The sequence below is a fragment of the Psychrobacter sp. CX21 genome (assembly GCF_057396255.1).
Map to the genome: position 1 here is coordinate 1 of NZ_JBXYJG010000007.1, position 115,343 is coordinate 115,343.

96 protein-coding genes, 1 tRNA gene and 1 riboswitch (1 of these 98 running past the window's edge) are annotated in these 115,343 nt (G+C 40.0%); of the genes, 48 read left to right on the plus strand and 49 right to left on the minus strand.

Features of this window, described 5'->3' with window-relative positions:
* Positions 1-215 precede the first annotated feature (215 nt).
* Positions 216-1,208 (plus strand): IS110 family RNA-guided transposase, encoded by a 993-nt coding sequence (locus AC2SLP_RS05555; protein ID WP_486535649.1) that lies wholly within the window; start codon positions 216-218, stop codon positions 1,206-1,208.
* Positions 1,209-1,273: 65 nt separating this feature from the next.
* On the opposite strand, the gene AC2SLP_RS05560 is transcribed toward AC2SLP_RS05555, so the two are convergent.
* Positions 1,274-3,049, minus strand: coding sequence for a potassium/proton antiporter (locus tag AC2SLP_RS05560; protein WP_486535650.1), 1,776 nt, complete (start codon positions 3,047-3,049; stop codon positions 1,274-1,276).
* 76 nt (positions 3,050-3,125) lie between these two features.
* Complete coding sequence (gene recG / locus AC2SLP_RS05565; protein ID WP_486535651.1) at positions 3,126-5,369, minus strand: ATP-dependent DNA helicase RecG; 2,244 nt, start codon at positions 5,367-5,369, stop codon at positions 3,126-3,128.
* Between the two features lie 248 nt (positions 5,370-5,617).
* On the opposite strand from recG, the gene lnt reads away from it, so the two are divergent.
* The 3 genes from lnt to AC2SLP_RS05580 all read left to right on the plus strand — a co-directional run bounded on the left by lnt (position 5,618) and on the right by AC2SLP_RS05580 (position 10,174).
* Positions 5,618-7,201 (plus strand): apolipoprotein N-acyltransferase, encoded by a 1,584-nt coding sequence (lnt, locus tag AC2SLP_RS05570; protein ID WP_486535652.1) that lies wholly within the window; start codon positions 5,618-5,620, stop codon positions 7,199-7,201.
* Positions 7,202-7,383: 182 nt separating this feature from the next.
* Positions 7,384-7,845 carry a hypothetical protein gene (locus AC2SLP_RS05575; protein ID WP_486535653.1) on the plus strand — a complete coding sequence of 154 codons (462 nt, stop codon included), beginning with the start codon at positions 7,384-7,386 and terminating at the stop codon, positions 7,843-7,845.
* A 331-nt stretch (positions 7,846-8,176) separates the two neighbouring features.
* The gene (locus tag AC2SLP_RS05580) at positions 8,177-10,174 is read left to right on the plus strand and encodes an aminopeptidase P family protein (protein ID WP_486535654.1); all 1,998 of its coding nucleotides are present in this window, start codon (positions 8,177-8,179) and stop codon (positions 10,172-10,174) included.
* Positions 10,175-10,406: 232 nt separating this feature from the next.
* Here the strand turns inward: AC2SLP_RS05580 and AC2SLP_RS05585 are convergent, their stop codons facing one another.
* The 9 genes from AC2SLP_RS05585 to urtA all read right to left on the minus strand — a co-directional run bounded on the left by AC2SLP_RS05585 (position 10,407) and on the right by urtA (position 20,812).
* The gene (locus AC2SLP_RS05585) at positions 10,407-10,874 is read right to left on the minus strand and encodes a hypothetical protein (RefSeq protein ID WP_486535655.1); all 468 of its coding nucleotides are present in this window, start codon (positions 10,872-10,874) and stop codon (positions 10,407-10,409) included.
* Positions 10,875-11,046: 172 nt separating this feature from the next.
* The gene (locus AC2SLP_RS05590; protein WP_486535657.1) at positions 11,047-11,628 is read right to left on the minus strand and encodes a dihydrofolate reductase; all 582 of its coding nucleotides are present in this window, start codon (positions 11,626-11,628) and stop codon (positions 11,047-11,049) included.
* A 160-nt stretch (positions 11,629-11,788) separates the two neighbouring features.
* Positions 11,789-12,649, minus strand: a complete 861-nt coding sequence (locus AC2SLP_RS05595) for a thymidylate synthase (protein ID WP_486535658.1) — start codon at positions 12,647-12,649, stop codon at positions 11,789-11,791.
* A gap of 527 nt (positions 12,650-13,176) precedes the next feature.
* The gene (gene lgt, locus AC2SLP_RS05600) at positions 13,177-14,058 is read right to left on the minus strand and encodes a prolipoprotein diacylglyceryl transferase (RefSeq protein ID WP_486535660.1); all 882 of its coding nucleotides are present in this window, start codon (positions 14,056-14,058) and stop codon (positions 13,177-13,179) included.
* 202 nt (positions 14,059-14,260) lie between these two features.
* Positions 14,261-14,959 carry an urea ABC transporter ATP-binding subunit UrtE gene (gene urtE / locus AC2SLP_RS05605; RefSeq protein WP_486535661.1) on the minus strand — a complete coding sequence of 233 codons (699 nt, stop codon included), beginning with the start codon at positions 14,957-14,959 and terminating at the stop codon, positions 14,261-14,263.
* Between the two features lie 158 nt (positions 14,960-15,117).
* Entirely contained in the window at positions 15,118-15,954 is an 837-nt protein-coding gene (gene urtD, locus AC2SLP_RS05610; protein ID WP_486535776.1) for an urea ABC transporter ATP-binding protein UrtD, read from the minus strand.
* Between the two features lie 182 nt (positions 15,955-16,136).
* Positions 16,137-17,207, minus strand: a complete 1,071-nt coding sequence (gene urtC / locus AC2SLP_RS05615; RefSeq protein ID WP_486535662.1) for an urea ABC transporter permease subunit UrtC — start codon at positions 17,205-17,207, stop codon at positions 16,137-16,139.
* A gap of 10 nt (positions 17,208-17,217) precedes the next feature.
* On the minus strand, positions 17,218-18,819 hold the full coding sequence (gene urtB / locus AC2SLP_RS05620; protein ID WP_486535777.1) for an urea ABC transporter permease subunit UrtB: 1,602 nt from the start codon (positions 18,817-18,819) through the stop codon (positions 17,218-17,220).
* A gap of 718 nt (positions 18,820-19,537) precedes the next feature.
* A complete protein-coding gene (gene urtA, locus AC2SLP_RS05625) occupies positions 19,538-20,812 on the minus strand; it encodes an urea ABC transporter substrate-binding protein (protein WP_486535778.1) in 1,275 nt (424 codons plus the stop codon).
* A 561-nt stretch (positions 20,813-21,373) separates the two neighbouring features.
* Between urtA and AC2SLP_RS05630 the strand changes: the two genes are divergently transcribed.
* Entirely contained in the window at positions 21,374-22,207 is an 834-nt protein-coding gene (locus AC2SLP_RS05630; protein WP_486535664.1) for an NRDE family protein, read from the plus strand.
* Between the two features lie 387 nt (positions 22,208-22,594).
* Here the strand turns inward: AC2SLP_RS05630 and AC2SLP_RS05635 are convergent, their stop codons facing one another.
* The gene (locus AC2SLP_RS05635; protein ID WP_486535665.1) at positions 22,595-23,116 is read right to left on the minus strand and encodes an RNA pyrophosphohydrolase; all 522 of its coding nucleotides are present in this window, start codon (positions 23,114-23,116) and stop codon (positions 22,595-22,597) included.
* Between the two features lie 616 nt (positions 23,117-23,732).
* Between AC2SLP_RS05635 and AC2SLP_RS05640 the strand changes: the two genes are divergently transcribed.
* The 3 genes from AC2SLP_RS05640 (at position 23,733) to AC2SLP_RS05650 (ending at position 27,322) form a co-directional block, all read left to right on the plus strand.
* Positions 23,733-25,733, plus strand: a complete 2,001-nt coding sequence (locus AC2SLP_RS05640; RefSeq protein WP_486535666.1) for an autotransporter domain-containing protein — start codon at positions 23,733-23,735, stop codon at positions 25,731-25,733.
* Between the two features lie 426 nt (positions 25,734-26,159).
* On the plus strand, positions 26,160-26,606 hold the full coding sequence (locus AC2SLP_RS05645) for an OsmC family protein (RefSeq protein WP_486535667.1): 447 nt from the start codon (positions 26,160-26,162) through the stop codon (positions 26,604-26,606).
* 290 nt (positions 26,607-26,896) lie between these two features.
* Entirely contained in the window at positions 26,897-27,322 is a 426-nt protein-coding gene (locus AC2SLP_RS05650) for an MAPEG family protein (protein WP_486535669.1), read from the plus strand.
* Between the two features lie 56 nt (positions 27,323-27,378).
* On the opposite strand, the gene AC2SLP_RS05655 is transcribed toward AC2SLP_RS05650, so the two are convergent.
* From AC2SLP_RS05655 to hisI, 6 genes are all read right to left on the minus strand, one after another.
* Positions 27,379-28,377: a tRNA dihydrouridine synthase gene (locus AC2SLP_RS05655; RefSeq protein ID WP_486535670.1), complete on the minus strand. Its 999-nt coding sequence runs from the start codon at positions 28,375-28,377 to the stop codon at positions 27,379-27,381.
* A 180-nt stretch (positions 28,378-28,557) separates the two neighbouring features.
* Positions 28,558-30,069: a UvrD-helicase domain-containing protein gene (locus AC2SLP_RS05660; protein WP_486535671.1), complete on the minus strand. Its 1,512-nt coding sequence runs from the start codon at positions 30,067-30,069 to the stop codon at positions 28,558-28,560.
* A gap of 370 nt (positions 30,070-30,439) precedes the next feature.
* Complete coding sequence (gene tatC, locus AC2SLP_RS05665; RefSeq protein ID WP_486535779.1) at positions 30,440-31,159, minus strand: twin-arginine translocase subunit TatC; 720 nt, start codon at positions 31,157-31,159, stop codon at positions 30,440-30,442.
* Positions 31,160-31,308: 149 nt separating this feature from the next.
* Positions 31,309-32,079 carry a Sec-independent protein translocase protein TatB gene (gene tatB, locus AC2SLP_RS05670; RefSeq protein WP_486535673.1) on the minus strand — a complete coding sequence of 257 codons (771 nt, stop codon included), beginning with the start codon at positions 32,077-32,079 and terminating at the stop codon, positions 31,309-31,311.
* Between the two features lie 52 nt (positions 32,080-32,131).
* The gene (gene tatA / locus AC2SLP_RS05675) at positions 32,132-32,395 is read right to left on the minus strand and encodes a twin-arginine translocase TatA/TatE family subunit (RefSeq protein ID WP_486535674.1); all 264 of its coding nucleotides are present in this window, start codon (positions 32,393-32,395) and stop codon (positions 32,132-32,134) included.
* Between the two features lie 328 nt (positions 32,396-32,723).
* A complete protein-coding gene (gene hisI, locus AC2SLP_RS05680; RefSeq protein WP_486535676.1) occupies positions 32,724-33,740 on the minus strand; it encodes a phosphoribosyl-AMP cyclohydrolase in 1,017 nt (338 codons plus the stop codon).
* 691 nt (positions 33,741-34,431) lie between these two features.
* On the opposite strand from hisI, the gene rpmI reads away from it, so the two are divergent.
* The 5 genes from rpmI (at position 34,432) to AC2SLP_RS05705 (ending at position 39,408) form a co-directional block, all read left to right on the plus strand.
* On the plus strand, positions 34,432-34,629 hold the full coding sequence (gene rpmI / locus AC2SLP_RS05685; RefSeq protein WP_486535677.1) for a 50S ribosomal protein L35: 198 nt from the start codon (positions 34,432-34,434) through the stop codon (positions 34,627-34,629).
* 95 nt (positions 34,630-34,724) lie between these two features.
* Positions 34,725-35,081 carry a 50S ribosomal protein L20 gene (gene rplT / locus AC2SLP_RS05690; protein ID WP_007394884.1) on the plus strand — a complete coding sequence of 119 codons (357 nt, stop codon included), beginning with the start codon at positions 34,725-34,727 and terminating at the stop codon, positions 35,079-35,081.
* 329 nt (positions 35,082-35,410) lie between these two features.
* Entirely contained in the window at positions 35,411-36,514 is a 1,104-nt protein-coding gene (gene pheS / locus AC2SLP_RS05695) for a phenylalanine--tRNA ligase subunit alpha (RefSeq protein WP_486535678.1), read from the plus strand.
* A 50-nt stretch (positions 36,515-36,564) separates the two neighbouring features.
* Positions 36,565-38,976, plus strand: coding sequence for a phenylalanine--tRNA ligase subunit beta (gene pheT, locus AC2SLP_RS05700; protein WP_486535679.1), 2,412 nt, complete (start codon positions 36,565-36,567; stop codon positions 38,974-38,976).
* Positions 38,977-39,108: 132 nt separating this feature from the next.
* Positions 39,109-39,408 (plus strand): integration host factor subunit alpha, encoded by a 300-nt coding sequence (locus AC2SLP_RS05705; RefSeq protein ID WP_486535680.1) that lies wholly within the window; start codon positions 39,109-39,111, stop codon positions 39,406-39,408.
* Between the two features lie 237 nt (positions 39,409-39,645).
* On the opposite strand, the gene AC2SLP_RS05710 is transcribed toward AC2SLP_RS05705, so the two are convergent.
* Entirely contained in the window at positions 39,646-40,026 is a 381-nt protein-coding gene (locus AC2SLP_RS05710) for a hypothetical protein (RefSeq protein WP_486535682.1), read from the minus strand.
* Positions 40,027-40,552: 526 nt separating this feature from the next.
* On the opposite strand from AC2SLP_RS05710, the gene ypfJ reads away from it, so the two are divergent.
* The gene (ypfJ, locus tag AC2SLP_RS05715; RefSeq protein WP_486535683.1) at positions 40,553-41,434 is read left to right on the plus strand and encodes a KPN_02809 family neutral zinc metallopeptidase; all 882 of its coding nucleotides are present in this window, start codon (positions 40,553-40,555) and stop codon (positions 41,432-41,434) included.
* A 104-nt stretch (positions 41,435-41,538) separates the two neighbouring features.
* On the opposite strand, the gene rho is transcribed toward ypfJ, so the two are convergent.
* The gene (rho, locus tag AC2SLP_RS05720) at positions 41,539-42,807 is read right to left on the minus strand and encodes a transcription termination factor Rho (RefSeq protein ID WP_486535780.1); all 1,269 of its coding nucleotides are present in this window, start codon (positions 42,805-42,807) and stop codon (positions 41,539-41,541) included.
* A 1,137-nt stretch (positions 42,808-43,944) separates the two neighbouring features.
* Entirely contained in the window at positions 43,945-44,271 is a 327-nt protein-coding gene (gene trxA / locus AC2SLP_RS05725; RefSeq protein ID WP_486535685.1) for a thioredoxin, read from the minus strand.
* Between the two features lie 394 nt (positions 44,272-44,665).
* Here trxA and AC2SLP_RS05730 point away from each other — a divergent pair, with 394 nt between their 5' ends.
* The 3 genes from AC2SLP_RS05730 to AC2SLP_RS05740 all read left to right on the plus strand — a co-directional run bounded on the left by AC2SLP_RS05730 (position 44,666) and on the right by AC2SLP_RS05740 (position 47,476).
* Entirely contained in the window at positions 44,666-45,379 is a 714-nt protein-coding gene (locus AC2SLP_RS05730) for an RluA family pseudouridine synthase (RefSeq protein WP_486535686.1), read from the plus strand.
* 196 nt (positions 45,380-45,575) lie between these two features.
* Positions 45,576-46,679 carry an MBL fold metallo-hydrolase gene (locus AC2SLP_RS05735; protein WP_486535687.1) on the plus strand — a complete coding sequence of 368 codons (1,104 nt, stop codon included), beginning with the start codon at positions 45,576-45,578 and terminating at the stop codon, positions 46,677-46,679.
* Positions 46,658-47,476: an SDR family NAD(P)-dependent oxidoreductase gene (locus AC2SLP_RS05740; protein ID WP_486535688.1), complete on the plus strand. Its 819-nt coding sequence runs from the start codon at positions 46,658-46,660 to the stop codon at positions 47,474-47,476. The genes AC2SLP_RS05735 and AC2SLP_RS05740 overlap by 22 nt, the downstream gene beginning before the upstream one ends.
* Before the next feature lie 197 nt (positions 47,477-47,673).
* Here the strand turns inward: AC2SLP_RS05740 and AC2SLP_RS05745 are convergent, their stop codons facing one another.
* From AC2SLP_RS05745 to AC2SLP_RS05755, 3 genes are all read right to left on the minus strand, one after another.
* Positions 47,674-48,285, minus strand: coding sequence for a nitroreductase family protein (locus tag AC2SLP_RS05745; protein WP_486535689.1), 612 nt, complete (start codon positions 48,283-48,285; stop codon positions 47,674-47,676).
* Positions 48,286-48,595: 310 nt separating this feature from the next.
* On the minus strand, positions 48,596-49,528 hold the full coding sequence (locus AC2SLP_RS05750; RefSeq protein WP_486535691.1) for a pirin family protein: 933 nt from the start codon (positions 49,526-49,528) through the stop codon (positions 48,596-48,598).
* A gap of 165 nt (positions 49,529-49,693) precedes the next feature.
* Positions 49,694-50,413 (minus strand): pirin family protein, encoded by a 720-nt coding sequence (locus tag AC2SLP_RS05755; protein ID WP_486535692.1) that lies wholly within the window; start codon positions 50,411-50,413, stop codon positions 49,694-49,696.
* A gap of 299 nt (positions 50,414-50,712) precedes the next feature.
* Between AC2SLP_RS05755 and AC2SLP_RS05760 the strand changes: the two genes are divergently transcribed.
* A complete protein-coding gene (locus tag AC2SLP_RS05760) occupies positions 50,713-51,039 on the plus strand; it encodes a GNAT family N-acetyltransferase (protein WP_486535693.1) in 327 nt (108 codons plus the stop codon).
* A 167-nt stretch (positions 51,040-51,206) separates the two neighbouring features.
* On the opposite strand, the gene AC2SLP_RS05765 is transcribed toward AC2SLP_RS05760, so the two are convergent.
* Both AC2SLP_RS05765 and AC2SLP_RS05770 read right to left on the minus strand, forming a co-directional pair.
* Positions 51,207-51,752 carry an NADPH-dependent FMN reductase gene (locus AC2SLP_RS05765; protein ID WP_486535694.1) on the minus strand — a complete coding sequence of 182 codons (546 nt, stop codon included), beginning with the start codon at positions 51,750-51,752 and terminating at the stop codon, positions 51,207-51,209.
* Positions 51,753-52,059: 307 nt separating this feature from the next.
* Complete coding sequence (locus tag AC2SLP_RS05770) at positions 52,060-52,461, minus strand: DoxX family protein (protein WP_486535695.1); 402 nt, start codon at positions 52,459-52,461, stop codon at positions 52,060-52,062.
* Positions 52,462-52,835: 374 nt separating this feature from the next.
* On the opposite strand from AC2SLP_RS05770, the gene AC2SLP_RS05775 reads away from it, so the two are divergent.
* On the plus strand, positions 52,836-53,771 hold the full coding sequence (locus AC2SLP_RS05775; RefSeq protein WP_486535696.1) for a LysR family transcriptional regulator: 936 nt from the start codon (positions 52,836-52,838) through the stop codon (positions 53,769-53,771).
* 387 nt (positions 53,772-54,158) lie between these two features.
* Here AC2SLP_RS05775 and AC2SLP_RS05780 read toward each other — a convergent pair whose 3' ends face one another.
* Entirely contained in the window at positions 54,159-55,448 is a 1,290-nt protein-coding gene (locus tag AC2SLP_RS05780; protein WP_486535697.1) for an iron-containing alcohol dehydrogenase, read from the minus strand.
* A 371-nt stretch (positions 55,449-55,819) separates the two neighbouring features.
* Positions 55,820-55,910: transfer RNA gene (locus AC2SLP_RS05785), tRNA-Ser, on the minus strand.
* Between the two features lie 431 nt (positions 55,911-56,341).
* Here AC2SLP_RS05785 and AC2SLP_RS05790 point away from each other — a divergent pair.
* The 3 genes from AC2SLP_RS05790 to AC2SLP_RS05800 all read left to right on the plus strand — a co-directional run bounded on the left by AC2SLP_RS05790 (position 56,342) and on the right by AC2SLP_RS05800 (position 58,299).
* A complete protein-coding gene (locus AC2SLP_RS05790) occupies positions 56,342-57,202 on the plus strand; it encodes a DNA/RNA non-specific endonuclease (RefSeq protein WP_486535698.1) in 861 nt (286 codons plus the stop codon).
* Positions 57,203-57,312: 110 nt separating this feature from the next.
* Positions 57,313-57,621, plus strand: coding sequence for a hypothetical protein (locus AC2SLP_RS05795; protein WP_486535699.1), 309 nt, complete (start codon positions 57,313-57,315; stop codon positions 57,619-57,621).
* A 294-nt stretch (positions 57,622-57,915) separates the two neighbouring features.
* The gene (locus AC2SLP_RS05800; protein ID WP_486535700.1) at positions 57,916-58,299 is read left to right on the plus strand and encodes a DUF2147 domain-containing protein; all 384 of its coding nucleotides are present in this window, start codon (positions 57,916-57,918) and stop codon (positions 58,297-58,299) included.
* Between the two features lie 282 nt (positions 58,300-58,581).
* On the opposite strand, the gene AC2SLP_RS05805 is transcribed toward AC2SLP_RS05800, so the two are convergent.
* Positions 58,582-60,858 (minus strand): neutral/alkaline non-lysosomal ceramidase N-terminal domain-containing protein, encoded by a 2,277-nt coding sequence (locus AC2SLP_RS05805; RefSeq protein WP_486535701.1) that lies wholly within the window; start codon positions 60,856-60,858, stop codon positions 58,582-58,584.
* 263 nt (positions 60,859-61,121) lie between these two features.
* On the opposite strand from AC2SLP_RS05805, the gene AC2SLP_RS05810 reads away from it, so the two are divergent.
* Complete coding sequence (locus AC2SLP_RS05810; RefSeq protein ID WP_486535702.1) at positions 61,122-61,739, plus strand: YchJ family protein; 618 nt, start codon at positions 61,122-61,124, stop codon at positions 61,737-61,739.
* 134 nt (positions 61,740-61,873) lie between these two features.
* On the opposite strand, the gene AC2SLP_RS05815 is transcribed toward AC2SLP_RS05810, so the two are convergent.
* From AC2SLP_RS05815 to AC2SLP_RS05825, 3 genes are all read right to left on the minus strand, one after another.
* Entirely contained in the window at positions 61,874-62,800 is a 927-nt protein-coding gene (locus AC2SLP_RS05815; protein WP_486535703.1) for a class II glutamine amidotransferase, read from the minus strand.
* Positions 62,801-62,890: 90 nt separating this feature from the next.
* A complete protein-coding gene (locus tag AC2SLP_RS05820) occupies positions 62,891-63,151 on the minus strand; it encodes a hypothetical protein (protein ID WP_486535704.1) in 261 nt (86 codons plus the stop codon).
* A 158-nt stretch (positions 63,152-63,309) separates the two neighbouring features.
* Positions 63,310-64,602, minus strand: a complete 1,293-nt coding sequence (locus AC2SLP_RS05825) for a homoserine kinase (protein WP_486535705.1) — start codon at positions 64,600-64,602, stop codon at positions 63,310-63,312.
* Positions 64,603-65,016: 414 nt separating this feature from the next.
* On the opposite strand from AC2SLP_RS05825, the gene hisF reads away from it, so the two are divergent.
* The 12 genes from hisF (at position 65,017) to AC2SLP_RS05885 (ending at position 80,600) form a co-directional block, all read left to right on the plus strand.
* Positions 65,017-65,787, plus strand: a complete 771-nt coding sequence (gene hisF / locus AC2SLP_RS05830) for an imidazole glycerol phosphate synthase subunit HisF (RefSeq protein WP_486535706.1) — start codon at positions 65,017-65,019, stop codon at positions 65,785-65,787.
* Positions 65,788-65,960: 173 nt separating this feature from the next.
* Positions 65,961-66,485, plus strand: a complete 525-nt coding sequence (ribH, locus tag AC2SLP_RS05835; protein WP_486535708.1) for a 6,7-dimethyl-8-ribityllumazine synthase — start codon at positions 65,961-65,963, stop codon at positions 66,483-66,485.
* Between the two features lie 51 nt (positions 66,486-66,536).
* On the plus strand, positions 66,537-67,277 hold the full coding sequence (gene nusB, locus AC2SLP_RS05840) for a transcription antitermination factor NusB (RefSeq protein ID WP_486535709.1): 741 nt from the start codon (positions 66,537-66,539) through the stop codon (positions 67,275-67,277).
* Positions 67,278-67,489: 212 nt separating this feature from the next.
* Positions 67,490-68,584 carry a thiamine-phosphate kinase gene (gene thiL, locus AC2SLP_RS05845; RefSeq protein ID WP_486535710.1) on the plus strand — a complete coding sequence of 365 codons (1,095 nt, stop codon included), beginning with the start codon at positions 67,490-67,492 and terminating at the stop codon, positions 68,582-68,584.
* A gap of 20 nt (positions 68,585-68,604) precedes the next feature.
* Complete coding sequence (locus AC2SLP_RS05850; protein ID WP_486535712.1) at positions 68,605-69,195, plus strand: phosphatidylglycerophosphatase A family protein; 591 nt, start codon at positions 68,605-68,607, stop codon at positions 69,193-69,195.
* 281 nt (positions 69,196-69,476) lie between these two features.
* Complete coding sequence (gene glmU / locus AC2SLP_RS05855; protein WP_486535713.1) at positions 69,477-70,844, plus strand: bifunctional UDP-N-acetylglucosamine diphosphorylase/glucosamine-1-phosphate N-acetyltransferase GlmU; 1,368 nt, start codon at positions 69,477-69,479, stop codon at positions 70,842-70,844.
* A gap of 41 nt (positions 70,845-70,885) precedes the next feature.
* Positions 70,886-72,733, plus strand: coding sequence for a glutamine--fructose-6-phosphate transaminase (isomerizing) (gene glmS, locus AC2SLP_RS05860; RefSeq protein ID WP_486535715.1), 1,848 nt, complete (start codon positions 70,886-70,888; stop codon positions 72,731-72,733).
* A 148-nt stretch (positions 72,734-72,881) separates the two neighbouring features.
* The gene (locus AC2SLP_RS05865) at positions 72,882-73,697 is read left to right on the plus strand and encodes a TnsA endonuclease N-terminal domain-containing protein (protein ID WP_486535716.1); all 816 of its coding nucleotides are present in this window, start codon (positions 72,882-72,884) and stop codon (positions 73,695-73,697) included.
* On the plus strand, positions 73,681-75,780 hold the full coding sequence (locus tag AC2SLP_RS05870) for a transposase (RefSeq protein ID WP_486535717.1): 2,100 nt from the start codon (positions 73,681-73,683) through the stop codon (positions 75,778-75,780). The genes AC2SLP_RS05865 and AC2SLP_RS05870 overlap by 17 nt, the downstream gene beginning before the upstream one ends.
* A 17-nt stretch (positions 75,781-75,797) precedes the next feature.
* Positions 75,798-77,489, plus strand: coding sequence for an AAA family ATPase (locus AC2SLP_RS05875; RefSeq protein WP_486535719.1), 1,692 nt, complete (start codon positions 75,798-75,800; stop codon positions 77,487-77,489).
* Complete coding sequence (locus AC2SLP_RS05880; protein ID WP_486535720.1) at positions 77,482-79,038, plus strand: TnsD family Tn7-like transposition protein; 1,557 nt, start codon at positions 77,482-77,484, stop codon at positions 79,036-79,038. The genes AC2SLP_RS05875 and AC2SLP_RS05880 overlap by 8 nt, the downstream gene beginning before the upstream one ends.
* Positions 79,035-80,600, plus strand: a complete 1,566-nt coding sequence (locus AC2SLP_RS05885; protein ID WP_486535722.1) for a Tn7-like element transposition protein TnsE — start codon at positions 79,035-79,037, stop codon at positions 80,598-80,600. The genes AC2SLP_RS05880 and AC2SLP_RS05885 overlap by 4 nt, the downstream gene beginning before the upstream one ends.
* Positions 80,601-80,671: 71 nt before the next feature.
* On the opposite strand, the gene AC2SLP_RS05890 is transcribed toward AC2SLP_RS05885, so the two are convergent.
* Positions 80,672-80,917, minus strand: a complete 246-nt coding sequence (locus tag AC2SLP_RS05890) for an EexN family lipoprotein (RefSeq protein WP_486535723.1) — start codon at positions 80,915-80,917, stop codon at positions 80,672-80,674.
* Positions 80,918-81,063: 146 nt separating this feature from the next.
* On the opposite strand from AC2SLP_RS05890, the gene AC2SLP_RS05895 reads away from it, so the two are divergent.
* The gene (locus AC2SLP_RS05895; RefSeq protein WP_486535725.1) at positions 81,064-81,264 is read left to right on the plus strand and encodes an antitoxin VbhA family protein; all 201 of its coding nucleotides are present in this window, start codon (positions 81,064-81,066) and stop codon (positions 81,262-81,264) included.
* A gap of 34 nt (positions 81,265-81,298) precedes the next feature.
* On the opposite strand, the gene AC2SLP_RS05900 is transcribed toward AC2SLP_RS05895, so the two are convergent.
* Positions 81,299-82,153, minus strand: a complete 855-nt coding sequence (locus AC2SLP_RS05900) for a hypothetical protein (RefSeq protein WP_486535726.1) — start codon at positions 82,151-82,153, stop codon at positions 81,299-81,301.
* Between the two features lie 41 nt (positions 82,154-82,194).
* Positions 82,195-83,301, minus strand: a complete 1,107-nt coding sequence (locus AC2SLP_RS05905; RefSeq protein WP_486535728.1) for a hypothetical protein — start codon at positions 83,299-83,301, stop codon at positions 82,195-82,197.
* 203 nt (positions 83,302-83,504) lie between these two features.
* Here AC2SLP_RS05905 and AC2SLP_RS05910 point away from each other — a divergent pair, with 203 nt between their 5' ends.
* Both AC2SLP_RS05910 and AC2SLP_RS05915 read left to right on the plus strand, forming a co-directional pair.
* Entirely contained in the window at positions 83,505-83,714 is a 210-nt protein-coding gene (locus tag AC2SLP_RS05910; protein WP_486535730.1) for a helix-turn-helix domain-containing protein, read from the plus strand.
* A gap of 141 nt (positions 83,715-83,855) precedes the next feature.
* On the plus strand, positions 83,856-84,743 hold the full coding sequence (locus tag AC2SLP_RS05915; RefSeq protein WP_486535731.1) for a hypothetical protein: 888 nt from the start codon (positions 83,856-83,858) through the stop codon (positions 84,741-84,743).
* A gap of 41 nt (positions 84,744-84,784) precedes the next feature.
* On the opposite strand, the gene AC2SLP_RS05920 is transcribed toward AC2SLP_RS05915, so the two are convergent.
* Positions 84,785-85,942 (minus strand): cysteine desulfurase family protein, encoded by a 1,158-nt coding sequence (locus AC2SLP_RS05920; RefSeq protein ID WP_486535733.1) that lies wholly within the window; start codon positions 85,940-85,942, stop codon positions 84,785-84,787.
* Positions 85,943-86,094: 152 nt separating this feature from the next.
* Here AC2SLP_RS05920 and AC2SLP_RS05925 point away from each other — a divergent pair, with 152 nt between their 5' ends.
* The 3 genes from AC2SLP_RS05925 to AC2SLP_RS05935 are packed head-to-tail and all read left to right on the plus strand — an operon-like array spanning position 86,095 to position 91,359.
* A complete protein-coding gene (locus AC2SLP_RS05925; RefSeq protein WP_486535735.1) occupies positions 86,095-87,105 on the plus strand; it encodes a DUF4007 family protein in 1,011 nt (336 codons plus the stop codon).
* 55 nt (positions 87,106-87,160) lie between these two features.
* The gene (locus AC2SLP_RS05930; RefSeq protein ID WP_486535736.1) at positions 87,161-90,523 is read left to right on the plus strand and encodes a hypothetical protein; all 3,363 of its coding nucleotides are present in this window, start codon (positions 87,161-87,163) and stop codon (positions 90,521-90,523) included.
* Complete coding sequence (locus tag AC2SLP_RS05935; protein ID WP_486535738.1) at positions 90,523-91,359, plus strand: phosphoadenosine phosphosulfate reductase domain-containing protein; 837 nt, start codon at positions 90,523-90,525, stop codon at positions 91,357-91,359. Before AC2SLP_RS05930 ends, AC2SLP_RS05935 begins: the two co-directional genes overlap by 1 nt.
* A gap of 12 nt (positions 91,360-91,371) precedes the next feature.
* Here AC2SLP_RS05935 and AC2SLP_RS05940 read toward each other — a convergent pair whose 3' ends face one another.
* From AC2SLP_RS05940 to AC2SLP_RS05980, 9 genes are all read right to left on the minus strand, one after another.
* Positions 91,372-92,304, minus strand: coding sequence for a phospholipase D family protein (locus tag AC2SLP_RS05940; protein WP_486535740.1), 933 nt, complete (start codon positions 92,302-92,304; stop codon positions 91,372-91,374).
* Positions 92,285-94,099, minus strand: coding sequence for an ATP-binding protein (locus tag AC2SLP_RS05945; RefSeq protein ID WP_486535741.1), 1,815 nt, complete (start codon positions 94,097-94,099; stop codon positions 92,285-92,287). The genes AC2SLP_RS05940 and AC2SLP_RS05945 overlap by 20 nt, the downstream gene beginning before the upstream one ends.
* A 9-nt stretch (positions 94,100-94,108) precedes the next feature.
* Complete coding sequence (locus AC2SLP_RS05950) at positions 94,109-95,770, minus strand: DEAD/DEAH box helicase (protein WP_486535743.1); 1,662 nt, start codon at positions 95,768-95,770, stop codon at positions 94,109-94,111.
* Between the two features lie 385 nt (positions 95,771-96,155).
* Positions 96,156-96,914, minus strand: a complete 759-nt coding sequence (locus tag AC2SLP_RS05955; protein ID WP_486535745.1) for a phospholipase D-like domain-containing protein — start codon at positions 96,912-96,914, stop codon at positions 96,156-96,158.
* Positions 96,915-97,451: 537 nt separating this feature from the next.
* Positions 97,452-98,306, minus strand: a complete 855-nt coding sequence (locus tag AC2SLP_RS05960; protein ID WP_486535747.1) for a sulfite exporter TauE/SafE family protein — start codon at positions 98,304-98,306, stop codon at positions 97,452-97,454.
* 180 nt (positions 98,307-98,486) lie between these two features.
* Complete coding sequence (locus tag AC2SLP_RS05965; protein WP_486535749.1) at positions 98,487-99,005, minus strand: flavin reductase; 519 nt, start codon at positions 99,003-99,005, stop codon at positions 98,487-98,489.
* Between the two features lie 215 nt (positions 99,006-99,220).
* Entirely contained in the window at positions 99,221-100,249 is a 1,029-nt protein-coding gene (locus AC2SLP_RS05970; RefSeq protein ID WP_486535750.1) for a methionine synthase, read from the minus strand.
* Positions 100,250-100,330: 81 nt separating this feature from the next.
* Positions 100,331-101,365, minus strand: a complete 1,035-nt coding sequence (locus AC2SLP_RS05975; protein ID WP_486535752.1) for a DUF1852 domain-containing protein — start codon at positions 101,363-101,365, stop codon at positions 100,331-100,333.
* Between the two features lie 520 nt (positions 101,366-101,885).
* On the minus strand, positions 101,886-102,398 hold the full coding sequence (locus tag AC2SLP_RS05980; RefSeq protein WP_486535754.1) for an META domain-containing protein: 513 nt from the start codon (positions 102,396-102,398) through the stop codon (positions 101,886-101,888).
* Positions 102,399-102,765: 367 nt separating this feature from the next.
* Here AC2SLP_RS05980 and AC2SLP_RS05985 point away from each other — a divergent pair, with 367 nt between their 5' ends.
* Positions 102,766-103,656, plus strand: a complete 891-nt coding sequence (locus tag AC2SLP_RS05985) for a fructose bisphosphate aldolase (RefSeq protein ID WP_486535756.1) — start codon at positions 102,766-102,768, stop codon at positions 103,654-103,656.
* A gap of 126 nt (positions 103,657-103,782) precedes the next feature.
* Here AC2SLP_RS05985 and thiC read toward each other — a convergent pair whose 3' ends face one another.
* The gene (gene thiC / locus AC2SLP_RS05990; protein WP_486535758.1) at positions 103,783-105,804 is read right to left on the minus strand and encodes a phosphomethylpyrimidine synthase ThiC; all 2,022 of its coding nucleotides are present in this window, start codon (positions 105,802-105,804) and stop codon (positions 103,783-103,785) included.
* Positions 105,805-106,194: 390 nt separating this feature from the next.
* Positions 106,195-106,334, minus strand: a riboswitch (TPP riboswitch).
* Between the two features lie 143 nt (positions 106,335-106,477).
* Positions 106,478-106,840, minus strand: coding sequence for a septal ring lytic transglycosylase RlpA family protein (locus AC2SLP_RS05995; RefSeq protein ID WP_486535760.1), 363 nt, complete (start codon positions 106,838-106,840; stop codon positions 106,478-106,480).
* A gap of 532 nt (positions 106,841-107,372) precedes the next feature.
* On the opposite strand from AC2SLP_RS05995, the gene pstS reads away from it, so the two are divergent.
* From pstS to AC2SLP_RS06025, 6 genes are all read left to right on the plus strand, one after another.
* Positions 107,373-108,536 carry a phosphate ABC transporter substrate-binding protein PstS gene (gene pstS / locus AC2SLP_RS06000; RefSeq protein ID WP_486535762.1) on the plus strand — a complete coding sequence of 388 codons (1,164 nt, stop codon included), beginning with the start codon at positions 107,373-107,375 and terminating at the stop codon, positions 108,534-108,536.
* A 157-nt stretch (positions 108,537-108,693) separates the two neighbouring features.
* Positions 108,694-109,644, plus strand: a complete 951-nt coding sequence (gene pstC / locus AC2SLP_RS06005; RefSeq protein ID WP_486535764.1) for a phosphate ABC transporter permease subunit PstC — start codon at positions 108,694-108,696, stop codon at positions 109,642-109,644.
* A 203-nt stretch (positions 109,645-109,847) separates the two neighbouring features.
* Positions 109,848-110,753, plus strand: a complete 906-nt coding sequence (gene pstA / locus AC2SLP_RS06010) for a phosphate ABC transporter permease PstA (RefSeq protein ID WP_486535766.1) — start codon at positions 109,848-109,850, stop codon at positions 110,751-110,753.
* 89 nt (positions 110,754-110,842) lie between these two features.
* Positions 110,843-111,760, plus strand: a complete 918-nt coding sequence (pstB, locus tag AC2SLP_RS06015; RefSeq protein WP_486535767.1) for a phosphate ABC transporter ATP-binding protein PstB — start codon at positions 110,843-110,845, stop codon at positions 111,758-111,760.
* A 116-nt stretch (positions 111,761-111,876) separates the two neighbouring features.
* Positions 111,877-112,617, plus strand: coding sequence for a phosphate signaling complex protein PhoU (phoU, locus tag AC2SLP_RS06020; RefSeq protein WP_486535768.1), 741 nt, complete (start codon positions 111,877-111,879; stop codon positions 112,615-112,617).
* A 335-nt stretch (positions 112,618-112,952) separates the two neighbouring features.
* Positions 112,953-114,017, plus strand: a complete 1,065-nt coding sequence (locus tag AC2SLP_RS06025; protein WP_486535769.1) for a hypothetical protein — start codon at positions 112,953-112,955, stop codon at positions 114,015-114,017.
* Between the two features lie 121 nt (positions 114,018-114,138).
* On the opposite strand, the gene AC2SLP_RS06030 is transcribed toward AC2SLP_RS06025, so the two are convergent.
* Both AC2SLP_RS06030 and argH read right to left on the minus strand, forming a co-directional pair.
* Entirely contained in the window at positions 114,139-114,429 is a 291-nt protein-coding gene (locus tag AC2SLP_RS06030) for an oxidative damage protection protein (RefSeq protein ID WP_486535770.1), read from the minus strand.
* 81 nt (positions 114,430-114,510) lie between these two features.
* Positions 114,511-115,343 carry the 3' portion of an argininosuccinate lyase gene (argH, locus tag AC2SLP_RS06035; protein ID WP_486535781.1) on the minus strand. 553 nt of this gene lie beyond the right edge of the window, so the window shows 833 of its 1,386 coding nt (coding positions 554-1,386); the start codon falls outside the window, past its right edge; its stop codon occupies positions 114,511-114,513.

The window sequence follows — 115,343 nt, forward strand, 5'->3', positions numbered from 1 at the left end:
CACCCTTGTATCTTGACTGACCCCTTAACGCAATCAACGAGAGTTGATAAACTAAAGCGGTTAATCACGAGCATTGAGAGCATGAGCGCACCCTTAGTGCCTAGACACTGTAGCGTAGATAATGCCCAATGCTCATTTTTATCATCTTAATACTCTGAATGGTATCCAAGTGCCTCAATACGAGTGACACTGCATGAACAAGGGAAGATGACAAGATGACTCATTATATTGGTATCGATGTTAGTAAAGCAAAGCTTGATGTTGCATGGCTTAAAGATGCAGACAAGCTAAAGGTTAAAACCAAAGTATTTAAAAACAACAAAGACGACTTTGATAATCTTATCAACTGGCTAAAAACAAACGTCAGCGATAATTTAAGTGATATACACGTAACCCTTGAAGCAACAGGTGTCTATCATGAGAATGTGGCTTATTTTCTACATGATAAAGGTATTGCTCTAAGTATCGTAAATCCAGCCTATGTCAGAAGCTATGCAAACTCTCTTGGTAGTCGCAATAAAACTGACAAAAAGGATAGCGTCTTACTGGCTCGTTATGCTAATAGTGCTAAGCCAGAACAGTGGACACCGCCACCAGTAGAAGCAAGACAATTAAAGTCATTATTGACTCGTTTAGATGCACTACAGCAAGACTTGCAACGTGAGCTTAACCGTCAAGAAAAAGCATATGCTACTGATACTGCGCCTATTGTGAAGCAATCCATTGGCACTATGATTGATGCTTTAGAAGTTGCTATTGCAAAGCTTAACGATGATATTGATGATCATATCGATAAACATCCTAAGTTAAAGCATGACCAAGAGCTACTACAAACTATCAAAGGTGTAGGCCCTGCCACATCAAGACAGATGCTATCGCTGATGCACAATAAGCAGTTTACTAAAGCGTCACAGGTTGCAGCCTTTATTGGTCTTGTTCCTAGACATATTGAGTCAGGACAGTTTAAAGGCAAATCACGTTTAGCTAAGAATGGTTCAAGTGCTATTAGAGCTAAACTGTATATGGCTGCAGTGGTATCCACTAAATGGAATCCTGATATTAAGGCACAGTACGAGAGGCTGTTAGCCAATGGTAAGTGCAAGATGCAGGCGATTTGCGCTGCTATGCGTAAGCTTGTGCATATCTGCTATGGTGTATTGAAACATCAATCTCCTTATCAGGCAAAAGTTGAATTTATTTCTGCTTGATATTTATTTTTTAAGATGGTATCTACACAATTTTTACGGATGATTAAGCAGCAAAAAGCTGTGAGCTACTGCTCTTCAACCTCATAATGCTTAAGCTCAACACTCCTAAGCCCACCACGCTCATCCACCTCATTCACAATAAACGACCACTCCTCATTAATCGCCACCTTATCCCCAGTCACGATAGGTGCTATTAACTTTGATTGAATAAACTCGGCTGCCGTTTGCTCCCACAACGCAATCTCGGTATTAACGAGTGCATCTTCATCCATCGCTTTGGGCTGGCGGCCTTTAAAGATGGGTAAATCGCCCAGCTTTACATGCGGCGACACGACCCAATCGCCGTAAAAGCTGTCTACCTCTCTGGTATCAATCTTAAAGTCATTAAATATACGCGCAATCGTACTGGCATGGTCGCCACGTAAACCGTACCAAACCCGATCGCCCATATTTAAGCGCGTGTCTTCATCGACACGTATAATTTTATTGTGTCGCACCAACGCAAATAGCTCAATTTCATCATTATTTACTCTTGAAGATAGATCCTTAGGATAACGACCGATAGCAAACGACCCGGGCTTCACCTCAAACTCGTATAAGGTAATGCTTGCATCGTCCGAGACCCATATTTCCATCTCTTCCTCAGGTTCAGGCGTACTAGGCACTCTGACTTTAAATAAATTTGCAATAATAGGTATGGTGCTGCCTTGCAAAACCAAGGATAAGATAACCACACCAAAGGCAATATCGAATAGCAAAAAGGCATCATCAACGCCCGCGATAATGGGAAGTATCGCTAAGGTGATAGGCACCGCACCGCGCAGACCGACCCAAGAGATAAAGCCTATCTCATTGAACTTAAAACCAAAAAAACGCGTGCTGGTAAATACCGCGATAGGGCGGGCAATAAATATCATAAATAGGGCAATCGCTACTGAGTGATACCACACGTTAATAACATTAGAGGGGGTCACGAGCAGACCCAGTACTAAGAATAATACCGCTTGCGACAACCACGCAAAGCTGTCCATCACCCTAAGGACATGCTCGGTGGCGCGTACTTTATGATTACCCACCACCACACCGGCCAAATATACCGCCAAAAATCCACTACCGCCAATGATGTTGGTGGCTGCGAACACCGCAAGTCCGGCCGATAAAATAAATATGGCATACATGCCCACAGGCAGATGCACCTTGGGCAATAGCTTTGCCAGTGCGTAACCAAATAGCACGCCCATCAGTAGACCAAAGCCCAATTGCTGTGCCAACAGCCCAATAAATCCTAAAAAGGTTTGGCCAGCAGGGTCGACATTAAGGGCGATAAGTCCCGTCACTAGTAAGATTGCGAATGGATCGTTAGCCCCTGATTCTAACTCTAACGTCGCCTGCACTTTGTCGTTGAGTTTAACGCCACCATGTCGCAATAAGGAGAATACAGCCGCCGCATCAGTAGAGCCAACAATGGCTGCCATCAGCAATCCAATACGCCAATCAACACCCAGCAGCCACGTCACAAACAGACCCAGAATAACCACCGTGGCGAACACACCCCATGTGGCAAGGGTCACTGCGGGCTTTAACCCGACCTTAAAGGACTGGAATGAAGTTCTAAGCCCACCATCTAACAAGATACACGCCAGTGCCGCTTGCCCCACTAGATTCGCCATTGTGTACTGCGAAAACTCAATGCCCAACAGCCCTTCTTCACCTGCCAGCATACCTATGACTAAAAATAGGAGTAACAGCGGCATGCCCAAACGTGCCGACAAGGTACTTGCCATCACGCTAGAGAATATCAGTAGCGATCCAACAAGGTAGACGATGTTTAAGGTTTCCATATTAGATAGACTCTATTCAAATAGAATGAAAGATTTGGGTTAAGACAGACACAATATCATCTTAATGCGCTTAGCCCTAAACATTGGTATATTTACTGGCCTCTGGCATCCAGCGGTGAATCAACTGAGTGACCTCAGCTTTACGTGCGTCGTCATCAATTAACCGTTTGGCAAGGTGACTGGCTATCATTAATAGGTTTTCATCGCGCATTAAGTCGGACACATAGTAGCCCACGTTACCGGTTTGGCGTTTGCCAAGCAGCTCGCCAGGACCGCGCAGTTGCAAGTCTTTTTGGGCAATTACAAAGCCGTCATTACTGTCACGCAGTACGTTTAGACGCTCGATGCCTGTCTCAGATAGCGGGGTTTGATACAGCAGTACGCAGTAGCTTTTGGTCGAGCCGCGCCCTACGCGCCCGCGTAGCTGATGCAATTGCGATAAGCCCAAACGTTCCGCATTTTCTATCACCATCAGCGAGGCGTTGGGTACATCCACACCCACTTCAATAACCGTTGTCGCAACCAATAAGTCAAGCTCCGCATTTTTGAACGCTGCCATGATCGCTTGCTTTTCTTTTGACTTCATTTTGCCATGCACCATGCCAATGCGGATATCAAGGCGGTCGTCGAGGTCGGCATAAGTCGCTTCGGCAGCTTGAGCGTTTAAGGTATTAGAATCTTCAACTAAGGGGCACACCCAGTATGCTTGTTTGCCCTCAGCGCAGTTAGCAGCAATACGGTCAATCACCTCATCACGGCGTGCACGGTCAATGGTAACCGTGGTAATCGGCGTACGACCTGGCGGCAGCTCATCTATGATTGAGGTGTCCATATCACCATAGGCACTCATCGCAAGCGTACGCGGAATCGGAGTGGCGGTCATGATAAGCTGATGCGGGGTGCTGTCTGCCACGCCTTTATTGGTCAAGGCCATTCGCTGCTCAACCCCAAAACGGTGCTGCTCATCTATAATGGCCATACCAAGCTTGGCAAAAACTACTTTGTCTTGAAACAAAGCGTGCGTACCGACCACCACTTGCACCTCATTTTCTGCCACGGCTTCTAAAGCGTCTCGGCGCTGCTTGGCGGTTTGTTTGCCCGCAAGCCATCCCACCCCGATACCCAAAGGCTCAAACCACGCCTTAAAGTTAATCAAATGCTGCTCGGCAAGGATTTCAGTCGGTGCCATCACTGCCACTTGCCACCCACTGTCTAACGCATAGCAAGCCGACAGTGCCGCTACTAGGGTTTTACCAGCACCCACATCGCCTTGTACTAAGCGGAGCATTGGAATTGAGGTGCTCATGTCATCGGTAATCTCTTTAATCACGCGGTTTTGAGCGTTAGTTAAGCTAAACGGCAGGCTAGCCAGTAGTTTGTCCGCTAATGGGCTGGTGTCATCACATTTAGGTGCTTTATGCTGATGCAGCTGCTTACGGCGGTATAACATACTTAACTGATGTGCGGTCAGCTCTTCAACAATCAGACGCTGGCACGCAGGATGAGTGCGTTCTTTTAATTGTTCTAATTGAGCCGCTTGCAATGCTATGTCTGTATGCATCGGCGGCGTATGTATTAAGGTCAGTGCTTCAAATAATGTTAGCGTCTGCCAACTTGGTGCATTGTGGGCTGTTGTAGTGGTCGTGTCAGGTGAGGATTTGGGGTATATGGGAGGGGTGGCAGATAAACCGGGTAGAGGTGCAGGCAACTGATTAACCGCCTCCCAATCAGTAGTTGTAAAGACACTAAGCGTTGTTCCTTGCTGATTAATAGTATGTAGTGCAAGCTTTGCGAGGGTACGCAGTTTGTTTTGATGTAGTCCTTTTACGGTGGGATAAATGGGCTGTAGACCGGTATTAACCACAGGGGTGCCTGCACTTACCATCGTATACTCAGGGTGTGCCATCTGCAAGCCGTAGCGGCTTATCTTAACCTCGCCAAACAGACGTAAGCGTGCACCAAGACGCATGGACTGTACTAATGAGGCATATACTTTAAAAAACCGTAGCTGAATGGCACCCGTAGCATCTTCTATGACCACGGTCATACCGCCGCGCTTATTATCTACATACGTTATTTCACCCTCTATGAGTGCAGATTGTCCATCTTGTAAGTCACTTATATATACCAATCGGCTACGATCTTCATAATCTCTTGGCAAATGAAGCAATAAATCAAACAAACGGGTCACACCCAATTGCTCAAGCTGACCTTCAATCTTTGACCCAACACCAGATAAGGCATTAACAGGCAAGTCGACCGCGCTGGGTGGCAGTTTGTCTTTTAAAGGATGCTGAGGAGCGTTTGACGATGTTGGCATTAGAAGCTCTTATTAAAATATAAAGATAACACGATGCGGTATGTGATTAGGATCAGTTCAACAGACCTTAATGCTATTGATTATAGAACATATTATAATATTTCCGCACTACCACTTGCAGATACTGTACACGGCTTAAGATTTTTTGGTTTAAGGCTGTTATGATACGCCTATAATAAATAGACCCCTACGAATTAAACTGTCAAATAATACTTTAAAAACCTATTGAATTATTGCTTGGAGCCTTCATGCGCGCCTCAACCCAACACGTTAGTAACCGCCTAACGCCTGTATCCAAGTTAAGTGCTACCTCAGACGCCCCCAAACTACCAATCGGTATTGCGCTGCTTGTCGCGTGGTTGGCAGGAGCGATGTTTATGCTATCGCTGGCCCCTTATGGATATTGGATTATTGCGTTAGTCTCCCCCGCCATTTTGTATGCGCTATTATTGGCGCCGATGTCTAAAAAACGTGCTTTTTTTATTGGTGAAGCCTATGGCATGGGACTATGGTGTGTGGGCGCGTTTTGGTTATATACCTCTATTCATGAGTATGGCAATGTCTCTGTACCGCTTGCACTACTGGCTATAGCCATTATGGGGCTTGGCATGGGGCTGTTTCATGCAGTGCTTGCAGTCATTTTTAACCGTATTGTTGGCAAGCAGCCTTTGGCATTTGCGGCGCTTTGGGTGCTACAAGAGTGGCTTAAAACGTGGCTATTTACAGGCTTTCCTTGGCTATTTGTGGGCTATGCTTTTACAGAACAATATTGGCTGTCGTCATTGGCACCAGTCGCTGGTGTCTTTGCAGTGTCGTTTGTGGCAGTGCTGCTTGGTGCCAGTGTGGTTGAGGTGTTTCGCAAACGGGCAGGATATTTTGTGGCAACAGCGATACTATTGCTTATGAGTATAGGACTGTGGTTATTTAATCCTGCGTGGACTCAGCCCAAACCCAATACAGAGCCTTTAAAAGTCTCGCTAATTCAAGGCAATATCCCACAAGATTTAAAATGGTTAACTCAGTACCGTTATAAGACACTTGAGATTTATGCCACGCTGACTCGAACGGAGTGGGATCAGGATATGGTGATATGGCCTGAATCCTCTATACCTATGTTTCAGACCGAAGCATGGCCTTTTATATCAGAAGTGGTAAAAGCGGCTAAGCAAACTGACACCACTTGGGTGACAGGTATTCCTTACAAAGATCAAGATGCTTACGATCCAGCAACGCAAGACTACGCGCCTTTTTATAACAGTGTCATTGCATTAGGGTCGCAAGCCGAAGGACTGTACAAAAAACAAAACCTAGTACCGTTTGGCGAATACATTCCCTTTAAAGGCGTCTTGAACCTGTTCCCGAATCTAGCAGGTAGTGATGAGGTTATGGATTATAGCCGAGGTAGCAGCAATCAATCGCCCATACAAGTCCGAGGGCATAATATGGGATCAGCAATCTGCTATGAAGTGGCTTATCCAGAGACCACACGCCGTAATGCGAAAGATACAGATTTTTTATTAACCATTTCAAATGATGCTTGGTTTGGTACTTCAGCAGGCCCTCTACAGCATTTACAAATGGTACAAATGCGCTCGTTAGAGACGGGCCGCTGGTTTATGCGAGCCACCAACACAGGAGTCACCGCTATTATCGATCATCGCGGCAAAATAGTGGCTCGCGCCCCGCAGTTTGAGCGTACCGTACTGCGCGGCGAAGTTGAATCTCGTACAGGCATAACGCCGTTTGTGCGATTTGGAAATTATCCTATATTATTCATTATAGCGCTAATCTTACTGCTCAGTATCGTGGGTAGACGAGCAAGCCGTTCATAATGGTGTTTTAAAATAGACTGTTAATCCACAAAAAGACTAAGGCGTTTTAACAAAACGTAGCAAATTAAGATATAATGACAAGAAATATAAACCGTTCCGTCACTATTTATGGCCCTAACCATTGACCATATAAACTGACAACATATCCTTCAACCTTTATTATTCATATAGATAGGTGACCTATGGCAGATGCAAGCCAAAATAAACCCAAAAAAGAACTTGTTTACGCTTTAATTGGTATTGTTGGTTTTTTAGCCCTTGTACTGCTTATCGGTATTTCGGCTTTCTTACGTCCCGCAGGCGACCATATTGAGCCTGAGCCTGTTGAAGCTGAAGAAACTGTTACTATCGATGAAGAAGTGGTAGATACTGACGCTGCACAAGTTCCTTTAACTGAAGGCACGGCAACAGATATTGTAGGCGCGGCAGATGATACTGCTATAGTTAGTGCTGCTACCGAAAGTACAGAAACTGAGGTTGAAGAACCTGTACAAAGTGCCGAAGAAGCGGTCGAAGCAACAACTGATGAGGCAGAAGCGGCAGCTACCGTTGCTGGTGAACCAGATACAAGCTCTCAAACTTCTGAAAATGTAGAAGTTGCTGATGACATGAGTCTTGGCGGTGAAGAAGCGGTTACTGAATAAGACTGTGGACGTAAAACAGCCATCAACTATAAGCTAAATACAGCACTACAACTGTCAACCAGTTCAAGCTCGTTTAATTGAGTCTATAAATGCTAATGCCCGCTTAATCTTAGATTAAGCGGGTTTTATAGTTTTGTACTGGATGCTTTACCCTGTATAGTCAAAGAAGTCTAAAATAGTGACAAGGCAACCGAGTGCGAGTATTACTCATGTAAGCTTAGCGAGGTTAAGGCCGTAACCGTTTACTAGTTCGCTGACTATATAGGACTCATGAAACAATATTCCCTTCATTAAAATTTAAAGCCTCTTTAAAACCTTATTAGGATTTAATATGAATAAAAGTACTACCATAAATAATAACGCTACCTCAAATAATAACGCTACTTCAAACAATAGCGCCGCAGATAACGCTGTCTGTAATAAAAAAACTTATGATAAACAAACTTATAAAGCCCGTATCGCCGCTCTAAGACAGCTGCTTATTAACCAAGATATTGATGCAATTGTGGTACCCACTGCCGATCCGCACTTATCAGAGTATTTGCCTGAATATTGGCAAGCGCGCGAGTGGCTGACTGGATTTACAGGCTCTGTAGGCACGCTGGTAGTCACCAAAGACTTTGCCGGTATGTGGACAGATAGCCGCTACTGGGTACAAGCCGAAGATCAGTTGTCCGATACGGGTATTCGCTTTATGAAGCTGCAAAAAGGTGCGCCCGATCATATCGAGTGGCTGGCCACACATTTGCAGGCAGGCGATAATGTAGCGATTGATGGCAATGTCCTGTCTCTGTCTGAACAAGATCGTCTGCTAGACACTTTTGATGCTGCCTCTGATGCTACTGCCTCTTATGAAATGGGCTTAGATGAAAAAGGCTTAGATGAAAATGGCTTAGATGAAAAGGGCTCAAACGATGATAAAGAGCGGATTCGATTGATTACTGAAATGGACTTGTTGACACCGTTATGGGAAGATCGCCCTGCGTTACCAAGTGCACCACTTTATGCGCACGAAGCGCAGTTCTTGTCCCAAACTGCCCAAGAGAAGCTGGCAGAGGTACGTGCGCAAATGCAACAAATAGGCGCCTCTCATCATCTCGTCTCAAGTTTAGATGACATTGCTTGGCTCACCAACTTACGCGGCAGTGATGTCGATTATAACCCTGTATTTTTAGCGCACATGCTCATTAGTACAGATACAGCGACGCTGTTTGTCGATAGCAGCAAGGTAGGGGAAGACATAGGCGAGTTATTGAACGTGGCAGGCATTGAGACTGGAGAATACGCTCAAGTGCAATCAGCTTTAAGTCAGCTCACACCAGACGACTTACTGCTATTAGACCCAAGCAAAGTCGCAGTAGGCACACTGGATAAGCTGGGCGATGACATTGCAATGATTGAGCAAATTGCCCCAAGTAGCCTATTAAAATCGGTTAAATCTAAAGAAGACATTGAGCATGTACGTGAAGCCATGCGTCAAGATGGCGCGGCCCTGTGTCAGTTTTTCTCCGAATTTGAAGCCCGCCTCAATCAAGGCGAGCGACTCAGTGAGCTGGACGTCGACAGCATGCTTATTGATGTGCGTAGTAAGCAGCCACACTACGTATCACCTAGTTTCCCAACCATCGCAGGCTATAATGAAAATGGCGCACTGCCACATTACCGTGCAACAGAAGACAAGTTTAGCTACCTAGATGGCGATGGCTTATTGCTCATCGACTCGGGGGCTCAGTATCAAAACGGTACTACTGACATCACTCGTGTGGTGGGTATCGGCATAGTAAGTGAGGCACAAAGACGAGACTTTACTATCGTCCTAAAAGCACATATTGCACTGGCGAGCGCGCATTTTCCAGACGGGCTATCTGCTCCCTTGTTAGATGCCATATGCCGAGCGCCGTTATGGAGAGAGCAGCTTGATTATGGGCATGGTACTGGTCATGGAGTGGGTTATTTCCTAAATGTCCATGAAGGGCCACAAGGTATCTCCTACACAGCGCCACCTACTGTTCAAAGATCAATGAAAGCGGGCATGCTGACCAGCAATGAGCCAGGCTTATACCGTGAGGGCAAATGGGGGATTCGTATTGAGAACCTAGTTGTCAATCAGCCAGTCTCTACGCCAACTGAAACAGAGTTTGGTAACTACTTATATTTTGAAACCGTGACACTGTGCCCGATTGATACTCGGTTGATTCAAACTCAGCTGCTTAATTCAGAAGAAATTGAGTGGCTAAATAACTATCATCATACGGTTTATAATGAGTTGAAAGATAGAGTAGATAGTGATGCTCTGGAGTGGTTAACAGAGCGTACGAAGGCGATTTAAGAATAAAGTCATATTCGTAAACATCTGTATTAATAAGCCCCTCTTTTAGTTTTAAAAGAGGGGCTTATTCTTACACCAATTATAGCCAAAGAAATCTAAAATGGTTACAAGGCAACCGAGTACAAGTACTACTATAGTAGGGCGAGCGAGGTTTAAACCGTAACCGTTTAGTAGTTCGCTGACTATATATAATAATTAATTGGTAAGGTAGGTGCGTAAAACCTATAAAATTTTATTGGTTTTCTGAGATAATTTGAATAACTTTCTTGCGTATATCGTTTAATAATCCTTCATCAACAATACCTATTGTTCCTAAAAACTCAGAATCTTCATTAAAACCACCATTGGTTATAACAGTTACCTGTTGTTCAATTGACTCATATCCTTCTGCATTTTGACTGGCATTGTCAAAATTAATTTTGACTAATATCTCACATTCATATCCGCCACTGTCGACATCATTAGGCTTTGAAAGTGGGTCGAGCTGTATGTTAAGAGTATCAACAATTTTATTCGCCTCGTCATAGTTTGATTCAAATTCCATAGTAGTTGACATTCTCAAACTTTCATCAGTCATACTTAAAAAGGCTTCATCACTGCAGAGATTTGATGAAGTAGCAGTTGATGTCGACTCTTGACAGCCAAAGCTTAATGCTGCTAATGCCATCGTAAATGATAATGTAAAGATATTTTTTAGCATGTGAGAATCTTATACTTAAATAGGTATAGTTAAACATATGAGACAGATTGTGATGATATTCTATTTATTAATAGACAGGTGAGGTCAATTCGCTATAAAAAGGGATATAGTTTTAACCTCGTTCAAGAAATCACGCATATAATTTATTTCGACTGCAGTATTATTAAAACGATTACCCCTTCTTCGCCATATAAGTCACAAACTTATAGCTCATACCGCTTTTTTTATCGGTAAATGATTCAGATTCCTCTGTAAGCTCAAAATTCTCTGGGATTTCAGGATAAAAGGCATCCCCGTTTTCAATCTCAGTATCGACAATGGTTAATTCAAGACGATCGGTAAACATCATAGCGTTGGTAAACACTTTTTCGCCGCCTATCACCCAAATGGTATCGAAGTTCAGACCGTGCGCAACGTTAGCACAATGCGTTAAGGCATCGTCTAAATTATGCACAATGTGTACATCATCATTGTCTTCTAGTCCCACTTTTTGAGCATAATCTAACTGAGTGGTGATGATGAAATTCACTCGGTTTGGTAGTGGCTTTGACCCCATAGATTCAAAGGTTTTACGACCCATAATGACAATACCTTTCATGCCACTATCAGAATATGGATCAGTTTCAGCGGTTGTTTTGGCTTTAAAATGTTTTAAATCTTCAGATATATGCCAAGGTAGCTCATTATTTTTACCAATACAACGGTTGTTGCTAATGGCCGCTATTTGAGCAACTTGGGTATGCGCGTAACTCATGAGGATGTCCTTATATGCAAATATGTTTATTATGCTTTATAGCTACGTTATTGGTTCAAGAGACCCTAGTTTAACTACTTTCATGGTTATTAAATAGTGTCTGTCACAAGAATAGTGTCCGTCACAAGGATAGCGCCTGTTACAAGGCATCGAACCGATTTTAAACCGCGACAGGAGCTTTGATAGCGGGGTGCGACTCATAACCCTCTATCTTAATGTCATCAAAAGTAAAACTAAAAATATCTTTAACCTCAGGGTTTAACCACAGTGTTGGCAGCGAGTATGGGGTACGTGATAACTGCTCATTAACTTGATCAATATGGTTTTGATATAAGTGACAATCGCCACCTGTCCAAACAAATTCACCGACCTTTAAGTCGCATACTTGAGCAATCATATGCGTAAGAAGTGAGTAGCTGGCAATGTTAAAAGGGACACCCAAAAATAAATCGGCCGAACGCTGATATAACTGACAAGATAATTTGCCGTCTGCGACAAAGAATTGAAATAAAGTATGGCATGGGGGGAGCGCGACTTGATTGGCTTCAGCAGGATTCCAGCCAGAGACAATCAATCGACGTGAATTGGGATTGTTTTTAATCTGCTCAACCACGTTTTTGATTTGGTCAACACCGTCTTGATTATAGTTGCCCTTAGCGTCTTTGGTTGCACCATAATTACGCCACTGATGACCGTAAATAGGACCAAGATCGCCCTCAGGACGCCCAAAGCGTGCCGTTTGCTCTGCAGTGGACCACTCATTCCAAATGCGGACCCCATTATCTTGCAAGTACTTAACATGAGTATCACCACTTAAAAACCAAAATAGCTCATAGGTAATAGATTTCATATGTACTTTTTTGGTGGTTAAAAGCGGAAAACCATCGTTTAAATCAAAGCGCATTTGCGCCCCAAAGTGACTGCGTGTGCCCGTACCCGTACGGTCGCCTTTTTCAGCACCATGATCGCGAACATATCGGATCAAATCAAGATAAGCGGCTTCATTTTTGGTTGTTATCATAGTTGCAGTAACCGAATAATAATACCTGTTCTAAAAAATAACCTATCCTTGTCAAACTCGCCCACCCTACTACTGGTAGCGTTTGCACTGGTTTTGCTTAATAGGTTAATTTTCAGACTTGGTATAAAATATAATCTTTAAAAATTCAGAAGTATCGTTATATCTGATAGCTTATTTAGGGTCTGTTGAACATTCAAATATTAGGACTGCTGATAGCTAAAATTGTTCCAAACTAGGCATAAACCGACGATAATGTCTAGACCTTAGCTAGGTTTATAACAACGTTTGGGGTAATTTTAGCATCAGCCCTACGGGGCGGGGCTATTTTTTGTCAATATATTGTGAAATTTTCTAACTTAGAATAACTAAGTGTCTAAAATTTCCCTGCATATTGACTAAAAAATAACTGCCGCCAGTTCCATATTTGAATGTTCAACAGACCCTAACATATTTCAATCAGTAAATAGCTACTTTATAGCGCGTTAAACCCTATTAGAGTATACGTCTTATCAAAGTAGGGATTGTTATTAGTTGGTTGCGTATTTGCCCCAATCGTACACTTGGCGGCGATAAGCCAATACCATAAGCACGATACCAATGATAATCATGGGTAACGTGTATAGTTGACCTTTACTCATCCAGCCCATCAGTAGCTCGTAGCCTGGGTCAGGCTGACGGAAAAACTCAATCACAAAGCGGCTAATACCATAACATAGCATGAATAAAGCGGTGACCGCCATACGTGGGCGTGGTTTGGATGAAAACCACCATACAAAAATGAACGTCAGTAATCCTTCAGCAAAGGCTTCATAAAGCTGTGAAGGATGACGTGGCAAAAGATAGTTGCCATCTACTTGAGTCATCAGCGACTGCATGGCAGGGTTGGTGGTGATAAGCGCAGAGTCAAATTGTGCAGCTTGGGGGAAATAGGTTAACCAATTATAGCCGCCATCGGAGACACGTCCCCATAACTCGCCATTAATATAATTACCAAGACGGCCAAACAGTAGGCCCGTTGGCACACAAGGTACAATAAAATCGAGCACACTAAAAATCGGCTTTTTGTATTTTTTAGCAAAATATATCATGGCTAAGGCGACACCGACGAAACCGCCATGAAACGACATACCACCTTCCCACACCTTTAATAGATAGGCTGGGTTTTGTAATAACTCACCGAATTGATACAACAGTACATACCCAATTCGACCGCCTAAAATAACACCGAGGGCACCAAAGAATACGAGATCTGATACCATGTCCGTGGTCCAGCCTTCATGTTTGGTACTGCGATACCACGCTAATCCATAGGCGGCGGCAAAGGCCAATAAGTACATAAAGCCATACCAATGCACCTGTATAGGTCCGAGTGATAAAGCTACTGGGTCAAACTGGGGATGAATCATCATGACATCAGTCTACATTGTTATTCGAATAAGCGTCATGATAACAAAAAATAGGAGATAGGGCATTAATCAGTGGACTAATTAATCTGTGTAACTGATTAATCTGTACGTCTTATAAATCTATGCCGCTATATATCATGTGATAATGGCAATATTTGATAATATTGCCAGAAAAAGTGCTCTTTTATAATTAAGATATAAAACTTTATATCGCAACTAACTCTTGTATATTATCGGCAGCCATTGTAGTGCCGCGTCCTTGCGCCACTACTTGACCACGCGACAGCACGGTATAGTTGTCCGCCAATTCTTCGGCGAATTCATAAAACTGCTCTACCAAAACAATCGCCATATTGCCTTGACGTCCGAGATCTTGAATTACGCGCCCTATGTCCTTAATAATAGACGGCTGAATACCCTCGGTAGGCTCATCCAAAATTAGTACGGTAGGTTCTGAAGCCAGTGCGCGAGCAATAGCAAGCTGCTGCTGCTGACCACCAGACAAATCACCGCCGCGGCGATGTTTCATCTCATCGAGCACCGGAAATATGTCATACAAATGTTCAGGCACTTTACTGGCTTTACGTTGGGAAAACTTGGCCATACCGATAAGAATGTTTTCTTCAACGGTTAAGGTTGAAAAAATATCCCGACCTTGAGGCACATATGCAAGTCCTGCGCGTACTCGCTGTTCAGGCGTAAGCTTGCTAATGTCTTTGCCATTTAAAATTATTTCGCCCGACTTAATAGGTAAAATGCCCATCAAGCATTTAAGTAAGGTAGTTTTACCAACGCCATTGCGCCCAAGTACCACACTACACTCGCCAATTGGCGCCATAAATGACACATCTCGTAAGATATGGCTGCCGCCGTAATATTGATTTATAGCATTAACTTCTAACATATAAAAGCCCTAAAATTTATGAATACAATGCTGTTTCTTCTCTAACCAAAGCAGGTGATGCCTACTTATTGACTGGCTTTTCAGACTAGTTTTCTAGACCAGCTTTTTAGAAAGCTTTTTTGTCAAGCTTTGTTGACCAGCTTTGTTGATCAGTTGAATCAGCGACCCAAATAAGTTTCAATCACCGCCTCATCGTTTTGGACTTCATCCAAAGTGCCTTCAGCTAATATAGCCCCATTGGCCAGTACGGTTACTTTTTCGCTGATGGCGTCAATAAAGGTCATGTCATGCTCGACCACGACTAAGGTGTGGTCTTTTTTTAATCGTAAGCACAATTCAGCAGTGTGTTCTGTTTCTGCATCTGTCATGCCCGCCACTGGCTCATCAAGTAAGATGAGCTTTGGGCTTTGCATTAATAACATACCAATTTCAAGCCACTGCTTTTGTCCATGTGACAGCAAACCTGCAGGCTTATTAATCATGTCATGCAGACGAATCTGATCCAATGTTGAATCTAACGTGTTTTGGGTATCGGCATCCATCTTGGTAAACCAACTTTTTGATACACGCTTATCTTTTGGCGCAGCAAGCATGAGATTATCGAGCACGGTAAAGTTTTCAAATACCGTGGGTTTTTGAAACTTACGTCCAATACCTGCTTCGGCAATTTGCTCCGTCGACAAAGTCGCTAAGTTATGTACTTGTCCAAAGAATGCACTGCCTTCTGTAGGACGTGTCTTGCCTGTAATGACGTCCATCAACGTCGTTTTACCCGCCCCATTAGGACCAATAATACAGCGAAGCTCACCTTCTTCAATGTATAACGATAGATCGTTTAGCGCGCGAAATGAATCAAACCACACACTCACATTTTCAAGATATAGGGCAATACCGTGGCTCAAATCAGGCCCCGATTTGGGTACGGGATGCACAAGGCCATCTATTCCGGTTCCAAAGTCCTCATCGATAAGAGGGTCATCCGCATGGCCAGTCATCGCCGTAACCGATTGCACCGGTTGAGTTTTAGTCGCCTGACTGACCGTATCTTTAGCAGCCGTTATGTCTTGAGTGGACGGTATCGTAGACAAATTATTATTCGCTCCGTTATTTGTTGAGACAGTGCTACTTTGATTGCTGTTTTCGATACTGGCATTAGGTGTTATGGATGGTTTAGACATTATTCCTTCTCCTTTTTAAAGCGGTCCAGTAGGCCGATAATGCCATTGGGTAAAAACAGCGTCACAACCACAAACAATCCCCCTAGTATCAATAACCAGAATTCAGGGTAGGCGACAGTAAAATAGGTTTTAATGGCATTGACAGCGCCTGCACCAACAATAGCGCCTATTAAAGTACCGCGTCCGCCAGCGGCTACCCACACGGCCATCTCAATAGAGTTCACCGGATTCATCTCACCTGGATTAATAATACCTACTTGGGGTACATACAGCGCGCCTGCGATACCCGCAATCACTGCTGAAAGTACCCAAGCCGATAGCTTATACCACAGTGTACGATAGCCTAAATATTGCAAACGGTTTTCGCTGTCACGAATGGCACCCAGCACCCGTCCATAAGGCTGATTCATCAAATAACGCAATCCAAGGTAGGATAACAATAGCGCTAAAGCCGTCACAAAGCACAACATGGTACGGGTAGATGCTGCGGTAATGTCGTAACCCAGTAAAGTGGTAAACCCAGTAAAGCCGTTATTACCACCAAGCCCTGTTTCATTACGAAAGAACAGTAGAGCGGCGGCATAGGTCATGGCCTGAGTAATGATAGAAAAATAAACCCCTTTAATTTTGGATCTAAATGCAAAGAAACCAAAAATAAACGCTACCAAACCTGGTACTAAGACCACTAAGGCCATCGCCCACCAAAAGTGCTGTGTGCCCGCCCAGTACCATGGCATTTCAGTCCAGCTCAAAAACCGCATAAAATCAGGAAGACCTGGTCCAGCTGTTTCTCGAGTAAGATACATACCAAAGGCATAACCGCCTAAGGCAAAATAAAGACCGTGTCCCAAGCTTAGGATACCTGCATATCCCCATACCAAATCTAGAGCAAGTGCCACCATGGCCAAGGCCATAATTTTGCCGATAAGCGTTATCCAATATGCAGATAAATGTAGGCTTGAGGTTTCTGGCATCAAGTGCAGCCACGGTAAAATCAGTAGTACTAAAAAACACAATCCAATCAATATAGAGTTACGTGGTGAATCAGACAGTAGTTGAGTAAATCGCATGATGTTTTCCTTAATCCACAAAGCGGCCTTTTAGGGCGAATAAACCTTGTGGACGTTTCTGAATAAACAGAATCACAAGAACCAATAACACAATCTTAGCCAATACAGCGCCGATACCGATTTCAAGCGCAGTACCACTAATGCCAAGACCTAGAGAAGCTAAAACAGCACCCCAAACTTGACCAACACCGCCTACCACGACGACTAAAAATGCGTCGATAATATAGGTTTGTCCTAAATCTGGGCCCACATTACCTACTTGCGCCAAAGCACAGCCTGCCAGTCCTGCTAAGCCCGAGCCAAGACCAAACGCAAGCATATCGATGCGAGCGGACGGTATACCAACTGCACGCGCCATTTGACGATTCTGAGTAACCGCACGAACAAACAATCCAAAGCGGGTTTTGTTGAGTAGGTAGATTAAAAGCGCCAAGACGATTACGGTAAAGCCGATAATCGCAATACGGTTGTAAGGTAGCGATAAGCTTGCCGACACTTGATATGCACCGCTTAGCCAATCCACATTACTCACCTCGACGTTTTGCGCGCCAAAGGTCATGCGTACCAGCTGCATTAATATTAAGCTAATACCGAACGTGGCAAGCAGGGTTTCAAGCTCTCGTCCGTATAAAGGGCGAATCACAATACGTTCGATGATCATGCCGATAATGGCACTGACCAAAAATGCGACAGGTATTGCAGCAATCAGATACCAGCCACTCATACTTGGTAAATAGGTTTGAAACAGGTTTTGTACCACATACGTTGCGTAAGCCCCGATCATGATCAGCTCGCCATGAGCCATATTAATTACGCCCAGCAGGCCGAAAGTAATTGCGAGACCAAGTGCTGCCAATAGCAAAATACTAGCGGTACTCATACCGGTAAACAAATGACCCGCCCACGTACTGATCTTGATGCGATTGGCAACGCTGCTCTCTGCGCTTATCAAAGCCGCTTTTAAATCAGCGGATAAGGTGTCATCTTTTAGTGCATTTTGAATATTTACCAAGACTTGTGGGCTGTCGCTTTTTGACAACACATTGACTGCAGCAAGCTTGGTGGCTTCATCCCCTTGTTTAAAATCAATACGGGCTTGAAGCTCAGCCAATGCGTCGGCGACCTTACTATTGCTCTCTGAGGCAGCGGCAGTTGTGATGGTAGCCGGATCTACTTGATTGATATTTTCAGATAATATTTCTACGGCTTCTAAGCGTTGAACTGGATTTTCTGAATTGAGTTTTGCTTTGGCTTGTCCAAATATTAGCGCTGAGCGCAGTGTATTGGTTAAAGTCACTTGCGATAAGTCATTTGGCCAGTCGCTGGTTTCTTGTCTGTCTGGATAGGTAAACAGCTGATCGTCACTATTTAATAGGTACGTTTGGCCGCCGTTTCCTTGGTATAACTCATCGTTACTAATAAGCTCAACCAAAGTGTCTAAGTTTTCAACAGAACCTGGCCAGTCATTTAGCATAGCTTGACGCTGGGTAAAGTCTCCTGCGACGAATTGCTCAATAGCATCCTGATCAGTATTTATATTGCTTTGCGAATTTAAAGCTTCTGTAGCGCCATCCGCAGCGGGAGTCGTTAAAGACTGCTCGTTTTGCTGCATAACATTGCTATTGGGTGTATTCACCATGTCAGAAGTGATAGTCGCAGTATCAAGAGGTAGCGAGTTTTGTTGCTGATCAGCATTTGACGCTACAGCATTTGACGCTTCACTGCTACTTGCATAAGCTGGCGCGATACTTAACGATAGGCTAACGCAAACAGCCGCAATTAATATGAGTACCCATAAACAAAGGTTTACCAATGGGGTTATCAACCCTTGTTTATGCATCTTATATCTAGAGTGAAACGACTGATTAAAGTCTCTAAACGGACCGGCTGTGGCAATTTTTAATGAAATGGGTTTTTTAGTGACTGTCTTTAGTAGGGCAGGTGTTGGCTGTAAAATGGAAGGTAACATCTTTAACGGCTCCATAGCGATTTTAAATCGATGCACCCTAACGCATTCAAACCATAACTTAACTGCGTTTAAGCTGACAGGATTAAAACTGACGTCAATTAAACTAAGTAGAAGTCGAGATAAATGCGGTAATTTGGATGCGCCGGGTACCAATAGAAGAAAGCTATATAATAAAACTATAAACAAAAGCTTTTTGATGCATCGTTTATATAATGGCTTACTTTGCTTACTTTTATCAGGTGTTTAACGGATAGCCATACATTTGGCTATCCGCGTTATATAAAAGGTTAGGTTTTATGATAAATACGACATTTGCCGTCTTACTTCTGTAGCATAGTTTCTAAAGCTTTGCTGGCACGAGTTATTTTGGAATGTACTGGCTCCAAGGCTCAGCACGAATCACCTCAGGCGTTTTGTTAATCACATCAAACTGACCGTCTGCACGGATCTGACCAATCATAACCGGCTTCCACAAATGGTGGTTCTCTTCATCCATTTTTAGTGTATATCCAGAAGGGGCATCAAAGGTTTGACCGCCCATGGTCATACGTACTTTATCAACATCCGTGCTGCCTGCCTCTTCCACCGCTTGCTTCCACATGTTGATACCCACATAAGTGGCTTCCATAGGATCGTTCGTCACGACTTTTTCGGCATTTGGTAAGTTTTGATCCAGTGCAAACTTCTTGTACTTAGATGTGAAATCGTTGTTTGCAGGGTTTTTGATCGACATAAAGTAGTTCCATGCCGCCAAGTGACCTTGCAATAAGCTGGTGTCAATACCGCGTAGCTCTTCTTCACCTACTGAGAAAGCCATGACTGGAATGTCAGAAGCTTCGATACCTTGGTTGGCAAGCTCACGATAAAACGGTACGTTAGAATCACCGTTAATGGTTGAGATCACCGCAGTTTTCTTGCCAGTTGCAAATTTCTTAACGTTAGATACGATGGTTTGATAGTTGCTAAATCCAAATGGCGTATACTCTTCCATGATGTCTTCTTCTGCCACGCCCTTAGATTTTAGGAAGGCTCGTAAAATCTGATTGGTAGTACGGGGATAAACATAGTCAGTACCTAGTAATACAAAACGCTCGGCGCTACCGCCCTCAGGACTCATGAGATATTCGACCGCTGGAATGGCTTGCTGATTTGGCGCAGCACCCGTATAGAAGATGTTTTCTGACTGTTCTTGACCCTCATACTGAACAGGGTAGAACATCAACCCGTTAAGCTCTTCAACGACAGGTAATACAGACTTACGTGATACAGATGTCCACCCACCAAAAATAACATCTACTTTATCTTGCGTTAACAGCTGACGCGCCTTTTCAGCAAACAGTGGCCAATCAGAGGCAGGATCAACGACAACTGGCTCAAGCTGCTTACCAAGCACACCACCATTGGCATTAATTTCATCAATAGTCATTAAGGCGGTATCTTTTAGCGAGGTTTCAGAGATAGCCATGGTGCCTGATAAAGAATGTAAAATACCAACTTTAATCGTATCGCCATCCGCTGCAGGTTCGGTCGTCGTGGTCGTTTCTGTAGTCGCTTCTGGCTCAGCTTCTGGAGCTGCTGTCTCTGCTGGTTTTTGGCAACCAATAAGGCTTAGGCTTCCCGCTATCGCCACTGCCATTAAAGACAGTTTAGAATTAAAAATGTTTTGTTTGCTGTTTTGTTGATTAAAGTCATTTAAGGTGGTTTGAACAGACATGAAGAGCTCCTAAATTTTGAATTTGAATTATCAGTGCGTTTGAGGCACAACTGTATTTAATAATTCAATATCTGTGCCACCTTAATAACGTATTTTTTATCCATAATGTGCGCAATTAATAAATAAACTGCACCAAATTGAACAAATAGTTTGATAATTGCACTACTTTTGGGTTATTTAGCGTTTAAAAATAGAGCAGTAAATCCATGAACAATGTCTAATAATCAATTTATTCAAACATTTAGGGTTTCAGATATTCAGGAGTTTCAATATATTGCGTTTTTCAAATCGCATTTGTAGAAAGGCTTAAAATATACAGGTCATTCAAATTCAAACTTTTTGAGTTTGCCAATAACAGTGATAAGGTTTAAGACCTATAGACAATATAAAATGTTCAACAGACCCTAATTAAGTCAGCTTAGCGAGGTCAAAACCATCAATGTTTAGTTTTTATATGACTCTAATCATCAAAAAGGATAAGTTATGTGTATTGTTGCCATAGCGTGGCAGTTATTTGAGGACATGCCACTAGTGCTGTTGTCTAATCGTGATGAATTTTTGGCGAGACCTACGACTAAGGCACATCAATGGGAAGATGCGCCCATATATGCGGGGCGAGATGATAAAAGTGGTGGAACGTGGCTAGGTATTAATCAACAGCAGACCAAAAGTGCAGATAGCATTGGGTATCAAAATGGACGCTGGGCCGCTGTATTAAATTTCCGTGATGGGGTGCAGGCTAGTGCTGATCAGCGCTCACGCGGCGAGTTAGTGACTAACTTCTTAACAAGCGCATTATCGCCTTTAGCATACGCCAGACAACTAGATCAGCAAGCTTACGCAGGATTCAATCTTATCATTGGTAATGATAAACAAGCGGTATTGGTGAACAATAGAGGCTTTCCACCAACGGCACTACATAATGGATTACACATTATTTCAAACGGACAACCCGATGAAGCGTGGTTTAAGTCTGAACGGTTACGTGGCCGAGTCAGACAAGAAGTGCTGCCATTAATCAGTGAAAGTATAGGACGGCATCAAGGCGACTTTAGCTATTGGCAACCCGCCGCATTCTGGGTACTATCCGATACCCTTGAAGCACCAGGCGATCAATTACCTGATACGGGCATGCCACCTAAGCTTGAACAGTCGCTATCTTCTATCTGCATAGATACTCCCGAGATGCCTACCTATGGCACGCGTACTCAAAGTGTTTTAACCATGCAGCGTATCGCTAAATCAGACGATACTAAGCTCGCCTCTTCTCTCAAACTAATATTAAACAGTCGCTCCTACGATCGCCAGTCTGCGTAGAGATAATATAGGATGTCACTTAAAAGGTAGAGGAAATAGAAAAGGAATGAAAAGATGGACAAACTATAGTGAACAAGTCTAAAAGAGTTACATGGCAACCGGGTGCAAGGGCTACTCACATAGGCTTACCGAGGTTAACACCGTAACCGTTTAGGTGTTCGACGACTATAAAAGGTCTTAAGTATCAATGAAGGTCTTAAGTATCAATGAAGGTCTTAAGTATCAATGAAGGTCTTAAGTATCAATAAAAGGTCTTAAGTATCAATAAAAGGTCTTAAGTATCAATAAAAGGTCTTAAGTATCAATAAAGCCTGAGCCCATAAAGAAAGGCCTGTACCAATAGATACAAGCCTTAAAATTACAATAAAATTATATAGAGTTGTCAAATCACACTGTAAGTAGATGATTTGTATTCTCAGGGAGAACCAACTCTTGTTTTAGTGGTAATTCGCGTGCCAGCTCTCGCAAAGCGCGGCGATATACCCCTCGTTTAAAATGAACAACTTGACCCAGCGGATACCAATAGCTCACCCATTCCCAATGGTCGAACTCTGGCTTGGCTGTGTCAAATCGAATATGTTGCGTATTCGGCTCATCTAGCTTGAGCAAAAACCACTTTTGTTTTTGTCCAATACACAAAGGATGCTGTCCATGGCGGATATAACGTTTGGGTAAACGATATCTCAACCAATTGTTAGTAGCAGCTAAAAGCTGTACATGTTTAGGATATAATCCAACTTCCTCCCATAACTCCCGATACATAGCATCAATCGGTGTTTCACCTGTATCTATCCCTCCTTGAGGGAATTGCCATGAGTTATGTCCAACACGTTTTGCCCATAGTACTTGACCTCGTGTATTTGCCAAGATGATACCGACATTGGCTCTAAAGCCGTCTGCATCAATCATGACTAAATCCTTAAAATAGCAATTATTAGATGTTTTAAAATTATAAAAATAAATGTTATTAAAATATAAAATCAATCTTGTCTTTATTCATCTTTTAAATTTAAAAAATACGCATAGTTATAACCATCATAAACAAACGTATAAAATACAAACAGACAGATTGATAATCATTACTTACTATTAAAGCAATAATTCAAGTTAAATGATAATATTATTTTGATATAAAATGTTTCATTAGGTTTACTTAGCTATTCTATCTTTGCAAAGCGTTATAATTGATTAAATTCAAGCAAAATCAATAAATTATAAAAGTTTTAAATAACGTATTTATGTCAGTAGCAAGACGATAGTTAAGATGGGTTTGGTTGCTAGAATTTATATCAGGGTATACACTGGTATCCCTATTTATATGATTATATAAAGTCGATGCGACGTACCTAATATTATTTAGGTTTTAATTGGGTTTTAATTACATTTTAATTAGGAAAAGAAGTAAAGCCTAGCCAATCCTGGTGATGCTCTTATAAACACCCACTTAACAGATTAATAGAAGAGTATTTAAAATAAGTATTCATTACTTGTACTCATAAGCAGTACTTATGACAAGGAAGTCGAGATGCCAAAGCATATTTCTAAGCTATCTACCTACTCCAATATAGATCACACCTCTACGGATTTAACCAAAACGACTAATAAAGCTATAGCAAAGTCCATCATGGCGAATCGTCGTGATTTAGATGCTAACAATAAAGTTTATCCAACTATCAAGAAATTGTCGCAAGCTATATTAGCTGTAACAATGGCAGCATGTAGCACTGCCTATGCCAGTGAATACAGTAGCTTGACATTTTTTGGTGACAGTCTGACAGATGGAGGCTACTTCAAACCCACGTTATCGCAAGATAATGCAGGTCAATTCACCACCAACCCAGATAATACATGGGCAACCCCTTTCGCAGAGCAATTAGGCTTAACAGCTGTTCCTAATACGATAGGTACGAATAGCGCCGACGCCAATAGTGATATTAATAACTATGCCATCGGCGGAGCGCGAGCGGGTGTTGATGTCCAAAGAGAGGGTATCACCGTGGCGTCTGCGCAAAGTCAATTGGATGACTATTTGTCCACCAATACCGTTGACAGCGATGGGCTATATACAGTGTGGATTGGTGCCAACGATTTATTATCTGTTGTGCAGGATTTGGGCAATGCCAATAGTATTATTACTGAGGCCACACAAGATCAGATTGGGATTATCCAGAGATTGGATCAAAATGGTGCCAACTATATTTTGGTACCTAATATACCTGATGTTGGTTTGACCCCTAATGCGATTGCAGAGGGAGAATTTGTACAAAACTTAAGCACTCAGTTTGCTACTCAGTACAACACAGCATTATATGATGGCGCTAAAGCAACAGGGGCCAATATTATACCTTTAGATACTTTCTCCCTGTTGCAACAAGTCTCTCAAGACCCCGCTGCATATGGCTATACAAATGTGACAGACAAGGCATGTGGGGAGGTTAGTTCTTTAACCTGTGGGCCAGACGACTTGGTTGAACCTGATGCCAATAACAGCTATTTCTTTGCAGACGGCATCCATCCTACAGGACGAGCGCACCGTATGATAGCCGACTTTGCAAGTTCTGTAGTGACCACACCAAGCCAAGTGGGCTTATTGCCCCATATTGCAACTCAGTCAGGTTTAGCAACCAACAAGCGTGTACAAAATCACATCAATCAGCTTCAACAAGGGTCAATAACTCATAATGAACAAGGCCCTGAAGTATGGGCATCGGTAGATGTGAACGCACTTGATGTGGCAGGGTTCGAGAGTAGCGGGAATACGCAGCTACTACTGGGCGTAGACTTTCATCATAATAATATGCCACATGCTACTAGCGGTATGTATGCGCGCATGGGTCAATCAGAGCTAGATAGTAGTGTTCGATCAGGTATTAATAATATTGATTTTGATGAATTGGGCTTGGGGCTGTATCACCGACAAAACATTGCGAATATACAATTGAGTGCAGCCATAGGTTATGATGATTTGGATATGGATCTTAACCGTCAGGTTACCTTAGACAATTACACCCGCCAATATCAAACTGAAACAAGTGGCGAGCGGTATTTTGCCACCGTCCAAGCAGGCTATCCGATAAGCGTTAGCAACAAAGCGCAGTTTACCAATACTACGTTCACGCCTTATCTAGGGGCGTCAGTAAGTTGGGTGACACTGGATGCTTTTGGAGATGCGGATATGAGCGACCCCGTTGGCATGCAGTTTGATGAGCAAAAGTACGATACCGTGTATGGTGCCTTAGGGGTTAAGGCCAATACTTATGTGGATGATAACCTCAACCTATTTGGCGATATTAGCTTTCAAAAGCAGATTGATGATGACCATGAAGAGCTCAAAACTCGCTTGAATACGGTCTCTGATATGATCTTTACAACGCCCACAGCGAGTATAGATGATGAAAGTATCGACGTCACGTTAGGCTTGGCGCGTAAATTTGATAAAATAATCGCCAGTGCGGGGGTGTCGCATGCCTCAGGTGATGATGATGAAGCGACGAGTGTATTTATTGAGCTAAGTAGTTCGTTTTAATCCATAAGTCCCTACTCTTCATATATTTATTAGCTAACTCACCAGCTAACTGTATATAGTAAATGTTTTAGTGATGCAAATAAAAGGTTAAACAGGGTACTGTCTAACCTTTTTGACGTTTATAATAGCAGTTATCTATAGTCAGCGAACTACTAGACAGTTACGGCGTTAACCTCGCTAAGCCTACTCCTGCCTTAGTATTAATTGCTACTTGCGCTCGGTTGCCTTGTAACCATTTTAGACTTCTTCGACTCTATTTAAGCTGGATTATCTTGTTTTGATTGTCTTATTCGATTTGCAGATTTTTTATAATAAGGCATAACAAAACTAAAAGACTTTTAAAGTTAATAGGTGTCTAACGGCTGCGCGTTTACTAAATATACTTGTTTAATTACTCTGACCAATTACGCTAACTAGGAATATTCTATGAATAACGACACTCCCAATCTTGAGCCAAAACAAATGCCATTACAAGGTGAGGTGACGTGGCAACAAGATAGACATTTTATTGGTACAGCGCCCTCAGGCAAACGCGTTAATATTGATGCCAATAAAGTTGAGGGCGCCAGTCCAATGGAGCTTATACTGTTGGGTTTGGGAGGCTGTGCAAGCTACGATGTGGTTGGTATATTAGAAAAAAGTCGCCAAAACATCAATGATGTGCGCTGCGAATTATCAGCAGTACGTGCAGATTCAGTGCCTGCGGTATATACTGATATTCATTTACATTTTATCGTTACAGGCAGCGACATCAAAGACAAACAAGTTGCCAAAGCAGTTGAGCTATCCGCAGAAAAATACTGTTCAGCAAGTAAAATGTTAGCCGCTGGAGGCGTGCATATAACTCACAGTTATGACGTTATAAACGGATAAGATAGAGTATTAAATTAAGCGCATAACAATGCCTATAGCATAGTCAGCGTCTCTTAAATCCGGTTGTCTTAAATATGGACGCATAAACTATCGAATAGAGGTCAGCATAATGACCCTTGTTTATAAAGAGCACAATGTCATAGTTGACCTATAAGCTTTATTATTAAATACGTATATAGCGATTAATCTTTGGCTAAAGATGAGTGTGCTTAACAGTTTGATCAGTACCCGCTAGGCAAGACAAGTAAAGCTGGACAACAAGTGAAGCTAGACAAGTAAAAGGAAAACACATGAGCTGGTTATTTACATTAATACCGAATTCTCCAAGTACCGCAATTTGGTCGATGATCATCGCCAGTGTGTTGCCTCTGCTATTTGCCATCATCGCTAAGGCATTGGGTGGATTTAGTTTTAAAGACAACGCTCATCCCCGGGCACGGCTTAATCAGTATGAGGGGCATGCAGCACGCGCTAATGCAGCACAGCAAAATAGCTTTGAGAGTTTGCCTATATTTTTGGCAGCGGTGATAGTGTCGATGCTATTTTTTGTGCCGCAAATGGTGATTAATTATTTGGCAGTATTGTATGTATCGCTAAGGGTGTTTTACGGCATCGCTTATATTATAAACTTACCAACGCTTCGCTCTATTCTTTGGGGATTATCGATGGTGTGCTGTATTATGTTGTTTTATCTTTCGATAAGAATGGCGACTTAAATGTTGTCGATAAGAGATGATGGGTGGCTGATTATTTAAGCCTGAATTTATAAAGCCTAATTTTGTTGTTTTAGTAATTCAATAATCACTTGCTTTTCACGAATACGTTTGATTTTCTCCCATAAGGTTCTCGCTTCAGTGTAGCCTTTACTAAGCATACCTAGCCACTGTTTATATCGTCCAACCAATACGGTATCATTCTTAGCATCACCATTTAAAAATTCAATCTGATACGCTATCAGACTCTGCCACGCCAAATCGCGTTGCATACCATCTACTTGAGCGATCAAATCTGGTCGAGTCACTGCGCCACGACCTAACATAAGGTGTTCGGTATTGGATTTGTCTATACAGCTCTGAGCCTGTTCACGATTCCAAATTTCACCATTAGCAATAACTGGAATAGGAAGCTGAGTAAAGCGCTCAATTTTATCCCAGTACGCTGGCGGTTTGTATCCTTGCGTTTTGGTGCGGGCGTGTATCGTTAGCCAGTCTGCACCGCTATCTGCAATCGCACTTCTTATAGAGTCCATATTATCCGTATCGGTATAACCGAGTCGTATCTTTGCCGAAACTGGAATATTATTAGGTACTTTGTCTCGCACTGCGGCAATGATATCACGCATTAACGCAGGCTCTTCAAGTAGTACACTACCGCCGCGGTGATTGTTGACCGTCTTGGCAGGGCAACCAAAATTCAAATCAATAGCGGGTGCGCCCAGATCACATACAGCTAGCGCATTTTCACCCATCAGCTCAGGCTCGCTACCAAGTAGCTGTACATGAATAGGGGTACCACTTTGAGTTTTACTGTCCGTTTTGAGTTCTGGAACAAAGCGATAAAAAACATGGTTAGGCAATACATGCTGCGTGACTCGAATAAACTCACTCACTGACCAATCATAAGGACGCCCTAAATCACTGGCGATTTGGGTTAATATTTGTCGCATTAACGGGTCAGTAAGCCCCTCCATAGGCGCAAGTAAGCGTACAGGGGCTGCAAAAAAATGCTGAGCAAAACTAGGGTTGGTAAGAGACTGATTAAAAAAGGACATAGAATTACATAAAGGTACAGGTAGATAATGGGATAATAGTAAGGGTATCTAACTTACTGATATTTAAACTATTGATGATTTTAGCAATGAACTATTATCTATTGATACAGGTGCTTTTAAAACCACGCTGTCTGAAAACAAATGGATTGCTTGAAGGCCAACTTGAAGGCCAATTGAAATTTAAGACCCATAAATAACTTTTTTACCCGATTTAAGCCCTGATATTAAATTGCTAATATTATGGATATCGAGGTTACTTTGCGCTCTTGTACAAGCCACATATAATAAGCGTAATTCTTCAGGACTTACTTTGATGCCATTAGTGGTCACATCATAATAGAAGTCATCATCGAGCTGAACACTATCCCACTCAAGACCTTTGGCTTTATGAGCGGTAGAGATGACATAGTCTGCATCTCGAACATGCGTCAAGCTGTTTACGGCTTTGGTGAGTACATCGGTACCATGATCGTCAATAAGCTTTACTAAGGTTTTAAGATCACTCCCTTCATTCGTTTCAGCATAATCTTGCACATCGCCCCAGTTATAAAAATAAGCCAGCTCGGGAACACCGTATGCAGATTTTCCTGCCTTTAGGCTTTCAGCTGCTTTACAAAATTTAAGCATTCTATCAGAGTCAGCTTGCAAGGCGACTTTATGACCATTTTTGAGCCCAGTGAGCAATTGTGCCATGGCTGACGCATTGGTACGACACAATATGGCGTCTTTTTTACCTTTAATACCCAGCTTTTTGGTCGTGGATTGTTTATTCGGGTTTCCTTTTAGCGGCACCTCTTCTTGTAGCGCTTTTAAAATCAAGTTTGCAACGTCTGCAATATCTTCACCAAAGCGAAATGATTGGGTCAATAGAGTTTGCGGTAAGGGTAGTTTTTTCATGGCGTTCACCGCCCCGCGCCATTCATAAATTTGTTGGTGCGCGTCACCCACATAGATAACTTGACGGGGCTGCTGCGTCAATATCCCCATCATCAAAGGGTCTGCGTCCTGTGCTTCATCAAATAAGATAAAGTCAGCGGGTATAGCAGGCTTGGAAAGTGCCCACATTTTTAAATAAATATCATGCCCTATACCTGCAGGGTGGCGGGAATCAATCGATTGCAACCAGCGCTTTTCAACAGCAGGGTAGAGAATCTCACGTAGCTGCTCTTCATCAGATTCATTTACCCAACTTGGAAACTGTAAATGTCTTGGCGCAGGGTAGCTTGCGTGTGTACTACAAAAATAGCTGACCGCATCACTGACAAATCGAGCTTGACGCGCAGGTGTTAACTGGACGTAATTGGTTTTTCCTTCAACTTGACGACGCACTTGGATGACTCTTAGACCTAAATCATCCCCCAAACGTTTTGGAGAAAAGCGGGGGAGGGATAATTTTGCAGTAATATCACGGGGGACATGACGGTAAGCAAGGGAGTGAAAAGTACGGCAATCCACATGACTGGGAAATTTTTGTTTGGCTTCGGTCGCAATGCCTTTGTTAAAGGCAAGATATAAACCGCGACCTCGCAACCGCTCACCAATAAGCTTAAGGGTGGTGGTTTTACCTGCACCAGCGTAAGCCACAACTTTGAACGACTTGCCATCCATTGCCATATTCAAAGCGGCCAATTGCTCATCTGTTGGGTCGCTCATATAAGCTGGCATTTGGTTTGACTGAACGTTTGCAAGCATGGTGTTCCTGTTGATTAATTAGGGAGTACATAGGGCGGTATAGCGTGCGTTTACGTCAAAACTCGAAGGTATTGAGCCAGTTAAACGATCCGCCAAACGGTCGACTATTATAGCAGACTATGTGTTTAAAGACTGCTCATTACAGCCAATATGGACTGTTCGAATTAGGAGACATCACGATGGTAAACATGAAGGGGCTTACAAGGTATGTGAGTCAAAAAAGAGTACCTGTCTCGAATAAGGAGTCTGTCTCGAAAATTGAATTTTTAATATATTTTTACGGGCGGATGTGCTTTGAATAAGAGGCTTCCTATGTTTAAGATATTTAAAGTCCACTGAGTCTTAAGTTCGATGATTTTAAGTTCGATGATTAAATTCGATGCTTTCTTTTTTCTTTAACCAACACTTTCGCCATTAGCAGACCAAATTCGAATAACAAAATCATAGGTAGCGCGAGCAAAAACATAGACAGTACATCAGGTGGAGACAATACGCCCGATGCAGCAAAACAGCCGACAATGACGTAACGACGCTGATTAGATAAGGTAGCAACCGACACCACGCCTGTCAGCACTAAAATTAGCACCACCACAGGAATCTCAAAAGTGAGACCAAACAGCATGAGCATCTTAGTGACAAAGGTCAAATAGCTTTCAATATCTGTCATAGGAATGACGTTTGAGGGGGCAAATTTAATCAAAAAGCTTAGCGCGCGGCGTAAAACAATAAAGTAGGCGAAAGCAACCCCCGTATAAAACAGTCCAATAGAGGAGAGCAAAACAGGTACCGCAATGCGCTTTTCATGCTTATATAAGCCAGGGGCGATAAAGGACCAGATTTGATACAAAATAAAGGGTATGGCAATAAATATCGAAACCAATAACGTCAGACGAATAGGGGCGGTAAAGTTTGCGACAGGGTCAATCGCAATCATAGTGGACGTGGATGATAATATCTCAACCAAGGGTTCAGAGACAAAATCGTATAACTGTCTGGAAAATCCAACCAGTCCTAAAAACACAATACCGATGACGGCCATAATCTTAATAAGATGTGCTCTAAGCTCCACTAAATGCTCAGTGAGCGGCATATCCGTTAATGATTCGGTTTCGCTCGTCTGCTCACCGTGATGGTTATGTGTATCGTAACTTTCCGGGCGTGACTGATTGTCTATAGCTGGCTGACTGGGCTCATACGATACTTTCACGTCTTGCGCTTTGGTTTTTTTATCCATCGAACTCATGAATCCACCTCATGGCTCGAAAGTGGCATCGCAGATTTCGTCCCAGATAGCGTATGAGATATCGTTTGTGAGGTATTAGAAGCAGCATTCGTGTCTGTCTGATATAGCAAAGCGTCTGCTTTATGATTTGGCAAAAATGGCGCTGGCGGCCATCTCTTTTTTCGGTCGTAATCGCCTAATAAGAACCACATGTTTTCCCATGGTCGCGTCATTTCCAGCGCTGCTTCAACATCTGAGGGTTCATACGACCCATAGCTATAATCAGTTTCGGGAGGATGTAGAGTACTGTTGTCGCCGGTACGTTCAGTATCAGTCACTGATCCGATTTTAGATGTGGTCTCAGAACCGGTTTTAGATTTAGTATTAGATCCGATATCAGAGTCAATATTAGCGCTCATATCAGAGCGAATGCCAGAACGAATGTCAGAGTCAGAACCCGCTATTGTGCCCGCTGCTTGCGCCGTGGCTTTTAGTTGTGAGTTCTGCTGCTGCTCAAATTCGCGCATATTACCACGCATTTGAGCCATTTCTTTTTGCATTTCAGCTTCTGCTTTTTTGATTTTAGCAAGCTCAGCTTCCATCTGTTGGCGTGTTTCAGCCAAATCAAGTTCAGCTTCCATTTCAGCTTTTAACGTGCCTACCGTTCGGCGAAACTTAGCATAGTAAGTGCCTATGGTGCGAACCGCTTGAGGTAATTTTTCAGGGCCGAGTACAATGAGTGCAATGATACCAAGCACCATAAACTCATAAAAACTAAAATCAAACATAACCGCTTATTTTCCTATCACTGCATAAAAGCTAGGGTTAAATAAAACTCAATTAGGCTTGATAATCATCTGTTTTAACTTTTACATCATCGGCTCTGACACCGGCGTCGACTTTATTATTAGCATTATTAGCATTGCTATCGTGATCAATGATCTTATGATTATTAAGATGCGCTTCATCTTCGTCTTTCACGGCATCTTTAAAGCCTTTGACCGCCCCGCCTAAATCTTTACCAGCGTTCTTAAGTTTCGCGGTACCAAAAATAAGAATGGCAATACCAAGAATGATCAACAACTGCATTGGAGATAAGCTCATAGTCTTGTCCTTTTATTTAATCAGCCCTCCATATGGAAGGTTTATTACCCTATGATACCTAATTATCTGTATGACTAGGTACTATTAAAGTTAAACTATAGTCAGAGACGTACTAGACGATTACGGCGTCAGCCTTGCTAAGCATATATAAGTAGTACTTGCGCTCGGTTGCCTTGTAACCATTTTAGACTTCTTTGACTATAAAGTGCGGCAAACCTTACTGTTTCGCTGCGTTAAACTATTTAGAGTCTAGTTACCCTAGGCGTATTAAACTGATATGTTCTAAACTAATTTGTTCTAAAGCTTGCTAGTGCGTTTTAGTTTAGGTTTACTGAGTGCGGCTATTTTTTTCATCAATACCAGATATACCAAAGCGCCGTGCTAATTCTTCCAAAATACGATTTGAGTCGATATCAAACCATGCCAAAGTCACTAAGGTATGAAACCAAACATCGGCAATTTCGTAAACTAAGTCTTGTTCTAGTGCCGGCTTGTCTGTGCCTTTTTCATTTAATAAACCGCTGTCAACTAATAAGCCACTATCCTGTAATTTATTATCTTTAAGATTATCATGATGCGTAATCTTTAAGGACTGGTTGGCCATATTTAAATCTTTTGCTGCGATGATGGTTTCAACCGCTTCTTCGCCCACTTTCTCTAAGATTTTATTTATGCCTTTGGCATATAAACTTGCCACATAAGAAGAATCTGCGTCTGCTTGTTTGCGTTCAGCCAAGATTTGGTCTAGATGACTAAGAATTGAGGCATGATCAATGTTTTGGCGTAAATGGTCACGAACGTTATGAGTCGAGGCCTCATTCATTAACGCATCGGGCATGACGCCGAAAGGTTGTTTGCTTGTGCTGGCAGCATCGTTCTCGTCCCCATGCTTATCATTTTGGTTCTTATGGCCATAAATCTCATTTGGGTCTTTTAAAACAGGGGCGTCTATTAGCCAATCGGGCGCATGAGAGGACAAGTCTAGTTTACGATAAAAGCAAGATTTGCGTCCTGTATGGCAGGCTATATCACCTATCTGTGTTACTTTAAGAATAATGACATCAGCATCACAGTCTAAATAAATATCATGCACACGCTGCGTATGTCCTGAGGTTTCCCCCTTGTGCCAAAGTTTAGCGCGCGAGCGAGAATAATACACCGCAGTTTTGGTCTTAGCCGTAAGCGCTAAAGCATCACGGTTCATCCAGGCCATCATAAGGATGTCATTAGTAACATAGTCCTGTGCAATAGCAGGCACTAACCCAGCTGAATTAAAGCTAACCGCGTCGAGCCATGATGAGTTTTTATCATAGGTATCCACAGGTTGAGGGGCAGTATTAGACATAAAGTATTCTCTAATAGATCAGGTTTTAGTTATCATTTTTTAACGAGCCTAGGGCGTGTCTTCAATTGGATTATGTGGCTAAAAATTAGATAGATTTTTGTCAATCAAGGATAGTTTCGCAGATAATATACATATATTAACTTGAAATTAGACACAGTTTAGCGAAGTTATAGTCATTTTTAGCCCATAAATTATAAAGCTTCAAATGAAGACACGCCCTAGTATATAGGTTTATAAGCATTTCATCACTATAGAGATTGCGTTTTATAAAAAGCTTTTGATGAGGTGACATGACTATATAAGCAACAACTTATAAATCAGTAATTCAATAAAAAGCATAGGGCAGTTTATATAACTGTATATATACCTGTTCATAAGAGGCAAATAGTATTGGTTAATATATTGTTTTCTGATACAATACGCGTTTCCCACCTCAAGGCAGTGTTATTTAAGGTCTATTTGCTCTAATTTTATATAGCAAAACGCTATAAAAATAGCTTAAAAGACGCCCTATATACACTGACGAACAGGTTTTCCCTTCGCTGTTATAGGTCGGTGTTTAAATAGATTAAAAGGATATAATATTATGTTAATCCTTGATGAGAGATATTAATAAAGTCATATTCATTGGCTCATATTAATAAACCTATTTTGATAAACTGACATTAACAACAAAGAATAAGAGGTTCTTATGAAAGTTAAAATGAAAACTAAAAGTGGTGCTGCTAAGCGTTTTAAGAAAACTGCTAATGGCATCAAGCGTAAGCAAGCGTTCAAACGTCACATTCTGACCAAAAAGTCTCCTAAACGTATCCGCCAATTACGTGGTACTAAGATGGTACACGCTGCTGATGTAGCTGCGGTTCGCCGTATGTGTCCTTATTTATAAACCCATTTAATTCAACGATCTTATATTAGTCATTATTAATTTATACCTTATTGATCTATGTAAGTTCTGGCAAAAAATATTATTAGGAGTATCTTATGGCCCGTGTAAAACGTGGTGTTCAAGCAAACCGTCGTCACAAAAAAATCTTAAAGCGCGCTAAAGGTTATTATGGCGCTCGTTCAAGAGTTTATCGTGTCGCTGTACAAGCAGTTACTAAAGCTGGTCAATATGCATATCGTGATCGCCGTAACAAAAAACGTACTTTCCGTCGTCTTTGGATTGCACGTATTAATGCTGGTGCACGCTTAAATGGTTTAAGCTATAGCCGTTTTATTAATGGCTTGAAAAAAGCAAACATCGAAATCGATCGTCGTGTATTAGCCGATATCGCTATGCATGATGCTGCTGCTTTCACAGCACTAACCGAAAAAGCAAAAGCAGCTTTAGCTTAATTAGCATTTTATAGATAGTAATTAAACTATTGTTGTTTTCGTATTGAAAGAAGCCATCGTATCGATGGCTTTTTTCGTTTGATTTGCTTACAATTAAGCACGTGGTTCAATACAGATAATTAAAACGACATTCAGCAATACTATTATGCGCCACACCCTGCATGCATTAATATAATTCTTTATTCACTAAAGATAGCTTATACAACTGATACAACACAATACGACTGATACAACAAAAGACGCTCATCACATTAGACGTTCATATTGTTGTTTTCACATCCAATAATTTTAAAAGAATGACCTTAGCTAATAATTCTGAGAACGCTTACATGACTCAACCTGACAGCACAACAAACCAAGACTCTAATCCGGCCTCTGAACCAACACGCAGTTTGACTGATCTTATAAACGATTTACCACGTTTAAGCGATGTCTTAAATGAATTAAATGAAGACGACCTACAGCATTATGCGAACGCTGCACAAACAGCTGTTGAGCAGATTGTAACCAGTTCAGACTTACAACAAATGCGTGTCAATTTAACGGGTAAGAAAAGTGCGCTTACCGGTTGGTCAAAGCAAATGGGTAAGCTTGATGCCGAGCGTAAAAAAGTAGTCGGTGGCTGGCTACATCAAGTACGTACCAAAATTAATGATGCGCTCAATATGCAGCAGCAAGCCCTTGAAAAGGTAGCATTAGAAGCTAAACTAAATGCTGAGCGTATCGATATCACCCTACCTGCACGCGGTCAGCAAAACGCCCAATTGCATCCTGTAACGATGACAGCCCAGCGTATGCAGCAGTTCTTTATGCAAGCAGGCTTTAATGTCGCCACAGGCCCAGAGGTAGAGAGTGATTATTATAATTTTGAAGCGTTAAATATCCCCTCGCATCATCCTGCGCGCGCCATGCACGATACTTTTTATTTTGATGCACACTATCTACTGCGTACACATACCAGCCCTGTGCAAATTCGTACTATGGAGCAAGGTGAGCCGCCTATCCGTATTATCTGTCCGGGCCGCGTATATCGCTGCGACTCAGACCAAACCCATTCTCCTATGTTCCACCAGCTTGAGGGATTGATGGTGACTGAGCATACGACATTTGCTGAACTAAAAGGTCTAATAAATGAATTTTTGGAAGCCTTTTTTGGTAAGCAGTTAACGGTTCGTTTCCGCCCCTCTTTTTTCCCGTTTACAGAGCCCTCTGCCGAAGTCGATATATTAGATGACAATGGTAAATGGCTTGAGGTAATGGGGTGCGGCATGGTGCATCCAAAAGTTTTGACTAATTGCGGTATAGATAGCGACAAATACACAGGGTTTGCATTTGGTATGGGAATTGAGCGCTTTGCAATGTTGTATTACGGCATCGATGATTTACGTCTATTTTTCCAAAACGATGTCCGCTTCTTACGCCAGTTTGGCTAAGCGTATCTTTTAAAATATATAATAAAACTGAAAATTCTTTCGAGTATTCTATGAAAATTAGTGAACAATGGTTACGTCAGTGGGTAAATCCTAATAACAACACCCAGCAGTTGGCTGACCAACTGACTATGGCTGGCTTAGAAGTTGATGCAATTGAATCCGTAGCGGCTGATTTTAGCGGCGTTGTAGTCGGTGAGGTCATATCGGTTGAGCCGCACCCCGATGCTGACAAATTGCGTGTTACTCAGGTAAATATTGATACAAATGAGCCTTTACAAATTGTCTGCGGTGCATCAAACGTTAAAGTGGGGATGCGCGTACCTGTTGCAACGATAGGCGCTAAATTGCCCACCGAAGATGGCAAAGGGTTCAAAATTAAAAAAAGCAAACTACGCGGCGTGGAGTCCCAAGGTATGCTATGCGGCGCCTCCGAAATTGATTTGCCTGATGTGGTTGATGGTTTGCTTGAATTAGCAGAGGATGCGCCCATTGGTGAAGATATTCGTCAGTATCTTGGGTTAGACAATCAGATTTTAGACATCTCTATCACCCCAAATCGCGGGGATTGTTTTAGCGTACGCGGTATTGCGCGTGAGATAGGCGTCATTAATAATTTAGCTGTAAATGGGCCTGAGGTAACTGCATCGGTGTCCACTACTAACGTCAGCCAAGCGGTTAATGTTACTGCTACCGATGCCTGTCCTCGCTATCTTGCGCAACCTGTTCATAATATTGATCGCAGTGTAGATACCCCAGAATGGATGCAAAATGCTTTATTACAAAGCGGTCATCGTACGCATAACTTTTTGGTAGATGTTACTAATTATGTGTTGCTAGAACTGGGTCAACCGTTACATGCTTTTGACGCTGATAAAATTGTCGGTGACATCACGGTACGATTGGCGACGAAAGAAGAAACGGTTGAGCTGCTAAATGAGCAGACGGTTACACTAAAAGGTGATGAGCTTGTTATCGCTGATGATAAAGGTATTCTTGCGCTCGCTGGTATTATGGGCGGTAAGCGTAGCAGTGTCACTGATATAACAACTAATATTGTGATAGAAAGTGCGTTCTTCTCACCTCTTACTATCGCAGGTCGTGCGCGCCGGTTTGGGCTACATACCGATGCCTCCCAGCGATTTGAGCGTGGGGTAGATTTTGAGCTACCTTTACACGCTCTGAATCGCGCTGTGAATATTATTACCACGGTTGCAAATGCTCAGGCAGGCAATATCACTACCGCTGAGCACGTAGATAAGCTACCAAAACGTACCGCTGTCATGCTACCGTTGAGTAAAGTTAAAGATGTCATTGGTATAGATATACCAAAAGATCGAATCATCGAGATCCTAAAAGCTTTAGATATCAACGTCGAACAATCCGAACAAGCTGACGGTGCAGTGCTGCATTGTATGCCGCCAAGCCACCGTTTTGATATAGAAATTAAAGAAGACTTAATCGAAGAGATTGCACGTATTTATGGCTATGATAATATTCCAAGCGTCTTACCTAAGCTTAGGGTAGATATGCGCTATGATGATACGGCTGACTTAACGCATCGATTGAAACTTAAGATGGTTGATGCAGGCTATATGGAAGCAATCAGCTTTAGTTTTAGTGATGAAAAAATTGAGCACATACTCGACGATTCTAGATTAGGTAATGTATTGGCATTAGCCAATCCAATTTCGTCTGATCTGGCCGTCATGCGCCGTACATTATTATCAAGTCTTCTACCTTGTGTGCAGTATAATTTAAACCGTCAGCAGACCCGAGTACGTTTTTTTGAAACGGGGTTAAGTTTTGTGGGTGCAACTATAGATGAGTTGGTGCAAACCACAAGTATGGCGATAATAGCCACAGGTGATGTTTACCCCGATCAAGCGCATAATAATCGGGAGATGGACTTTTTTGATCTCAAAAATGATGTTGAGCAGCTGTTGCCAAGCACAATTGATGAGTCAAGAGTAAGCTATCAGCGTAGCGAAATGGCTTTTTTACATCCTGGACAAAGTGCTGAGATATTTATAGATCAGAAGCGTATTGGTTGGTTTGGTCAGCTACATCCAAATACCGCGCAGGCATTTGATCTACCAACAACATGGGTAGCACAGTTAGCGCTGACACCGATTTTAGAATTAGCACGTGAAACCAATAGTATCCAAAGTCCTTCAAAATTCCCTCAAGTACGACGAGATATTGCGTTGTTAGTCGATGCAGATATTCCGCGTCAACAGCTATCCCAAACCATACGTGAAGCAGGTGGTGCGCTACTACAGCAACATTGGTTATTTGATGTCTATCAGGGTGAGCACACGCCAGAAGGTAAGCGCTCAGTTGCTTTTGGTCTAGTTTGGCAAGATTATGCGCAAACTCTATCTGATGAGGTGGTAAATAAAGCCATGCAAAACGTTGTGACAGCGCTTCAGGACGAGCACGGTGCACAATTAAGAGACAGTTAGACTTGTCTTTTAATTAATTTAGTGATTAGTTATACTAAAGTTTATGGCAGGAAGCTATAAACTTATTGCTTAAAAAAATAATCTAATTTAAACTTAAAAATTAATGATTTAAACGAAAAGGAAGACGTAGTCATGACACTGACAAAAGCAGATATTATTGAGCATTTGATGGATAAGTTTGGATTCACTAGACAGCAAGGGCGAATGCTGGTTGATTCATTTTTTGATGAGATATACGATAATTTGATAAACGGTAAAGATGTCAAGTTATCAGGGTTTGGCAACTTTATTTTAAAAGATAAAAAGAGCCGACCTGGTAGAAACCCTAAGACTGGTGAAGAGGTCGAAATTTGCGCGCGTCGTGTGGTTACGTTTAAAGCTGGACAAAAATTACGCCGTCAAGTAGATGAAAAGCAGTTGGTTGCTGAGTAATTAGATTGGAATCCAATAAACACTTTAATGATTTATTAAATGAACAATTAATTGAGCATCAAGCCGATTGTTTGAAGCCCAGTTGTTATAAAACCTATGTACTAGAAACCCAATGCATAGAAATAAAGCACCAAAAAAAAGAGAGCCTTTAGGCTCTCTTTTTTATTGACTGCTATAGAATATCTAGTTGTTATATAAAATTATCATTTAATAAACAACTAAATATTCAGATATAGCTTATTCAGCAACAACTGTTTCTTCTTCAACAACAACTTCGTCAGTTAGAGTAACATCATCAGCAGCGTCCATAGCATTGTTGACAGCAGCATCAGTTTCACCAGCAGCAATGTTGTTAGACTCTTCAATAGCTTCTACATCACCAGCGGCCGCGGCAGCTTCTGCTTCAGCAGCAGCAGCTTCAGCGTCTGCTAATTCAGCTTGTTCTGTAGTAACTGCTACGCCTTCAGCAGCAGCTTCATTTAGCTCTTCTTGAGCATCATTGAGCTCTTCTTGTGCGTCGTTGATATCTTCAACAGCGTTTTCTTTAGCGCTATCACAAGCAGTTAAACCCATTGTAGCAGCCATAAGACCTGATAGTGCAAGTGCTTTAAGTTTCATAATTAATCTCCAAAAAAGTGAAATATTACTAACGGCATTAATCATTGCAGATAATTTATATTAACCTAGATATAGTAATATAGCTTACTAATTAACTGTTAATATGAACAATGAATTATGTAGCGTCAGTATTCGTGGGCGATTATACAACACAGATATTACAAGTTAAAGTAAATGTTGTTAAACTTTAAATTTAGATACAATTCTTAACGAAATTTTTAAATCTACTGTAAATAAAGGTTTAAAAGCTGAATTTAGTTGAGAATTTGAATTTATTATTAAATTTATCTTAAAGCCTATGATGATTTTATCATAAGTGTATTGATAGTAGATTTTCAGTTAAGCATGTTATATAAGATTATAGATAATAAACAACTATAGATAATTGCATTAAACTTAAATATCATAGTCAATAATTTTCAAATACAATAATGTAAAATAAAAATCATGTAACCAAAAAGTTGCGAAAACATTGAGTCACAAGATCAAAATCTTAAATTGAAAACTTATAAAAAAGGTAAACCTTATGAAATGGCGCGGTAGAAGAGGTAGCTCAAATGTCAGAATGAGTGGTGGCAAGGCCGCAGGTGGCGGAATTTTCGGCATTATTATTGGCTTAGTACTATGGTTAGTGTTTGGTGTGAATCCAATGACGGCATTTCAAACAGGCCAATCAGTAACTGGTGGGGGAGGATCGACAGCGACGCAGCCCTTAGATGATGATAGCCGAGACGCACAATTTGTCTCTGTGGTACTGGCGGATACTGAAGCGGTATGGAATCAAATCTTCCAAGAGTTAGGTGGTACCTATCGTGAACCGCAACTGGTTCTGTTCAATGGTACCGTTACTTCAGCCTGTGGCGGTGCTACCGCAGCAACTGGTCCCTTTTATTGTCCTGCCGATCAAAAGGTATATTTAGACACCTCATTTTTTGCTGAAATGCGCCAAAACTTAGGTATTGCAGGCGATCAGCAAGGCTCTGGTGATGCTGAAAACCAAGGTAAAGCAGGAGATTTTGCACAAGCGTACGTTATTGCACACGAAGTCGGTCACCACGTACAAACATTAATGGGAACCTCTCAGAAGATAAATGAAGCAAGACGTCAACTTAGTCAGGCTCAAGGTAATGAATTGTCAGTTCGCCAAGAGTTACAAGCCGATTGCTACGCCGGTGTTTGGGCAAACCGAAATCAGCAGCGCGTTCAGTTTTTAGAAGAGGGTGATATTGATGAGGCGTTACATGCTGCCAGTCAAATCGGCGACGATCGCTTAGCGCAATCAAGCGGACGAGCCGCAGTACCTGATAATTTCACGCATGGTACCAGTCAACAGCGGGTAAACTGGTTTACGCGAGGACTTGAAACTGGCGACGTGCGAAACTGTGATACCTTTTCAGGCGCTATTTAAACAGTCTTCTTTTAATAGTGCTTCAAATCTAAAAAAGCCTGCTAACGCTTAAGTTAGCAGGCTTTAATTTATTTAACGGACATCAAACATGTTAACAAAAGGGGTTAGTTCTGTGATTTACGCTTCATCTGTTCAAAGAAGTCATCATTTGTTTTGGCTTCTTTCAAACGATCTAGTAAGAACTCCGTGGCTTGGACACCATCCATAGGCTGAAGAAGTTTGCGCAGAATCCAAACTTTACGCAGTGTGTCCTCATCAATCAAACGCTCTTCGCGGCGTGTACCAGACTTCTTAATATTAATAGCTGGGAAGACACGTTTTTCTGCAAGATCGCGTTCAAGTGTAATCTCTTGGTTACCCGTTCCTTTGAATTCTTCAAAGATAACGCTATCCATTTTACTGCCAGTATCAATCAACGCCGTCGAAATAATAGTTAAACTGCCGCCTTCCTCGATATTTCGAGCAGCACCAAAGAAGCGTTTTGGCTGTGCCAAAGCATTGGCATCTACACCACCTGATAATACTTTACCTGAGGACGGTACTACCGTGTTATAAGCACGTGCTAAACGCGTGATTGAATCTAATAAAATCACCACATCTTGCTTGTGCTCAACCAATCGCTTGGCTTTTTCAATAACCATTTCAGCAACTTGAACATGGCGCTGTGGCGGCTCATCAAAGGTAGAAGCAACCACTTCGCCGCGTATGGTACGCTGCATTTCGGTCACTTCTTCTGGGCGCTCATCAATGAGCAATACGATCAAATAACATTCAGGATTATTGCGGGTAATAGATTGAGCGATGGTTTGCAATAAAACCGTTTTACCAGCTTTTGGCGGTGCAACGATAATAGAACGCTGACCTTTACCAATAGGGGCAATAAGGTCAATCACACGACCCGTTAAATCCTCGGATGTGCCATTACCCATCTCAAGCTTTAGCTGTTCGGTTGGGAATAAAGGCGTTAAGTTTTCAAAAATAAGTTTATGGCGTGAGCGGTCTGGTGTATCAAAGTTGATTTCGCCTACTTTTAATAGCGCAAAATAACGCTCTGAGTCTTTTGGTGGACGGATAGTACCAGCAATAGAGTCACCAGTTTTTAAGCTAAAACGGCGAATTTGACTTGGACTCACATAAATGTCGTCGGGTCCTGCTAAATAGGACCCCTCAGAAGATCGCAAAAAACCAAATCCATCGGGAAGAACTTCGAGGACACCATCTCCATAGATGGCCTCACCGTTTTTTGCATGTTTTTTTAATATAGCAAAGATAATATCTTGCTTACGGCTACGGGCAAGGTTATCGAGGCCCATTTCTTTTGCAATTTTTAGCAGTTCTGAAACGGAATTCTTTTTTAGTTCAGTCAGGTTCATAGAGGTTTCGTTTGATGGTTGTGTATTTTTTGAGGGTCTTTGAGTCATAGTCAGCTACTAGGCATATGTCATCATTAAAAAGTGAGTACGATAGTTGTTATCGTTACACAGGCAGAGTCGAGACCAATAAATAAATGGTAGGCATATTATTGTTGTGTTTATATCGCATTAAAGCATGTCACATCGAAGCATTTTCTTTTGCAAGATTGTTACCCTGTTTCATCAGATAGGTTATCTAAAAGTCAGACAGTGGCACCGCTTAATAAGACTACCAGCTCAAGTTAAGTAATTTAGACTAAGGGTTACTTTAGACTAAGCGTTTTAGATAAAGTGTTTCAGACTAAGGTTATTGAGCTAAGAATAGGTTTAAATCCTTAAAGATACTATTTTAATAAACAGGTATCCCGAGCTTATCGTTTAAATAGTTATACTTTATCTGATACAGATGGGATATAAGATCATGCAAGAATAAGAGAACAGAATTATATTGTCATCTTCTTAATTAGGCCACTGAGTTAACACTACGAGCTTATTATAAATACAACCAAAGAACGATGGTCTATAGTTTATAAAGACAGCTGGTTTGATAGTAGGGTTATAATAATATATGGATTAATCAAAGAAGTATGCAACTAAACAGGTATTGATAAAAAGAGCAATAATGCAATAGATATAAAATTGATACTTGCAAAGTGATAGTAACTGACAATAGATATTCTCTAGGACTCAAACTATACGGTGTTTGGTTATAAGATGTCAATGTTTTTATTGGGTAGAAGCTGATTTTTACTCACTTTTTATAATAATTTTAAGCTTTTTTGCATGTCATACTTAATATCGTTTATTGAAGTGACAAATAAGTCCTTATATGCTTCGAATATATTAAATACTGATTGTTCAACAGGTACTAGCATTTAATAGGGATAATATAAGGTAATAACCGCTATTTAATTAAAAAAAGTGCAAAAATAAAAGCGATGATCGTCTGATCATCACTTATATTTGCTTGCTACTATGATTTAGCAAACCTAGCTCAATCTAAATTACACTACTTACATTACGCTACCTACATTAAAAGCATTTAATGTAGGCCTATTTAATCAAGACGAGCTACAATTAAGCAAGCTATATTAAGCGTTACAGATGCTTATCAAGTAAAGCAACCAAGTCGGCTTTAGGCTGTAGACCCATAACTGTATCTACTTTCTCGCCACCCTTAAAGACCATTAAAGTAGGGATACTACGAATACCGAAACGACTGGCGGTTTCTGGATTTTCATCCACATCAACTTTAACGATATTCACTTTACCGTCGTAGTCTTGAGCAATATCTTCTAGAATGGGTGCTATGGCTTTACATGGACCACACCATGCTGCCCAAAAGTCTACCAATACGGGTGCATCTGACTGAAGCACATCTTTATCAAAATTTGCATCGGTTGTATTTACGATTAAATCTGACATACATTAATCCTTATAAGTATTAAAAAATAGAATGCTAAGTGTAATAGGGGTTATAAAGCGCATGATTTAAAAAGCATTGAAGAAGATTTGTTTTTACATCATATTTTTACAATATAAATGCAAGTGCCACAAACTTACTAGTGACTAAAATAAAATCCATAAAATCAAAAATCTATCTAAATAACAGACACTATTTAACCCCTTTTAATTAATCTCATGACTGCTATTTTAGCATTAATTGAGTCCGCTTTTGTCTTAAGCCCGTTAAGTAAGGTTAATAATTGGTATCAGTTAGATTGATGGTATACTTAGACGTTTAAAGCTTTGGACAAGATAGAATTGATCTATAGCCCTTAACCTTTAATTCTTTAACATAAAAAATGCGTGACTTAACATGGTGATATCTATAGATAAAGTAAATCAGCTTAATAAAGAAGAGACGCAGTATGATGCTCAATTTTTTAAAAAGTTTATGACCCGCGTTACTGTGTATGAAGATGATGATATTTTGGTAGTGGATAAGCCCGCTGGTCTTTTAAGTATCGATGGTAAAGATTTAAAAGTTAGCTTGTTATCACGATTAGAACATGCCAATCCAGAAGTTAAGCTGATTCATCGCTTAGATATGGACACGTCTGGGCTGATGATTTTTGCTAAAAATAAACCAGCTCAAACGCATATTAGTAAACAGTTTATTGAGCGCATTCCACAAAAAGAGTACCAAGCAGTCGTCCAAGGTACATTAGCCACGCCCGGTAAAAGAGGTGAGATTAATATACCTGTACGTTATGAGCCTAGTATTAAACCAAAGCACGTTGCTGATCCAACTTGGAAAAAGCATGCGCTAACCCGTTACGAAGTGCTGCATCATGAGCTGCGACAAGGCGCGCCAGTGACTCGTGTTGCGTTGCACCCTATTACTGGGCGAAGTCATCAACTTCGAGTTCATATGCTGCATCTAGGTCATGTGATAATCGGCGATCCTATCTATGCAGAAGGCGAGGCACTTGCACTGTCACCCCGCCTTAATCTACATGCACATAAGCTGCGTCTAAAACACCCCATTATGAATACATGGATGGCGTGGGAGAGTCCTGTACCGTTTTAAGCTGCTATCATTGAGCTCTTTAATTAAGCGTTTGTACAGTATGCTCTTTACGGTCAACTTTTAAAAACCCTAGCGCTCATTAAAAAAGCTTTTATTGCAATGCGGCAGGTAGTATTTTATAGGTAAGAAGTATTATAAAGTTATTAATAAAATTATTAATAGCGTGTCAGGATGATCCATTTAATAAGGAGGTTACATGAGTATTATCCACCCTTTTCACCAGTTTAAATCCTCAAGAGATGCAGTTAAGCCATTAGAGCGTGTAGAAGAGGTGCGCGGTGCGGCACAAGACTTTCGTAAAGCCATGTTGTCAAATCCTAAAGTACAGTTTTACAAAACCTTTGAGCTGATTCGCGTGCCCTATCCTACAAAATACGCATATCTCAATGCGTTTGACTTACCGACTCCTTACTTACATATCTGTAATAAGCTATTTGTCATTCAATTTAACAGTAGCGAGGGTCTAAAAACATTATTAGTCAGTCCTTCTGACTGGGAAACTCAATCAGAGACGCCTTATTTTTATCATATGATACAAGATGCAGGTGTTTTTGCCCGTCCTGCTGAAAAGCTTATGGCACGCCCACGTCATACTGTGCTTAAAGCCATTGAGAAGTTGGGACTTGCGCCTGAGGATGTTGACTATATTACTTACGATCATTTGCATACGCAAAATATTACCCGCTGGCTTGGAGGAAAAGATTATTCTGCGATCTTCCCTAATGCCAAGCTTCTGGTAATGCGAGAGGAGTGGGAAAGTACACAGGCATTATTACCATGGCAAAGCCAGTGGTACTGCCCAGAGGGCATAACTGGGGTGGATGCAAGCCGAGTGGTGCAGTTAGATGGTGATGTGTTACTTGGCGATGGTTCGGTTGCGCTTATGCGCACCAAAGGCCATACAGAAGGCAATCACTCGATTGTCGCACACACCGATCAAGGCCTGCTTGTGACCTCAGAAAATGGGGTTAGTATGGATTCGTATGCGCCGCAGCACTCCAAAATTAAGGGGCTAGCACGTTATGCTAGAACCACTGGCGCTGAGGTGGTACTAAACGGTAATACGCTGGAATTTGGGGTAGACCAATATTTATCCATGATTCAAGAAAAGACAGTAGCAGGGCCTTATCCAAAGGATGAGCGCTTTTATAATATGGCGCTTTCTTCTGAGTCGGCAGGTTATTATCTCTTTCCAGGAACTGCACCAACCACGCGTATGGGCAATTTAGAATTCGGTACATTTGTTCCTAAAACCAAACCAACCAAAAGAGGTGGCTTATGGCGCAAACTTATATCGTAACTGGGGCGGCATCAGGTATTGGACTTGCATTATGCCAACAGCTACTGGATAAAGGTCATAATGTATGTGCCTGTGATATTAATCATACGGTGCTACAAACTCGGTATGCCCAAGAAGAGTATGCCTCATCCATTGAAGCCGAGCGCCTCATACTGCACATGCTTGATGTCAGTAAGCCTGATGACTGGCAAGCTATGGTAGATAAAGTATTAGCCCAGTGGCAAACCATTGACGTATTATGTAACGTTGCTGGCGTTTTACAAGACAACTGGATAACCGATATTGTGGTTCCAGATGATGTTGATTTACATTTTGATATCAATGTCAAAGGTACGATATATGGCACTCAAAGTGTGATACCTGCCATGCGTAATCAAGGAGGTGGGCACATTATAAATGTCGCGTCGCTCGCCGCACTTTCACCAGTACCAGGCTTGTCTTTATATAGCGCCAGTAAGTATGCCGTACGTGCTTATTCATTAGCCGCTGGCATGGAGCTTAAGCAATATGGTATTGCTGTAACCACACTGTGCCCAGATGCAGTACAGACCCCCATGCTTGATCAGCAAAAAGACAAGGCGCAAGCGGCTTTAACATTTTCAGGTAATCGCACACTTACTGTCGAGGAAATCGTTGAGACTATTTTAGACACCATACTGCCTAAGCGGCCACTTGAAATCGTCATGCCCGCAAGCCGCGGTGTTGTGGCGAAAGTTGCCAATATTTTTCCGCAAACAACAGGTAACTTTATTGCCTTGTTTCAAAAGCAAGGCGCTAAACGTCAGGCTAAAGGGTAAGGTGTTTTTATAATTATCTCCAACAATCGGACATCTCTTATATTAAATTTCTTATTCATTAGTATTAATAAATAGTGATGCGTTTAATACCGATTAAATAAACAATATTTGGCCGCAAAAAAAGCAGCTCTACTTAGAGCTGCTTTTTTAATTTAGTACTAGAACTTGATTAGGTTTGGTACTAATAATCAGTTAAATTATTTACCAAATACTTTTAAACGAGTTTCAAGTGGTTTGAATTCTTTGTCGCCTGCTGGCTGTTCAATGCCACCAAATACCATTTGTGCGATAAGTTTCCAGTTAGAATCTACATTCCAAGTTTTAGCAACTTCATCGTCGATCACTGGGTTATAATGCTGTAGGTTGGCGCCGATATTTAAGCTTGCTAATGCTGTCCAGATAACGTATTGATGCATAGCACTGGTATGCTCAGACCAAACTGGGAAACGATCCGCGTATAGCTCAAAGTTTTCTTGTAACTCTTTAACTACTTCTTGATCTTCAAAGAATAGTACAGTACCTGCACCCGCTCTAAAGCCATCAATTTTCTGCTTAGTGCTTTCAAATTTCTCATCATCATTGACAATACCGCGAAGCGTGTCTTCAGTGATTTGCCATAGTTTATTATGATCTTCACCAAATAATACGATTAGACGAGTAGATTGTGAGTTAAAGGCTGAAGGGGTGTGCAAGATCGCGTGTTCTACTAATTTTACGATCTCCTCTTTATCTACGGGCAATTGATCGTTTAAGGCATATATAGAACGGCGTGCTTCAGCAAGCTTATGAAAAGTTTGTAAATCTGACATTATAATTCTCCGTTTATTATTTTGATTTAAATTATTAAGTTTAAAAGCTAATTCAAGTTAAAAACTACTTTAAGTTTAAAATAGCTTTTGGTTTAAAAACTGATTATGTTGAAAGTATCACGTCCAAATTTAGTAGCGGTATAAATCAAATAAGCTGCTCTATATTTAAGACTGTGAGAGTACGACTGCCAGCTTAAACTTAGGCTGCGTCTTATAATTGTATAACTATAAGACATTGCTATGAAACTGCTATTATAATTTTGTAAGCTTAGCTAACCTTAATGTATATAAGTTAAGCTCTGCTTACAAATTATTCTTTAAAACCTTCAGGTAGATCGGGTGCGGTTAAGCGTCTTAATTCTGAATCAACATTACCAAAGCGGGGATGATTGTTGTTCCAATCCTCAATGGCCTGTTCAATATCTTGCTTATTATCAGAAACAAAGTTCCACCATAGTAGTACTTTATGATTGAGAGGTTCGCCGCCAACAAGCATAAAACGAGTGCCTTTTTTACCACGCACTGTCACAGAGGTCGTCTCTGTCACCTCATCGAAACGAATCAACTGATTTTGCTCGTACTGAGCACCTTGGTATTCGATGCCCTCTATCACCATCAATATACCGTACTCCATACCCGGCTCTAAGGTTAGCGTCACTTCAGTGTCTTCGATTAAATTAACATCGACACCGACCATTTTGGAGTATTGAATTGTAGGCGCTTCATAACGCTCACCAGTAGGGGTGGTATAGCTACCTGTGGTTAATACAAACTCAGCATGTTGAGACTGCCAGCTTGGCAGCTTTGGATAATGATGAAAACCACGTTCAATCTTTTGATCTAATGGCAGTGCAATCCATAATTGAACCATGTTTATAGCGCGCTCCGCATCCTGAGAGCCGCCTGTATCTGGAAAGACACTTTGTTCAGTATGACTGATACCTTGATCTGGGCCAGTACCTGCTGTCATAACGTTGACTTGATTTTTTGAGATCAGTTGTTCATTCCCCAAACTATCTTTATGCAGCACTTCACCTTCAATCATCCAACTAAACGTTTGTAAGTTGATATGCGGGTGACGTCCTACTTGCATACCGTCATCGCCTTCTGCAAATTGAGCAGGGCCGGCATGATCCATAAAACACCACGCACCAATCGGACGTTTACCTTTATTTGGCAACAATCTAGCAATGGGAATACCACCTACATCGGCCAGTCGGGGTTCTAAAACTTTAGAAATCATAGGTCACCTCGGTTTCTTTTATTTTATATTATAGCTACGTTCTAATTAAGCTATGTTCTAGTTAGACATATTCTAAATAGATATGTTTTAGGTTTTGAATAGTATGCCTATAACAATAGTATGCTTCAAAGCCATGCTATTCATGATGAATGTTTGTAGTAGACTCTAGTTATATTCTTTCATAGGAATATCCATGACTAAGACTTGGGCATTTTCTAGAACATCCATAGTAAAGTTTTTAGTATTTGAAATCCCAAGCCCATCTCGTCCATCTAAGGTTTGTCCATTGATAACAACTTTACCTGAGATTACAAAGACATAAGCGCCATTTGAAGGCGTTTGAATACGATAAGTAGTCGTAATATCTTTATCGAATTCGCCAATATTAAACCAGGCATTTTGATGAATCCAAACCCCACTATCCTCTGGGTTGGATGACAATACTTGATTAAAAGTATTGCGCTTTAATAGTGCTACCAAACTGGTTTGCTGATAGCGTGGCTCAACATTCATCTTGTTGGGTTCGACCCATATTTGTAAAAACTTAACAGGGTTGTCAGAGTCGCCGTTCATTTCAGAATGTACAACGCCGCTACCTGCCGACATAACCTGAATATCGCCAGTTTCGATAGTCCCTGTATTACCAAGACTATCGTTATGCACTAATGTGCCTTGTAAGGGGATACTAATAATTTCCATGTTACGATGCGAGTGATCGCCAAAGCCCATACTCCCCTCAACATAATCATCATTGATGACACGTAGAGCTCCAAACCCGACGCGCTTTGCGTCATAGTAATCACCAAAACTAAAGGTATGCTTACTTTTAAGCCATCCGAAGTCTGCACCGCCTCTTGTATTTGCCGCATGATAAACGGTCTTCATAAACATCACCTTTTTATATTTTTATTATAGTTTTTAAATGTTTAAACGTTTCAATCTATTAAAACCAATCACTATAAACTGGATATATACAGTTATAAACACTGAAAGCTATTGCTCAAGATAGCTCTACATGGCTTTACAATAGTTCGACACTTGCTTATAGTTGATTATTGCGTTGATTGTCGTTTTAGTTTGCAATTAGCAAATAACACCACATAAATAACACCAAATAAATAAAACCAAATAAATAACACCAAATAAATATCACTAAAAAACCTAATAATTAATAAGGAACCGCCATGTCTGATAATTCTAAATTAAATTATAATGTTATCGATAATAAAGAAGCCAAACGTTTCGAAATTCATATTGACGGCCATGTGGCTTTCGAAGATTACGAATACTTCACCACAAGCGATGGTGAGCCTGGTATCGCTTACGTACATACAGAGGTACCTAAAGAGCTTGGTGGTCAAGGTATTGCAGGTTATTTAGTCAAGCATATTCTTGACGATGCCGCTGATAAAAATTTGCGAGTTAAACCAACGTGTCCGTATGTAAAAGCCTATATTGATAAGCACCCTGAATATCAAGACAATTCAGTATTTCACAACGCAAAGCCATAAATTTAGACCAACTACTAAGTTCTAAATGTGCAAGTATTTAAGTTACTAACTTCTAGTTGCTGACTTATACAAAGTTCTTAATGTCATGAATAAGCTGATGTCATTAAGAACTTGCTGTTATTAGCATTGTCATTAGGTGTAGACACTAAGCATCGTTATTAATCAAATTAGGGTTCGATAAATTCAGCCACCGCCTGTGCAAACCTATTCAAATACTTCTGAGTTCGTTCACTCGTCACCTCACCTTCATCCAAGCTTTTTGTGGCACTGCTTAAATATACCTCTGGTGCAATCATAACGTTAGCTGCTAACGAATGAAGGGATTTACGAACATCCAATCCACTGCTACGTCCTCCAAAGGAGCTAGGTGATGCAGTCGCTATGGCGACTTTTTTATCTTGCCATACGCCCTCACCATAGGGACGTGAACCAATATCGATGATGTTTTTAAGCGCAGCTGGGATAGTGCGATTATGCTCGGGTGTTACAATAAGTACAGCATCAGCGGTTTTTAGCTGCTGGCGAACCCTATCGTAACTGTCAATTTGACGATCATCGAAATCTTGATTGTAGACAGGTAAATCAGAGATATTAACGTCATCTACTTCAATGTGTTCAGGTAGCTGAGATACGATGTACTCTGCAAATATACGGTTGATAGAGGCTTGTCGCAGACTACCAATGATAAGAGCGAGCGTCAGTTTATTACTCATAACAACTCCTTGTAAATCTGAAGTGGATGATCTTTTTGTAAATTACGAAATCTATAATATAAAACTCTAAAATACGAAAAGATTCAGTGAGCGTAGACAGCACTCGAAGTGCGCAAATATATGTCTTACTATATAGCAGACCGACGCATTACATAGGTAGTATCTACAAAAATAGGCGAGATAACACCATATCTATACAGATTAGGGTCTAATATATATAGACCCTAACTGTGTATAGCTGAATGTATTTCAACTTATAGCTTTTGCTCAAGATGCTTTCATTTAAAAATCACATTTCAAAGCGATCTTATACGCGGCGATGTTCAGTATGAGTACCTTCATCAATTGAGTAAGCACCTGGACCATGAGCAACGATCATTAGGAAACCACCAGCGATTGCTAAGTTTTTCATAAAGTTCATCATCTCATTTTGATCACCAAAGTTTGAGTGGAAGATCAGCGCAGAAACGATATTAAAGCCAGCTAGTAAGAAAGCAACGATGCGCGCTTTAAAACCGAATAAAATTGCTAAACCGCCTAACAGCTCAGTGATAATGACTAAAGGTAATAAGAATCCTGGTACACCCATTGATTCCATATAGCCTTGAGTACCAGCGTAGCCTATAATTTTATTAAATCCTGAAAAAATAAAGATAGCAACGAGTAAAAAACGGCCAACCGGTGCACTAAGATTAGTAATAGTATTCATAAGTAATTCCTTTAAAAAAGTATTAAGCTTAGGTTTTATTGAAAGTGGGTCTATTTTAATTGTTGTCGTATTAAGAGTAAATATAAAAAAATACAAATTATAGTTCTCTTTTTTAGAACAATTCGTATTTGATCTACTTAGCAAGTCTCTCAATAGCGCTACCAATGTGTAGCGCTATCGCTCGATATCTTCTAATGAATACCTGATCGTAAATATGACTTTAGGCACCTCTACAGTATGGAATGTGTTGTTATACTTAACGAAGCGTATTTATTTATATCTTAAGTTTACTGGAGGTTACGACTTAAAAGTAGTTAAGAATTGTGCTAAACCTTCACCAAAACGTCTAACCAGCCATAAAAAGGAATAAGGCCATGGGACAATTAGAAGACATGTCACTATTCATACGTATAGTGGATTCGGGCAGTATTACCAATGCCGCTGATCAATTGAATATTGCAAAATCAGCGGTAAGCCGTCGCCTTAAAGAGCTTGAGAACCGATTAGGCGCTCAACTACTTAATCGAACCACACGACTATCGACGCTGACAGAGGCAGGACAACAGTATTATCATCAGTCGCATAAAATACTCAGCGAAGTAGCGATGTTAAATGAGGACATAACCGGTTCTAAAACTCATGTCGAAGGTACCTTGCGAATAACAGCACCGTTATCATTTGGACTTATGCATCTGAGTAATATTTTGCATGCCTATTCACTACAGCATCCTAAATTAGGTTTCGAGATTGATTTTTCTGATAAGCATGTTGATCTGATTGAACAAGGTTATGAAATGGCGGTACGCATAGGCGAACTTGAGGATTCAAGCTATCAAGCTAAGCGCTTAATCCCCATTCGTTTTGTGCTCTGCGCCAGTCCTGAATACATCGAAAAACATGGCAAGCCTACTACCATTGAAGCATTGAGTGAGCATTATTTTCTACAATATGGATTGAGGCGTAATGATGAAATAGTACTGACAGACGATAGCAATAAAACAGTTAGAATCAAGACTCAATCTAAAATCAAAGCCAATAATGGGGATTTTTTACTAGATATGGCCCGAAAAGGACACGGAATAGTCTATACACCAACCTTTATAGCTTATGGGGGATTATTAAGTGGCGAGCTGGTATCGTTGCTGCCTGAATATCGATTACCCCAAGTAAACGCGTATGCAGTATACCCTAAGAGCCGATTCTTATCGCAGCGCTGTCGCCGCTTAATAGACTTTATTATTGAAAAGATTGGGGATGATCCTTACTGGGATCGGCAATTGGTCGACAGGGGTATTATCGGGCAGTTTTAATCTGTTGTTCAGATACTGGTTTTTAAATACTCGTTTGCATTTACTTGTTAATAGTCATTCGTTAACAGTTGCTCGTTAACCAGCACTACAGGGTATATATACGTCTATAAAGGCGTAGATATAGTCGGCGAACTTATAAAGAGTCATGGTGTTAACCTCGTTAAGCCTACCCTAGTAGTACTTGCACTCGGTTGCCTTGTGACTACTTTAAAGTTCTTTGACTATATAATGAACGTCCATGTTATAAAAGGCAAAAATATAGCCCATCACAGGGCTATATCATCTCAAACTATAAAATCAAAACAGGCAATAAAATCAAAACAGGCAATAAAGTCCTTTTATCTACTTATATCAGGATCATACCCTTGATAACCGTCTGTATTTATTCTAGCGATTGCTCGCAGCTTCACTATCGGCTTTTATCTTATTTAAAACTTCAATAATTTGTTTTCTATTCAAATAGAGGGGGACAGCGTAGGTATCGCTCACTTCTTTTGCCGCCCCTTTTGCCATTTTCTTAAAGTCTTTCTCATTCATGCCTTTAACAGTAGGATCAATGTTTAGATCCTTAATAAGCTTACGTACCTGTTCGATAAGATGATCGGCTAATTCGTCATCAGACGCAGATGCATCGCCCGTCTCTAAAATGCTTGCTTTTTTGGCTAGGCTAGCAAGGCGCTCTTTGCAATCATCACGGTTAACATCAAGAATGTAGGGCAGTACGATAGCGTTGGCACGGCCATGCGGGATACTATACATTGCACCCAGTTGGTGGGCGATCGCATGCACGTATCCTAAGCCTGCCTTATTAAAGGCAATACCACCATAATGCGCGGCTATCCCCATCTCTTCGCGTGCTTTAAGGTTAGACCCGTCTTTATAAGCCAAAGGCAAATACTGCATGACCGTTCGTGTCGCTGATGCCGCATAATAATCGGTTTCGCTACTGGCGTTTGCGCTCATCCACGCTTCTAAAGCATGGGTCAACACATCGATACCCGTATCCGCGGTAATGTGTGGCGGCATTCCTTCCATGATTTTAGGATCAACGGCTGACGCCAAAGGCACCATTCGTGGATCAATAGACAGCGATTTTTGATGGGTTTTATCATCTGAAATAACTGCGCCTAGCGTGGCTTCAGATCCAGTACCAGCGGTCGTTGGAATACAATACAGCGGCATACACTTAGAGGCTTTAAGTAATCCCATAAGCTTTTTGGGCTTGCGCTTGGTTGCCTGCGCCATGGCGATGACTTTGGAGGCATCGATTACTGAGCCGCCACCCATAGCCAATATCGAATCACATTGATTATCTACCGAGTGCTTTAAACCTGCTTCTACTACACTAAATGTTGGGTCTGGCGTAATACCATCAAATAAATGGTAGCCTATATTTTGCTCATCAAGATAAGTGGTGACCTTGTTGGGGATACCTAATTTATTTAATACCGCATCAGTGACGATCAATATATTGGTTGCCCCTTCATTTATCATAAGGTCGCATAGCTCATAGCAAGATTGCTCACCGATAAACAGCTGTGGTCTTGGAATAGGGACTACCAGCGAAAAGGCATGAAACGCCGTGGCGCGCGTTTTAGCAATTGCAAGATAACCTGCGTGTTGTATATTAGAAGGTGAAAAAGAGCTAAGAGCAGAGATCGCATTGTTCGCGGGCATGAAAAAAATCCTTTTAAAAAGAGAGATAATGATGTCCTTAAATATATAGTGCCTAGATTTACAGAGCCTAGATTTTAAGAGCATAAGTAAACAGTGCTTAAACGTTATTCTTGTTTGTAGCACATTGGCCATATTTATAGCAACAGCATAGGGCAAATCTCATACCTATATGACAAATATAGTGATAGAGAACCATCGACTAAATTAATCGTTATAGTGTATGCAGAACTTAACAAGATCCTAAAGCGGTGCTAAAAATATTAATTTAAACAGACCCTAATATAAAGCTGGGCACTATTGACAGTATTGTGCCAGTATATCAATAAGATAGGAAGAGGAAGAACTGAACTGATAAGGAGAAATATAAAATATGGCGGTGAAGGAGGGATTCGAACCCTCGATACGCTATTAACGTATACACACTTTCCAGGCGTGCGCTTTCGACCACTCAGCCACTTCACCGTTTTGGGGCGTATAGTATAACCAAAGCCAATTAAAAAGTCATCAAAATCACCATATTTAATGAGATATCTATCTCCTACCTCTCCCATACCTCTCTCCCATACCTCTATTTGATGCCTAAATCTCTAATTGGGCGACACTCAATAACGTTTAGTAAGTAATTACTCTTTACTCACTTACAAGTCGTTGATAGCATAGGCGCTCTTTATGCAAATGATTAAAAATTTCTATAGACAACAAAGGTTTATATTAATAAAGAAATAGGGTTGATCTATAAAAATCATCAGTTTAGGAGTAGAGCGATTAGTCCATTTTTTTTAAGTCATCTAAAGGTACAAAAGGTATGTTTAGAGTCAAGTCAATTTACCAATATGAATAAGTGGCCTACTCAGATGAGTCATAACCTGTTGATAGGGATGGTAAAGATAATAATGGCTTTGCTTGCTATCGTACTGTCGATATCTGCAAGGTCCGCAGATTTTAATGGTTGTCCTGAAAATTTTTATCAGCAACAGCCGCCTGATTACTTAGATAGCAAGCTTATACAAGATACAGTGCCCCTTTGCTTTAATGGTTTTGCGACTTTGTATTCGGGGGTGTCACGCACGCCGCTGTGGTCTGCTGAGCATTTAACACTTCAGCGCTTAAATAATGCCGAAGAAATACCGCGTGATGACAGCTTTCATTATGAAAGCCGCATACCAGAACGTATGCGTGCGCATTTATCAGACTATCGGGGATCAGGCTATGATCGCGGGCATCTTGCACCTAATGCAGATATGGCAAATGAGAAACAGCAGTATGACAGTTTTAGCCTTGCTAATATCATTCCACAAGCACCAGATAACAACCGCTATGTCTGGAAAAACTTAGAATCTGTAACTCGCTATTTCACTAAAAAATATGGCGAAGTATATGTGGTGACAGGGGTGGTTTTTAGAGGCGATAAGCTGTCGCAAATCAATGGTAGAGTTCTGGTACCTAGCCATACCTTTAAAGCTTTATACATTCCTAAGACTGGTGAAGCAAGCGCCTATTATGCACCAAACGATGACACCAAAAGAGTGGAAGTGATTAGCATCGATGAACTGGCCTTACGTTCAGGTATAGATCCTTTTCCGCAGATTTCCTCTATTTCTAAATCTAATAGGGTAGAGTTGCCAACGATGGTGGATGATATAACGGGTAGCAGTTCTCAAAGTGACTCTCAAGACAACAATGAGGAGCCTTTATGGTATCTTATACTTATTGAGATTCTTCGCTGGCTAGTCAATAATTTCTTATCCAAATAATGTTGTCCCAAAATTGGAATAATTCGCCGTTAAATTTTAAACTTTTATTGCCCGTAATTTAAACGCCTAAATAGAGCACTATAAAATAAACTGCCATGAAAGAAAATGCCATGAAAGAAAATGCTATGAAAACGCCCTTTGACCCATTTCATAACGATCACCAAAGTATGCAAGTGGGAGAATTGATTATTGAAAATCAGTTGGATAAGGTAATTATTTATGGGGATATCGATATAAAAATGTCCCAAGAAGGGCTTGAGCAGGCGCTTAAACTTCAGACTGTGCTAAATGATATTGTAGCAAACCTTAATCAAGCCAGCTTAAAGAATGACCTTTTAAATTCTGAGTCAGTAGTAAGTGAGTCGGTAGAAAGGATAGAGACGCAATCTAGCAAGAAAGTAGACAATCCTTTTTCATAATGCCAACCATAATTTCATAAATCTGTAACACAGTATAGATTTAGCACTTTATTTTATTGTACTCTTGTATATAATTGGTACTGAGAGTTATTAAATAAGAGTTATTAAATAAAAGTCATGAAGTATTAGATATTTCTTTATTTTATTTATTGTCCTTCTTAGATTTAAATGCATTGCTTATAATGCATTAAGATTAAGATGTGAACAGTATATAGAGTCAAACTCTTTTTCTTGATGGTTATATCAAGTATTATGTTTTACCAAGCAAACTTATTTTTCGAAAGGAATCGTTATATGAAATTATTAAATCAATCACTAATCGCAGTATCAGCATTAGGTCTAGCCACAGTTGCAATGGCAGCAGATCCATTAGCAAATACAACTTGGCAAACTTATGACGATGGCGAGCCTAAAGCTCTAATTAAAATCACTGAATCTGGCGGTGCATTAACCGGTAAGATTATTTCAACTGTTCGTCCTGAAGGAAAAAAATTCGTAGGTCGTACAGTTATATCAGGTCTTAAAGCTGATGGTGGTGGTAAATATAGTGGTGGTAAAATCACTGATCCTGAAAATGGCAAAACTTATCGCTTAACCGCTAATTTAAATGGTAGCACCTTAAATTTAAAAGGTCATTTAGGTCCATTCTCACGCAGCCAAGTGTGGAAAAAGAAATAAAGTATTTTCTAATTAATATCATAAAAAAGTAGACCATAAGCAATATCCGTCTATATAAAGAATATAATAGATAGAAAGTAGCTAAAAAGAAGCCAGATACACTGTATCTGGCTTTTTTTCTATGTAGGCTTATATCTTCTAGTCTTTTGTATCATAACGCCACACTACTAAATACTAAAGGTCGGTACCTTTACTCTCAAACATATAAGAATAGGTGTGAGGCACGACAATTGTGCAAGTCTATAAATGGCCCTAGCAAATGCTTAAGAGACCATGAACGCTTTAATTACTTACGATAAAGGGGTTTGAATAACCGGTGTACGGGTTAATAGAGTGGTTCCAGCCGTTCTTCCAGTCGCCACTGTGCACCAATCGATAAGTACCTGCTGGAGTATCTGCATCAATACGCCAGTCGACAGTGACTTTACTATAAGAGACACCCTCTCGTTCCCAAATGTAGCTGGTGTCAAAGTCGCTATCTGTTAGATAATCAACCCACTGACCATTGACATCGCGCTGCACTTTTAAGAAGGTGTCACCCGTTCGTAGGTTGTTTTTAGGATGCGCGCCACGGAAGACCGCACTTGCTGTTTCACCAACCATGTATTGATCATTGGGTGCATTTAGTACTTGTCCCCACTGTTGCCACATAGGCTTGTCATCAAATAAAACCCCAGCGCGTTCTAAAAAAGTTGATCCAGAACGGTCAGGGGGAGAGGTTAAGTCATATACAGGTCGGTCATCACGCATAGCAGAGGCCAATTGCGTATATTCTTGCAAATATGCGCCTGTTTGATAGGGGCCAAATTCAGTTGACGCCCCCTCATAGTGTTGTATCGCAAACTCTTCGCGTGTACTTAAGTAGCCACTATAGTTATTGGCTAACCCATTTACGATGACGGTATCAACGCCGTCATCTTGAAGCTTTGCAAGCACAGCCGCTCGTAATCTGCGTCCTACCATAGTCGTCGGCTCACCTGGAATAGCAACAATTGCCAAATTGCCCATTCGCATTAACTGGACTGGCTGACGCGTTTCTATCCATCCCCAGTCGCCTGTGGGTAAGAACACGCCCTTTTCTTCTTGGCAGTCGGTTTGCTTGCCTAGTAATGGCACAATACCAAAGATAGTACGAATTAAACCACCCTCTACCGAAGGATCTATCTGATTTGAGTTTCCATTAATGCCCACACTCTGGGTCGTCATACCTTCATAGATACCAGGGATGTATGTGGGTCCATTTTCGCCACCAGCTGCAAATGAATAACCGCGTGCTGGGGTACATAACGTCTTGTAACCGGCCCCTTGCGTAAAGGTAGAATCGACCTGATAACCTTCTAAATCAACCCAGCGAGCGCGAACATCAACCGGACCTGACACGGGCTCACCTTGATGCCATAATTCGACTGCTTTATCGAGCTGATATTGACCATCACGCTCAACGTTCTCACGCTCATTGTTACTGCCCTCATATCCGGGTGCAGAATAGGCATTACCACCTACTGCGATAACGTCTCCTTCATCCGCATTTGGAAATGCGGCAACAAAAGGTGCCTCTTCAGAAGCATCAGCGCCTAATAATTTGGTAGCACCTTGCTGCGCAAAGCCTTTATTGTCCGCGCTTAATTGCATAAACTTATTGCTAAAGCTTGTGGGGTGAATAGCAAACCAGTTGATGAGCCCTAGCGGTGTACCATCTACAGCATTCAATCGTAATTGAGTCATGGTTTCATTAACATTACTATCAAAATTGGCGGCATCTTTATTATTGTTATAAGCTACTTCGGATCGATTTAAGGTAACGCCCGCAAGCTCGCCTTGTGCTAATGTAAGATACCCAGGCTGCATTTGATTGTGCGCTGTTTGAATAGACGCCACTATGCCATCTACAATAACGTTGAAGTTTTGAGTACTATAGCCCATGCTTGAATCGTCTTGACTAGCAATTTGATACAGCTGTTGATGCGAATAGCCGGAGTTACCAACATGCGTGTGCGTCGCCGTTAGCATCACATTGTCATCGTTATAAAGCCCGCCATATATGGCAGCAAGCTTTTTGATAACCTCTAACTTTACAGCCGAAAACATCGCTCCCATATCTGCCGATACATAGACCACACGCGAGGTGTCATATTTTGAGTTACTAGTCTCTGATGTGGCATCTGCAATAATAAAGGCATGCGAGTATAGTCTGTCGTTAATGCCCTCTACGGTTTGACTAGCAGCATAACCGAACATACCCGTTTCAGCGGCAGCGCCCGTAATGTCAGCTTTGCCTGCGCCAACCATATACTGCTGCTCTGTATTGGTGCTATACGCAGTATTTGCAGGATTGATATCAGCGCTTGAAAGTGGATCTGTCGATACTTCATTATTGAAAAGACTATGGACCAAACTAAAAAAAGTTGGCTCACTGTCGTTTTGAACCTCTGATTCTGAGGATTCATCAGACTTAGAGGTTTCAGGGTCGCTCAGTGCGGTGTAACCCAAAGCCAATGAAGCGGTGAATAGGGATGTATATAGAATAGAGAGCTTGGTAGTCATGGGGGGTAGTAGCATATGGTTATCCTTAACCTATTTAATAAAAGGTTCACATACAGAATCCGCTGTATGCGATAAAGAGGTGTTGCTGTAGTATGGCTATCTCCTTTTAGCCATCTGCTTTTTAATATAGCCTAAATCCATATTAATAAATAAGTTTTTTTTATTTTTATTTAAATAACTCTTATTAATTTTATCAATGCATAGTTGAATGCACCACTTCTTGAATTTGTGATATTTTAATTAAATAGTATCTTTTCGCAATAGCTAAGGTAAGTTATATGTTTATAGACTGTTGTCCTTGTCGTCTTAATCCAAATACCCTCAACAACCCAGCTGGTCTAGTTGGTTTGGCTAAATCGGTTGATGCTCAACAGGTAGAGAAGGCCTATCAAGACTGCTGTCAACCGCTGCATCAAGGGATAAAACTTGCCGATAGTAGTGAAGCTTTAATGCGCTCACGCTATTGTGCGTTCGTACTCGTATTACCAGATTATATAGTAAAAACCACAGTGCCAGCTCAGCAGCCTTATTTGAATAAAGACGCCATAAAGGACTGGGCTGAACAAACACCCTGGGCTGGGTTACACATCGTTGAACATAACCCCAAAGTCAGCAAACGCCATGCTCAAGTTGAGTTTAAGGCGTACTACAAGGATATGGCAGCGTTAGAGGAATCAGATCTGTCAGCTCATCACGAACGTTCTACGTTTGGTAGTATGAAAGAGAATAGCGGACCTAGACCAGCGCTATTAAAAACAGATCAGTCAGCAACTATAGTAACGAGTAAACGCTGGTATTTTATAGACCCTACAACTTCTTTAATAATAACTCAAAAGCAGCCTTGCTTTTGTGGTTCGGGAGAGAAGTTCAAACGCTGCTGCGGTCAGTTTCTATAAAACATTCTCCTAAGCATCATCAAAAGCATTTCTAAAGAATTAAAGAAAAGTCATTAAAAGGATAAGCTAGTTACAAATGAGCTAGTTGATGTTTAGCTATTAAATGAATAGCTACTATACTAAATTATATATGGCTACAGACTTGCGCCCACCTCTTTAGCAATGGCGATACCTTCTTCAATAGTTAGATATTTACGCAGACTAGGGGTGTCTCTAAAAATAATATCTCCATCTCGAAAAACCAAACATTCATTGACAGCCAATTGTTGCCAGTCTTCGTTTTTCGTCAGCGGTACAGTCACTATGATGGTCACCTTGTCTTTATCTGTGGTAACGTCACCAAAATTGATAGAAAGCTCATCATCGGCAAGTTTTGCTTCCCCAAAAGGCGCCTTACGTGTTAAATAAAATAACAAAGAATTGGCATAAGCCAGTTGCCAGTCGCCATTAGATATTAGGCAATTAAATAATCCATTAGCCGCTAAATAACGACATTGAGTCGTTAAAAACTTAAACAGTTCTTCATCTGAGGGACGCTGCTTATACATCGACTTTAAACGATTGATCAAATAACAAAAAGCTATCTCAGAGTCCGTAGTCCCAACGGGGCGACAGTGCTCACTATTTCCATTATTTTGCAGGCGCTGACAGCGTTTGATGAATGTTTCATTCATTTGACCATTGTGAGCAAACACCCATTGTTCACCCCAAACTTCACGTACGAAGGGATGGGTGTTGGCTAGACAGTTATTGCCTTGAGTGGCCTTGCGGATATGAGCCACCACATTTAAAGCCTTGATAGGGTAGTTTTTGATGAGTTCTGCGACTGGAGATTCAAAGCTGGGCTTATCATCGTGAAACACTCTTAGCCCTCGGCCAAGATTCTGAGCTGAGTTTTGATTTAAGCCTTGATTGGTACCAACACAGGCGCTGGGTTCAAAAAAAGCAATACCAAAGCCATCACTATGATGGTCAGTATTCCCCCCTCTGTTGTGGAATCCAGTAAAACTAAACCCAATATCTGTGGGCGTATTGGCATTCATACCTAATAATTGACACATTTAAACTATACCGCCTTATTTATTGTCTTCACTGTCTTTGATATCTTGATCTAGAATTGATTCCTGTTCCACGTCGGTTTGCGACTCCATTTATAAATCAGTTTCAGAATCAGTTTCAATATAAATTTCTAAGTCATTTTCTATATCAATGTTATCTAAAATACGTTTGGCTTGCAGTAAATCTTGCTTTTGTACCCAAAGCACAGCGCCTGAGTTCATACCGGGTATGGCACTCAATGCTTGTAGAGAAACCTTAATACCATTGTTCTTCAGCAGGTTTGCATGAAGCTCACCTTGAATATTGGTATCGTAGCTAATCAGTTTGTGCCAATCATTGACTTTATTACTCATAGCAGTTCCTTTTAAGTAAACTTTCAAATGGACTTTGTTTAGTGCTTTTTAGGTTACCGTGATAGGAATAATTATATAAGTCAGGCTGTTTCACGTGAAACAAGTTATTCATCCTATAACTTAAACAAAACCCAATCAAAGCCTAACCACCATTAATCCTAATATACACTAAACCCTGATGACCAATTAATTTGATCTAAAAGATAGGCATCAATGTGAAATCCATTTGGATAGTCTCTAAACCCATCCTGATTACTTAGTTGCTCAATAGCCGCTTTTGCCTGATTTTCAGTAGAAAATACACCAATGAGTTTAAAGTCTTCAATATCGTTATTTCTGTCATCTTCCTTATAGCGGGCGTGCTCTAACACATAAACCGTCTGCTGGCTATTACGCAGTCTTTCTACCTCACCCCAATGATAAGCTGCTAAGCGTTTCATCAAGTCGGGGTTTTTCACCATAATGCTATCGCCAGTACGACCTTGCTCACGATTATAATGAATTACATTGAGGCGCAGTAACCAAAAAGTCACCGCCGCCATCGCTAACATCACCGGCAAAGCTTGATGCTCAGCCTCAGTTAATTCACGTGTACTTTGGTAGCCTTCAATGAAAGCTTGCTTTTTTTCGGTGTCAAAGTTAACCGACTCTCCATCATTAGCATCGCCCCAAGTGGTACAAAAATCATTAATAGTAATGGCGATATCCATCACATAATGCTCCATACTAACTTCTGTGAAGTCTAATAAGCCGGTTAATTCTTCGTTATCTTTTTTTAAATGCCATAAAGTATTGTCGGCAAACATATCAAGGTGACATAGCCCTTTTGGCAGTGTATCTAAGGGTAGCTCATCGTATTGTTGCCAAATATCTTGCATCAGTTTGGCTTCATCAGCGGGCATGAACTGTATTTCTCGGTCACGCACCTGATCCCACGGATACAAAGGAACGCCATACTTCTCAGCAGGAGTTAAACTCTGTAATGTATTATGCAAAGTGGCCAATGCTTGACCCATAGTATGGCACATGGATACGGATGTCTCTTTGGGATGAGTTCCAGACAGACAAGGCACTAAGGTGATGGCTTTATTTTCATACTGAATTAAGTAGTTAGGATTTTGCTGATTCTGACTCTTATTATGATGGTTTTCGTGGAATTGTGAATCTGATGAATTTGTCTTGGGCAAATGTGTGGCCAAGGGTGCTGCCACTGGAAGTTGACCTTTTAATTTATTTAAAATAGTAGCCATTTTGGCAATATCTTCTGGCGGGCGCTCTTCAAATAAGGTAAAGACGTAAGAATACTCACCTTCAGCATCGTCTGAGGTTTGGATAAACCAATTAGAGTTTTTAATACCTTGAGTAATGGGGATGGCCTTAACAAATGAAACGCCAAAAGCTTGACAAAAAGCAGTAAATTGATCTTCTGATAGGTGAGTATAAACGGACATGAATTTCTCTTAGATGGTTTTCGATAGGAATGGAAATGGGTTGCTAATCATAGGATGATAATAACGCTATATTCTCATTATAGTTTAAAGCAAACAAGTTTAGTGATACAAACTAATAATACGGCATAAACAAGGCACTTAACTTAAAAGATTTAATTACTATAGGACTAATTTTATTTATATAGATTTTTTCTGCTAAGGTTCTAATCAATTTCGTCTCCGCTTAAGATAGTTTTAAAGGGTAATAGTAATTTTATACATATTATTTATAGCATTAATCTGCATAGGAAAAATTTATGAGTAGATTTTTGCTAAAATGATAAGTGTACTAAACGTAAGTCTATACAAAACTACTGGGTAGCATTTAGTTGGGTAGCATTTAGACTGTAAAATTAAATTAATAAGGCAAAAACCATGTTAGCGAAAAGAATAATTCCGTGTTTGGATGTCGATAATGGCCGAGTAGTAAAAGGCGTCCAGTTTGTGGATATTAAAGACGCGGGGGATCCAGTTGAAGTTGCGCGTCGTTATAACGAACAAGGGGCAGATGAGATTACTTTCTTGGATATTACTGCGACTCACCATGGGCGTGATACGACTTATGACATGGTTGAACGCATTGCTGAGACGGTGTTTGTACCGTTGACTGTTGGTGGTGGTGTGCGCAAGATTGAAGACATTCGTAATCTTTTAAACGCAGGCGCGGACAAGGTGGCGATTAATTCAGCCGCTGTATTTACCCCAGAGTTCGTCGGTGAAGCTGCGGCTAAGTTTGGTAGCCAGTGTATCGTAGTCGCTATCGACGCCAAAAGGGTAGCTGACGTGGGCGGCATGCCGAGGTGGGAGATTTTCACCCATGGGGGACGTAAACCAACCGGTATCGACGCGGTGGCATGGTCTGAGAAAATGGCAGCATTGGGCGCAGGTGAGTTATTGGTCACCTCAATGGATGGTGATGGCACCAAACAAGGTTATGACTTAGAGCTCATGAAAACCATTACCGGACGAGTCAATATTCCAGTAATAGCGTCGGGCGGTGTGGGCAACTTGCAGCATTTAGCTGATGGGGTACTAGAAGGCGGTGCAGACGCGGTACTTGCTGCTAGTATTTTTCACTTTGGTGAATATACCGTTGCTGAAGCAAAACAGTTTATGACTGAGCAAGGTATTGAAATGCGTTTATAAGGGTATAAAAACTACTAATAAGATGAAGGGGTTTAAATAGGTTAGATTTCAAACCGAGTTAACCTGATTAATACCAATGATTGTCCCTAAAACCGTCTATAAAACTAAAACCAACTATAAAAAATGTTATTATAGCGGTAATTTTATTTTATCAGTCAGATTAGGATGCCGTTATGCAAGATTTACAAAAAGAACGTGAAGCCATCACTCATATCGAAGGCAATTTGTATCAGAATAAAAAAACCCGTATCGGTATCGTCGTGGGTCGTTTTAATGCGTTTGTGGTTGAGTCATTAGTTGAGGGTGCTATCGATACATTATTACGTCACGGCGTCTCTGGCAGCAATATCAGTGTCATTCGTGTCCCAGGTGCCTTTGAGTTACCCTTAGCAGCCCAGCGCGCTGCAGAGTCTGACCGTTTTGATGCGATTGTGGCTTTAGGTGCAGTAATTCGGGGTAGTACGCCGCATTTTGATATTGTCGCTGGCAGTTCAGCCAATGGCTTAGGCAGCGTTTCAATGGATTATAATATTCCGGTTATTAATGGCATTATCACTACCGATAGTATAGAGCAAGCCATTGAGCGCTCAGGTACTAAAGCAGGTAATAAAGGTGCTGAGGCAGCCTTAGTTGCCTTAGAGATGGTGGCAGTACTTTCTCAACTTGACGTTAATTATGAAGAAGAAGACGAAGACTAATCACCCATATTAATATCAAAGCGCTCGCTTTGATGATAGGTATTTATATACATGAGCAATAACAATCCGCCAAAAACTGACAACAAAAATTTTTCTGAAAATCAGTCAAATGATCAGTTTGATATTAATGAATCTAGTTATAAAACCACTCATACTGCAGTGCGTAAAGCACGACGTTTCGCCCTGCAAGGGCTGTATGAATGGCTAATGACAGATCATCGTTTTGAACAAACAGGTAAAGGGGAGTGGAAGGCCAATCCACCGCATGATATTGCAGCACGCACACGGGCAAGTAATGCCATGCATACCGTTCATTTGGGGTATTACCATACCCTAATGCGTGAAATTCCTGAGCAAATCGAAGCATTAGAAGCTTTAATATCTAAACACTTAGATCGTCCTATCGATCAAATTGATAGGGTTGAGCATGCCGTCTTATTGATTGGCGCTTATGAATTACAGCATAGCTTACATATTCCTTATAAGGTTGTGCTAGATGAAGCCATGAAGCTAAATACTCATTTTGGCGCCACAGATGCTCATAAACTAATTAATGCGGTAATGGATAAGCTGGCGGCAGAGCTACGTGCCATAGAAGTAGAGGCAGATTCAGGAGCGGGCTATAAACAGATGAAACAGCAAAACAAAGCTAATCAACAGAAGGTGAAAGCTGTAGAAGCTGATACTGAGCAAGACAGTCAACAATTAAACACAAATCAACAAGCAAATGACGCAGAAGATCCACAGCCGCGACAGCCAAAGCAAAGAATAGGTCTTAAATCTAAAAAGTAGCTTAGTAGTAGTGATTATAGAGTTAAGAGGCTATAAGGGGGCTATCTATTAGGTATGATAGATGGCCTTTTATTTAATTTGATTGACGTCAAAAAATAACTGCTAGCATAAAGCGCTGATAAACGTATAAATATCAGACTTGAGCTTAGGTTTTAGCTAATAAAATAAATAATAAAAAACTGCAAGTGCATGGGCTTTAAGGATGAAGATTGATGACTGAATTTGAACTTATATATCGTTTTTTTAACGCTGAAAACTTTAATGCTGAAAACTTTGAAGCTGGGGACTTTAAACACAAAGACCCCCGTGCTACTCAATCGAATCCTAGGGCCACACATCCTACAATTACAAAAGCTTTAGGAGATGATGCTGCGGTCATCGCTTGGAATTCTGCAGGCCAATGGATTACCTGTGTCGATACTTTAATTCAAGGTCGTCATTTTAGTGATGACTGGCAACAGGTCATAAATTTAGCATTCGCTATTGGCTATAAAGCAGTCGTTGTTAATGTTTCTGATATTGCGGCGATGGGCGCCAAACCGCATAGTATTCTATTGGCATTATCTTTACCTGAGCGTTTGGCCACTGAAAGTTGGCTTAGCGAGTTTGCTAAAGGGTTGTTTCATGCTTGTCATCAATTTGGGGTAGAACTAATTGGCGGTGATACTACGCGCAGTGATAAGCTAATGATTAGTATTACCGCAAATGGGGTATTGCCAGCCTCTATTAAACCTATCTATCGTAGCGGGGCTCAGGTAGGGGATAAAGTCTATGTATCTGGCACCTTAGGTGATGCCAGTTACGCACTTTATCACCCAGATACTGAAGTAGGGCAACACCTTGCTCATCGGCTGCATATGCCGACCCCGCGTAGCTCATTAGGGCAGAAGCTTGCCAGTTTAGGTGAAGCGACGGCTATGATGGACGTCTCAGATGGACTGGTACAAGACTTAAGCCATATATGTGATCAAAGCGGTGTGGCAGTACGGCTTGATTTAGAGAAAATACCAACCAGTAAGCCTTTGCAGCAGGTTAAACTAGCAGATAGATTGCGCTATCAGCTCACCGGTGGCGATGATTATGAATTAATATTTACCATACCTGCCGATTCAGAGTTGTCTGAAGCGGTGCGCGCCTCAGCTTTTACAAAAGTGACTTGTATTGGCGAGGTAGTAGCTGCGAGCTCATCAAAACCGCCTTCACCACCCATTGAGCTATTTTATCAGGGTGAAAAAGTTACTGAACAAACCCCTTTACCTTTCGATGATTATCCCGATTTAAAAGGCTATCAGCACTTTACTCAGTGACCACACCCTTAGGAAGTTTTATGTCCTCAGATCCTAATTTTAATGATAAACCTGACATCAGCAAGGCCAACGACTGTCCACCCTTACCAGTAGGCACAAGCACACTAGACACGTTGGTATACTGGCTAGGCATCGGTCTGGGTAGTGGCCTGCCCAAACGTGCGCCCGGAACATGGGGAACATTTGGCGGTTTGATTATTGGTATACCGTTAATGCAATTGGGTTTTTTTCCTTTTTTATCAATTACAATCTTAGCTAGTATTATAGGTATTTGGATTTGTGATCGGACATCGAATTTGATGCAAGTTCATGACGATCCACATATTGTTTGGGACGAATGGGCAGGCATGTGGATTAGTCTATTACCTGTGGCTTTCGTTATTACCTATGCCGCTGACTATATTACAATAAAAGACTATTGGTTAGCCATTGGGCTGGCATTCATTTTGTTTCGCTTTTTTGATATCGCTAAGCCCAACCCGATCAAATGGGCGGATACAAAGCTCACAGGTGGTCTAGGTATCATGCTTGATGATATTTTGGCAGGTATTATGGTAATTGTTGCTTGGCTGATGATAGTCACCCTCATGATGACCTTTTACCCCATTTAATAATGGTTTCACTTTAGATAAACACTGATGGCTATTTTATAACGCTAATAATAGATTGCTGAATACAAGTAGATAGTTGAATAGTTTTCATGCAACAATAGAACTATTAAATGAGTGGTATCTAGCTTGAAATTCAAAAGCCTTGCTATTTTTGATAAATAGATTAAGATGCCGTTCGTATTTTATGGTCATATTAAATGCCCTTTAAGTTTAGTTAATCAAATTAGTTTAGTTGATCAAATACTGAAACCTAAATTTTAAATTTCTAAGAGTTAATTGCTATGAACGACACCCTCACAACAATTATTTTAGCCGCGGGTAAAGGTACTCGTATGCAGTCTGCCAAACCTAAAGTACTTCAAACCTTGGCCAGTAAACCTTTATTAGCGCATGTATTGGATACATGTCAAAGTGTGAGTGTCGATAAGACCATCGTGGTATATGGATTTGGCGGTGATCAAGTTCAGCAAGCAATGTCCGATTATGACTTAACTTGGGTCGAGCAAACTGATCAATTAGGGACAGGGCATGCGGTAAAAGTTACGCTGCCAGAGCTACCTGCTGAAGGCAAAAGCTTAATTCTCTATGGTGATGTTCCGCTCGTCAGTGGCAATACTTTGATCCGACTAAAACAGGCCAATGTTGAAGGTATGTCTATGCTGACATTAACCGTAGATAACCCTTTTGGCTTGGGACGTATTAAGCGTGATGACAATGGTAATATTATTGCTATCGTTGAGCAAAAAGATGCTAGTGAAGAAGAACAAGCTATACGTGAGATTAACAGTGGTATTTATTGTGCAGACAACGCCTTATTGCACAAGTATTTACCTAGCCTATCGAATGATAATGCTCAGCAGGAGTATTATCTGACAGATATCGTTAAGATGGCAGTAGCGGATGGTATCGCGATTGCAGCTATTGAGCCTGATCATGAATTCGAGATCGAAGGGGTTAACAACCGTCAGCAACTAGCCAGTCTTGAGCGCCGCTTGCAAGCAAAATTAGTTGAAGACCTACAAGTTCAGGGGGTACAGTTTGCTGATCCAAGTCGTGTGGATATTCGAGGAGAAGTGACCGTAGGACAAGATGTGTTTATCGATATTAACGTGGTCCTCAAAGGAGCGGTTAGTATAGGTAATGACGTGACTATTGAGGCGGGCTGTATTATTAAAGATACTAAAATTGGTAATTATGTTCATGTGAAGCCCTACTGTGTCTTTGATGAGGCGCAAGTTGGGGACGAGGCAACCATTGGGCCATTTGCGCACCTGCGTCCACAGACCGTATTAGACAATAAAACACGTTTAGGCAATTTTGTAGAAATTAAAAAATCACACATAGGTGAAGGTAGTAAAGTGAATCATCTAAGCTATGTGGGAGACGCCCAAATCGGCGCTGGGGTAAACTTTGGTGCTGGCGCTATTACCTGTAATTATGACGGTGTTAATAAATACCAAACAGTGGTAGGTGATGGCGCATTCATCGGTACGAATGTCAGTTTGGTCGCTCCGGTAAATATTGGTCATACGGCAACTGTAGGGGCAGGATCGGTGATTACTAAAGATGTTGAAGACAAAGCGCTGGCTATCGGCCGTGGTCGTCAAGTACAAAAAGACAATTATCAACGCCCAGAAAGCAAAAGATAAATACTAAAGAATACCCTGTAATATCGAGTTGAGGATTTAATATGTGTGGAATAGTAGGCGCAATCGCCGAACGTAATATATCAAGCGTGTTATTAGAAGGTCTAAAGCGCCTAGAATATAGAGGCTATGATTCAGCAGGGTTGACCGTTATTAGGGACGGTGAATTATACCGCGAGCGTCAAGTGGGTAAAGTTAAGGCTTTGGTCGATGCTGTAAATAATGATACTGAAAACTTTAAAGCAAATGTGGGGATAGCTCACACCCGCTGGGCAACACATGGCGAACCTGCTCAGCATAATGCGCATCCACACGTCTCAGGCAAAGTGGCGGTGGTACACAACGGGATAGTTGAAAACTATGGTCCGTTGAAAGAGCAGTTAATGGATAAAGGATATAGCTTTACCTCAGAGACTGATACAGAAGTCGTTGCCCATTTGGTAGCAGAAGCCTATAAAGAGACCCAAAGTTTGTTTGCTGCAGTGGAAAAAGTTGTCCCTTTATTGCACGGTGCATTTGCATTAGGGGTAATCCATGTCGACAATCCTGATGAAATGATAACCGTTCGTTTAGGTTCACCACTAGTGATAGGGGTAGGCATTGGGGAGAACTTTATTGCCTCAGATCAGCTGGCTTTACTACCTGTGACTAACCGATTTATGTATCTAGAAGAAGGTGATATTGCCATTGTTAAGCGTGACAGTATTGAAGTTTATGCCGATGGAAAGCCTGTGGAGCGTAGCGTCACAGAATTAGATGCTAAGAACCATAATGCCGATAAAGGCGAGTTCAAGCATTACATGTTGAAAGAAATTTATGAGCAACCTGACGCCGTAGCACGTACCCTTGAGATGGGCGCTGGTGAAGGAGATCTAAAAGAAGATTTTTTACAGCGACATACAGAGACTTTGGCCAAAGTACGCAATATACAAGTATTAGCCTGTGGTACCAGTTACCATGCTGGCATGGTAGCCAAATATTGGTTTGAAAACCTGACCCGTTTGCCTTGTTCAGTAGAAGTGGCCAGCGAGTTTCGTTATCGCAATCCGGTAGTGGTGGATGATACATTGATCGTTTGTCTGTCTCAATCTGGAGAAACAGCCGACACCTTATCAGCCTTACGCGAGACTCAGCGAAGAGCCAAATCTGGTGATATAAGAGGTTTAATTACATTAAGTGTCTGTAATGTTGCAACCTCTTCATTGGTGCGCGAAACCGACATTTTTGTACCAACGCATGCAGGTGTGGAAATTGGGGTAGCATCTACCAAAGCTTTCACCACTCAGTTAGCGGCGTTAATGTTATTAGTATTAAAAATCGGTCGGGTTCAACAGCGTATAGCTGCCAACACATTGGCCGAGATAGTGACTGATATGCATAAGCTTAAAGGTCAGTTAGATAGAAGCTTAAACCTTGATCAGCCAATTGAGAAAATGAGTCAGAAATTCGAAGATAAGAAAAGTACCTTATTCTTAGGCCGCGGGGTTCAGTTCCCGATTGCTTTAGAGGGCGCTTTAAAGTTAAAAGAGATCTCTTATATTCATGCCGAAGGCTATGCCGCTGGCGAGCTTAAACATGGCCCACTTGCTTTGGTTGATAAAGACATGCCTATCGTCGTATTAGCGCCTAAAGACAGTATGCTTGATAAACTTAAGGCCAATATGCAAGAAGTACATGCCCGTCATGGGGAGCTGTTTGTATTTGCCAGTGAATCAAGTCAGCTAACCAGTGAAGAGCGTCTACATGTGATTAACGTCCCTGATGTCAATGAGCATTTAGCACCTATTGTTTATAGCATCCCGGTTCAGTTTTTGTCATATCATGTGGCAGTGATGCGCGGAACGGATGTGGATCAGCCCCGAAATCTTGCGAAAAGCGTGACGGTTGAGTAGGGTTTATAGTTTACGGGGGTTTGTTGTCAGAGAGTAATAAAGTATCATACTGAGTAATAAAGATTCATACTGAGTAATAAAGTATCATACTGTTGACTCCGATATTCCCCCCTGCTAAAGTTGATGTAACTTCAGTAGGGGTTTTTTTATGCTCTCAAAAAAACAAGAAAAGTGGCTTAAAGAAGGTAGAGGTCAGGGGGAGTTAGCTGACTATAAACCTTGGATAAAAATTTCTGATATATCCTCTTCAGGTCGATCACACAGAGTCTTCGGACATAAGACAAGACGTATTCATCATTTGATGTCAGATTTAGAATTAGCAACGTTTCTATTTCTTGAGTGGAGTCCTGAAATTACAGATATTCGAGAGCAATTTCCTCTTAAATTCGATGAGACTCTTGAGATTGCAGAGAACATGCAAGTAAAGCATCCTGCTATGAGAGGCAATATACATGTCATGACCTCAGACTTTTATGTTGTGAGCTCTAATAAAGAGTTTAGCCAATTTGTTTTGCAAGCTAAGTACTCAGAAGAGCTAATGAAGCCTAGAGTCATAGAGAAATTAGAAATAGAACGACGATACTGGAACTCGAAAGGTGTTCAGTGGCAGTTAGTTACTGAAAAAGATATACCTATAGATGTTCAAAATAACATTAAATGGCTTTATCCAGAGGCTAGAGAAGATAGCTCTTTAGATGTTTATGACAGTTTAAGTTTTTATGCTCATGAGCTTACTAAAAATCCTGACAAAAGCATTATTGACCTGTGCAAAGATATTGATAGAGCTTATTTCGATGAAGTAGGTAGCTCCTTAAATGAGTTAAGAAGACTATTAGGATTGAGGTTCTTGATATTCGATCTTCGTATAGATTTCAGGAGATTAAAATGTAGTGACATTCATACGAGTGACTCCCAATTTTGGGGCTTAATGACAGAGGAGCTTAGATATGCTGCGAATCAATGATGTCTATAGTAATCAAGGCTCAAGGTATAGAATATTAAGCCTTTTACCAGAGCAAGTCGTTTGGATTGATATAGATCGTACATCTGCACTGCCTGAGCTTATACCTATCAAAGAATTAGTAAATCTAATTGAAGAGGGCATATGTTATATCACCGATGATCCTTATCAAGGTTTGCTTTTGCAAGCGCCTGAGGAAGGTAGTACAGCTCAGTTAAAAAGAGATGAAAGCTATGAGCTTATTAAGCCTATTGTAAGCCATCCTTTGTACTATCTTCCAGAAGAACGAGCAAAATTTATTAACGAGATTGTTGACGCTAAAAGAAGCACAAAGCAAACACTGTATCGGCTACTGCGTAGGTATTGGCAAAGAGGCCAAGTACCTAATGCATTACTTCCAAACTATAAAAACTCTGGAGCAAAAGGAAAGAAGCGTATTGCTAAAAATAAAGAGTTAGGGAGACCTAGAGTTTATAAGGAAGGTACTACTGCCATTATTAATGAGGATATAGAAAGGCTCTTCTCAATTATTATAAATAAGTACCTCTTAAACGATAGCAAATATACCATTGTTTATGCGTACCGAAAGTTTAAAGCAATGTATCGTTCTCTAAATCCAGAAGTTAAAGAAGAGGATTTTCCTAGTATCTGGCAGTTTAAATACTTTTATAACAAGCACTTTACTTCTGTCCAAAAACTTAAGGCTAGGCATAATAAAATTAGCTATAACAAGGATATAAGGCAGTTAAGGTCAACGGTTAACACGCAGGTTCTAGGTCCTGGCTCACGATATGAGATTGACGCTACCATTGCAGATATCTATTTAGTATCTGATTCAGATAGACAGAGTGTTGTCGGTCGTCCAGTAATTTATTTCGTCACAGATGTTTTTAGTCGTATGGTAGCAGGCTTTTACATAGGATTTGAAAATCCTTCTTATGCTACGAGTATTCAAGCCCTAGAGATGGCGGTAGCGGATAAGCAAAGTTACTGTAAGAGGTATGGCATTAATATCACAGCTGATGACTGGCCATGTATAGGTTTACCTGACGCTATTCTTGCAGATCGTGGTGAGCTATTGGGTCATCAAATTGAAACCTTAGAAAAAAGCTTTTCGGTTCGAGTCGAAAATACGCCTCCTTATCGTGGTGATTTAAAACCTATAGTGGAACGATACTTTAAAACTATGCAGGCAAAGTTCAAACCCTTTGCTCCAGGCGTAGTCACAGGGGTTAAAGAGAAAAAGAAGGGGGGAAATGACTACCGTTTAGATGCTGCTTTAACCATTTTGGATTTTAAGAAAATTATTATTAATTCAATTTTGATGCATAACAATGCTCACCAATTAAGTCACTACGATAGAGACAGTGATATGCCTGCTGATTTACCTTTAGTTCCTATTGAGTTATGGAACTGGGGGTTACAACATCGCACAGGTAGACTTCGCTCTGTTTCAGCGAAAGATTTGTATATTGCGCTGTTGCCTCGAAAGAAAGCTACTTTATCAGACTTAGGTATTAAGCTTTTTGGTAACTATTATATTTGCTCTGAAATCAGAGAACAGGGTTGGTTACACCGAAAAAATACAATTCATAGACCTAAATCGCTTGAGGTTGGGTACGATCCTTTAGATGCCGATACGATCTATATATTTTATGAGCAGAATAGTCTTAATTATTGGAAGGCTCATTTATCTGATCGCTCAAGAGAGTTTAAAGGCTGTAGTTTTTGGGAAGTGTGGCAAATACAGGCTGAGCAGAAGATAACAGCTGCTAACCAGAAGCTTAAGAGTAGTTTAGCGTTAGAAGAGCTTGAGCGAGAAAATGAAAAAATCATTCAAGAAGCTATCAAAGCTAAGCCAAATTCATTTAAAACCAAATCAGATCGGTTGACTAACATAAGTAATAACAGAAAAAGAGCAAAGGATGAGGAGCGTAAAGACAGGCAAAAAAATAAAAGCAGAAAAGGAAAGCTGATAAAGTTAACTAAAGAAGTGAGCAGTAATAAAAATATGACAAATTTAAGTGAGGAAGATTTAGCACTCAAGTTCCCTGTTTATCATGATATTTTGTCTGAAGATGATTAATTATAGAGGGGCAAGGAATGATTATTAATGCTGTTTATAAGGAAAGTTTTGGCAGCTATAAAGGTAATCCATTTATTGAGGCATTACCCAGTATTCTAGAGCCGAAACAGGTAGCTAGAAGTCTTGAAGGTCGTGTTGATTTCAATCAGTCGGACTGTCAGGCGTCATCTTCAGTTCGAGCACATTTAATTTCTCAAATGATGGGGCAGTTTTTCCAACCCATTAATCGTCATATTGATCTAGAAAGAAAGCTATCTGTGATGATTCGTGAGGGGTATGTGGGGCGCAATCCAAAAGATGGCTCTTTAAATACGCGTCTTCAAAATGGTTACGAGCGTTTAATGTCAGGGGAGAATAATGCAGTCAAATTCCCCACTGTTACTTCAACAGCACGAAGTTTAGCTTTTATAGGTTGCTCGGGTAGCGGTAAAACAACTACTCTTAATAAGATTTTGTCTACTTATCCTCAGGTCATTTATCACCCTGAATTTAATTTCACTCAAATCGTATACCTGAGGGTAGATTGTCCTCACGATGGTTCTCTTAAAAGCCTTTGTCTTCATTTCTTTAGAGCAATTGACCAAGCGTTAGATTCTAATTATGAACAAAAATACGCTTTAAAAAGACATAGCATTGAGACTTTGCTAAATCTAATGCGTCAAATATCTAATCACCATGCTATAGGTCTCCTTGTGATAGACGAGATACAGCACCTGAGTGTTAACAAATCTGGTGGCGCTGAAAAAATGCTGAATTTTTTTGTGACGCTAGTTAATACAGTGGGTCTGCCCGTAGTTATGGTTGGCACACCAAAAGCCAGGTTTATTTTTGAAGGAGATTTAAGATCCGCTCGTCGAGGCGTTGGATTTGGTTCAGTTTTTTGGGAGCAGATGGTTCGAGAACCAAATATTCACTTATCAGATGACAGAGTAATCAAATCTGAATGGAATAGCTTTACCGATAATCTATGGAAGTATCAGTGGTTAAAAAAAGCCGATATTACGTTATCTGAAGATATAAGAGATCGTTGGTATGAATTGTCTCAAGGGGTTTTGGATATTGTCGTTAAACTTTTCGTTCTTGCTCAGCTAAGAGCTATAGACTCAGGACTAGAGCGTATTACCGTCAAATTGCTGCAAAATACTTATGATGAGGATTTAAAACCTATTCATCCTATGATTGAGGCCTTACAGTCAGGTAGAGCTGACAGAATTGCTCAGTTTTCAGATCTAGTAGTACCAGATATTGATAAAAATTTATTACAGCTTCAAAGTAAGCTGGATCAAAAAAGAGATGAGTTTGATGAAGTATCAGAATATCAAGGTCATGAGTTAAGTATTAGATTACATCGTATGCTGGTAGACCTAGGGCAGGACTCTCCTCTTTTGGTTCCTACAGTTAAAAAAGCTGTTGCTGAGCAACCTGAAGCTACAATGGTGGATTTAATACCTGTTATTTTGGACTGGCTGAAAGAAGCTAAGTTAGATCTAGATAATAACCAACCTAAAAGTGCTTCTAAGACGAAAGTGTCTACAAGAAAGCCAAAGTCTATTAAGCAGAAGGATTGGCATACTTTAGACTCTGATGACCTGCGCTTTCAGTTCAGTCAAAAAGATGAAAGTGAAACGTTCTATAAGCATTTAAAAACTAACACATCGTTAATTTTTGATGTTGACGATTGGTTACCTAAAGCAAGCCAATATGATTAATCTTCCCATGCCATATCCTGAAGAGCTAATCTATAGCACAGTTGCTAGGTATAAGGTTAGGGCTGGATTAATGAGCCCAAAACAGCAGTTAGATGACGTTTTTGAAGATAGAGGTGTGGTTGCAACCGTTGACCTGCCTTGTCACTTGTCTAAGATTATCGGTCATTACCCTCAAAATACTTTTAACCTAGATCATATCGCCTATCAACATACTCTTTTTCCTTTGTATGCTCCGTTCATTCCCGAAAATAGAAGGCAGGAGTGTTTAAGATGGATGGCTGGGCATTCACAAGGTGCCATTCATTTGTCTATTGGTAGCAACGCATCTAGGCTTCCTTCCTTGAAGTACATTCGTTACTGTCCTCAATGTTTTAAGGAGCAATTTAAAGCTCATGGTGAGTGGTATTGGTCACGTCTTTGGCAGGTTTCAGGATTAAATTGCTGTATCAAGCATGGTGTTAGATTGGAAGACTCGTTAATCGAGTATAGACCAACTTCTCGACATGACTTTATTGCCCCCAATACTAGAAACTGTTTAGTTCATACCCAAGAGCATATTAGTGAAGATGATTTGTTTATTGCAGTGAAGGTAGCTGAGCTATTATCTCTTGGCATACAAGTTTCTCCAAGCTTAGAGCAGTGGACTGCTTTTTATCGAAGTTTGGCTCGTTCTAATGACTGCATTAAAGGATCTCAACATATAGATCATCAGCGTATTTTAGAAAAGGTAAAGAAAAGATGGTCGTTAGAGTTCCTAGAGTCAAATAACTTAAGTAATCTTGAGAGTGAAACAGGTTGGCTTCGAGGTATTTTTCGTAAACATCGTAAGTCATTTAGTTATATCGAGCATATTGTCGCTATTACTTCTATGTTCGAAGATAAACCATGGACTTTTACAGAGGTAATTACTCAAGTAAAAAATCAGCCACTTAAACAACTTCCAGGTAAAGAAAAAGCTAAAAGTATAGTTAAAGTTGATATGGGAGTTATTGAAGCAAACAGAGCTGATTGGTTAAAACTGATACAGAGCAAGAAGTCCTCTGTTAAAGAAGCCAGAAAAGTAAATCAAGCACTGTATGCATGGTTATATCGAAACGATAAGCAATGGCTTATGAATACTAACAAGATCTATCATAAGCCTCATATACCTAAAGGCTTTGTTGTTGACTGGCAAAGGCGAGATATTGAGTTAACAAAAGCTTTAATTAACCTATATAGGCAAACCTGCATCGATTTAACACTGCCTCGTAAATCAAAAAAATGGTGGATGCAACAAATTGGTGCGGTTTCGCTTATGGAAAAAAACTTAGATAAATTGCCTGTAGTATCGAAGTTTTTAGAACAATACAGTGAAGATATTAGTGACTATCAGATTAGACGATTAAGCCGTGTGCTAATTGATAGCCTATTAAATAAAGAAGCCTTACAGCGTTGGGAAGTGTTGCGACTGGCTGGATTAAGTGATGAACGAATTACTGACGAGTCCAGTCGATTTTTATCAAAGGCTCACAATATTGTGAATAGACGAATTAGCAAGGTGAGTATATGAAAGTAAAAGGCTATCCAGAAGACGCTCAAATACGGTATATTGCCAATATTTTTAAATTTAAACATTTGAAATCATGGAATCTTAAGGTTTGCATAAGAAATAATGGGCAAGATCACATATTACATACTAGGCTATCGAATTTACCAGCTATAGCAAAGAGAAGGTTTATAAACCCTTCAGATGGGCAACCTCGGAAAGGTGGTTATCCAATGAATTTGCAGAACATCTCAACTTCTAATTGGCAAGAGAGCGATGATTCAGAAGGTGGTGGTAAAACCTTTGTGTTTGACCATATTAGATCAGATGGGTCAATAATAACTGTCCATATACCTCAGATTGAGTTTGCAAGAGTATTATTTTTCCACAATGCTTATTTGGCTAGAAATTGTATTGACCATAATATATTAAAAAGGGAGTTTAATATAAACCATGACTATGAAGATTGTACCCTGATAGATGTATTGCCCATATGTACAGTACCATTAAGAACTTTTGATAGTTATGGTCAAAGGCGATTATTAGCATGGATTTTACTGGATAAAAATGCCCGTGAATCATATGAAAGTATTGCAAAAAGGTTTATAGAACAGGCTGCGGAAGTAAATAATATTAAATCTTGGAATTTTCAATTTGACTATCCAAGTTTAGATAGTATTTCACTACAGACTTCTGGATGGTTTGATAAAAAGACTAACAACTACCATGTTCACGAAATTATAGATATTAGCGATATTGAAACTGCTTTATCTAAAAAAGTTAAGTTCTACAGTAAAAAATTCAAGTTCGGTGCTCAATCAAAGGGTAAAGGGGGCACTGCTACAGGGTGTAGTACTCAAGACAATAATATTATTAATGATCAAAAAGACGCAGATATAGATACCAAGGTCAAAAAACTGAACATACCAAAAACCACTTTTAGATTTTCAAACCCGATTGAAACTAGCAAAGTAGTAAGAAGAAAAGCTGGCGGTGGTTTAGATTCAAATAAGTCTTCTATCGACGATTTTGAAGAGATTGATTTGAATACTGATGAGGCTGTAATTGATGGTACAGCATGTCAGGCTGATTTTGCAGGGCTAGATGACCAAACTGTGGATTTAGACTTATATATGCAACGTTTTGAGGCTTTTAAACTACTAATTAAGATGCTTTCCGAGCGTCCTGATGTTGAATGCTCTGAGACACTACATTTTTTTCCTGCTGTTGGGCGTTCAAGGTTACATGAAACGGTTGATGGTAATCGCAGGACTTTACTTGAGGTTAAAATAACTAAGGATAATGATACTTTTGTTATCTTAGAGATTGATACAAGTGATAATGTTAGATTGATGTCAACATTGATTATAAAAATCAATGATATAGAATTATGGAACTCTCAACTCGATAAAACACTGGTAGGAATTGTGAAAAGATCATTGCATTGGCCAACCGATAAGAGTTTGAAAAAGTTTGGAGACGTTACTAGGTTGATACATCCTAAAAAAGAGTATGAGCTTTTAGAGAGTAGTGTGGAGTTTCTACGTTGGCAAAAGCGGTTGAATGACGCTTTGAATGTAAATTAGCTGTATTGGCTCAAATCCAAACTACAACATACTCTTATTTAGTATGTAATGTGCTTCTATCAAATATCCCACTACCTCAACGCAGACCTAATTAGCTTCATCTTAGCCCTACGAGCATTCTTACAGTTTTCAGCTAAGTTGCCTTCAACCTTATACCCTTTATCTTTCTCAGCTTTACAGCGATCCTGTACCTTCTCAATCTCGTCAGGGTTTTCAGTATAATAGCTGACGGTTCTCACCTTTTCCTCGCCACACCCTGTTAAAGTCAAAGTTAGCATTGAGGCAAGAATAGTATTTACAATATAACTATTTTTCATACGGTTAATCCTTTAAAATTGGTTGAACATTAAAAATGTTATTTAATGACTTACTATCAATGTAATTTTGGCTATCAAGTTAAGATTGGTTCAAAGTCACTACCAACTTAACGACCTCATTAATTCAAACGAACAGGACTCTAATTATGAGAATATCACTCGAAGAACAAGCAAGACGTAGAAAAGCTTGGGCAAGAACGAAAGGCAATGTTGGCTTGTCTGGTTATGTTCCAAGTAAACATGCTGAACAATGGGCTGAACGTTTTATTCAGGGGCATCAGACTTTGGAGGAGACTATAGAAGGCTTTTTAAAAATTGCTGATGGTAAAAGCCCACTTAAACCTTGAACGCCCTAACTTAGAAAATTTAGGAAGTCCTAACCTAGTAACTCCAAGTAAAAGTCTTAGTTGCTAACTCTTCACCTGTTTCATAATCAAAAAAAGTTAAATTAACACGTTCAGGGTAAGCGATTCTATCTTCAAAACGATAATAGCCAATACCTTTAGCTCCCACGTTTCGTTTTGAGATGTCTTCAGCTAAAGCGACATCTTGAACTTCTAAAGAACATGCTTCATTAGGAACAATGCTTATATCATGTGCCTCTACGTTATAATCTGATAAGAAGAAAGGAAACCAGCAGGGGTTCTTATCACTGCCTTCAACAATGACTGAAATAGGAAAGCTTTTTGTTTCAAAATCATATTTACCCGACAATCCATTACCCATTTCAATATGTACATCCATAAGCCCTTTTTTAGCCTGCTCTTGTTCATAGTCGTAACGATCTTGCCTAAGTACCAAATCTACTTTTACACGATAGGGCTGTTCATATTTAGCCATTTCTGAATGTAATTGAGGCGTAAGCTCTTTAGCCATTGCTTCTTTCTTTCCATAGTTTAGTTCATTAAAATAATCTGGATAGGCGATATTTAAACGCTCTTTATCAGATATCTCTTTATGATACTGAGCTAAAGCTAAATAAATTAAGTAATTAGAATCTGCTTCTTGGTTGACATCTTGATATAAAGAGGGGTCAAATCCTTGATTACTCACCTTTGTAACTTCTACTGAATCAGGCTCGTTAACCTCTTGATCATTCATTACTTGAGTATTCTCATCGATAACTGGTGCGTCGTCATTATTACCATCAATAGAGGGGTTATCACCGCAACCTATCGTGCTGAAAGACAGTGTTATTACCGACAGTAATGACAGCATAGAGTTATAAAATTTCATAAATGAATTCCTTTTCTAGGGGTGTTTAAAGAATACGAAGCTTAGGAGGGAGGCTTTTTCTTCGATCTTTTTTTGATTTTTTCAGCAATTTCTGGATAGGTGTAGTTATACATATTGAGTCTGGCAAATAGAAATTTTGAAAACGTTTTCTCTATAGCTGTTTCAGGGTGAACTTCTGGTATAGGGTAATTCCCAAAGTAGCCTTTTCTACATAGATTCAAAACAAAAGCTATGCCTTCGCTTATCTCATTATCTGATTCGGACGCAGTTAGTGTTTTGTGGCGCTCAAAATCACCAATATGACTACGAGCTATCGAATTAAGATAGATCATCTCAGCAACAGTATATGTATCAAGGGCATATTTAAATAAGTCTTTGACGCCATCCCCAATGTGATAGCCAATACCAGAATTAGGTAAGCCATCTTTAAGACTGGCAACACACTTAGCGATCTGTATAGTCTTTACCCATCCTTCAAACTTAGGGTTTTCAATATCTTCAATGGCGCATCTTCGCTGTTTAACATCTCTCTCAATCTGCTTGATGGCTTGCTTATCGAAAGCAAAATCAAAGCCTGCATAGGGATTGTTGAGACTTAATTGATCAGCATCACCAAGCCTCATACTTTTAAGATTTCTATCAAAATTTAACAATATGATGTTCGCACTTAGAAGATGCTCAAGCACTTGTATAGTTAAGTAGGATGTTGGTGTGTAATCAGGTTCGAGAGAGCTGTCCGTATAAGTGGTGAAATGCAAAGTAGGTCGAAAATTTTCTTCGATAAACTCCATCGACGTGGCAACCAGTAAGATTTTATCTATGATGCCCAGCTCATCAACTTTAGGTTTTGAGTTTAACTGCTCCGCTATCCTTGCTCTTAGAACGGGGGTAACAAGTCTTAAGTTTTCAAGGCGAGCTTGTTCTAATTCCTTATAGTGCGCTTCATGCTCCTCTATCCTTTGTCTTTCTAGCTTACGACGACACTCACCGCACTGCCAAATCTTGAGATTTAGACGTTTAAACGCTTTCCTTTCATAAGCTACGCAGTTGGTATTACAATCCCCACAGTGGAAATCTTCTACAACGATATGACAGCTATCTTGAATAAGGTTTTTAAATTCATAAAAACCTAAGCCACTTTCTGACATTATGTCTGTGGCGGTATGAACAAACTTTGTGTCTTTTCCTGGTTTACGTAACCAGTATTTTGCACACAGATGTTTAATTTCATCTGCTAAGTCGTCTTTATACACAATTAGAATTTGCATAGCTTTTCAAAGTTCGGAGTATACTCCGTAGATATTGTAAAGCATGACTGCGAATAATGCTACTTTTGTTATTGGTAGCCATTATGTCAGCAGATGAGAGGATTTTAACTTTCGGTAAAAAGTTACGTGAAGTAAGAAAATCGAAAGGGTTATCGCAAGAAAAGCTAGCAGAGTTAGCAGGAATCGACAGAAGCTATATGAGTGAAATTGAGCGTGGTGAGTATAATATTACTTTGCTTAAGTTGTACCAAATTTGTGACGCTTTAGAGGTTGAGGCTAGAAACTTGGTTTGAAAAAAGCTGCAAAAAATTCAGTTATTAACCGTACATTTTTATTTAGTGCAATATCTACGCAATCCTAGTTATCACGATTTAATAGATTCGATTCGTTTGATTATTAGCTTCTTCAGAAATACTTTGAATAAAGGATGAGATATGAACGTTTTTAGAATGCACATTAAGCCTGCTGGTAAAGCTTCAAGAAAAAGAACATTTGAGTATTGTCTTGAGAATAACTTGTTAGGCGTAGGGTGGCGAGTTCAGGGTGTAGAAAACACCAAAATTTGGAAAGACTATTATAATAAAGCCAAAGAAAAATATAGCAATGTTAATCAATGCGCTTATATTCATAAACATGTTAAAACTGATGATTTAGTATGGACAAGATATAGAGAGAAAGGCTATTTTCTTGCTAGAGTAGTATCAGAGTGGGAGTATTTGAATAACGAAGTTGCGGTTAATGAAGATATTGATATTGCTAATATTTTTAAAGTCATTTTTGTAGCGGTACCAATTTCAGCAGTGCCAGGGAAAGTAATTGCTAGCTTTAGAGCTCCTAGAGCATGCCAAAAGGTAGGTGGTAAATCTATTAAGTTCTATTCAAAAACATTATGGAATGAACTATCACAAACCCAATATTATGATACAAGCAATGACAATTTTGATGATATTTTTCTAATGTTAAATGACGAAGAGACTGAAGATTTAGTATTTCTTTATTTACAGAGTATGGGGTGGTATGTTGTTCCTAGCTCACGCAAAGCAGATACTATGAGTTTTGAGTATATTGCTATAAACCCAAAAACGGGACAGAGAGCTTTAACTCAGGTTAAAACGGGTCATTCCAACGTGCCTCGTAGTAGTTATACTAAACAAGCTTCTGGTGAACATATATTTTTATTCCAAGCTAATGAAAATTACTCTGAGGAATCTTCTGACTCAGTGACTACTATATCTAAAAAGAGTCTTATTAACTTTCTTAAACTATCGAAAGAATGGTTACCTGAGAACTTTACACTTAAAATGAAAGCGTGTTCAATGTAGATAAAGTATGTTAGGGCTAGTATGTATAAGTATCGAAGATGTCAATTATTTAGCCTCATCTTTTTAACTGTCTCAATAATAAGACTAACTGCCAATTCAACTTCATGGGTCGTCGTCATACGACCTACGCATATTCTAAAACTACTCTCAGCCGTTTCTTTTGAAATTTGCATCGCTTTTAATAGAGGCGGATATTCCCAATTCAGTCCATCACAAGCAGACCCTAGTGAAAAGGCGAGCTTAGGTTGTAGATTATTTAATAACCGCATACTATCGACACCCTCAATTGCAAGGTATAAGTTACCAGGATGGCGGTTATAAATATCGCCAATCACTTTAATGCTTAGCTCTTTTTCCAATCCCTCAAGTAATAAATTCCGAAGTTCTTCTAAATAGCTTGCTTCATTTTCTCTATTCTCATCTAATATCTCACAAGCCCTTTGAAAACCAGCTATCAACGGCGTGGCTAGCGTCCCAGCACGTAGTCCATTTTGCTGACCGCCACCGACTATTATCGGGATGAAATCAGGATTATTTAAATGCTTAGAGTACAGTAGACCAATACCTGATGGTCCATATATTTTATGAGATGAAACGGTTAGAAAATCAACATCTAAATCAAGACAACTAAGCGGTAAATATCCTGCTTGCGAGGCATCGACATGAAGTAACGCATCATACCAAGAACATAACTTAGATATCTTCGCTATAGGCTGATTAGTACCGATAACGCCATTCGTCATAGCACACGACACCCAAAGTACCTTGTGTTGTTTAAGATTCAACGCTAAGTCATCAAGGTCAATTGTTCCGCTAGGAGTTAACTTAACGTAGATTACCTGTAGCTCTTTTTGTTTTGCTACCAGTTCAAGAGGTGCTAACACCGATTTATGCTCAAGATAACTTGTCAATATAGTATCTGCCTGCGGATTTAGTTGCATCGCCATTGAGATACCAGCAGAAATCGCTAGGTTATTCGCCTCTGTCGCCCCTGATGTAAAAAGTAAGTCCTCTTCAAAACAATCGCAAATTTCCGCAAGGCTTTGTAATGCATTTTTAATTATTTCCTCTTTCCGCCATCCAAAAGCATGGCTGATAGAGTGAGGATTACCAGGTTGAGCCCATAATTCATTCATTGCCTGTATGACTGCGACATCGCACGGCGTATGAGAATTATAATCTAAGTATATGTTTTTCATAAGGTTTACTTAAGTCGTTAGGCGTTTATAAAACATAGTCAATTTCGTGTCAACTCTATCATAACATGATATAATTCGATGCTATTGGAACTTATCTCCAATCACAAAGAAAAGCAATTTTTATCCAAATTAATATAAGTTGATTAGTATTTATGCGTTATTTCGAATCTTTGATTAATAATATTAAACCAACACTTTCTGGTCATGATACCTTTCCGCTTCGCTATGGATGGCTAAAAAAAGTATATGACCAAATTGAGAGTCAACCTGATATTGATACGAATGTGTTTGCTAAAGACACTGCGATTGCGGACTTTGGTGTTGGTAAAAATATGCTTAACGCCATGCGATTTTGGTCAACGCATACGGCTATGATATATCGCAAGAATAACGCCTATTACAATACTTATAAGGGTATTGAAAAGACGGATATCGTTAACGATGATATCGACGCCACAAAGCAGTTAAACCCTTTTTATAATGCTGAAAATCTACTTGATAATAAAGGGGTAGACCCCTATCTTGAGTCACCTTCAACGATTTGGTTATTGCATCATTGCCTTGTTACCAATCCTAATTTAGTCACTTATTATTGGTTATTTAATATTAATACCAAGTCTGAGCTTAGCCGTGAAGAGTTCGCCCGTTTACTCAAAGAGTTTTTTAAAGATTTTGGACTAAAGCCGCCTTCAGACTCTACTGTTAAAAAAGACATTGAGTGCTTAATTCAAAATTATACCACTAAGACTCGTAAGAAAACCGATGACTTCGAGACGGCGCTTGATGGTCCACTAGTCGAGCTAGGCTTACTAACACGGGTAAATAAACATAACATTAGGGCACTGCGAGGTGAGAAAAACTCGTTAACATTGCATGTGTTTGTTTACGCACTAATCAACTGTTGGCGTATTCATAACAGTGTCGCTGATACCCTAGCACTGGAGATGTGTACTTATGATGAGTGCTCACCAGGTCGGGTTTTTATGTTAGATGAAGATGCGATTATCACCTATGCTGAGCAATTACAAGACTCGGAGTATTCATTGGCATGGACACAATCAGCAGGTATTCGCCAGTTTCAAATCACTGAGGGAAGTAACTTAGACACTATATTCGAGCAATGTATGAAGCAACTGAGGCTTGAAGATTACAGTAACCAATGATCTCAATCTAGTAATTTCATCATTGTTAATGTCCCCAATTAGAGTTTTAAACGTTATGAATACTACTAAAGATAATTATTTAATCAACCATATAGAACGCAACCCTTATTTTCAGCGCTCGGTAAATATAAATGCAGACAGCAATGATGAAGTAGCGATTAGCAACTTTTATTGTACCGCCTCGTATGAGCAAATCCTAATTAACTTAATTAATAATATTGAGAGAGGTCAAGGTGCATTTACATGGACAGGACCTTTTGGCTCTGGAAAATCAAGTCTAGCGCTTTTTTTGCAAGGTATTGTGAGTAGTGACAAGAAGATTGTAAAATTAGCAACTTCTAAATTAAGCAAAAAAAACAAATCGGTAATTACGAATCACTTTGATGCAAATGCTTATAGCTGGAAGATTATTAATATAACAGGTCAAGCGATAGCGCCTGAGCAATTGTTTCGAGAGGCTTTGGATTTAGACGATAAAGCCAGTGTAAAAGAAATTATTAATACATTAGATAATAGCGTAGGCGATAATGACTGTCTAATTATATTTATTGATGAGCTTGGCAAAGTGTTCGATGGTGCGGCTAAAAGCCATCGCCCAGATGATATTTATTTTCTACAACAATTGGCAGAGCACGTCAATCGAACCAATGGTCGTATGCTATTGATTGGTATGCTCCATCAGTCCTTTACCGCTTACGCTCGTCAAGCCACAGCAAAGACGCACAGCGAATGGATGAAGATTCAGGGACGTTTTGTAGACTTTGCTTTAACTTTGTCTGTCGAGGAGCAGATTTATCTTATTGGTCAAGTCATTAAAGTAGATAGCGAGAGATTATCGACCTGTAAAAATGATATAAATTTTGACCGTCAAGTGAACACGGTTGTGACTAATGTGGCGCAAACCCGTCAAACAGACAGCGACAGTTTGACAGAGCTTTTAAGTAATACCTTTCCACTACATCCGCTCGTGACTATTTTATTATGTAAATTGTCACAAAAGAATTTCGGTCAAAATCAGCGTAGTATTTTCTCATTTTTAATGTCTGCTGAACCAAACGGATTTGGGCATTATTTAAAAAACACAACGCTCAATGAATTAAGATTATTTAATCCGCATCAGTTTTGGGATTATCTCGATAGCAACCTTAACAGTACCATTATTGCTTCTGAATACAGTAAACAATGGCTACTTGCCCAATCGGCAGTCAATCGTTATGAGGGTCTTGAAGACGATATAGCGGTTAAGCTTATTAAAATAGTGTCACTCATTAGTATATTTGGCGATGGTACTGGCGTACATGCAGATTCTGATTTATTGCAAGCATTGTTAGATGTGGACGATAAAAAATTAAATACACTGATTGAGGCACTAGAGTCTGCTTCTATAATATTTTATAAAAAGTCGAAGCAGTCGTATGTATTCAGCGAAGGGAGTGACTTTAATGTCAATGAGGCGGTGCAAGCGCAAATACAAGACCTTAATGAGCTACCCTTTGCCGAATTAGAGCAGTTTGAGCCCATCGTCGCAAAAAGACACTATCAGGAAAAGGGTAGCTTACGTTGGATGGAGGTGAGGCTATTACCAGTAAATGAAAAATCGGAAAGCGCCCTCACTAGCCTACAAAATGCCATTGATGCCTCAAGGGTAGGATACTTCTGCTTATTGATTCCAATAAACAAAGAAGAAACGTCACTGGCAAAAACATTGATTAAAAAGGTAGCCAGCTCTGGCAACTTTAATAATTTGGTAATCGCTACGCTAGACAGTCATGCGATCATCATCGATATGCTCAAGGACAAAATTGCCCTTAGTAATATCTTAAAAAATGAGGATAAATTACTCAACGATAAAATAGCCCGTCAAGAAACAGAAGGGCGTTTGGTTGATATCGAAGATGCGTTAAACAACTTGCTGGATAAAAGTCTTAATACCTCAATTTGGTACAGTAAATATCTGCGAAAAACAGGCGAAAAGTTGAATCGCTTTAAGTTGTCAGCACTTGCCTCAACGGTTGCGGACGAGTTTATAGATAAGTCTTTTGTCTGTAATAATGAGCTCGTTAACCGTAATAAGCCTTCACCCAGTGCAAAGGGGGCAATACGTGAACTGCTAAAACGCATGATTGAGCGAAGTGATGAGCCAAGTCTTGGGATGGAGAAGTTTCCACCCGAAAAAGGGATTTATGAATCTGTCATTGTTAAAAATGGATTACATATAGCCGACGCAGATGGTAACTATACTATAGTCAGACCTACCTCAACTCAGCTAAAAGCTATTTGGGAACGAGCTGACGAGATTATTGCTAAAAGTGAGGGCGGTTTAGTCACTGCTAAAGAAATATATAAGGCGTGGGAAGCACCTCCTTATGGCGTAAAAGCAGGACTGCATGAGATTCTATACATTGCTTATATAATGTCACGCCATAGTGATTTGGCTAATTATATTAATGAAGAATATAAGCCATCAGTACAATATCTTTTAGCCGAATACCTTATTAAAGTCCCTAATGACATAGGCGTCAGAGAAGTGTCCTTTTTAGAGGGTACACAGTCATGGATTCATGTGTTAAGAGAGGCGTTGCAAAATGAATTTGGTGCTCGTTTAAATATAGAGATTGAGGACGAGCCATTACCCATCGCTCAGGCGTTAATAAGTGTGTTTTTTACCATGCATCCATGGGTGCATCGTACAAATTTATTAGAACCTAAAACTAAGCAATTACGTAATTTGTTAAAACAGGCAAATGACCCTAACCAATTGCTATTTGACGATTTGCCGAAATTTTTTAACGCTAATGATAATGATGAAGAGAAAGTTAGAAAAATTATAGAAGGGTTACAGGAGATGGATAAAGTATACCCTGATTTAGTAACGGATATAAATTCTAAGCTTTATGATTATCTAAAAGTTAACGATGATGGCGTGAACCCTTATGCGGAGATTAACAAACGCGCAGAGGCTTTGTTTGGTAAGTCAGGTGATTATCTTTTAGACTCTTTTATCGCACGATTGGTTAAATACAATGGTTCTATGAATGATGCGGAAGGCTTGATTAGCTTACTAGCAGGAAATAAGCCTTCTAAAAAATGGATTGACCAAGATATTGTCAAAGCACAACAGAAAATTGCCACTTACGGACTTCAGTTTTTAGAAGCTGAAGTAAATGCTGAAATTGATGCTAGTCCTGACAGGCAGAAGATTGGTCTGATAACTAAATCTCCTAAAGCAACAGCCAGTTTCGTGAAAGAGGCGCATATTACATCTAAGAACGCAGAGTCTGTTAGAACTAAAGTAGATCAGCTAAAAATATTACTACTTGAAGATGAGCAGTTTGATACTAACGACAGAGTTGCAGTCATTGCTAAACTGCTTGAAAGCTTACATGATGATGAACTATCCAAAGCTGGAGTATTATAATGTCTAAAATCAAGCACGTTCTGGGTATATCAGGGGGTAAAGACAGCGCTGCACTCGCCATCTATATGCGTGACAACTATCCTGAACTTGATATTGAATACTTCTTTACCGATACTGGTAAAGAGCTTGATGAGGTTTATGAGTATCTGTCTTATCTTGAAGGCTATTTAGGCAAGCCTGTTCAGCACATCAATCCTGATAGAGATTTTGACTTTTGGCTTACGCAACACAATGACTATTTGCCATCGCCTCAAGCTCGCTGGTGTACCATCAAAATGAAATTAAAGCCATTTCAAGATTGGGTACAGGGATTTTTAGATGAAGGCTATGAGGTTTATTCTTATGTGGCGATACGTGCTGATGAACCGTATCGAACTGGCTATGACTCTAATGATGAAAAGTTGGTCATTAAACTCCCATTTCGAGAAGACGGTATCGATAAGCCTGGTGTGATGGATATTTTAGAGAACTCTGGCGTTGGTTTGCCCTCTTATTATGAGTGGCGTACTCGTAGTGGTTGTACGTTTTGCTTTTTTCAGCGTAAGATTGAATGGGTAGGACTTTTAGAGCGCCATCCGAAGGCGTTTAAAGAAGCTATGGATTATGAGAAAGAAGCATTGGCTAACCAATCTCCCTTCACTTGGTCTGAGCGTGAATCATTAGAAGAATTAAGCCGACCTGAACGCATTACTGAGATTAAGGCAGAGCATGAAAAGAAAGTTGCTAAAATGAAAAAGCGGATCAAAGTAAATCCGCTTCGCCCAGATGGAGAACCTGAGTTAGATATGGATGATATCTATGGTCAGGGTAAGGTTTGTGTAATGTGTCATAAGTAGGCTTAAAATGAATTAGAAACTATTCAGAATTTGACGGTTTCTTTGATTTCTTACCTTAATACTATTAGATTGGTAGTAATTCAAATACGATATGAAGTTTTGAATATATTTCTTCAATTCGCTTCTACGTGGAGAGAAATCATCTAGAATATGGTTATGTATGTAAGCAGTAATCGCTCCAAAGCTTGCAGACTGACTATCTTGAGCATTTAAAAAACGATAAATAAATTTAAATATATTGGAGCGTTCAAACTTAATACTATCAGAAAAATTACTACCAAAAATTACTTCGTCATGTAATATATCTTCTTCACTATAGTCTGACAACTTAAAGGGGTTGCACCTCGGAAAGTCCTCAGTAAATAATCCAATTAACTCTTTTTTTGAGAATAAGTTAACTGATGACCATTCCTCTTGAGCTTTGGACTTGGAGGTAGAATCAATATTAGATAGTTCTTCTTGCATCTTTTTGATATCTTCAACGCTAATTTGAGTGCAACTTTTAAGGTAATCTTTCACTTTTATGAGGTCGTTATCGGATAGTTCAAAATTGTAGTTAAGCTCGAAGTTAGGAAAATTGGAAAACCCTAATCCGTTAGCTGTTAAATTAGAACTACCAATAACTGCTTGATAGGAGTCAAAAATATACAACTTAGCATGAAGCTTATAATCAGCATAACATTTAACTCCCTTTGAAGTTAAAAGCTCTAGGACTTCAAGATCACAACTTTTATTAATACAGTCAGATGGCCGGCATCTAACATATATGCTAAGGTCTTTATTGTAATCGGACTCTTCAAATAGTTGTAGCACTGATTTGGTTAAGAAAGCACTAATTAAACAAATACTCTGAGAGTTACTTATGTAATCTTTTAATACCTCAGACACATTGTCGGTACTATTCAGATTAATATTACTATTTTGGCTAATAATCTTCTTCGTCATTTAAATATCCATCCAAAATGACTCCCCATTGCTCACGAGAAAATTCATATCTTCTGCGAACATTCTCAGTAGCAGCTTCTTTTTCCATCCGACCCCAAGCGGCTAAACAAAGTTTTAATAACATTTGGTCACGTTCGGTAGCTTTTGATAAATAGTTACGATAAAAGTTATGTTCAGTATTAATCTGTATTAATGTGAGTCCTTGAATTATAGATATATCAAAAAGCATGGTCTGAGGACCTTCTCTCTCATCAAACTTAACACTTATTTCATTATCAATAACATCATTAATAAGCGTATGTAATTCGGTCTCATTATAATTTTTATTTCTGAGCGCTTCTTTAATTTCTTCAGGGCTTGGCTGGTCCTCATCACCTAAGGCAGGATGTTCGTTTGCTCTCTGTTGTTCTGTCTTAGTAGCAAGTGAACTTGCTGTATCTTCACTTTTAGATGTTGTACTACTTTTATCTTGACCATAAGATATGTTTTTGTTTTTCAATTCAGTGAAAACGTTGTCAAAAGCGGTTTCTATCTCTGTTAAACATTCTAATAATGCAGCATAGTCAGGGTCAGTTTCTTTAATTGTTTCTATTACGCCTGCCTCATCAACATCTTCTTGTAATGCGATTTCAGCAAGATTAACGGACTGAATTTTTGTGGCTGTTTGCTTATTATTCGTTACTCCAAAGAAATTATCAAGACTAGGTGAAAACTCAATTTCAACACCAATATATCTATCTTTATAGTATTGGTCTTTAATCTTGAAATCTCTTTTAAGGTCTAACTCACGACCTGCACGTACAATTGATAACCCTATATTTGAAGCCAGCTGTCTACCAACGTAAGTACTACCAATTTTCCCTTCTATATTCTCTCTTAACTTATCGGCAAAAGGTTTCTTGATTGAAGATGTTCTAATTGAATAATACCCAGTTGTTCCATCAGATAACGTTATCGTTCTTTTATTAGTTTTACCGTCTTCATGTGTATCAAATAAAGAGTGGTTTTCGAAGTCTTTCGGGAAATCTTTCATCTCCTCAACCACAGTATTTTGCATTAAATAAAGCGGGTCATTCGGTCTAAAACTAATGGTATTTTCAATATCATAGTTATGGGTTTCATCATTAAAAAGTCTGTTTTCAAATACTATTCGAACTTTATCGTCTGAATTTTTGTTCGATAACATATAACGATACATACGACCGATTAATTTTTCAGTGTGTTTCAATAATGCGGACGAAGTTTTCCAATGCAGCCTATCAAGTTCAGACCATACAACAACTGTTCCTTTTTTAGGTAAAGCACCTTTATATGCATCACTTAATATGGTATCTAAAGCTTTTCTTTTAGGGTATGGTATGTCCTCTTGTTCACCACTTCTAATTTCTTCTACATCTAAATAAGTATGATTTATTTTAGAATCTTCTTTCCAGCTCCATACGTCTGTACGTTTGCATTGAGAAATACTAGAGTTGGGCAAACCCATGCCAAATTTACCCATTCCTTCGGAATCGTTTTTGTTTTTTGAAGCGCCAAATTCTAACGCCATATATAGAGTCTCTACATCCATCCCGTAACCGTCATCCAGTATAGCAATCTTTTCGATACGTCTTCGATTAGAGCCATTTATTTTATTATATTTTTCAAAGCAGACAAACCTTACCGTCTTAGCACCTGCTTGAATACTGTTGTCAATAAGTTCAGCTAAAGCATAAGCAGTATTTTTATAGCCATTATCTCGCATAGACTCAATCACTTGAGAAGGTCTTACATATGGATGTTTTTCGATAGTCATTTTGATTCCTTATAATTTCGGTTCCCAGCTAGTATCCCAATGTTTAAAAGCGTTGTACATATCATTAAATTGCGCATCATTATCTTTAACAGTATATATTTTGCAATTTTTACTGCCACCACTTTTAGGTCCGCGCATCGCCCGTCCAGCCATTTGTAGGTATTGAATTAATGAAGAGGTAGGTCTAGTAATAAACACGGAGTTAGTACAAGGTGCATCGAAACCAGCAGTAAGCACACCATAGTTAATCAATACTCGAATCTCTTGATTTTTATAACGTTGTATGGCAACGCTACGTTGATATGAGTTTGTATCTCCTACAATGACCTTTGATTTTACTCCTGCATTGTTTAGTAGAATTTCCAAACGCTTTGCATGATTGACATTTAAAGCAAAGACAATACCCTGATTTAAAGCGTCAGGTCTTTTTTCGAATTCGGGATGCACAGACATGATTTCTTTAACTACAGTATTCACAATTTGCTGATTTCGAATATCGCTATCAGCTAGGTAATTCATAAGCTTACTGTCATGATCATAGTCTGCATGCATCACGAACTTAGTTTCGCTATTATCATAGTCAATAGGTAATATCGAGTAGTTTGATAAGAATTTTTGCTCAATTAGATACTCAATAATTGATACATAGCCTGGAATTTTTGGCGTTACTTTATTATTTTCGAATAGTTCGCTAAGTTGCTGATTTTCATCATCGTCTTCACTATTAAAGTATGTTTTTCTACCAGGAGTTGCACTTAGACCTACCAAAAAACACTCAGAATTTGTTTTACTAATGATATCTAATATGACTTCTTTGTATGTAGAAGCTAGAGCTTTATGAGCCTCATCAAACACTATTAACCCAACATTTCTTTTGAAAGCATCAAGAATATACTCAATGCCTATCTTATCGGAGTTTTCTTGAGAGCGAAATTTTTGTAAACCTGCAACTATGAAACCTTCGTTAATGCCACTTAATGATAATTCGGAGTTACCATAGAAAGCGAAGCTTGTAAGATTTCTGTTACCCAGAAAAGACCATGCCTCATTGAATTCATTACGAGCTTGTTCGCACAGTTCGATTGTATCTGCAAACCAAACTACGGTTTTACTGGGATTGTATCTTAAATATTCGCAGATAAAGTTGATGGCGGTTCTAGTTTTGCCAGCGCCTGTAGGTAGGTGAAGTAAGGCGCTATGAGCATCATTATGGTAAAGTTGCCATAATGATGCAGTACATTTTCTTTGATATTCTCGTACAGAATAGTTAGGTCTAATACGTTGAACTTCGACAAAATTAGAGTTTTTAGTCAAATCTTCTGTTGATGAGTAAAAACCCAAGTGTCGACTAAGCTCAACTATATTCTTTTGGAAGTAACGAGTAGCGGAATCAAATTTATTTCCACCATCAAGTTGAATATTCGAAAAGTCTATTAAATAATTTAATACGTCATGTGATTGCTTATCGATGAGTAGTTTGACGAATTTACTACGCCTATTTGAGTTTTCAGCTAATATCTCATCAATACGAGTCAAAATGAGGGCATGATGGTCTATTTTTACTTTTTTACTTTCAAGCTCCTCAATAATCTCTTTAGTAGCATTGTCGTAGAATTGATAGCAATCAATCCTAGAGAAATTTTTTAATAGAACGGTAGGGTGAATATCCATAAATTTAAAATCTTTTCAGTTTTGATTAAATATACCGTATTTATATTGGAGAGCTAGTAATTTAGTTTGTTCAATAAAGTTGATTTAACCGTTAGTAATTCAAATCATCTCGACAAAACCTAGATTGTAGTAGATTACTATCCTAAAGGTATTGTAAAGTAATTGTACTGCATAATAACAACCTAATTGATACTAACGAAAGAATACCTTTAAATTTGTTTTAAAAGTAATATAGTGCTATTTGTGGATATTGTGGATAAAACTTTAGTATAGAAAGTCTAGATTATAGCCAAGTTATACAGGTGTGGAAACCGACCCAACTTTATCAAATCGATTGAAACCGAGATTATGCTTGATTTAGAATCTGTTAAAAGGCTCTTTAGGTTTACAATAAACTCCTCAGTTTCATAGCGTCGGAGTCCTGTTGCTGTTGAAGCGCTTGCCGTAGCTTGTTCGTCAAGTACTGCTTGGTATGGTTACTAGAGACTTGAGTAGATTGAAACTGAAGTAGTAACGCTCGTAAAACCTCTAAGCTTAAGTTACCACAAATAACGTCTGGATAATTGTTTTCCCATAATAAATCAAAGTCATGTCGTAGTTTTTGACAGATTTTTAATGACTTTTCTCCCCATAAGGTAGAGTCAATGCTTAAGTACTCAAAGTTTATCACTAAGCCACTTTCAGTATGATTGCTCGACCCTTGCACTATAGTCTCACTACCATTAGTCTGTGGTATCAACCAGCACTTAACATGAAACAGCCCCGACGTTGGCAAGGCTATTTTAAGTTCAATTTTGTCTAAATTAATCAGATAAGCTAGAGCTTGAAAAGTGGATTGAGTAAGATTATCTTGATTTAGAATAAACCCATTCAAATCCTTATGATTTATTTTACCCTCGTACAAGCCGATAAGGGTCGTGATATCTTCTTTTGATAAATTCGGACTGACAATCAAACGCATTCGATGCCTAACATCTGATTGTAGGTAATATAGAAGGGATTGGGCAATTGCTCGAAAAGAAGAGCTGTTAAAGTAGCCTATCATACAGTCGTAACCTACCGCATTTTTGACAACAGGTAGGAATAATTCTTTATCTAAGTTATGCTCAAATGGGTTGAAGATTGCTTTTTTTAGGGTTTTCATAGGGTGATTGGTGTAAATGAAGTGTTTGTTGCATCAAATGATTATATTGACTTGACTTGTCATGATTATGATACTACTTTTTTAGTTATAAGATGTGATAAAGGTTTATTTATTCTCTTATCTGAATTTGATATAAGTCTTGATTGATATAGCTTTCTAATATAATAAATCCACTTAGTCTATTCATTCACAGAACGAAAATTTAGTATGATACTTTATTACTCCGAAATGTTACAGCATCATGTGAATGGCACTGTTCAGTATGATACTTTATTAATTTTTTCCTAAAACGTGCAGTAATAAAATCAAGTGTTTAGCTTGATTCTAGTATGATACTTTATTACTCGCTGACAATACATACTAATACAAAAAAAGGTCGCTGTAGGTGTATAACCAACAGCGACCTTTTGTGTTTATGAGAGTCTACTTTTATATAATCGTGCATAACTAAGTGCTGATAGCTGATTGAGTGCTCTTAGTGGTAGAGCTTAAAAAGCCAGTAGTCCTCTAGCATCACATGTGGTACTTTAAATATATCTAACGTAGTCCTTTATAAAGAAAATAACAGCCAACAACGGTGAGCAATATCGCAAAGCACTGTTTTAATAGTGCGGGAGATAAAATATGGGCTACCTTTGCGCCCAGCTTCGCTGTAAAAAAGCTCATACTAGCAATACCTAAAAACGCATAGATATGCACAAAGCCAATGGTATTAGGTACATCAAGTTGATGCTGCATCCCAAAGAACATAAAACCTAATGCACCAGCAATGGCAATTGGTAGGCCACAGGCGGCAGAGGTGCCAACAGCCTTTTGCATCACAACGCCATAATGAGTGAGATAGGGAACGGTTAAGCTGCCACCGCCAATACCAAAAATGGCAGAAGCAATACCGATGACGCCACCTGCGGTTAGTTGGTTAGGCGTCGAAGGTAAAGCTACACTAGTAGACTCCGTGCTAATGGTATTTAATGAAGTCATATTTACTTGGTTTTGGCTAGGTATAGCCTGCTTTTTGGCTTTACTAAACATGCGATAAGCAACCCATAGTAAAAAGATACCAACAATAATTTGCAAGTGGATCCCTGATATTAGTCCTGCTATGCCTGCACCAAAAAAACAGCCCAGCGCCATACCAGGCGCGAGATTTTTAAATACAGGCCATATTACTGAGCCTTTTTTATTGTGTGCTGTTAATGAACTAATCGACGTTACGATAATAGTCGCAAGTGATGTGCCAAGTGCCAAGTGCATAATTGAATCAGCAGGATAATCCATCTGGGTGAAGACAATAAATAATAGCGGGACGATAATTGTGCCACCGCCTACGCCAAACAGCCCTGCGGCAAATCCTGCCAAAGCACCAATGATTAAAAAAACAATTAATTCCACGAGTTAGTATCTTCTTAATTAGTTAGCCTTAGCTAAGTGATGGTTACTATTAAAAGTCTTAGATAGCTTTTATCTAAAATAGTGTTATCTCAAACTCCAATATAGTGTTATCTCAAACAGTTTTATCTGTTTGTTCGTCACAGCGTATGATGTGTCATAAAGCGTATCGAAAGCCGACGTTTACGGTTTATAAGTTTGGCATACATTATGATAGGCACGGTTAAAATAAATTAGACTTTCATCAGACTGGTCTTGTAGATCTGTACTGCCTTTATTATTTGTGTTTATAGCGACAACATGGCACATAAAGACACTATGTGTACCCACCTCATGAACCGCATCAATTTCACAATCAAAGCTTACGAGTGCATCCTCTAATACAGGAGAGCCTGTTTTAAGCGTGGTCCAATTCCCATGTGTAAAACGCTGCTCTGAGTCTAGAGATGAGGCAAATGCGTTAGAAATAAGTTGTTGATGCGCGCCGAGCACATTAACACTTAACACTTTATTATTAACAAAGCTATTATGTGAGCGGGTTGACCTGTTCATACAGACCAGCAAAGTTGGGGGCGTATCTGTCACACTACAGACAGCAGATGCCGTAAAACCATGACGACCAGTCGAGCCTTGGGTAGTTACCACATTCACCGCTGAGGCTAATAAAGACATTCCCTCTCTAAAGTCGGTAGCTTCAATCATAGCATATATCCTAAATTTAAAATCTTTCAATACTGCTATAGTGACTCACAATGCTTAAAAATTGTAATAATCCTTAGCACCCTAATAACTTAGCACCGTAATACTTTGCCTCCATAATACTTAGGCACCATATTAACAAGCACTACCATAAAAGGTAGTTAGGGCTTAATACTATAGTAGTTTAGTATGAGGTCAACTATTAGTACAAAATAGTATTAGGCTGTTAGTTCATGACGGATAATTTGGGCACCAGCACTTAATGCAGTAAGCTTATCTCTAGCTACTTGGCGAGACAGTGGCGTCATACCACAGTTAGTTGAAGGATACAGCTTATCGGCATCAACAAATTGTAATGACCTACGTAACACATCAGCGACCGCTTCTGGGGTTTCGACCGTATTGGTCGCCACATCAATAGCACCAACCATCACTTTTTTGCCACGTATTAATTCAATTAAGTCCATGGGGACGCGCGAATTTATACATTCAAGCGATACAATATCTATCCGCGACTGCTGAATCTTAGGGAATATTTCTTCATATTGACGCCACTCTGAACCCAGTGTCTTTTTCCAGTCAGTATTAGCTTTGATACCGTAACCATAACAAATATGCACGGCTGTCTCACATTTTAAACCCTCAACTGCACGCTCTAATGCGGCAATCCCCCAGTCACTGACTTCATCAAAAAATACATTAAATGCAGGCTCATCGAATTGAATAATATCGACACCAGCCGCTTCTAAATCTTTGGCTTCTTGGTTTAGTATTTTGGCAAATTCCCAAGCCAGCTTTTCACGGCTTTTGTAATGACCATCATATAACGTATCAACCATGGTCATGGGACCAGGTAGCGCCCATTTAATCGGTTGATCCGTTTGTGCGCGCAAAAAAGCAGCATCGTCAACAAATACTGGCTGCTTGCGACTCACTGCACCAACTACAGAAGGTACGCTGGCCTCATAACGGTCACGAATTTTGACGGTTTCGCGCTTTTCAAAATCAACGCCATCTAGGTGCTCTATAAAAGTGGTAACAAAATGCTGGCGAGTCTGTTCACCATCGCTGACGATATCAATGCCTGCATTTGCTTGTTCTTGCAATGAAATCCGCAGTGCGTCTTGCTTAGCCTCAATAAGTGTATCGCCTTCAAGTTTCCAAGGGGACCATAATTTCTCTGGTTCCGCTAACCATGATGGTTTTGGTAAGCTGCCTGCAGTTGAGGTTGGGAGTAATAGTGTCATGGTAATCAATTTCTCTTATCTAATTTGTATTATTACATCTATAGTATTTAAGTGTTTTGTACGCAAGTTATCGCTTGTTGATTAAGCAACGTTTTTATTGTGCGTTTCATTTTTGGCGGGTTTACTATTAGCACTATTAAGGGCATCTATGCGCGCCGCCCATTCATTAAGGATGTTTTCATAAGGCTTAATGAATGTCTCTTCCGTAAATTTACCTTGTTTGACGGCCATTTGACTACGCTCTTCACGGTCATAGACAATTTGGGTCAGCGAATAATCTTGATAATCTAAGCTTGGCTGATAGACATGACCTGCCGCTGAGTTGGCATTATAAATCTCAGGGCGATAAATCTTTTGGAAGGTCTCCATGGTGCTAATGGCACTGATGAGTTCTATGTCAGTATAGTCGCCTAATAAATCGCCTGAGAAATAAAATGCCAATGGTGCCACACTGCCTCTAGGCTTAAAGTAGCGTACTCTGAGCCCCATCTTATGGAAGTATTCATCAGTCAGTGAGTATTCATCTTGTCTGTATTCCACTCCTAATACAGGATGCTGGTTGTTCGTGCGATGATAGGTTTTGCTGGTCGATACACTTAAGCAAATAACAGGCTGTTTATTAAAATTAGCTTTGTATGCTTCTGAATCTAATAAATGTTTGAACAGTTTGCCATGTAACTTCCCAAAGCTCTCTGGGGGTGGCGTAGATGGGTTTTTATCAAAGTGATTGAGTAACACCACGCTAAAGTCGTAATCGCGTACATACGACGAGAAGCTGTTGCCGACGATACCAGCAATTCGTTTATTCTCCTTGTGGTCAACCACTGTTGTTTGGAGTATCTCAATCGCAGGGAAGGTGTTGCCATTACCTTCGACATCTAAATCTGCTGAGATAATATCGACTTCAACAGAGTAGCGATCAGCAGTCGGGTTGTCCCAATTTGCTAATGCGTTAAAGCGGTTATTAATCATCGTTAGTGTTTTACGTAAGTTTTCTTCACGGCTTTCACCGCGCGCTAAATTTGCAAAGTTTGTGGTCAGACGAGTACTGTCTGCTGGCTTATAGTTCTCATCGAAGCGAATCTTTGAAATAGAATATGTAAACTGCTTGCTCATCGGATTACCCTCAACATTTATTTTTAAATCAAACCAAAAGTCTGTATGTGATGAATCATACTCAAGCTTTGATGCGAATAAAAACGATACTATTTAAACATAAGATGAATATAATTCACTTTTATCAAATGATAGTGGTCGAGGAGGCTGATAGTAGATGAGGCATAGTAAATAAACAATAGCTAAAAAGTTGATATAAGTTAATATCTTAAATAAATTTATTCTTAATTTTTAGATATTAGCTATTTAAGTAACTCGCTATCAAAACGAAAGATAATCAATAATATAAAGTATGCTCAAAATTTTATAAAACGCATATAATGAATATAATTCACTATTATATTAGAAATTGTCAGTGTTTTGAGAAGTGTAAAAAGTAGTTTATTTAAAACTTGATACTGCTATTAGTACTTTAATTAGAGGTGAATTTCTTATTTTAGGACAGCCCTTTAATTTTTAACGTCAAAAAAAGTCGCCATTTAGGCGACTTTTTGTAAACTTATAGGTTAAATATAAATCACTAATTAGCTTTAGTTACTGCTTTAAAGTGTGCTACTTGGTTATCATTGGTGACTACCAGCACTGGGTTATTATTACCCGCTTTGCTCAAGGTATATTTACCTATAACAGACGCCACGGCAGCTGAGTCGAATTTAGCTTCAGCAGTTGGACAAGCTTTCATCGTACTCATCATCGCCCCTAATTTAACTTGACCATCTACTATGGTATAGGGTGCTGATATGGTGTTACAGGTATTCATCAGATTAACCATGTTCGTACCCTCAATAGTATTAAAGCTTAAGGTTAAGGGTTTATTTGGGTTCATAAACAAGGCGTTAACTGATTGTCCGTTAGCATCTTTTGCATCTATCAATCGCCAATTATTAGCTTGCAATGCTTGATTGGTGATTTGATAAGTGTTTATCGTCGGTTTGACATCGTTATGAGTCATACCAGTTGTGTTTTGACACCCTGTAGCCAAAATAGCGATGGCAACTGCACCAGAAATTCCTAAAGCATTTAAAGTTTTCATAAATTCCTTCCTATTTAAAGATTTCAAATTAAAAAAATAATAATTTAAAAAAGCAATAACTTAAAATAGCAATAACATGACGATTATCTCAAAGCATAATTCCCTCAACAAGGCGTAGTAACCATTCAAGTACTTTATAACAGCGATTGTTACGAATATACTCTCAGTAAATAAAAGCGTATTAATTCATGATTAGATTTTATTATAATGTTACCTTGTATTATTAATAAGGTAGGCGCCCTTATTCAACATACCTTAAACAATCTAATAACGGAATTAGTTTCTGGTGTATGTTAACTTTAAGACAAAATTTTAAGCATCATCTAATTGCCAATATAAATTCATAAACTGCAATAGGAAAAAAATAATGAGCTATCAACAACAGCTAGAACGTATTAGAAATGACGAAGGCTTTATCGCTGCCTTAGATCAAAGCGGTGGTAGTACGCCCAAGGCACTACGCATGTATGGCGTAGAAGAAAGCGAATATGAAAATGATGATGAAATGTTCACTAAAGTTCATGAGATGCGTACCCGCATCATGACTTGCGACTGCTTTGACAGTGGCCGCGTATTAGGTGCTATCTTGTTCGAAGATACTATGGATCGTGAAGTAAATGGTAAGCCAACTGCTAATTACCTTTGGGAAGATAAAAACATTGTTCCTTTCTTGAAGGTAGATAAAGGTCTGGCAGAGCAAATGGATGGTGTTCAAGTCATGAAGCCAATGCCAAACTTAAATGCATTACTACAAAAGGCTAAAAACTATCCTATATTTGGTACTAAAATGCGTTCTGTAATCCATGAGGCGGCACAGCACGGTATCGAAAAAGTAGTACAGCAGCAGTTCGATGTGGCTAAGCAGATTTTATCTGAAGGTTTTATGCCGATCGTAGAGCCTGAGGTAAATATTGAAAGTAAAGAAAAGCACGAATCTGAAGTACTGTTAAAAGACGAGATTTTACGTAATCTTGATCGTTTAGATGATGATCACCAGGTAATGTTAAAGCTCACCCTTCCTGAAGAGTCAGGGTTTTATAAAGAACTTATTGATCATCCAAAAGTGTTAAAAGTAGTGGCTCTATCGGGTGGCTATAGTCGTGATGAGTCGTGTGAGCGTTTGAAACAAAACCCAGGTATGATCGCCAGCTTCTCGCGTGCATTTACTGAGGGCTTATCTAAAAGCCAGACTGACGAAGAGTTCTCAGCGACCATTGATGCATCAATCGATAAAATCTATACCGCTTCAAAGGTATAACTGCAAATCAGTTAATCTTCGATTGATTAAATGCATGTTAGATAATTTTTAAACTACATTTAACAGCAAAAAGCTTGAACCTTGTATAAAGGTTCAAGCTTTTTTTGTGCGTTGCAATTGAGAGGACTAAACCTCCTTATAAAGCTTACGCCCCTCACTATTATACTTTTCACTCATTTCCTGCATACCCTTTTGCACCTCATCAAAGCTAGCTTCTCCCACCTGACCGACAAGCTCAGTTTCTACTTTTTTAATTAAATGAGCATCATCGCTCAATTCACCTGAACTGGGCGTAATGGCAACCTCACTATTAGGTAGGTCTAAACCAGCGGCATACTCACGCACATTTTGAGTGATTTTCATAGAGCAGAATTTAGGTCCACACATAGAGCAAAAATGAGCAGATTTATGCGCATCTTTTGGTAGGGTTTCATCGTGGAATTCACGAGCAGTATCTGGGTCTAATGCAAGATTAAATTGATCGTCCCAGCGGAACTCAAATCGCGCTTTTGACAGCGCATTATCACGTGCCTGCGCGCCAGGATGACCTTTGGCAAGGTCGGCAGCATGGGCAGCGATCTTATAAGTGATAATACCGTCTTTAACATCTTTTTTATTCGGTAAGCCCAGATGCTCTTTTGGGGTCACATAACACAGCATTGCCGTACCGAACCACCCAATCATCGCAGCGCCGATAGCACTAGTGATATGGTCGTAACCGGGGGCAATATCGGTAGTCAATGGACCAAGCGTGTAAAAAGGCGCTTCGTGGCACATTTCAAGTTGTAGATCCATGTTTTCCTTAATACGGTTCATGGCAACGTGACCCGGCCCTTCAATCATCACTTGAACGTCGTGTTTCCACGCCACTTGAGTCAACTCGCCAAGTGTCTGTAGCTCGCCAAACTGCGCCTCATCGTTGGCATCTTGGATACAACCCGGGCGCAAACCATCGCCTAAGCTAAACGCCACATCATACTGTTTCATGATTTCACAGATATCTTCGAAGTGGGTATATAAGAAGCTTTCTTTATGATGTGCTAGACACCACTGTGCCATGATAGACCCACCACGTGAGACGATACCGGTTAAGCGCTTAGCCGTTAAAGGCACATAACGCAGTAACACGCCCGCATGGATCGTAAAGTAGTCCACGCCCTGTTCAGCTTGTTCGATTAACGTATCACGGAATATTTCCCAAGTTAAATCTTCAGCCACGCCGTCCACTTTTTCAAGCGCCTGATAAATAGGGACTGTACCGATAGGCACAGGGGAGTTACGGATTATCCATTCACGGGTTTCGTGGATGTTTTTACCCGTAGATAAATCCATGATGGTGTCCGCCCCCCAGCGTGTGGCCCACGTCATTTTGGAGACTTCCTCATCAATGTTTGAGCCGAGTGCTGAGTTACCAATGTTGGCGTTAATCTTCACTAAGAAATTACGCCCAATGATCATCGGCTCTGACTCAGGGTGGTTGATGTTGTTCGGAATAATGGCACGACCAGCTGCCACTTCATCACGCACAAACTCTGGCGTGATAATCTTAGGCGTATTGGCACCAAAGCTATCCCCATCATGTTGACGCATGTCGGTTAACTTATGCTGCATTTGGGTTTCACGAATAGCAATATATTCCATTTCAGGGGTGATTATACCGCGGCGTGCATAATGCATTTGAGTGACATTGCCCGCCTTACCATTGATAGTCTTCGCACGGCGCGGCTTATCAATATGGGCAAAACGAATATTGGCAGTTTTGATATCACGGGCGCGCTCTTTGCCATAGTTACTAGACAAACCTGCTAGGCGTTCGGTATCGACACGCTCTTCAATCCATTTGTCACGTAGCTTTGGCAAGCCTTTGGTCAGATCAATATCAACATTGGGATCGGTATAGCCGCCAGAGGTGTCATAAACATAAAAAGGCGGATTTTTTTCACTACTTTCAAGGCCAAAGCCACCAGTAGGGGTATCAGTCAAGGTGATTTCACGCATGGGAACTTGGATGTCAGGGCGAGAGCCTTCAATATAGACTTTTTTTGATGCGGGCAGGCTACGGGTTAAATCGCGGGCTTCTTCATCAAAAAGTTTGTCTTTCGTATTACGGTGGGCAGGGGTTTTTATAAAATTTTCTGCATTATTCATGGAACTGTCCTTTTTTACAAATGCCGTATGGCAACTGTCAACACTGGTTTTAACATCAAAGCTAAAACCGAAAGTAAAAAAGACTCAGTGAGTGCAGAGACTGCCTATTAGGACAGCTCAAACCCTATTCATTATTAACAGACCTTAGATGAAGTAAATTCAGTTTTAAGGCAATACCTATTTTTAGTTAATTATAGTGACGTTTTTACCTAGTCAGACTTAGCGAGTAAAACAAAGGCTAAGCGATAACAAAGTAAGCGCATAACTATAAAATAAGTAGTTTTAATAACCGGCTATTTATTACTCAATTATAATTGAAATCAAAATATAGCTTAAAAAGCTAGAATGATTGAAAAGTCGGTAATGTACTATGTCGTTAAATAATATATAGGGGAGTTGCAATGACTTTCCTACGGCGGTATTAACCGCATCAGGTTCAACGGGTGATGTCTCAGCAAACGCTTGATTGTCATTCCTAATGGTCAATGGCCATTATTAGTAACAACAGGTCTGCACCCCGAGTCTACAATTATTGATATAGCTATCTTATCAAACTTTGATATCAATAACAGGGTCAATTAAAAATCTAATAACAGCACCATTTAAGACAATAAAAAAGCGCCAACTAAGTTGGCGCTTTATCGAATTGATGCATGGTGAATAAATGCAAAACTTACTGTCTGCGATATTTGCCATCGCCTTTACTAATAACTTCAACATCTACTTTACATAAGTTGCAGCTAAGCGCTTGATTCGCTTTTTTTGATAAGTCGATAACACGGCCAGGCGTAAATGGGCCACGATCATTGATTTTAACCACGACAGACTTATTGTTCTTAAGGTTAGTTACTTTAACTTTTGAGCCAAAAGGTAGCGATTTATGGGCCGCAGTCATAGCGTACATATTATATATAGCACCTGAGGCCGTTCTTTTGCCGTGGAAACCTGGTCCATACCAAGATGCCATGCCTGCTTGAGCGGGCACTGCTAACAACATAGTCAACAGAAGCGTAAAGGGCATAAAAAGTTTTTTCATAGGTCATACCTGTAATAATTTTAATGATTGGAACTATTCACAAACTAGGTGTCACAAACGAGGTGTAATAAACTGAATGTTACAAATTTCGTGAATACAACTATATGAGGCATATTTGCCGAGTTGCAACAATTAAAAAACTTGCCGTACCAAATTAATGTGCACGAATTATACAGGTGTTAGGTATTAAATATATTTCTAAAGCGTTAACTAAATGTAAAGAAAGCTTACAGTATAAGGAGTTATCTATATTTAAAGGTTTTCGTATATTTCTTAATTTCATCGTACCTATTTAATGAAGTCTTAATGAAGTTTTTCCAAACTATTAAGCGCATAAAACTGTCCTTTAACTGGCTACGCTAATGAGACTATTGGATTAACATATTTATACAAAAATTAAATATTTCATCAAACTGTCATATTTGAAGCGCAAAATAGCATCATTCCAATAACGAAGTCGACATTATAACAACCGTCAACTTCCTAATATTAATATTTGATAGCTATAACTCATAACTCTTTAGGAGAGACCATGCGCCATTCATTATTAGCTGTAGCAGTTGCCAGTATTTTAAGTTTAACTGCTTGCGATACAAAAACAGAAGACACTGCTACAACCACAGATGACACCGCAGCAACAGCACCTGTTACTGGTGAAGCTCCAGCTACGACTACTAGCACAGATCAGTATACCGATATTGAAGGCGTAGAAATGAATGTCAGCGGCGCGGGCGCTTCATTCCCAGCACCTATTTATCAAAAATGGTCAGCTGACTATCAAAGCGCTACTAAAGGACAAGTTAATTATAACTCTATCGGCTCATCTGGTGGTGTCAAACAAATCAAAGCAAAAACGGTTGATTTTGGCGCATCGGATAAACCACTTAAGCCAGAAGATTTGAATGAAGCGGGTCTTATCCAGTTCCCTACCGTTATCGGCGGCGTAGTACCAGTGGTTAATGTTGAAGGTATCGAGCCTGGTCAATTGGTATTAAGTGGTGAAGTTCTGGCTGATATTTATCTAGGTAAAATTACCAAGTGGAATGATCCTGCGATTACTGCCCTAAATGAGGGCGTTGAGCTTCCTGATGCTAATATTACGACGGTTCACCGCTCAGATGGTTCTGGTACGACGTTTAACTTCACTTACTACCTAAATGAAGTATCGAGCGACTGGGCTAATGTGGGTGTTGATAAAAGTGTTGAATGGCCAACGGATAAAACTGGAACAGGCGTTGGTGGTAAAGGTAACGAAGGCGTTGCGGGTATGGTAAAACAAGCCCCTAACTCAATCGGTTATGTTGAGTATGCTTATGCCAAACAAAACAATATGTCGCATACAGCAATGGTTAACGCCGCTGGTAATCGTGTTGAGCCATCAGCTGACTCATTCGCGGCCTCTGGCAACGTTGATTGGTCACAAGCAGAAGGGTTCTACAAGGTTATTGCAAACTCAGACACTGCCGATGCATGGCCTATCGCTGCTGCCACCTTTATCTTAGTACACAAAAACCCAGAAAATCCAGAGAAAGTTGCTGGCGCATTAAACTTCTTTAACTGGGCTTATAACGAAGGCGATCAAGCTGCGCTGGACCTAGATTATGTTCCTTTCCCAGACGAAGCCGTTGCTTTATTTAAAGATGAGTGGAATAAAGTGGTTGGCGCTGATGGTCAACCTGTTTATACCGCTAAGTAACAAGATTGACTTGTCACTGTCAATGAACACTTAAGGCAACTGGCAAGTAAATGACCTCTCATTTACTTGCCTTATTACTTAAAACAAAAGTTATATAAAGAAAAAGATTTTAGCCCAAGATTTTTTAAGCCAAAGAAAACCATACGTTGGGGACACCATGTCTGACTTACACGCTCAGCTAGCAAAACAAAAAAGAAACGATTTTCTGTTTGTCAATTTGACCAAATTGTTCGCTTTGCTAGTACTGTTATCTTTAGGCGGCATACTCGTATCGTTGATTATAGGTGCGTGGCCGAGTATTCAAGAGTTTGGTTTTGGGTTTTATACCAGCTCTGATTGGAGTACCGTCAATGATGAATACGGAGCATTAGCGCCAATTTACGGCACAATTGTCACCTCTTTTATTGCTATTTTAATTGCGGTGCCCGTAAGCTTTGGTATTGCTATTTTCTTAACTGAACTTTGTCCGGTAGTGTTGCGTAGACCTTTAGGTATGGCAATTGAGCTATTGGCAGGTATCCCATCAATTATTTATGGCATGTGGGGCTTTTTTGTATTAGCGCCCTTATTTGCCAAGTATGTTCAACCTTTTTTAATTGAGCATCTCGGGCCTATCCCAATGATAGGCAGCCTATTTGGTGGCCCGCCACTAGGTATCGGTGTTTTCACCGCCTCGCTTATCTTAGCCATTATGATTATTCCATTTATTGCGGCAACGATGCGCGATGTTTTTTCAGTAGTACCAGAGCTTTTAAAAGAATCTGCATATGGTGCGGGCGCAACCACTTGGGAGGTTATGTATAAAATAATCTTACCTTACACTAAAGCTGGTGTGGTCGGGGGTGTTATTTTAGGACTGGGTCGCGCTTTGGGCGAAACCATGGCGGTCACCTTCTTAGTAGGTAATACCTACAACATCAACTCCAACCTTTTCGGTTCTGGTGTCACCATAACCTCTGCTATCGCAAATGAATTTGCAGAAGCCTCAAGTGAAATGCACGTTGCTACATTATTACATTTAGGGTTGATACTTTTTGTCATTACCTTTGTTGTTTTATCCATCTCCAAAATTATGTTGTCACGAATTGATAAGAGAGCGGGTAACTAATTTTAAGTGGTGTAAATAGAAAAGTAGCTTATAGTCAGCGAACAACTAAACGGTTACGGCGTTATCCTTGCTAAGCCTATATGAGTAGTACCTGCACTCGGTTGCCTTTTAATTATTTTAGACGTCTTTAACTATAGTAAATTTAGTCACCTAAGCGTGACACAAATTCAAATTGGTATGACAGGTATTGATAGGATCACAACATGACATCACACTCCAGTGCAACATTAGACAACAACTCAAGGCCATCACAAAGCTTTGAGCAACGAATGAATAAGTCGCTCTACACAAAACGTAAATTTTTGAATGTGATTGGGCTAGTGTTTGCCGTCTTAGCGATGACATTTGGGTTAGTATGGCTTGGCTGGATACTGTTTGATCTGCTACGCAAAGGTATGGAAGCCATGCTAACGATGCCTATCTTCACAGCCGATACGCCGCCGCCAAACACCATAGGCGGGCTGCGTAATGCTATTGTTGGTTCATTTATGATAGCAGGTACAGGATTGCTTATTGGTGCGCCAGTAGGTTTGTTAGCCGGTGTTTATTTGGCCGAGTTCTCTCAAGGATCTTGGCTGGGTAAAGCGACGCGCTTTTTAAACGACATTCTACTGTCGGCACCGTCTATTGTTATTGGTTTATTTATTTTTACATTGATGGTCAGTAATCGCGGGTTCTCAGGGTGGGCTGGTGCTGTCGCGCTATCGCTTATCATTATACCCGTAGTGGTTCGCAGTACCGAGACGATGCTCAATCTAGTCCCTAATCAGTTACGAGAAGCTTCGTATGCGCTGGGTGCGCCTAAATGGAAAGTTGTGACATCAGTGACGATGCAAGCTGCCAAATCAGGCTTGATAACTGGTGTTCTATTAGGGTTTGCACGTATTACTGGTGAAACCGCCCCGTTATTATTCACTGCGTTAAACAACCGGTTCTTTAGCTGGGATATGGGCAGCGCCATGGCGAACTTACCCATGACTATTTACCAATTTGCTGCGGCTCCTGATGATACTCAAAATATGATTGCATGGGCTGGCGCGTTACTGATTACTTTATCCGTATTGGGGCTTAACATTATCGCCCGTATTATTGGTAGAGAAAAACGCTAGTAAATTAGAGTAATTAAATTAAATTAAATAAATCATCCAACGACGATTAAGTTTAATTCATTTTTTTCATATATTTATAAGGTACTACCATGACAGACGTATTAGAGAGCAAACCATTGACAGATAATAAACTCGTTAAAAACAGCAATGACACGATGTTAGAGCAGCCAATCGAGACAGGTAATCAGCAAGAGCAGCCTGATACCGCGTCTTTTACGAAACAAACAGTGGCTGATCTACCAGATAACATGCCGCCAGCCAAAATGGAAATTCGTGATTTAGATTTTTATTATGGCGATTTCAAAGCCCTCAAAGACATTAATATAGATATCCCTGAAAAAAATGTCACCGCCTTTATCGGTCCGTCAGGCTGTGGTAAGTCTACTTTACTACGTACGTTTAACCGTATGTACGATTTATATCCTGGTATGCATGCTGATGGCAAAATTATTCTTGATGGCAAGAATATTTTGTCAAAAGATGTGGATGTCAACTTGCTACGTGCACGTGTTGGTATGGTCTTTCAAAAGCCTACGCCGTTTCCTATGTCAATTTATGACAATGTGGCATTCGGTGTGCGTCTTTACGAAAAGCTAAGTAAAGCTGAACTGGATAATCGAGTAGAATGGGCGCTTAAAAAATCAGCACTATGGCCAGAAGTGAAAGACAAACTTAAAGCATCAGGTCTGTCGTTATCAGGCGGTCAGCAGCAGCGGTTATGTATCGCCCGCGGTGTGGCAACAAAGCCTGAAGTTCTTCTATTGGATGAGCCAACCTCAGCGCTAGACCCGATCTCAACAGGCGCTATTGAAGATCTTATTGAAGATCTAAAGCATGATTACACCATCGCTATCGTAACCCATAACATGCAGCAAGCAGCCCGCGTTTCTGACTATACATGTTATATGTACTTAGGTGATATGGTTGAGATGGGTGAGACCAATCAAGTATTTACTAATCCAGCGCAAAAAGCCACTGAAGATTATATTACGGGTCGTTACGGCTAGATGGGTTGTTATGGCTAGATGAATTGTTACGGCTAGAATGACACCTAAAATGTAGCCTTAATTGTATCAAGAGATTAAAGCGTTTTAGCAGATTTAAAATATTTAAAAGGGCCCTTATGCCACTTAATGAAAAACATTCGTCTAAAAGTTTTGATAATGATTTGAAAGAATGTATCGATCTATTTATGCAAATGGGTCGTATGGCTGCTGAACAAGTCACCTCGGCCACGCATTCACTTATCGACAGTAATTTGAAGATTGCCAATCAAGTTATTGAAACGGATGACGTGATTAACCAAATGGAAATCAAGGTTGATGAATTGGTGATTTTGCTGGTTGCCAAACGTCAACCTGCTGCCAGCGATTTAAGATTGATTATGGCCTTGTCTAAAGGGGTTGTGGATCTTGAACGGGTAGGGGATGAAGCGAGCAAGATTGCACGCATGGCTCGAAAGTTACACGAAGAGGGCGCATCGCCACGTGGCTATTCAGAAGTACAGCATTTATCCAATCAGGTTCGCCTCATGTTGCTCGATTCATTAGACGCGTTTACGCGTCTAGACCCAGAGCAGGCGTTATCAGTACTACAAAGTAATAATACGGTAAATACTGAGTATCAGTCTGCCAGTCGATCATTGATGACCTATGTGATGGAAGATAGCAGGCATGTGTCTAAGGTTATTAATATTTTATGGGTACTTCGTGCACTTGAGCGTATTGGTGATCATGCGCGCAATATTGCAGAGCTTGTTATCTACTGTAGTAGTGGTAAAGATGTGCGTCATACCGACTTTCTATTTATAGAACAAACTGTACAAGAAGCTTCTGAAAGTTTGGCGGCGCGTAATGGTGAATAGGGTGATTTTATAAGTAAGGTAAGTATTAATTATAAAAGCTAATATCATTAAGATATTGGCTTTTTTTTATTTTTATCACCATATAGTTTCTGCTTCTGATTAAAAGCTGTACACTTATATTTATTAACTGTTTAAAGATAATAAGATTTATTTAAAGAGCATAAGATTTATTTAAAGGTAAAGTTCTATTGAAAAGGGTGATAAAAAAACTGATTCATATAATAGGCTATGCTGTTATCGTTTTTATAATGATAATGCCAGCTTTTGCGTTTCAACCCATTATGTTTCAAGGTACTTCTATAGGACCAGCTGATTTTAATGAAAATATAAAAGTATTGTCAGAAGTTATCAACATTGATGCAGATGCAGATTTTGATACCGCAACGTATCATGCCGAATATCATATTATAAACACACAGGATGGACTGCAAGTACCAGTAATTTTTAACACGTATGGTGATGTTACTTATTATGAAGATAAAAAAATATCCATTAGCATTGATGGTAAACCTGTTGAAGTACAGATAATTGAGCCAAATCTACTGGAAGATGCGGACACAATTTATTCTACTGAAAATAGAGGTTTGCAAAACAACAGTCAAAATGATCGAGCTGTTGTTACAGCTAACCAAGAAGACATTGATGCATCGGGTGACCTAAGCCGTTTATTAAATAGCACGACTTTTATGAGCGAAAATGGAGTTGAACCCTTTCGTTCTTATCAAGAATATTCACAGTTTATAGTTTCAAATCTAGATAAAGGTAAGCATACTATCCGTACTACCTATAGCGTAGACTCATCTTACTATGGAAGCGATTGGACTGGCATAAACTCCTTTGACTATAGATTTGCTAATTTCAAACCTGCAGCAGCGTATCAAGGGACTAGACTCTCCTTTAATTTCGAAGGGAATACGGATTATATAAGTGTGGATATTGATGCAGAATTTGATCAGCCATTAGAACAAACGAAGCACTGGGCGTCTAAAAAACAAACCCCTACTAAGATGTCATTTACTTATCAAAAGCCATTGAATGCTGTGGCTAAAGTTTTAACAAGTATCTCGCTCTATGTTGTCATACTATTTGCTTTGCTTGTGTTCGGGCGAACAAACTACCAATTACTGAAAAAAACTCAGCAAGATACTCCTGAGTATACTTGGTCACTTATGATATTTACCGGTCTTCTTTTTCCATTTTTGAGTATTATGATGGCGTATTTTTATTTGGTATTCACTGATTTAGTGATTGGGCAAGGCGCCACTGGCGAGATGCGTAGTTTATTTTTTATGTGGATGTTGCCTTTAGCCTATATTTCAGCGACACCAATATATTTTTTAGTGATGTTAGGACTATGTATTGGAATAAAAAAAGAAAATAAAGACGGCACAGCTCATTAAGTTTAATCAGACTTTGCTGCGGATAGCTCTTTAATAATAGGGGCTATTTAGAATTAGTCTCTGTCAGTGACATATACTAATTATAAATAGCCCCAAATATTTCAATCATATTAAGGTAGGGTTAAGACGGAGGCGTATAACCCGCAGGTCGCTCATAGTCAGCATTGTCTAAAAACTTCTCGCGTTGCTCATTGATAAACTTCTTAGCTTCAGGGTCTAGCATGCTTAGATGGTTCTCATTAATGAGCATGGTCTGCAGTTCTAACCATTCATCCCAAGCTTTTTTAGACACTGTGTTTTGAAGCTCCTCCCCTTTTTTATTGGGAAAAGGCGGGTTTGACATTTTCGGCATGTCTTGTTGATATTTACGACAAAACACCATATTTGCTTTTGGATTAAAGGTAGCTGTCATTATTTTATCCTATTATTTTCAAATATTTATTTGCTAAAAGCTAAGTCTAAACGCTGTATTAAATAAGCCACTTTAAAACGGTTACTTTAAATCGATGTTAAAGCTTTTGATACGCTCACGACCGCGAGCAACAGCCTCGATAACTTGTTTTGGTGCAGTGCCGCCAAGATGATCACGCGCTGCCAGTGAGCCTTCAAGCGTTAAATAATCAAAAACATCCTCTCCAATAGCATCGCTAAACTGTTGTAGTTGCTCAAGCTCAAGTTCGCTTAAATCAACGCCTTCTTTAATACCTAAAGCGACCGCATTCCCAACAACTTCATGAGCGTCTCGAAAAGCCACGCCGCGTCTTACTAAGTAATCTGCTAAATCGGTGGCTGTGGCATAGCCTTTCATGGTGGCAGCGCGCATATTTTCCTTGTTAGGTACTATATTAGGCAGCATATCCACAAATGCAAGTAAAGAGCCGGTTAAGGTATCAACACAGTCAAATAACGGCTCTTTGTCTTCTTGGTTGTCTTTGTTATAAGCCAGTGGTTGGTTTTTCATTAACGTTAGTAAGGTGATTAGTTGACCAAATACTCTTGCAGCTTTACCACGCACCAGCTCAGGAACATCAGGATTTTTCTTTTGCGGCATAATTGATGAGCCCGTACAGAATCTATCTGGGATTTGCACAAAATCAAACTGCGCTGACATCCATAAGATAATCTCTTCACTCATACGTGATAGATGCATCATCAGTATAGAGGCCGCTGAGGTAAACTCGATAGCAAAATCTCGGTCAGATACAGCATCTAAAGAATTTTGACAAATACCTTCAAAGTCTAGCAACTCGGCCGTAATCGTACGGTCAATTGGGAAGGTAGTGCCTGCCAGCGCTGCACTGCCCAAAGGCATTTGGTTGATACGAC

Coding starts and splice junctions, on each gene's coding strand:
- AC2SLP_RS05825 (WP_486535705.1), bottom strand. CDS start 64,602: ATGTCCGTTTATACTCACCTATCAGAAGATCAATTTACTGCTTTTTGT.
- pstC (WP_486535764.1), top strand. CDS start 108,694: ATGTCTGACTTACACGCTCAGCTAGCAAAACAAAAAAGAAACGATTTT.
- hisI (WP_486535676.1), bottom strand. CDS start 33,740: ATGTCTAATACTGCCCCTCAACCTGTGGATACCTATGATAAAAACTCA.
- AC2SLP_RS05945 (WP_486535741.1), bottom strand. CDS start 94,099: ATGACTATCGAAAAACATCCATATGTAAGACCTTCTCAAGTGATTGAG.
- glmU (WP_486535713.1), top strand. CDS start 69,477: ATGAACGACACCCTCACAACAATTATTTTAGCCGCGGGTAAAGGTACT.
- AC2SLP_RS05900 (WP_486535726.1), bottom strand. CDS start 82,153: ATGAAATTTTATAACTCTATGCTGTCATTACTGTCGGTAATAACACTG.
- AC2SLP_RS05750 (WP_486535691.1), bottom strand. CDS start 49,528: ATGATTTCTAAAGTTTTAGAACCCCGACTGGCCGATGTAGGTGGTATT.
- AC2SLP_RS05950 (WP_486535743.1), bottom strand. CDS start 95,770: ATGGATATTCACCCTACCGTTCTATTAAAAAATTTCTCTAGGATTGAT.
- pstA (WP_486535766.1), top strand. CDS start 109,848: ATGACATCACACTCCAGTGCAACATTAGACAACAACTCAAGGCCATCA.
- urtC (WP_486535662.1), bottom strand. CDS start 17,207: ATGCGATTTACTCAACTACTGTCTGATTCACCACGTAACTCTATATTG.
- AC2SLP_RS05955 (WP_486535745.1), bottom strand. CDS start 96,914: ATGAAAACCCTAAAAAAAGCAATCTTCAACCCATTTGAGCATAACTTA.
- urtE (WP_486535661.1), bottom strand. CDS start 14,959: ATGTTAGAAGTTAATGCTATAAATCAATATTACGGCGGCAGCCATATC.
- AC2SLP_RS05630 (WP_486535664.1), top strand. CDS start 21,374: ATGTGTATTGTTGCCATAGCGTGGCAGTTATTTGAGGACATGCCACTA.
- lnt (WP_486535652.1), top strand. CDS start 5,618: ATGCGCGCCTCAACCCAACACGTTAGTAACCGCCTAACGCCTGTATCC.
- tatB (WP_486535673.1), bottom strand. CDS start 32,079: ATGTTTGATTTTAGTTTTTATGAGTTTATGGTGCTTGGTATCATTGCA.
- AC2SLP_RS05780 (WP_486535697.1), bottom strand. CDS start 55,448: ATGCCCGCGAACAATGCGATCTCTGCTCTTAGCTCTTTTTCACCTTCT.
- AC2SLP_RS05580 (WP_486535654.1), top strand. CDS start 8,177: ATGAATAAAAGTACTACCATAAATAATAACGCTACCTCAAATAATAAC.
- pheT (WP_486535679.1), top strand. CDS start 36,565: ATGAAAATTAGTGAACAATGGTTACGTCAGTGGGTAAATCCTAATAAC.
- AC2SLP_RS05925 (WP_486535735.1), top strand. CDS start 86,095: ATGCGTTATTTCGAATCTTTGATTAATAATATTAAACCAACACTTTCT.
- AC2SLP_RS05895 (WP_486535725.1), top strand. CDS start 81,064: ATGAGAATATCACTCGAAGAACAAGCAAGACGTAGAAAAGCTTGGGCA.
- AC2SLP_RS05920 (WP_486535733.1), bottom strand. CDS start 85,942: ATGAAAAACATATACTTAGATTATAATTCTCATACGCCGTGCGATGTC.
- thiL (WP_486535710.1), top strand. CDS start 67,490: ATGACTGAATTTGAACTTATATATCGTTTTTTTAACGCTGAAAACTTT.
- AC2SLP_RS05870 (WP_486535717.1), top strand. CDS start 73,681: ATGCTGCGAATCAATGATGTCTATAGTAATCAAGGCTCAAGGTATAGA.
- AC2SLP_RS05705 (WP_486535680.1), top strand. CDS start 39,109: ATGACACTGACAAAAGCAGATATTATTGAGCATTTGATGGATAAGTTT.
- AC2SLP_RS05645 (WP_486535667.1), top strand. CDS start 26,160: ATGAATAACGACACTCCCAATCTTGAGCCAAAACAAATGCCATTACAA.
- AC2SLP_RS05730 (WP_486535686.1), top strand. CDS start 44,666: ATGGTGATATCTATAGATAAAGTAAATCAGCTTAATAAAGAAGAGACG.
- AC2SLP_RS05965 (WP_486535749.1), bottom strand. CDS start 99,005: ATGATTGAAGCTACCGACTTTAGAGAGGGAATGTCTTTATTAGCCTCA.
- glmS (WP_486535715.1), top strand. CDS start 70,886: ATGTGTGGAATAGTAGGCGCAATCGCCGAACGTAATATATCAAGCGTG.
- rpmI (WP_486535677.1), top strand. CDS start 34,432: ATGAAAGTTAAAATGAAAACTAAAAGTGGTGCTGCTAAGCGTTTTAAG.
- AC2SLP_RS05985 (WP_486535756.1), top strand. CDS start 102,766: ATGAGCTATCAACAACAGCTAGAACGTATTAGAAATGACGAAGGCTTT.
- trxA (WP_486535685.1), bottom strand. CDS start 44,271: ATGTCAGATTTAATCGTAAATACAACCGATGCAAATTTTGATAAAGAT.
- AC2SLP_RS05650 (WP_486535669.1), top strand. CDS start 26,897: ATGAGCTGGTTATTTACATTAATACCGAATTCTCCAAGTACCGCAATT.
- lgt (WP_486535660.1), bottom strand. CDS start 14,058: ATGATGATTCATCCCCAGTTTGACCCAGTAGCTTTATCACTCGGACCT.
- urtD (WP_486535776.1), bottom strand. CDS start 15,954: ATGACTGGCCATGCGGATGACCCTCTTATCGATGAGGACTTTGGAACC.
- hisF (WP_486535706.1), top strand. CDS start 65,017: ATGTTAGCGAAAAGAATAATTCCGTGTTTGGATGTCGATAATGGCCGA.
- AC2SLP_RS05735 (WP_486535687.1), top strand. CDS start 45,576: ATGAGTATTATCCACCCTTTTCACCAGTTTAAATCCTCAAGAGATGCA.
- AC2SLP_RS06030 (WP_486535770.1), bottom strand. CDS start 114,429: ATGACAGCTACCTTTAATCCAAAAGCAAATATGGTGTTTTGTCGTAAA.
- AC2SLP_RS05875 (WP_486535719.1), top strand. CDS start 75,798: ATGATTATTAATGCTGTTTATAAGGAAAGTTTTGGCAGCTATAAAGGT.
- AC2SLP_RS05935 (WP_486535738.1), top strand. CDS start 90,523: ATGTCTAAAATCAAGCACGTTCTGGGTATATCAGGGGGTAAAGACAGC.
- AC2SLP_RS05980 (WP_486535754.1), bottom strand. CDS start 102,398: ATGAAAACTTTAAATGCTTTAGGAATTTCTGGTGCAGTTGCCATCGCT.
- pstS (WP_486535762.1), top strand. CDS start 107,373: ATGCGCCATTCATTATTAGCTGTAGCAGTTGCCAGTATTTTAAGTTTA.
- AC2SLP_RS05755 (WP_486535692.1), bottom strand. CDS start 50,413: ATGAAGACCGTTTATCATGCGGCAAATACAAGAGGCGGTGCAGACTTC.
- rplT (WP_007394884.1), top strand. CDS start 34,725: ATGGCCCGTGTAAAACGTGGTGTTCAAGCAAACCGTCGTCACAAAAAA.
- AC2SLP_RS05640 (WP_486535666.1), top strand. CDS start 23,733: ATGCCAAAGCATATTTCTAAGCTATCTACCTACTCCAATATAGATCAC.
- AC2SLP_RS05635 (WP_486535665.1), bottom strand. CDS start 23,116: ATGATTGATGCAGACGGCTTTAGAGCCAATGTCGGTATCATCTTGGCA.
- AC2SLP_RS05930 (WP_486535736.1), top strand. CDS start 87,161: ATGAATACTACTAAAGATAATTATTTAATCAACCATATAGAACGCAAC.
- tatC (WP_486535779.1), bottom strand. CDS start 31,159: ATGCCGCTCACTGAGCATTTAGTGGAGCTTAGAGCACATCTTATTAAG.
- AC2SLP_RS05585 (WP_486535655.1), bottom strand. CDS start 10,874: ATGCTAAAAAATATCTTTACATTATCATTTACGATGGCATTAGCAGCA.
- AC2SLP_RS05590 (WP_486535657.1), bottom strand. CDS start 11,628: ATGAGTTACGCGCATACCCAAGTTGCTCAAATAGCGGCCATTAGCAAC.
- AC2SLP_RS05660 (WP_486535671.1), bottom strand. CDS start 30,069: ATGCTTGCAAACGTTCAGTCAAACCAAATGCCAGCTTATATGAGCGAC.
- AC2SLP_RS05800 (WP_486535700.1), top strand. CDS start 57,916: ATGAAATTATTAAATCAATCACTAATCGCAGTATCAGCATTAGGTCTA.
- AC2SLP_RS05995 (WP_486535760.1), bottom strand. CDS start 106,840: ATGAAAAAACTTTTTATGCCCTTTACGCTTCTGTTGACTATGTTGTTA.
- AC2SLP_RS05740 (WP_486535688.1), top strand. CDS start 46,658: ATGGCGCAAACTTATATCGTAACTGGGGCGGCATCAGGTATTGGACTT.
- AC2SLP_RS05555 (WP_486535649.1), top strand. CDS start 216: ATGACTCATTATATTGGTATCGATGTTAGTAAAGCAAAGCTTGATGTT.
- ypfJ (WP_486535683.1), top strand. CDS start 40,553: ATGAAATGGCGCGGTAGAAGAGGTAGCTCAAATGTCAGAATGAGTGGT.
- AC2SLP_RS05560 (WP_486535650.1), bottom strand. CDS start 3,049: ATGGAAACCTTAAACATCGTCTACCTTGTTGGATCGCTACTGATATTC.
- pheS (WP_486535678.1), top strand. CDS start 35,411: ATGACTCAACCTGACAGCACAACAAACCAAGACTCTAATCCGGCCTCT.
- nusB (WP_486535709.1), top strand. CDS start 66,537: ATGAGCAATAACAATCCGCCAAAAACTGACAACAAAAATTTTTCTGAA.
- AC2SLP_RS05970 (WP_486535750.1), bottom strand. CDS start 100,249: ATGACACTATTACTCCCAACCTCAACTGCAGGCAGCTTACCAAAACCA.
- AC2SLP_RS05820 (WP_486535704.1), bottom strand. CDS start 63,151: ATGAGTAATAAAGTCAATGATTGGCACAAACTGATTAGCTACGATACC.
- AC2SLP_RS05770 (WP_486535695.1), bottom strand. CDS start 52,461: ATGAATACTATTACTAATCTTAGTGCACCGGTTGGCCGTTTTTTACTC.
- AC2SLP_RS05790 (WP_486535698.1), top strand. CDS start 56,342: ATGGCTTTGCTTGCTATCGTACTGTCGATATCTGCAAGGTCCGCAGAT.
- AC2SLP_RS05810 (WP_486535702.1), top strand. CDS start 61,122: ATGTTTATAGACTGTTGTCCTTGTCGTCTTAATCCAAATACCCTCAAC.
- AC2SLP_RS05655 (WP_486535670.1), bottom strand. CDS start 28,377: ATGTCCTTTTTTAATCAGTCTCTTACCAACCCTAGTTTTGCTCAGCAT.
- AC2SLP_RS05815 (WP_486535703.1), bottom strand. CDS start 62,800: ATGTGTCAATTATTAGGTATGAATGCCAATACGCCCACAGATATTGGG.
- AC2SLP_RS05850 (WP_486535712.1), top strand. CDS start 68,605: ATGTCCTCAGATCCTAATTTTAATGATAAACCTGACATCAGCAAGGCC.
- AC2SLP_RS05975 (WP_486535752.1), bottom strand. CDS start 101,365: ATGAGCAAGCAGTTTACATATTCTATTTCAAAGATTCGCTTCGATGAG.
- AC2SLP_RS05760 (WP_486535693.1), top strand. CDS start 50,713: ATGTCTGATAATTCTAAATTAAATTATAATGTTATCGATAATAAAGAA.
- AC2SLP_RS05775 (WP_486535696.1), top strand. CDS start 52,836: ATGGGACAATTAGAAGACATGTCACTATTCATACGTATAGTGGATTCG.
- urtA (WP_486535778.1), bottom strand. CDS start 20,812: ATGGCAGTGGCGATAGCGGGAAGCCTAAGCCTTATTGGTTGCCAAAAA.
- AC2SLP_RS05575 (WP_486535653.1), top strand. CDS start 7,384: ATGGCAGATGCAAGCCAAAATAAACCCAAAAAAGAACTTGTTTACGCT.
- tatA (WP_486535674.1), bottom strand. CDS start 32,395: ATGAGCTTATCTCCAATGCAGTTGTTGATCATTCTTGGTATTGCCATT.
- AC2SLP_RS05805 (WP_486535701.1), bottom strand. CDS start 60,858: ATGCTACTACCCCCCATGACTACCAAGCTCTCTATTCTATATACATCC.
- rho (WP_486535780.1), bottom strand. CDS start 42,807: ATGAACCTGACTGAACTAAAAAAGAATTCCGTTTCAGAACTGCTAAAA.
- AC2SLP_RS05910 (WP_486535730.1), top strand. CDS start 83,505: ATGTCAGCAGATGAGAGGATTTTAACTTTCGGTAAAAAGTTACGTGAA.
- AC2SLP_RS05865 (WP_486535716.1), top strand. CDS start 72,882: ATGCTCTCAAAAAAACAAGAAAAGTGGCTTAAAGAAGGTAGAGGTCAG.
- AC2SLP_RS05905 (WP_486535728.1), bottom strand. CDS start 83,301: ATGTCAGAAAGTGGCTTAGGTTTTTATGAATTTAAAAACCTTATTCAA.
- AC2SLP_RS05890 (WP_486535723.1), bottom strand. CDS start 80,917: ATGAAAAATAGTTATATTGTAAATACTATTCTTGCCTCAATGCTAACT.
- AC2SLP_RS05710 (WP_486535682.1), bottom strand. CDS start 40,026: ATGAAACTTAAAGCACTTGCACTATCAGGTCTTATGGCTGCTACAATG.
- AC2SLP_RS05745 (WP_486535689.1), bottom strand. CDS start 48,285: ATGTCAGATTTACAAACTTTTCATAAGCTTGCTGAAGCACGCCGTTCT.
- phoU (WP_486535768.1), top strand. CDS start 111,877: ATGCCACTTAATGAAAAACATTCGTCTAAAAGTTTTGATAATGATTTG.
- AC2SLP_RS05765 (WP_486535694.1), bottom strand. CDS start 51,752: ATGAGTAATAAACTGACGCTCGCTCTTATCATTGGTAGTCTGCGACAA.
- thiC (WP_486535758.1), bottom strand. CDS start 105,804: ATGAATAATGCAGAAAATTTTATAAAAACCCCTGCCCACCGTAATACG.
- AC2SLP_RS05915 (WP_486535731.1), top strand. CDS start 83,856: ATGAACGTTTTTAGAATGCACATTAAGCCTGCTGGTAAAGCTTCAAGA.
- pstB (WP_486535767.1), top strand. CDS start 110,843: ATGACAGACGTATTAGAGAGCAAACCATTGACAGATAATAAACTCGTT.
- AC2SLP_RS05795 (WP_486535699.1), top strand. CDS start 57,313: ATGAAAGAAAATGCTATGAAAACGCCCTTTGACCCATTTCATAACGAT.
- AC2SLP_RS05880 (WP_486535720.1), top strand. CDS start 77,482: ATGATTAATCTTCCCATGCCATATCCTGAAGAGCTAATCTATAGCACA.
- AC2SLP_RS05940 (WP_486535740.1), bottom strand. CDS start 92,304: ATGACGAAGAAGATTATTAGCCAAAATAGTAATATTAATCTGAATAGT.
- recG (WP_486535651.1), bottom strand. CDS start 5,369: ATGCCAACATCGTCAAACGCTCCTCAGCATCCTTTAAAAGACAAACTG.
- urtB (WP_486535777.1), bottom strand. CDS start 18,819: ATGCAGCAAAACGAGCAGTCTTTAACGACTCCCGCTGCGGATGGCGCT.
- AC2SLP_RS05595 (WP_486535658.1), bottom strand. CDS start 12,649: ATGATAACAACCAAAAATGAAGCCGCTTATCTTGATTTGATCCGATAT.
- AC2SLP_RS05885 (WP_486535722.1), top strand. CDS start 79,035: ATGAAAGTAAAAGGCTATCCAGAAGACGCTCAAATACGGTATATTGCC.
- ribH (WP_486535708.1), top strand. CDS start 65,961: ATGCAAGATTTACAAAAAGAACGTGAAGCCATCACTCATATCGAAGGC.